The sequence below is a fragment of the Janthinobacterium sp. BJB446 genome (assembly GCF_002735655.1).
In the GTDB taxonomy this organism is placed as follows: domain Bacteria; phylum Pseudomonadota; class Gammaproteobacteria; order Burkholderiales; family Burkholderiaceae_D; genus Janthinobacterium; species Janthinobacterium lividum.
This window is the reverse complement of the sequence record NZ_PDZK01000007.1, coordinates 55,803-154,894: the sequence shown is the minus strand read 5'-3', so window position 1 is coordinate 154,894 and position 99,092 is coordinate 55,803. Positions and strand designations below refer to the sequence as shown.

The 99,092-nt window shown below is 61.5% G+C and carries 102 protein-coding genes, 1 tRNA gene and 1 pseudogene (1 of these 104 only partly in view); 90 read left to right on the top strand and 14 right to left on the bottom strand.

Going from position 1 to position 99,092, the window contains the following annotated elements; all coding sequences use genetic code 11:
• From CSQ92_RS27095 to CSQ92_RS27085, 3 genes are all read left to right on the top strand, one after another.
• On the top strand, positions 1-428 hold a 428-nt coding region (locus tag CSQ92_RS27095; RefSeq protein WP_099389845.1), incomplete at its 5' end, for an EF-Tu/IF-2/RF-3 family GTPase.
• Between the two features lie 179 nt (positions 429-607).
• On the top strand, positions 608-925 hold the full coding sequence (rpsJ, locus tag CSQ92_RS27090; RefSeq protein WP_010394389.1) for a 30S ribosomal protein S10: 318 nt from the start codon (positions 608-610) through the stop codon (positions 923-925).
• Positions 926-1,140: 215 nt separating this feature from the next.
• The gene (locus CSQ92_RS27085) at positions 1,141-1,986 is read left to right on the top strand and encodes a DUF817 domain-containing protein (RefSeq protein ID WP_099395875.1); all 846 of its coding nucleotides are present in this window, start codon (positions 1,141-1,143) and stop codon (positions 1,984-1,986) included.
• 19 nt (positions 1,987-2,005) lie between these two features.
• Here the strand turns inward: CSQ92_RS27085 and CSQ92_RS27080 are convergent, their stop codons facing one another.
• Positions 2,006-2,554, bottom strand: a complete 549-nt coding sequence (locus CSQ92_RS27080) for a tetratricopeptide repeat protein (RefSeq protein ID WP_099395874.1) — start codon at positions 2,552-2,554, stop codon at positions 2,006-2,008.
• A 176-nt stretch (positions 2,555-2,730) separates the two neighbouring features.
• On the opposite strand from CSQ92_RS27080, the gene creB reads away from it, so the two are divergent.
• From creB to dsbD, 33 genes are all read left to right on the top strand, one after another.
• Positions 2,731-3,456: a two-component system response regulator CreB gene (gene creB / locus CSQ92_RS27075; RefSeq protein ID WP_034778498.1), complete on the top strand. Its 726-nt coding sequence runs from the start codon at positions 2,731-2,733 to the stop codon at positions 3,454-3,456.
• The gene (creC, locus tag CSQ92_RS27070; RefSeq protein ID WP_099395873.1) at positions 3,453-4,874 is read left to right on the top strand and encodes a two-component system sensor histidine kinase CreC; all 1,422 of its coding nucleotides are present in this window, start codon (positions 3,453-3,455) and stop codon (positions 4,872-4,874) included. Before creB ends, creC begins: the two co-directional genes overlap by 4 nt.
• 86 nt (positions 4,875-4,960) lie before the next feature.
• Entirely contained in the window at positions 4,961-6,352 is a 1,392-nt protein-coding gene (gene creD, locus CSQ92_RS27065; RefSeq protein WP_099395872.1) for a cell envelope integrity protein CreD, read from the top strand.
• Positions 6,353-6,592: 240 nt separating this feature from the next.
• Complete coding sequence (locus CSQ92_RS27060) at positions 6,593-6,781, top strand: hypothetical protein (RefSeq protein ID WP_099395871.1); 189 nt, start codon at positions 6,593-6,595, stop codon at positions 6,779-6,781.
• A gap of 325 nt (positions 6,782-7,106) precedes the next feature.
• Positions 7,107-7,763 (top strand): 50S ribosomal protein L3, encoded by a 657-nt coding sequence (gene rplC / locus CSQ92_RS27055; RefSeq protein ID WP_010394393.1) that lies wholly within the window; start codon positions 7,107-7,109, stop codon positions 7,761-7,763.
• Positions 7,764-7,766: 3 nt separating this feature from the next.
• Positions 7,767-8,387, top strand: coding sequence for a 50S ribosomal protein L4 (rplD, locus tag CSQ92_RS27050; RefSeq protein WP_034753197.1), 621 nt, complete (start codon positions 7,767-7,769; stop codon positions 8,385-8,387).
• Complete coding sequence (gene rplW, locus CSQ92_RS27045) at positions 8,384-8,701, top strand: 50S ribosomal protein L23 (protein ID WP_010394398.1); 318 nt, start codon at positions 8,384-8,386, stop codon at positions 8,699-8,701. The genes rplD and rplW overlap by 4 nt, the downstream gene beginning before the upstream one ends.
• On the top strand, positions 8,701-9,528 hold the full coding sequence (rplB, locus tag CSQ92_RS27040; RefSeq protein ID WP_034753198.1) for a 50S ribosomal protein L2: 828 nt from the start codon (positions 8,701-8,703) through the stop codon (positions 9,526-9,528). Before rplW ends, rplB begins: the two co-directional genes overlap by 1 nt.
• A gap of 10 nt (positions 9,529-9,538) precedes the next feature.
• A complete protein-coding gene (gene rpsS / locus CSQ92_RS27035; RefSeq protein WP_008444295.1) occupies positions 9,539-9,814 on the top strand; it encodes a 30S ribosomal protein S19 in 276 nt (91 codons plus the stop codon).
• Positions 9,811-10,143, top strand: coding sequence for a 50S ribosomal protein L22 (gene rplV, locus CSQ92_RS27030; RefSeq protein ID WP_170840583.1), 333 nt, complete (start codon positions 9,811-9,813; stop codon positions 10,141-10,143). The genes rpsS and rplV overlap by 4 nt, the downstream gene beginning before the upstream one ends.
• 9 nt (positions 10,144-10,152) lie before the next feature.
• The gene (gene rpsC, locus CSQ92_RS27025) at positions 10,153-10,977 is read left to right on the top strand and encodes a 30S ribosomal protein S3 (protein WP_034753199.1); all 825 of its coding nucleotides are present in this window, start codon (positions 10,153-10,155) and stop codon (positions 10,975-10,977) included.
• A 2-nt stretch (positions 10,978-10,979) separates the two neighbouring features.
• Positions 10,980-11,399: a 50S ribosomal protein L16 gene (gene rplP, locus CSQ92_RS27020; protein WP_034753201.1), complete on the top strand. Its 420-nt coding sequence runs from the start codon at positions 10,980-10,982 to the stop codon at positions 11,397-11,399.
• Between the two features lie 12 nt (positions 11,400-11,411).
• On the top strand, positions 11,412-11,603 hold the full coding sequence (gene rpmC / locus CSQ92_RS27015; RefSeq protein WP_010394412.1) for a 50S ribosomal protein L29: 192 nt from the start codon (positions 11,412-11,414) through the stop codon (positions 11,601-11,603).
• Positions 11,600-11,872, top strand: coding sequence for a 30S ribosomal protein S17 (rpsQ, locus tag CSQ92_RS27010; protein WP_010394415.1), 273 nt, complete (start codon positions 11,600-11,602; stop codon positions 11,870-11,872). The genes rpmC and rpsQ overlap by 4 nt, the downstream gene beginning before the upstream one ends.
• Before the next feature lie 253 nt (positions 11,873-12,125).
• Positions 12,126-12,494: a 50S ribosomal protein L14 gene (gene rplN, locus CSQ92_RS27005; protein ID WP_008444317.1), complete on the top strand. Its 369-nt coding sequence runs from the start codon at positions 12,126-12,128 to the stop codon at positions 12,492-12,494.
• Between the two features lie 9 nt (positions 12,495-12,503).
• The gene (gene rplX / locus CSQ92_RS27000) at positions 12,504-12,818 is read left to right on the top strand and encodes a 50S ribosomal protein L24 (RefSeq protein WP_034753204.1); all 315 of its coding nucleotides are present in this window, start codon (positions 12,504-12,506) and stop codon (positions 12,816-12,818) included.
• A gap of 6 nt (positions 12,819-12,824) precedes the next feature.
• Positions 12,825-13,364 (top strand): 50S ribosomal protein L5, encoded by a 540-nt coding sequence (gene rplE / locus CSQ92_RS26995; protein ID WP_010394421.1) that lies wholly within the window; start codon positions 12,825-12,827, stop codon positions 13,362-13,364.
• 2 nt (positions 13,365-13,366) lie between these two features.
• Positions 13,367-13,672: a 30S ribosomal protein S14 gene (gene rpsN / locus CSQ92_RS26990; RefSeq protein WP_010394423.1), complete on the top strand. Its 306-nt coding sequence runs from the start codon at positions 13,367-13,369 to the stop codon at positions 13,670-13,672.
• A gap of 14 nt (positions 13,673-13,686) precedes the next feature.
• Positions 13,687-14,082: a 30S ribosomal protein S8 gene (rpsH, locus tag CSQ92_RS26985; RefSeq protein WP_034753208.1), complete on the top strand. Its 396-nt coding sequence runs from the start codon at positions 13,687-13,689 to the stop codon at positions 14,080-14,082.
• Between the two features lie 10 nt (positions 14,083-14,092).
• Positions 14,093-14,626, top strand: a complete 534-nt coding sequence (gene rplF, locus CSQ92_RS26980) for a 50S ribosomal protein L6 (protein ID WP_034778281.1) — start codon at positions 14,093-14,095, stop codon at positions 14,624-14,626.
• A gap of 13 nt (positions 14,627-14,639) precedes the next feature.
• Positions 14,640-15,002 (top strand): 50S ribosomal protein L18, encoded by a 363-nt coding sequence (rplR, locus tag CSQ92_RS26975; protein WP_010394431.1) that lies wholly within the window; start codon positions 14,640-14,642, stop codon positions 15,000-15,002.
• A 9-nt stretch (positions 15,003-15,011) separates the two neighbouring features.
• Entirely contained in the window at positions 15,012-15,530 is a 519-nt protein-coding gene (gene rpsE / locus CSQ92_RS26970; RefSeq protein ID WP_010394433.1) for a 30S ribosomal protein S5, read from the top strand.
• A 10-nt stretch (positions 15,531-15,540) separates the two neighbouring features.
• Complete coding sequence (gene rpmD / locus CSQ92_RS26965) at positions 15,541-15,720, top strand: 50S ribosomal protein L30 (RefSeq protein ID WP_010394435.1); 180 nt, start codon at positions 15,541-15,543, stop codon at positions 15,718-15,720.
• Positions 15,721-15,750: 30 nt separating this feature from the next.
• A complete protein-coding gene (gene rplO / locus CSQ92_RS26960; RefSeq protein WP_034753211.1) occupies positions 15,751-16,182 on the top strand; it encodes a 50S ribosomal protein L15 in 432 nt (143 codons plus the stop codon).
• Positions 16,183-16,214: 32 nt separating this feature from the next.
• A complete protein-coding gene (gene secY, locus CSQ92_RS26955) occupies positions 16,215-17,549 on the top strand; it encodes a preprotein translocase subunit SecY (protein WP_010394438.1) in 1,335 nt (444 codons plus the stop codon).
• Between the two features lie 18 nt (positions 17,550-17,567).
• Positions 17,568-17,786 (top strand): translation initiation factor IF-1, encoded by a 219-nt coding sequence (gene infA, locus CSQ92_RS26950; protein WP_005663428.1) that lies wholly within the window; start codon positions 17,568-17,570, stop codon positions 17,784-17,786.
• Positions 17,787-17,828: 42 nt separating this feature from the next.
• Positions 17,829-17,942: a 50S ribosomal protein L36 gene (gene rpmJ / locus CSQ92_RS26945; protein ID WP_010394471.1), complete on the top strand. Its 114-nt coding sequence runs from the start codon at positions 17,829-17,831 to the stop codon at positions 17,940-17,942.
• 14 nt (positions 17,943-17,956) lie between these two features.
• Complete coding sequence (rpsM, locus tag CSQ92_RS26940; protein WP_046681666.1) at positions 17,957-18,322, top strand: 30S ribosomal protein S13; 366 nt, start codon at positions 17,957-17,959, stop codon at positions 18,320-18,322.
• A 17-nt stretch (positions 18,323-18,339) separates the two neighbouring features.
• Entirely contained in the window at positions 18,340-18,744 is a 405-nt protein-coding gene (rpsK, locus tag CSQ92_RS26935) for a 30S ribosomal protein S11 (RefSeq protein WP_010394475.1), read from the top strand.
• A gap of 258 nt (positions 18,745-19,002) precedes the next feature.
• Positions 19,003-19,626: a 30S ribosomal protein S4 gene (gene rpsD / locus CSQ92_RS26930; protein ID WP_010394478.1), complete on the top strand. Its 624-nt coding sequence runs from the start codon at positions 19,003-19,005 to the stop codon at positions 19,624-19,626.
• A gap of 108 nt (positions 19,627-19,734) precedes the next feature.
• Complete coding sequence (locus tag CSQ92_RS26925) at positions 19,735-20,712, top strand: DNA-directed RNA polymerase subunit alpha (RefSeq protein ID WP_008444343.1); 978 nt, start codon at positions 19,735-19,737, stop codon at positions 20,710-20,712.
• A 148-nt stretch (positions 20,713-20,860) separates the two neighbouring features.
• The gene (gene rplQ / locus CSQ92_RS26920; RefSeq protein WP_034753219.1) at positions 20,861-21,253 is read left to right on the top strand and encodes a 50S ribosomal protein L17; all 393 of its coding nucleotides are present in this window, start codon (positions 20,861-20,863) and stop codon (positions 21,251-21,253) included.
• Positions 21,254-21,409: 156 nt separating this feature from the next.
• Positions 21,410-23,356, top strand: a complete 1,947-nt coding sequence (dsbD, locus tag CSQ92_RS26915; RefSeq protein WP_099395870.1) for a protein-disulfide reductase DsbD — start codon at positions 21,410-21,412, stop codon at positions 23,354-23,356.
• Positions 23,357-23,452: 96 nt separating this feature from the next.
• On the opposite strand, the gene CSQ92_RS26910 is transcribed toward dsbD, so the two are convergent.
• Positions 23,453-23,986, bottom strand: a complete 534-nt coding sequence (locus tag CSQ92_RS26910) for a Spy/CpxP family protein refolding chaperone (protein WP_170846394.1) — start codon at positions 23,984-23,986, stop codon at positions 23,453-23,455.
• A gap of 186 nt (positions 23,987-24,172) precedes the next feature.
• Here CSQ92_RS26910 and CSQ92_RS26905 point away from each other — a divergent pair, with 186 nt between their 5' ends.
• From CSQ92_RS26905 to CSQ92_RS26885, 5 genes are all read left to right on the top strand, one after another.
• A complete protein-coding gene (locus CSQ92_RS26905; RefSeq protein ID WP_034753223.1) occupies positions 24,173-24,901 on the top strand; it encodes a response regulator in 729 nt (242 codons plus the stop codon).
• Positions 24,898-26,256: an ATP-binding protein gene (locus tag CSQ92_RS26900; RefSeq protein ID WP_034778284.1), complete on the top strand. Its 1,359-nt coding sequence runs from the start codon at positions 24,898-24,900 to the stop codon at positions 26,254-26,256. The genes CSQ92_RS26905 and CSQ92_RS26900 overlap by 4 nt, the downstream gene beginning before the upstream one ends.
• A gap of 88 nt (positions 26,257-26,344) precedes the next feature.
• Positions 26,345-27,517, top strand: coding sequence for an efflux RND transporter periplasmic adaptor subunit (locus tag CSQ92_RS26895; protein WP_099395869.1), 1,173 nt, complete (start codon positions 26,345-26,347; stop codon positions 27,515-27,517).
• Positions 27,514-30,624, top strand: a complete 3,111-nt coding sequence (locus CSQ92_RS26890; protein WP_034778288.1) for an efflux RND transporter permease subunit — start codon at positions 27,514-27,516, stop codon at positions 30,622-30,624. The genes CSQ92_RS26895 and CSQ92_RS26890 overlap by 4 nt, the downstream gene beginning before the upstream one ends.
• Positions 30,625-30,896: 272 nt before the next feature.
• On the top strand, positions 30,897-31,784 hold the full coding sequence (locus tag CSQ92_RS26885) for a hypothetical protein (protein WP_257219375.1): 888 nt from the start codon (positions 30,897-30,899) through the stop codon (positions 31,782-31,784).
• Positions 31,785-31,860: 76 nt separating this feature from the next.
• Here the strand turns inward: CSQ92_RS26885 and yihA are convergent, their stop codons facing one another.
• A complete protein-coding gene (gene yihA / locus CSQ92_RS26880) occupies positions 31,861-32,604 on the bottom strand; it encodes a ribosome biogenesis GTP-binding protein YihA/YsxC (RefSeq protein WP_099395868.1) in 744 nt (247 codons plus the stop codon).
• 186 nt (positions 32,605-32,790) lie between these two features.
• Between yihA and CSQ92_RS26875 the strand changes: the two genes are divergently transcribed.
• From CSQ92_RS26875 to CSQ92_RS26855, 5 genes are all read left to right on the top strand, one after another.
• Positions 32,791-33,462, top strand: a complete 672-nt coding sequence (locus tag CSQ92_RS26875; protein WP_034778295.1) for a c-type cytochrome — start codon at positions 32,791-32,793, stop codon at positions 33,460-33,462.
• 185 nt (positions 33,463-33,647) lie between these two features.
• Positions 33,648-35,744 carry a cytochrome c biogenesis protein ResB gene (locus CSQ92_RS26870; RefSeq protein ID WP_099395867.1) on the top strand — a complete coding sequence of 699 codons (2,097 nt, stop codon included), beginning with the start codon at positions 33,648-33,650 and terminating at the stop codon, positions 35,742-35,744.
• Between the two features lie 49 nt (positions 35,745-35,793).
• Complete coding sequence (gene ccsB, locus CSQ92_RS26865; protein ID WP_034778299.1) at positions 35,794-36,945, top strand: c-type cytochrome biogenesis protein CcsB; 1,152 nt, start codon at positions 35,794-35,796, stop codon at positions 36,943-36,945.
• An 84-nt stretch (positions 36,946-37,029) separates the two neighbouring features.
• A complete protein-coding gene (gene msrP, locus CSQ92_RS26860) occupies positions 37,030-38,007 on the top strand; it encodes a protein-methionine-sulfoxide reductase catalytic subunit MsrP (protein ID WP_034778301.1) in 978 nt (325 codons plus the stop codon).
• A gap of 9 nt (positions 38,008-38,016) precedes the next feature.
• Positions 38,017-38,670, top strand: coding sequence for a sulfite oxidase heme-binding subunit YedZ (locus CSQ92_RS26855; RefSeq protein ID WP_099395866.1), 654 nt, complete (start codon positions 38,017-38,019; stop codon positions 38,668-38,670).
• Here the strand turns inward: CSQ92_RS26855 and lptM are convergent.
• A complete protein-coding gene (gene lptM, locus CSQ92_RS26850; protein WP_034778304.1) occupies positions 38,667-38,849 on the bottom strand; it encodes an LPS translocon maturation chaperone LptM in 183 nt (60 codons plus the stop codon). The two genes, CSQ92_RS26855 and lptM, sit on opposite strands and share 4 nt — an antisense overlap.
• A gap of 40 nt (positions 38,850-38,889) precedes the next feature.
• Here lptM and cyaY point away from each other — a divergent pair, with 40 nt between their 5' ends.
• On the top strand, positions 38,890-39,219 hold the full coding sequence (gene cyaY / locus CSQ92_RS26845; protein WP_034778305.1) for an iron donor protein CyaY: 330 nt from the start codon (positions 38,890-38,892) through the stop codon (positions 39,217-39,219).
• Positions 39,220-39,394: 175 nt separating this feature from the next.
• On the opposite strand, the gene CSQ92_RS26840 is transcribed toward cyaY, so the two are convergent.
• The gene (locus CSQ92_RS26840; protein ID WP_046681678.1) at positions 39,395-41,740 is read right to left on the bottom strand and encodes a penicillin-binding protein 1A; all 2,346 of its coding nucleotides are present in this window, start codon (positions 41,738-41,740) and stop codon (positions 39,395-39,397) included.
• 301 nt (positions 41,741-42,041) lie between these two features.
• Here CSQ92_RS26840 and pilM point away from each other — a divergent pair, with 301 nt between their 5' ends.
• The 10 genes and pseudogenes from pilM to CSQ92_RS26790 all read left to right on the top strand — a co-directional run bounded on the left by pilM (position 42,042) and on the right by CSQ92_RS26790 (position 56,134).
• Positions 42,042-42,674, top strand: a complete 633-nt coding sequence (gene pilM / locus CSQ92_RS26835) for a pilus assembly protein PilM (protein WP_176381619.1) — start codon at positions 42,042-42,044, stop codon at positions 42,672-42,674.
• A complete protein-coding gene (locus CSQ92_RS26830; protein ID WP_099395865.1) occupies positions 42,671-43,243 on the top strand; it encodes a PilN domain-containing protein in 573 nt (190 codons plus the stop codon). The genes pilM and CSQ92_RS26830 overlap by 4 nt, the downstream gene beginning before the upstream one ends.
• A gap of 2 nt (positions 43,244-43,245) precedes the next feature.
• Complete coding sequence (locus CSQ92_RS26825; protein WP_099395864.1) at positions 43,246-44,271, top strand: pilus assembly protein PilP; 1,026 nt, start codon at positions 43,246-43,248, stop codon at positions 44,269-44,271.
• Between the two features lie 92 nt (positions 44,272-44,363).
• Positions 44,364-45,689, top strand: a pseudogene (locus CSQ92_RS26820) (type IV pilus secretin PilQ); the annotation flags it as partial.
• 55 nt (positions 45,690-45,744) lie between these two features.
• Positions 45,745-47,988 (top strand): Ig-like domain-containing protein, encoded by a 2,244-nt coding sequence (locus CSQ92_RS26815; RefSeq protein WP_180277120.1) that lies wholly within the window; start codon positions 45,745-45,747, stop codon positions 47,986-47,988.
• Positions 47,989-48,087: 99 nt separating this feature from the next.
• Positions 48,088-49,707, top strand: coding sequence for a bifunctional shikimate kinase/3-dehydroquinate synthase AroKB (gene aroKB, locus CSQ92_RS26810; protein ID WP_373606069.1), 1,620 nt, complete (start codon positions 48,088-48,090; stop codon positions 49,705-49,707).
• Position 49,708: 1 nt separating this feature from the next.
• Positions 49,709-50,845, top strand: coding sequence for a deoxyguanosinetriphosphate triphosphohydrolase (locus tag CSQ92_RS26805; RefSeq protein ID WP_099395861.1), 1,137 nt, complete (start codon positions 49,709-49,711; stop codon positions 50,843-50,845).
• Positions 50,846-51,087: 242 nt separating this feature from the next.
• Positions 51,088-51,798 (top strand): sulfate reduction electron transfer complex DsrMKJOP subunit DsrO, encoded by a 711-nt coding sequence (dsrO, locus tag CSQ92_RS26800; protein WP_099395860.1) that lies wholly within the window; start codon positions 51,088-51,090, stop codon positions 51,796-51,798.
• Between the two features lie 3 nt (positions 51,799-51,801).
• On the top strand, positions 51,802-52,914 hold the full coding sequence (gene nrfD / locus CSQ92_RS26795) for an NrfD/PsrC family molybdoenzyme membrane anchor subunit (RefSeq protein ID WP_099395859.1): 1,113 nt from the start codon (positions 51,802-51,804) through the stop codon (positions 52,912-52,914).
• A gap of 10 nt (positions 52,915-52,924) precedes the next feature.
• Positions 52,925-56,134 carry a molybdopterin dinucleotide binding domain-containing protein gene (locus tag CSQ92_RS26790; RefSeq protein ID WP_099395858.1) on the top strand — a complete coding sequence of 1,070 codons (3,210 nt, stop codon included), beginning with the start codon at positions 52,925-52,927 and terminating at the stop codon, positions 56,132-56,134.
• Here the strand turns inward: CSQ92_RS26790 and CSQ92_RS26785 are convergent.
• From CSQ92_RS26785 to mutM, 5 genes are read right to left on the bottom strand one after another with little or no spacing between them, the layout of a single operon-like run.
• On the bottom strand, positions 56,131-56,754 hold the full coding sequence (locus CSQ92_RS26785; protein ID WP_034778325.1) for a response regulator transcription factor: 624 nt from the start codon (positions 56,752-56,754) through the stop codon (positions 56,131-56,133). The two genes, CSQ92_RS26790 and CSQ92_RS26785, sit on opposite strands and share 4 nt — an antisense overlap.
• On the bottom strand, positions 56,751-58,517 hold the full coding sequence (locus tag CSQ92_RS26780) for a sensor histidine kinase (protein WP_180277119.1): 1,767 nt from the start codon (positions 58,515-58,517) through the stop codon (positions 56,751-56,753). Before CSQ92_RS26780 ends, CSQ92_RS26785 begins: the two co-directional genes overlap by 4 nt.
• A gap of 38 nt (positions 58,518-58,555) precedes the next feature.
• Positions 58,556-59,731 carry an A/G-specific adenine glycosylase gene (gene mutY / locus CSQ92_RS26775; RefSeq protein ID WP_099395856.1) on the bottom strand — a complete coding sequence of 392 codons (1,176 nt, stop codon included), beginning with the start codon at positions 59,729-59,731 and terminating at the stop codon, positions 58,556-58,558.
• A 44-nt stretch (positions 59,732-59,775) separates the two neighbouring features.
• A complete protein-coding gene (locus CSQ92_RS26770) occupies positions 59,776-61,677 on the bottom strand; it encodes a dynamin family protein (RefSeq protein ID WP_099395855.1) in 1,902 nt (633 codons plus the stop codon).
• A 22-nt stretch (positions 61,678-61,699) separates the two neighbouring features.
• Positions 61,700-62,536, bottom strand: coding sequence for a bifunctional DNA-formamidopyrimidine glycosylase/DNA-(apurinic or apyrimidinic site) lyase (mutM, locus tag CSQ92_RS26765; RefSeq protein ID WP_099395854.1), 837 nt, complete (start codon positions 62,534-62,536; stop codon positions 61,700-61,702).
• 168 nt (positions 62,537-62,704) lie between these two features.
• On the opposite strand from mutM, the gene CSQ92_RS26760 reads away from it, so the two are divergent.
• The 7 genes from CSQ92_RS26760 (at position 62,705) to pth (ending at position 68,840) form a co-directional block, all read left to right on the top strand.
• Positions 62,705-64,489 (top strand): tetratricopeptide repeat protein, encoded by a 1,785-nt coding sequence (locus CSQ92_RS26760; RefSeq protein WP_034778524.1) that lies wholly within the window; start codon positions 62,705-62,707, stop codon positions 64,487-64,489.
• An 86-nt stretch (positions 64,490-64,575) separates the two neighbouring features.
• Entirely contained in the window at positions 64,576-65,226 is a 651-nt protein-coding gene (locus CSQ92_RS26755) for an outer membrane lipoprotein LolB (protein ID WP_099395853.1), read from the top strand.
• Positions 65,223-66,107, top strand: a complete 885-nt coding sequence (gene ispE, locus CSQ92_RS26750; protein WP_034778338.1) for a 4-(cytidine 5'-diphospho)-2-C-methyl-D-erythritol kinase — start codon at positions 65,223-65,225, stop codon at positions 66,105-66,107. Before CSQ92_RS26755 ends, ispE begins: the two co-directional genes overlap by 4 nt.
• Positions 66,108-66,185: 78 nt before the next feature.
• Positions 66,186-66,262: transfer RNA gene (locus CSQ92_RS26745), tRNA-Gln, on the top strand.
• Positions 66,263-66,412: 150 nt separating this feature from the next.
• The gene (locus tag CSQ92_RS26740) at positions 66,413-67,363 is read left to right on the top strand and encodes a ribose-phosphate pyrophosphokinase (RefSeq protein WP_034753270.1); all 951 of its coding nucleotides are present in this window, start codon (positions 66,413-66,415) and stop codon (positions 67,361-67,363) included.
• 168 nt (positions 67,364-67,531) lie between these two features.
• Positions 67,532-68,140, top strand: a complete 609-nt coding sequence (locus CSQ92_RS26735; protein ID WP_034778340.1) for a 50S ribosomal protein L25/general stress protein Ctc — start codon at positions 67,532-67,534, stop codon at positions 68,138-68,140.
• 115 nt (positions 68,141-68,255) lie between these two features.
• Positions 68,256-68,840, top strand: a complete 585-nt coding sequence (gene pth, locus CSQ92_RS26730) for an aminoacyl-tRNA hydrolase (protein ID WP_086145733.1) — start codon at positions 68,256-68,258, stop codon at positions 68,838-68,840.
• Here the strand turns inward: pth and CSQ92_RS26725 are convergent, their stop codons facing one another.
• Positions 68,841-69,938 carry a serine hydrolase domain-containing protein gene (locus tag CSQ92_RS26725; protein WP_099395852.1) on the bottom strand — a complete coding sequence of 366 codons (1,098 nt, stop codon included), beginning with the start codon at positions 69,936-69,938 and terminating at the stop codon, positions 68,841-68,843.
• 118 nt (positions 69,939-70,056) lie between these two features.
• Between CSQ92_RS26725 and CSQ92_RS26720 the strand changes: the two genes are divergently transcribed.
• The 15 genes from CSQ92_RS26720 to CSQ92_RS26650 all read left to right on the top strand — a co-directional run bounded on the left by CSQ92_RS26720 (position 70,057) and on the right by CSQ92_RS26650 (position 86,658).
• A complete protein-coding gene (locus CSQ92_RS26720) occupies positions 70,057-70,632 on the top strand; it encodes a DUF2975 domain-containing protein (RefSeq protein WP_070278949.1) in 576 nt (191 codons plus the stop codon).
• Entirely contained in the window at positions 70,632-70,865 is a 234-nt protein-coding gene (locus CSQ92_RS26715; protein ID WP_034778346.1) for a helix-turn-helix domain-containing protein, read from the top strand. The genes CSQ92_RS26720 and CSQ92_RS26715 overlap by 1 nt, the downstream gene beginning before the upstream one ends.
• A gap of 153 nt (positions 70,866-71,018) precedes the next feature.
• A complete protein-coding gene (ychF, locus tag CSQ92_RS26710; RefSeq protein ID WP_099395851.1) occupies positions 71,019-72,110 on the top strand; it encodes a redox-regulated ATPase YchF in 1,092 nt (363 codons plus the stop codon).
• A 109-nt stretch (positions 72,111-72,219) separates the two neighbouring features.
• On the top strand, positions 72,220-73,143 hold the full coding sequence (locus tag CSQ92_RS26705; RefSeq protein WP_099395850.1) for a glycosyltransferase family 2 protein: 924 nt from the start codon (positions 72,220-72,222) through the stop codon (positions 73,141-73,143).
• A 55-nt stretch (positions 73,144-73,198) separates the two neighbouring features.
• Positions 73,199-73,747: a dTDP-4-dehydrorhamnose 3,5-epimerase family protein gene (locus tag CSQ92_RS26700; protein ID WP_080753191.1), complete on the top strand. Its 549-nt coding sequence runs from the start codon at positions 73,199-73,201 to the stop codon at positions 73,745-73,747.
• 18 nt (positions 73,748-73,765) lie between these two features.
• Positions 73,766-75,181 (top strand): lipopolysaccharide biosynthesis protein, encoded by a 1,416-nt coding sequence (locus CSQ92_RS26695; protein WP_099395849.1) that lies wholly within the window; start codon positions 73,766-73,768, stop codon positions 75,179-75,181.
• A gap of 121 nt (positions 75,182-75,302) precedes the next feature.
• Complete coding sequence (locus CSQ92_RS26690) at positions 75,303-75,821, top strand: sigma-70 family RNA polymerase sigma factor (RefSeq protein ID WP_092609933.1); 519 nt, start codon at positions 75,303-75,305, stop codon at positions 75,819-75,821.
• A 9-nt stretch (positions 75,822-75,830) separates the two neighbouring features.
• Positions 75,831-76,793, top strand: a complete 963-nt coding sequence (locus CSQ92_RS26685) for a FecR domain-containing protein (RefSeq protein ID WP_257219371.1) — start codon at positions 75,831-75,833, stop codon at positions 76,791-76,793.
• 114 nt (positions 76,794-76,907) lie between these two features.
• Positions 76,908-78,674, top strand: coding sequence for an ABC transporter ATP-binding protein (locus tag CSQ92_RS26680; RefSeq protein ID WP_099395847.1), 1,767 nt, complete (start codon positions 76,908-76,910; stop codon positions 78,672-78,674).
• The gene (locus CSQ92_RS26675; protein WP_099395846.1) at positions 78,668-80,443 is read left to right on the top strand and encodes an ABC transporter ATP-binding protein; all 1,776 of its coding nucleotides are present in this window, start codon (positions 78,668-78,670) and stop codon (positions 80,441-80,443) included. Before CSQ92_RS26680 ends, CSQ92_RS26675 begins: the two co-directional genes overlap by 7 nt.
• A 13-nt stretch (positions 80,444-80,456) precedes the next feature.
• The gene (locus CSQ92_RS26670; RefSeq protein ID WP_257219370.1) at positions 80,457-81,401 is read left to right on the top strand and encodes an ABC transporter permease; all 945 of its coding nucleotides are present in this window, start codon (positions 80,457-80,459) and stop codon (positions 81,399-81,401) included.
• Positions 81,398-82,348: an iron chelate uptake ABC transporter family permease subunit gene (locus tag CSQ92_RS26665; protein WP_099395844.1), complete on the top strand. Its 951-nt coding sequence runs from the start codon at positions 81,398-81,400 to the stop codon at positions 82,346-82,348. Before CSQ92_RS26670 ends, CSQ92_RS26665 begins: the two co-directional genes overlap by 4 nt.
• Positions 82,345-83,115 (top strand): iron ABC transporter ATP-binding protein, encoded by a 771-nt coding sequence (locus tag CSQ92_RS26660; protein WP_099395843.1) that lies wholly within the window; start codon positions 82,345-82,347, stop codon positions 83,113-83,115. Before CSQ92_RS26665 ends, CSQ92_RS26660 begins: the two co-directional genes overlap by 4 nt.
• Position 83,116: 1 nt before the next feature.
• On the top strand, positions 83,117-84,100 hold the full coding sequence (locus CSQ92_RS26655; RefSeq protein WP_099395842.1) for a siderophore ABC transporter substrate-binding protein: 984 nt from the start codon (positions 83,117-83,119) through the stop codon (positions 84,098-84,100).
• A gap of 104 nt (positions 84,101-84,204) precedes the next feature.
• A complete protein-coding gene (locus CSQ92_RS26650) occupies positions 84,205-86,658 on the top strand; it encodes a TonB-dependent receptor (protein WP_099395841.1) in 2,454 nt (817 codons plus the stop codon).
• A 2-nt stretch (positions 86,659-86,660) separates the two neighbouring features.
• On the opposite strand, the gene CSQ92_RS26645 is transcribed toward CSQ92_RS26650, so the two are convergent.
• Together CSQ92_RS26645 and CSQ92_RS26640 are read right to left on the bottom strand one after the other, a co-directional pair.
• A complete protein-coding gene (locus CSQ92_RS26645) occupies positions 86,661-87,497 on the bottom strand; it encodes a MipA/OmpV family protein (RefSeq protein WP_099395840.1) in 837 nt (278 codons plus the stop codon).
• The gene (locus CSQ92_RS26640) at positions 87,494-87,988 is read right to left on the bottom strand and encodes a hypothetical protein (protein ID WP_143450440.1); all 495 of its coding nucleotides are present in this window, start codon (positions 87,986-87,988) and stop codon (positions 87,494-87,496) included. Before CSQ92_RS26640 ends, CSQ92_RS26645 begins: the two co-directional genes overlap by 4 nt.
• A gap of 133 nt (positions 87,989-88,121) precedes the next feature.
• On the opposite strand from CSQ92_RS26640, the gene CSQ92_RS26635 reads away from it, so the two are divergent.
• From CSQ92_RS26635 to CSQ92_RS26625, 3 genes are all read left to right on the top strand, one after another.
• Positions 88,122-89,216 (top strand): type II asparaginase, encoded by a 1,095-nt coding sequence (locus CSQ92_RS26635; protein ID WP_070259582.1) that lies wholly within the window; start codon positions 88,122-88,124, stop codon positions 89,214-89,216.
• 128 nt (positions 89,217-89,344) lie between these two features.
• The gene (locus CSQ92_RS26630) at positions 89,345-90,196 is read left to right on the top strand and encodes an MOSC domain-containing protein (RefSeq protein WP_099395838.1); all 852 of its coding nucleotides are present in this window, start codon (positions 89,345-89,347) and stop codon (positions 90,194-90,196) included.
• A gap of 34 nt (positions 90,197-90,230) precedes the next feature.
• On the top strand, positions 90,231-91,388 hold the full coding sequence (locus CSQ92_RS26625) for a GGDEF domain-containing protein (protein WP_070259586.1): 1,158 nt from the start codon (positions 90,231-90,233) through the stop codon (positions 91,386-91,388).
• Here the strand turns inward: CSQ92_RS26625 and CSQ92_RS26620 are convergent, their stop codons facing one another.
• Positions 91,389-93,368 (bottom strand): monovalent cation:proton antiporter family protein, encoded by a 1,980-nt coding sequence (locus CSQ92_RS26620; protein WP_034778378.1) that lies wholly within the window; start codon positions 93,366-93,368, stop codon positions 91,389-91,391.
• An 84-nt stretch (positions 93,369-93,452) separates the two neighbouring features.
• On the opposite strand from CSQ92_RS26620, the gene CSQ92_RS26615 reads away from it, so the two are divergent.
• From CSQ92_RS26615 to CSQ92_RS26580, 8 genes are all read left to right on the top strand, one after another.
• Entirely contained in the window at positions 93,453-94,487 is a 1,035-nt protein-coding gene (locus CSQ92_RS26615) for a KpsF/GutQ family sugar-phosphate isomerase (protein WP_070259613.1), read from the top strand.
• A complete protein-coding gene (locus CSQ92_RS26610; RefSeq protein ID WP_034778379.1) occupies positions 94,487-95,020 on the top strand; it encodes a KdsC family phosphatase in 534 nt (177 codons plus the stop codon). The genes CSQ92_RS26615 and CSQ92_RS26610 overlap by 1 nt, the downstream gene beginning before the upstream one ends.
• Before the next feature lie 42 nt (positions 95,021-95,062).
• Positions 95,063-95,674 carry an LPS export ABC transporter periplasmic protein LptC gene (lptC, locus tag CSQ92_RS26605; protein WP_070259590.1) on the top strand — a complete coding sequence of 204 codons (612 nt, stop codon included), beginning with the start codon at positions 95,063-95,065 and terminating at the stop codon, positions 95,672-95,674.
• A gap of 25 nt (positions 95,675-95,699) precedes the next feature.
• Positions 95,700-96,281 (top strand): lipopolysaccharide transport periplasmic protein LptA, encoded by a 582-nt coding sequence (lptA, locus tag CSQ92_RS26600; protein ID WP_099395837.1) that lies wholly within the window; start codon positions 95,700-95,702, stop codon positions 96,279-96,281.
• Positions 96,281-97,036, top strand: a complete 756-nt coding sequence (lptB, locus tag CSQ92_RS26595; protein WP_034778383.1) for an LPS export ABC transporter ATP-binding protein — start codon at positions 96,281-96,283, stop codon at positions 97,034-97,036. Before lptA ends, lptB begins: the two co-directional genes overlap by 1 nt.
• Before the next feature lie 4 nt (positions 97,037-97,040).
• Positions 97,041-98,519: an RNA polymerase factor sigma-54 gene (locus tag CSQ92_RS26590; RefSeq protein WP_099395836.1), complete on the top strand. Its 1,479-nt coding sequence runs from the start codon at positions 97,041-97,043 to the stop codon at positions 98,517-98,519.
• Between the two features lie 69 nt (positions 98,520-98,588).
• Complete coding sequence (hpf, locus tag CSQ92_RS26585) at positions 98,589-98,951, top strand: ribosome hibernation-promoting factor, HPF/YfiA family (RefSeq protein ID WP_034778388.1); 363 nt, start codon at positions 98,589-98,591, stop codon at positions 98,949-98,951.
• 134 nt (positions 98,952-99,085) lie between these two features.
• Positions 99,086-99,092: the 5' end (the start) of an enoyl-CoA hydratase/isomerase family protein gene (locus CSQ92_RS26580; protein ID WP_099395879.1), read on the top strand. It continues 1,079 nt past the right edge of the window; the window shows 7 of its 1,086 coding nt (coding positions 1-7); it begins with the start codon at positions 99,086-99,088; its stop codon lies off the right edge, out of view.

The following is a 99,092-nucleotide window of genomic DNA, read 5'->3' as shown; positions in this document are numbered from 1 at the left end:
AAACGACTTGCACCGGCGTGGAAATGTTCCGCAAACTGCTGGACCAAGGTCAAGCTGGCGACAACGTTGGTCTGCTGCTGCGCGGCACCAAGCGTGAAGACGTGCAACGTGGTCAAGTTCTGGCAAAACCAGGCTCGATCAAGCCGCATGCACACTTCACCGGCGAGATCTATGTTCTGTCGAAAGACGAAGGCGGCCGTCATACGCCATTCTTCAACAACTATCGTCCACAGTTCTACTTCCGTACGACGGACGTAACCGGTTCGATCGAGTTGCCAGCAGACAAAGAAATGGTCATGCCAGGCGATAACGTGTCGATCACCGTCAAGCTGATCAACCCGATCGCGATGGAAGAAGGTCTGCGCTTCGCTATCCGCGAAGGCGGCCGTACCGTCGGCGCTGGTGTTGTTGCAAAAATCCTGGCTTAATTCTTAAGCCTGCATAAAAGAAGACGCGTCGTCGCCCGGCGCCCTTCTTTTTATTCAACTGCCGGGGTTGGCAAGCATTTTGGTGCTATCATGTCGACCCTGACGGTTGTTGCGTCAGAAATTCCCGTATGACCTCATTGCCGTGCAGACCGCGCGGTTCGTTCTTTTAAGGAAATATCATGTCGGCACCAAACCAAAAAATCCGTATCCGCCTGAAGGCTTTCGATTACAAACTGATCGACCAGTCCGCTCTGGAAATCGTTGAAACCGCGAAGCGCACCGGCGCTGTCGTCAAAGGCCCAGTACCACTGCCTACCCGTATTCAGCGTTTCGATGTGCTGCGTTCCCCGCACGTCAACAAAACTTCGCGCGATCAGTTCGAGATCCGTACGCACCAACGCCTGATGGACATCGTTGACCCAACGGACAAAACCGTTGACGCGCTGATGAAGCTGGACCTGCCAGCTGGTGTTGATGTCGAAATCAAACTGCAATAATAGTTTCAAGGGCAGCTGACAATACCGTAGCATCAGGTGTTGACAGCTGTTCCAGGCCGGCGGGGTGTCCCGCTGCCTGATGATGGGGCCGGGCCTGCTCACGATCGTGAGTGCGCCCGGCCCCATTGCTATTGGTGCATGCCCAACACGGGCGGCCCCGGCGCATGTGTGCAAAATCGCTTTACAGTGCCGCGGGCGGCCGATAAAGTTGCTGCATGCTTAATGCCCTCGATACCCATCTGTTAAATGCCACACCCCGTAACCGCTTGCGCGGCTGGCCGCGCTTCCTGACCGAATTTTTGTATTTCGGCATCAAGGAGGCGAGGTCGTGCCTGTTCGTCGGGCTGTTTTTTGCTGCCGTGTTCCTGGTGCCGCGCGCCGGCCTGTTCGGCTTGCCGCGCTATGACGTGCTGCTGCTGGCGGCGCTGGCGATCCAGGGCGCGATGCTGTGGAGCGGACTGGAAACGTGGGATGAGCTGAAAGCCATCTGCCTGTTTCATGCGGTCGGCTTTGCGCTGGAGGTGTTCAAGGTGTCGGGCACGATCCAGTCGTGGAGTTATCCCGACTTTGCCTACAGCAAGGTGTTCGGCGTCCCCCTGTTTTCCGGCTTCATGTATGCGGCCGTCGGCAGCTACATCATCCAGACCTGGCGCCTGCTCGACATGCGGATCCGCCACCATCCGCCGTACTGGATGGCGGTGCTGATCGCGCTGCTGATCTACGCCAACTTCTTCACGCATCACTACATCGGCGACTATCGCTGGTACCTGGCCGCCTGCGCGCTGGGCTTGTATGCGCGCACCACCGTGGTGTTCCGCCCGCTCGACCGCGACCGCAGCATGCCCTTGCTGCTCGGTTTCGTGCTGGTCGGCTTCTTTATCTGGCTGGCTGAAAACATCAGCACCTTCTGGGGCGTGTGGCGCTATCCGAACCAGCTTGGCGCCTGGTCGGTGGTGCATGTCAGCAAATGGAGTTCATGGTCGCTGCTGGTGGTGATGACGTTCACCATCGTGGCCCACCTCAAGCACATCAAGGCCAGCATCCACGTCGCCCAGCCGTAGGCCGGGCTCCGGGAGTTGCTTATTGCAGGCTGGCCGCCACCGCGTCGAAGCGATTGCCGAGCGCCGCCTGCGGGCCGCCTTGCAGCTGTCTGGCGTACTGGCGCAGCACTTCCGCCGAATACGTGCGCGAGGCGGGCGACAGCTTCGGCAGCAGCGGCAGCACGCGTTCCAGATAGCCCGTGCCTTCCTGCCATTTGCCTTGCGCGGCCAGCGCCGACGCCAGTTCCACCATGCGGCGGCCGACGCGCGCATCGCTGCGTGGCTGCGCCGTTTCTTCCGTGGCCAGCGCTTGCCGGTACAGCTGCTCCGCTTCGGCATTCTTGCCCTGCAAGCGCTTGACGCGGCCCAGGTTGTACTGGCGCTGCGAGAGGATATCCGCGCTGGCCCCGGCTTGCTCGGCGCTCTGCAGCGCTTTTACGCAAGCCAGCTCTGCTTCGCCAAGCTGGCCTTTGAGTTCGGCCGCGTTGCAGGCGTCTTGCTGTTCATTGGAGGTGGTGATCGTCGCTGGCGCCGCACAGGCGGCCAGCAGGCTGACAGCGCATAGCAGGCTGATGGTATGGGTCTTCATAGTCTCCTCGGACGGGTGTCAAACACGGTGTATCGGTGGAGTCATGCCATGATAAATATACTATAAGTTTTTTGGGGCTGGGCGGCTTTTCGCCGGCGCGCGGCAAGGCGCGCGATTGACGCCGCTTGCGTGCTTCAGGGATACTCCGGGTCTGTCCATTAATGCGTGCCGCCGCCATGTCCAAGACTGTCCTGATCGTGGAAGATGAACAGGCGATTGCCGACAGCATCGCCTATGCCTTGCGCACGGACGGCTTTACGCCGCGCCATGTGATGTTGGGCGAGCACGCCCTGGCCGCGCTGCGTCCAACGCCCGGCGAAGCCGCGCAGATGCCCGTTCTGGTGGTGCTCGACGTGGGCTTGCCCGACATGAGCGGGCTGGAAGTGTGCCGCCGGCTGCGCCAGTTTTCCGAGGTGCCGGTGATCTTCCTGACGGCCCGCAGCGACGAGATCGACCGCATCGTCGGCCTGGAAATCGGCGCCGATGATTACGTCACCAAACCGTTTTCGCCGCGCGAACTGGTGGCGCGCATCCGCGTCATCCTGCGCCGCGCCGGCGTCGTTCAGGTGCCCCGCGAGACTGGCATGACGATAGCCGCTGCCATGACCGTGCCGGCACGCTTTGAATTGCGCGCGCTGGAGGCGAAAGTGCTATTTCACGGCCAGCCGCTGGACCTGACCCGCTATGAATACCTGCTGTTGAAAACCCTGCTCGAGCATCCGGGCCACGTGCTGTCGCGCGCGCAGCTGATGGAGCGCGTGTGGAGCGGTGCGCCCGACACGCTCGAGCGTACCGTCGATGCGCATGTCAAATCCTTGCGCGCCAAGCTGCGCGCCGTCGATGCGCAGGTCGACCCGATCCACACCCACCGTGGCCTCGGCTACAGCCTGGCTGGCGCATGAAGATCGGCCTGCGCATCCTGCTCGGCTACTTCCTGATCGTCGGCCTGGCCGCGTGGTTCCTGCTGAATGTCTTCATGGAGCAGGTCAAGCCCGGCGTGCGCTCGACCCTGGAAGACACGCTGGTCGATACCTCGCAACTGCTGGCCAGCCTCGTGGCGCCCGACCTGAAGGCGGGCACGCTGGCGCAGTCGCCTGTGGCCGAACGCATGCAGGATTACGCGCGCCATGGCGTGGACGTCAATATCAATGGCGTGCGCAAGCGCACGCTCGATTACCGTATCACCATCACGGACCGGCACGGCATCGTGCTGTTCGATTCCAGCGGGCGCGACGTGGGGCGCGACTATTCGCGCTGGAATGACGTGTATCTCACCTTGCAGGGCAAGTATGGCGCGCGCAGCACGCGCAGCCGGCCGGATGACGAGATGTCGACGGTGATGCACGTGGCCGCGCCGATTCGCGACGGCAATGAGGTAATCGGCGTGCTGACGGTGGCCAAGCCGAATGCCAGCGTGCAAGCCTTTGTCGAGCGCAGCCAGCGCAAGATACTGCAGCGTGGCGCCGTGCTGTTGTTGCTGTCGCTGCTGATCGGCCTGGCATTCGCCTGGTGGCTGCACCATGCGCTGGGCAAGCTGATGCATTACATCGGCGACGTGGAGGCGGGCCGCAAGGTGGCGCTGCCGGCGCTGGGCAAGAACGAGATCGGCACCCTGGGGCGTGCCCTGGAGGCGATGCGCACGCGCCTGGAGGGCAAGGAATATGTGGAGCAATTGATGCACACGCTGGCGCATGAATTGAAAAGCCCGATCGCCGCCATCCAGGCCTCGGCCGAGCTGCTGCAGGAAGACATGCCGCCGGCCGAGCGCCGCCGCTTCCTAGCCAGTATCCTGGAACAGAATGCGCGCCAGCGGCAACTGATCGACAAGCTGCTGGCTCTCGTGCGCGTGGAAAAGCAGCAGCGCCTGGATAACCCCGAGCGCATCGCGCTGGCGCCCCTGCTGGCGCAAGTGGCGCAAGATGCGGCCGCCACCCTGGCGGCGCGCGGCGTGCGCCTGCAGCTGCAGGCCGACGAGGAAAATGTGGCCGGGGATGCCCTGCTGCTGCGCCAGGCGCTGGGTAACTTGCTCGACAACGCGGTCGGCTTTGCGCCACCGGGCAGCTGCATCGACCTGACGGCGCGGCGCCAGGGCATCCGCGTGGAAATTGCCGTGCGCGACCGGGGCGAGGGCATCCCCGCGTATGCGATCGAGCGCGTCTTCGAGCGCTTTTATTCTTTGCCGCGCCCGAGCGCCGGCAAGAGCACGGGTCTGGGCCTGCCCTTTGTGCGCGAAGTGGCTTCCCTGCATGGCGGCACGGTCGAGGTGCTCAACCATGCGGAAGGCGGCGCCTGCGCGCGCCTGTGCCTGCCAATAGCCTAGCGTACTTTATTTGCCGGCTTCACACGGACTGCATCGTCAGCGCATACAGCTTTTTTACACTGGTCACCTTACTTCAAGGATGCGCCATGCAAAAAACTCTCTTAGTCAAAGCGTTGATCGTGTTCGGCCTGATGCTGCTGATCGGCCTGCCTTTGCTGATGATTCAGGAAACGATCAAGGAGCGGATGGAATTCCGCCAGGAAGCCGTCAACAGTATCGCCGCCGATTCGGTGCGCGAACAAACCATCATCGGCCCCATTCTGGTGATTCCCTATACGGAGCAGTATGAAGAGCGCGTGGAGGTGGCCAAGGGCGATGACAAGGAAGTGAAGTTACCCGTGCGCACGGAGTTGCTGCGCCGCACGGTGCAGCGCCGCTTGCTCGTGTATCCGAACGACCTGCAGATCAACGGCAATATCGAGACGGACCGCCGCTACCGCGGCATCCACCAGGTGCTGGTCTACAGCGGCCAGCACACCTTCAAGGGTGACTTCACGGTGCCGGCCAGCAGCCAGCTGCCGCGCAAGTCGCCGGACTCGCGCGTGACCGTCGGTGCGCCTTTCGTGGCCTTGTCCATCGAGGACGTGCGCGGCATCCGCAATATCCCGAAAATCGACTGGGGCGGACAAAAGATCGAGTTCGAGCAGGGTACCGACCTGTTTGCCTTCCGCAGCGGCCTGCACGCGCCGCTGGGTGCCATGCCACTGGCGGCGCAGCAGCAGGTGCGCTTCAGCTTTGACCTGGGCCTCGATGGCATCGAACGCCAGCACTTCGTGCCGGTGGCCAAGAACAGCCAGATCCAGATCAAGTCGAACTGGCCCCATCCGCAATTTGGCGGGCGCTTCCTGCCGTCGCCGAAGAATCGCCAGATCGATGCCCGCGGTTTCAATGTGGCGTGGAATATCTCGTCGCTGGCCACCAATGCGCAAACGCAGCTGAGCTCCATCGAGGGAGAATTCAAGGTGCCCGACAGTGCGCCGCTGGGCCAGGTGGACCGCTTCAGTGTCGGTTTCATCGAGCCGGTGAACGTGTATTCGCAATCGGACCGGGCCACGAAATATGGCTTGCTGTTCGTGGCGCTGACCTTTGCCGCCTTCTTCATCTTTGAAATTTTGAAGAGCCTGCCGATCCACCCGGTGCAGTATTTGCTGGTGGGCCTGTCGCTGGTGATCTTCTTCCTGCTGCTGGTGGGGCTGGCCGAGCACATCGCCTTCCTCGCCGCCTATCTGGCCGCCAGCGCCGCCTGTATCGCCCTGACCAGCTTCTATCTGGTGCACGTGCTGCACAACATGTGGCGCGGCATCGGCTTCGGCGTGGCCCTGACCTTGCTGTATGGCGCCCTGTATGGCTTGCTCAGCTCGGAAAATAATGCGTTGGTGATGGGCAGCATTCTGTTGTTCGCCGTGCTGGCCGTCATCATGGTGGCAACGCGCAAGGTGGACTGGTATCAGATTGGCAAAGGAGTGCCGCAAGAGTAGGGGCTATGCGGGCGCCATGCGCCGCGATGCTTGCAGCCAGCCCGGACGGTGATGTGTCCGGGCTATTTTTTTGGTGGGACACGGGCGGCACCGATAATTGGTAGTTGGTTGGTATTGTTTACGGTATTCTATTGGCATTGCTTTTTAAGTAATGGCAGGCGCCGCGGCGTCTGCCCGGGGCGGTGCGAGGATGGCGTGCCGTCCTGGTTGTTCTTCCATCTGATAAAACGGAGATGAAATATGATCAAGAAAACGATGGCTTTCCTGTTTGCGCTGGGCCTGAGCGCCTCGTATGCATTTGCTGCCGGCGATGTCACGCAGTGCTACAGCGAGTGCGGACAGAAAGTGGCCAATTGCCGGGCGCACCTCGGTGGCAGCCCCATCTGCGAGGACTTGTACGGGCATTGCCTGAGCAACTGCCAGAAGTAAGCTTCCCGGGCATCGCGCCCGGGATGGGGAAGGGCAGGGGGCGCACGCCGCGGCGCGCCCTGTATGTTTCTGGCATCACCCGCCAGGGCGCATGCCGCCGTGCTTTGCGCCCGTCTAATTGCCTTGCGGCAGCGTTTTTCAGGCCCGCCGACAACTCCCGCAGGGGCGCCGCGCAACACTTTGACATACCTCGTGTTAACTTGTTGCGTCAAGGGTTTTTGTGCTATATACTAGCCGGCTTCGGTATGGATTCGTCTTTTTTGAGTCCTACGTTACTTTGTAGTTAAACAAGCCCCGCCCAATCGCAGGTGGGAATGGAGAAAAAATGAGCCTAGGCCTTCTCGGTCGCAAGGTTGGTATGATGCGCATTTTCACGGATGAAGGGGATTCGATCCCGGTCACCGTGTTGGACGTATCGAACAACCGTGTTGCGCAAATCAAAACCCCTGAAACAGATGGTTACTCCGCTGTTCAGGTCGCATTCGGTCAACGTCGCGCTTCCCGCGTGACCAAAGCTGTTGCTGGTCATCACGCTAAAGCTGGTGTTGAAGCCGGTACTCTGTTGAAAGAGTTCCGTGTCGATGCTGCTAAAGCCGCTGAACTGAAAGCTGGCGATGTTGTCGCTGCTTCCCTGTTCGAAGTCGGTCAAAAGATCGACGTGCAAGGCGTTACCATCGGTAAAGGCTATGCAGGCGTTATCAAACGTTACCACTTCGCTTCTGGCCGTGCAACGCACGGTAACTCGCGTTCGCACAACGTTCCAGGTTCCATCGGTATGGCACAAGATCCAGGTCGCGTTTTCCCTGGTAAGCGCATGACCGGTCATCTGGGTGACGTTAACCGTACGATCCAGAACCTCGTGATCGCCCGTATCGATGCCGACCGTCAGCTGTTGCTGGTCAAAGGCGCGATTCCAGGTGCGAAAAATGGCCAGGTAGTTGTCTCGCCAGCCATCAAAACCAAAGCCAAGAAGGGAGCTTAAACGATGGAACTCAAGCTTCTGAATGCGCAAGGTCAAGCCGCCTCGAACGTTGCTGCAGCCGATACGATTTTCGGCCGTGACTACAATGAAGCGCTGATCCACCAAGTCGTCATCGCTTATCAAGCGAATGCACGTAGTGGTAACCGCAAGCAAAAAGACCGTGAAGAAGTTCACCACACGACGAAAAAGCCATGGCGCCAAAAAGGTACCGGCCGCGCTCGTGCTGGTATGTCGTCGTCGCCACTGTGGCGCGGCGGTGGTCGGATTTTCCCGAACTCGCCTGACGAAAACTTCACCCACAAAGTGAACAAAAAAATGTATCGCGCAGGTATCTGCTCGATCCTGTCGCAGCTGGCTCGCGAAGAGCGCCTGATCGTCATCGACGATCTGACGATCGACGCGCCAAAAACCAAGCTGTTGTCGCAAAAATTGAACGGCCTGGGCTTTGATTCGGTTCTGATCATCACCGACGTTCTGAACGAAAACCTGGAACTGGCATCGCGCAACCTGCCTAACGTACTCGTCGTTGAGCCACGTCACGCAGACCCGATGTCCCTGGTGTTCTACAAGAAGATCCTGGTCACCAAAGCTGCATTGGCCAAGATTGAGGAGATGCTGGCATGAGCGCGATTTTGAAACATAGCGAAGAACGCTTGATGAAGGTGCTGTTGGCGCCCGTGATTTCCGAAAAGGCCACCATGGTCGCGGAAAAGAACGAGCAAATTGTATTCCGCGTACTGCCGGATGCAACCAAGCCTGAAATCAAGGCAGCGGTCGAACTGCTGTTCAAGGTTGAAGTTCTGTCCGTGCAAACTGCAAACCGCGAAGGTAAGCAAAAACGCACCGGCAAGTTCAACGGTCGTCGTAACCATACCAAGCGTGCTTTCGTGTGCCTGAAGCCTGGCCAGGAAATCAACTTCTCCGAGGAGGCTGCATAATGGCACTCGTTAAGATGAAACCAACCTCGCCAGGCCGTCGCGGCATGGTGAAGGTGGTGAATGCCGACCTGTACAAAGGTCGTCCGTTCGCTGCCCTGGTTGAAAAGAAATCCAAGACCGCTGGTCGTAACAACAACGGTCACATCACCACTCGTCATATCGGTGGTGGTCATAAGCAACACTATCGCTTGATCGACTTCAAGCGCACCAAAGATGGTATTCCAGCGAAAGTGGAACGTATCGAATACGATCCAAACCGCACCGCGAATATCGCTCTGTTGTGCTACGCCGACGGCGAACGTCACTACATCATCGCAACCAAAGGCATGGCCGTTGGCGACAGCGTGATGAACGGTTCGGAAGCACCGATCAAATCGGGTAACTGCTTGCCAATCCGTAACATCCCAGTCGGTACCGTGATGCATTGCGTCGAAATGCTGCCAGGTAAAGGTGCCCAAATGGCACGTACCGCTGGCGCTGGCGTTGTGCTGATGGCACGTGAAGGTACCTACGCTCAAGTGCGTCTGCGCTCGGGTGAAGTACGTCGCGTGCACATCGAGTGCCGTGCAACGGTTGGTGAAGTCGGCAATGCCGAGCACAGCCTGCGTAAAATCGGTAAAGCTGGTGCGATGCGCTGGCGCGGTGTTCGTCCTACCGTTCGCGGTGTGGTCATGAACCCGGTCGATCACCCGCACGGTGGTGGTGAAGGTAAAACAGCAGCTGGTCGTCATCCAGTTTCGCCTTGGGGCCAACAGACTAAGGGTAAGAAAACACGCAGCAACAAGCGTACTACTTCCATGATCGTCTCGCGCCGCGGCAAGAAATAAGGGGTAGCACATGACACGTTCATTGAAAAAAGGGCCGTTCTGTGACGCCCACCTGGTGAAAAAAGTTGAAGCCGCGCAAGCAGCCAAAGACAAAAAGCCAATCAAAACCTGGTCGCGTCGTTCGACAATCATGCCTGACTTTATCGGCCTGACGATCGCGGTTCATAACGGCAAGCTGCACGTGCCGGTTTATGTTTCCGAAAACATGGTTGGTCACAAGCTCGGCGAATTCGCACTGACCCGTACGTTCAAGGGCCATGCAGCTGACAAAAAGGCTAAGAAATAATGGAAACTAAAGCTATCCTCAAAGGTGTGCGCCTGTCGGACCAAAAGGGCCGCCTGGTTGCTGACCTGATCCGTGGCAAGAAAGTTGACGCTGCACTCAACATCTTGCAATTCAGCCCGAAAAAAGGTGCTGCGATCATCAAACGCGTTCTGGAATCCGCTATTGCGAATGCCGAGCACAATGATGGCGCGGACATCGACGAATTGTTCGTGAAAACGATCTACGTCGAAAAGGGCCCGGTCCTGAAGCGCTTCACCGCGCGTGCAAAAGGCCGTGGCGACCGTATTTCGAAACAATCCTGTCACGTTTACGTGACTGTCGGTAACTAAGGAGCCACGATGGGTCAGAAAATTCATCCAACCGGTTTCCGTCTGGCGGTCACCCGTAACTGGGCTTCGCGCTGGTATGCAGGCAACGGTAATTTCGCTGCCATGCTGAACGAAGACTTGAAAGCACGTGCTTACCTGAAAAAGAAACTGAAGAACGCTTCCGTTGGCCGCATCGTTATCGAGCGCCCAGCCAAGAACGCGCGCTTCACGATCTACAGCTCGCGTCCAGGCGTGGTCATTGGTAAAAAAGGCGAAGACATCGAAGTACTGAAGTCGGCGCTGACCAAGATCATGGGCGTACCTGTTCACGTGAACATCGAAGAAATTCGCAAGCCAGAAATCGACTCGCAACTGATCGCCGATTCGATCGCTCAGCAGCTGGAAAAACGGATCATGTTCCGTCGCGCCATGAAGCGTGCAATGCAAAATGCAATGCGCCTGGGTGCTCTCGGTATCAAGATCATGTCGTCCGGCCGTCTGAACGGTATCGAAATCGCGCGTAAAGAGTGGTACCGCGAAGGCCGCGTGCCTCTGCATACCCTGCGCGCCGATATCGACTACGGTACCAGCGAAGCGTCGACCACCTACGGCATCATCGGTGTCAAGGTGTGGGTATACAAAGGTGACCGCGCGCCTAACGGCGATGCACCAGTCATCGATACCCCAGCTGACGAGAAGAAAAGCCGCGGCCCACGCCGTGACGATGGCAAGCCAGCTGGCCGTCCACGTCCAGCCGGTGCCGGTGCGAAACCATCCACAGCACCAGGTGCACGTGTGCGTACCGCCGCTAAACCGGCCGCCGCAGCAGCACCAGCTGAGAAAGCAGGAGAATAATCATGCTGCAACCAGCACGCAGAAAGTATCGTAAAGAGCAGAAAGGCCGTAATACCGGTATTTCGCACAGCCGCGGCACCGCCGTGTCGTTTGGCGAATTCGGTCTGAAGGCAGTTGCGCGCGGTCGTATCACTGCGCGTCAAATTGAAGCGGCGCGTCGTGCAATGACGCGTCACATCAAGCGCGGTGGCCGTATCTGGATCCGTATTTTCCCGGACAAACCGATTTCGAACAAACCGGCTGAAGTCCGTATGGGTAACGGTAAAGGTAATCCTGAGTACTACGTCGCTGAAATTCAGCCAGGCAAAGTACTGTATGAAATGGATGGCGTTGATGAAGCGCTGGCACGGGAAGCATTCCGTCTTGCCGCCGCTAAACTGCCACTGGCGACGACGTTTGTCATCCGCCAAGTCGGCCAATAATTGGAGTTGTATATGAAAGCATCTGAACTCCGCGGCAAGGACCAGCCAGCTCTGCAAAAAGAGCTGAATGACCTGTTGAAGGCACAGTTCGGCCTGCGCATGCAAATCGCTACGCAGCAGCTGAGCAACACTTCGCAGCTCAAGAAGGTACGCCGCGATATCGCGCGTGTGAAGACGGTAATGAATCTGAAGGAAGCCAAATGAACGAACCAGTGAAACAGTCGCTCAAGCGCACGCTGATCGGTAAAGTGGTTTCGGACAAGATGGACAAGACCGTTACCGTTCTGATCGAGCGCCACGTAAAACATCCTTTGTATGGCAAGATCATCATGCGCTCGAACAAGTATCACGCGCATGACGAGACCAACCAAGTCAAGGCCGGTGATACGGTCGAGATCCAGGAAGGTCGCCCGATCTCCAAAACGAAGGCATGGACGGTGACACGTGTGGTTCAAGCCGCACCAACCGTTTAAATAAAAACCACCGTTTCGGCGGTGGGTTTTAATTAGTACTTGCAGGCCCGCAAATTGTATGTAATACTTGCGGGCTTCGTTCATGTAACGCCGCAAAGTGTCTGGCCACAGACAGTAGCATTCGCGGTCAGTTGATGTATGAAGGTCATGCACCCAAACAGTGAAGCCCAGCAGGGCGGCTCTGGCGGGACCAAGACTGACCGTGGGTCTACATTGTGTGGATTCTTCGGCTTAAGTTGGGAAAGAGAATACTATGATTCAAACTGAAAGCCGGCTCGAAGTGGCTGACAATACCGGTGCCAAAGAAGTAATGTGCATCAAGGTATTGGGCGGCTCCAAGCGCCGTTATGCTGGCATTGGCGATGTGATCAAGGTAACCGTTAAGGTTGCTGCGCCACGTGGTCGTGTCAAAAAAGGTGAAATTTATAACGCCGTGGTTGTGCGCACCGCTAAAGGTGTTCGCCGCCAAGACGGTTCCCTGGTGAAGTTCGACGGCAATGCCGCCGTTCTGTTGAACGCCAAGCTGGAACCGATCGGTACCCGTATTTTTGGACCTGTCACGCGCGAACTGCGCACTGAGAAGTTCATGAAAATCGTGTCCCTGGCACCGGAAGTCCTGTAAGGAGTCGTAATGGATAAGATTCGTAAAAACGACGAAGTCATCGTTCTGACCGGGAAAGACAAGGGCAAACGTGGTGTGGTACAGCAGCGTATCGATGCTGAACATATCGTGGTTGACGGCATTAACATCGCTAAAAAAGCGACTAAGCCAAACCCGATGACTGGCGTAACTGGTGGTATCGTCGATAAGACCATGCCAATTCACGTGTCCAACGTTGCATTGTTTAATGCAGCGACTGGCAAGGCAGATCGCGTGGGTTTCAAAGAAGTGGACGGCAAGAAAGTCCGCATCTTTAAATCCTCCGGCGAAGTAGTGAAGGCTTAAGAAATCATGGCACGTCTCCAAGAATTCTATAAAGAAAAAGTCGTTGCCGACCTGACCAGCAAGTTTGGTTACAAGTCGGTAATGGAAGTTCCACGCCTGACCAAGATCACCCTGAACATGGGTGTTGGTGAGGCTATCGCGGATAAAAAAGTTCTCGAGCACGCAGTTGCTGACTTGACCAAGATCGCCGGCCAGAAGCCAGTGACCACCAAGTCCCGCAAAGCGATCGCAGGCTTCAAAATCCGTGAAGGTTACCCGATCGGTACGATGGTCACCCTGCGCGGCGCTCGCATGTACGAGTTCCTGGATCGCTTCATTACCGTGGCTCTGCCGCGCGTACGCGATTTCCGTGGTGTGAACGGCCGTGCATTTGATGGTCGTGGCAACTACAACATCGGTGTCAAGGAACAGATCATTTTCCCTGAAATCGAATACGACAAGATTGACGCGTTGCGCGGTATGAATATCAGCATCACGACAACCGCTAAGACCGATGACGAAGCCAAAGCTTTGCTCGCCGCCTTTAAATTCCCTTTCAGGAACTGATCATGGCCAAACTGTCACTGATTAATCGTGAGATCAAGCGTGCTGACCTGGTGGCGAAATTCGCCCCTAAGCGCGAAGCTCTCAAGGCCATCGTCGATGACCAATCGAAATCGGAAGAAGAGCGCTACGAAGCTCGCCTGAAATTGCAGGCGCTGCCACGTAACTCGAACCCGACGCGTCAACGTAACCGTTGCGCCATCACTGGTCGTCCGCGCGGCACATTCCGTAAATTCGGTCTGGGTCGTATCAAGCTCCGTGAATTCGCCATGCGTGGTGAAATTCCGGGTATGACAAAAGCAAGCTGGTAATAGGAGAATATGCAATGAGTATGAGCGATCCTATCGCCGATATGCTGACCCGCATTCGCAATGCACAAGGCGTGCAAAAGACGACCGTGGCCATGCCATCGTCGAAAGTCAAAATTGCGATTGCCAGCGTCCTGAAGGACGAGGGTTACATTGAAGATTTCGCTGTTGCCGAAGCTGGTGGCAAAGCGGAACTGAAAATCGGTTTGAAGTATTATGTTGGCCGTCCCGTTATTGAGCGCTTGGAGCGCGTGTCCCGTCCGGGTCTGCGCGTCTACAAGGGTAAAGACGAGATCCCTGTTGTGATGAATGGCTTGGGTGTGGCGATCGTGTCGACTCCGCAAGGCGTCATGACTGACCGCAAAGCACGCGCTACCGGTGTCGGCGGCGAAGTTATTTGCTACGTGGCTTAAGGAGTTACACATGTCTCGAGTAGCTAAAATGCCTATCGTAGTGCCAGCTGGCGCCGAAGTCGCCATCTCCGCACAAGCGATCACCGTAAAAGGCCCGCTGGGCGTACTTTCCCAGGCCCTCACCGGCCAGGTCAAAGTGGAAAACAATGCAGGAACCCTGAGTTTCGACGTGGCGAACGACAGCCGCGAAGCCAATGCCATGTCCGGCACGCTGCGCGCACTGGTCAACAACATGGTTGTTGGCGTCACCAAGGGTTTCGAGAAAAAGCTGAACCTGGTAGGCGTGGGTTACAAGGCGCAAGCTCAAGGCGACAAGTTGAATCTGTCCCTGGGTTTCTCGCACCCTGTAGTGCATGACATGCCAGCCGGCGTTACCTGCGCAACACCAACCCCGACCGAGATCCTGATTAAAGGTATCGACCGTCAACAGGTTGGCCAGGTAGCCGCTGAAGTTCGTGCTTACCGCGCTCCTGAGCCTTATAAAGGCAAGGGCGTTCGCTATGCGGACGAAGTGGTTAAGCTTAAAGAAACCAAGAAGAAGTAATTAGGGGCTGACGATGGATAAGAAAGAATCACGGCTTCGCCGCGGACGCCAAACCCGCATCAAGATTGCGGAATTGAAAGTAAATCGCTTGTCGGTGCATCGCACCAACCTGCATATTTACGCCAACCTGATCAGCCCGGACGCTAAAGTCCTGGTTTCGGCCTCGACGGCTGAAGCGGAAGTTCGCGCTGAACTGGCAGGCCAATCCGGCAAAGGCGGCAATGCCGCTGCTGCAGCCTTGATCGGCAAGCGCGTCGCTGAAAAAGCGTTGAAAGCAGGGATTACCGAAGTTGCGTTTGACCGCTCCGGTTTCCGTTACCACGGCCGTGTGAAAGCGTTGGCAGAAGCCGCACGCGAAGCCGGTCTGAAGTTCTAAGGATCAATCATGGCAAAAATGCAAGCAAAAATGCAAAGCGACAAGCCGGATGATGGCATGCGCGAAAAAATGATCGCGATCAACCGCGTGACCAAAGTGGTCAAGGGTGGTCGTATCATGGGTTTCGCCGCGCTGACCGTAGTTGGTGATGGCGATGGCCGCGTCGGCATGGGCAAGGGCAAATCGAAAGAAGTGCCAGTTGGCGTGCAGAAGGCAATGGAAGAAGCCCGTCGCAACCTGATCAAAGTACCGCTCAAAAACGGTACCTTGCATCACACGGTTGTTGGTCGTCACGGCGCCTCCAAGGTCCTGATGAACCCAGCTAAGCCTGGTACTGGCGTTATCGCTGGTGGCGCAATGCGCGCTATCTTCGAGGTGATGGGCGTGACGGACGTGGTGGCGAAATCCACCGGTTCGAACAACCCATACAACCTGGTACGCGCTACGCTGGACGGCCTGTCGAAAATGAGCACTGCTTCCGATATCGCTGCCAAACGCGGCAAGTCGGTCGAAGACATTCTGGCTTAAGGTGGACAAAATGACAAACACAGTCAAAGTGCAATTGGTCAAGGGCTTGATCGGTACGCGCGAATCGCATCGCGCTACCGTGCGCGGTCTGGGTCTGCGTCGTGTAAATTCGGTTTCCGAATTGCAAGACACCCCATCCGTACGCGGCATGATCAATAAAGTATCGTATCTCGTTAAAGTTGTCGGGTAAGCCTTCGGGCTTACACGAACGGAGCAAATCATGGAATTGAATACTATTGCACCAGCCGAAGGCGCTAAGCACTACAAGCGTCGCGTCGGTCGCGGTATCGGCTCCGGCCTGGGTAAAACCTCGGGTCGTGGTCACAAAGGTCAGAAATCGCGTTCGGGCGGCTTTCATAAAGTCGGTTTCGAAGGCGGTCAGATGCCTCTGCAACGCCGTCTGCCTAAGCGCGGTTTCAAATCGATGCACGCAACCTTCAAAGCTGAAGTGCGCCTGTCCGATCTGAACAACCTGGCTGTTGGCGATGTCGACATTCTGGTCTTGAAGCAAGCTGGCGTTCTGGGCGTGTTGGCCCGTGACGTGCGCGTGATCTTGTCCGGCGAAATCACCAAAGCGGTGAATTTGAAGGGCTTGAAAGTGTCCGCTGGCGCGAAAGCAGCCATCGAAGCAGCCGGCGGCTCGGTAGCCTGAGTTGACCGCTAACAGCTTGATCGGAGCGAAAATTGGCGACTAATCCACAACTTGCTAAAAGTGCAGCGGCCGGTTTCCCTTGGGGACGGCTCTGGTTTTTGCTTGGCGCATTGGTGGTTTATCGTATCGGTGCTCACGTCCCGGTTCCCGGGATTGACCCGACACAATTAGCCTCGCTGTTCAAGGAGCACGAAGGCGGCGTCCTGGGCATGTTCAACATGTTCTCGGGCGGTGCCTTGTCTCGTTTTACAGTGTTTGCGCTGGGTATCATGCCTTATATCTCGGCCTCGATCATCATGCAATTGCTGTCGATCGTGTCACCGCAGATGGAAGCGTTGAAAAAAGAAGGCGAAGCAGGTCGTCGCAAGATCACCCAGTACACCCGGTATTTCACGGTTGCCCTGGCACTGTTCCAAGCGTTAGGCATTGCAGTCGCACTGGAGTCGCAAGCTGGTCTGGTGTTGGAACCTGGTCTTGCATTCCGCTTCGTGACGGTCGTCACTTTGTTGACCGGAACAATGTTTTTGATGTGGTTGGGTGAGCAAATTACCGAGCGTGGCTTGGGGAATGGCATCTCGATCATCATTTTTGCCGGGATTGCAGCAGGTCTGCCGTCGGCGTTGGGTGGCTTGTTCACTCAGGTGTCGAATGGTTCGATCGGCAGCTTCAGCGCGATTTTCATCGTGATCCTGGTAGCACTGGTAACGTACTTCGTTGTATTCGTTGAACGTGGTCAGCGCAAAATATTGGTCAATTACGCGAAGCGCCAGGTAGGCAACAAGATTTATGGCGGTCAAACCAGCCATTTGCCGTTGAAGCTGAACATGGCCGGCGTGATCCCGCCGATCTTTGCTTCTTCGATCATCTTGTTCCCGGCCACTATCGTGGACTGGTTTTCAAAGGGCGCCGACAACGCTAACCCTGCGGTGCGGTTCTTGAAAGATTTGGCAGCATCGATGGGGCCTGGTGAGCCTATCCATGCGCTGTTGTACGCAGTGGCGATCGTGTTTTTCTGTTTCTTCTATACAGCGCTGGTATTTAACAGCAAGGAAACAGCGGATAACTTGAAGAAAAGCGGTGCGTTCATTCCCGGGATCCGTCCAGGCGAGCAGACAGCCCGTTACATCGACAAGATCCTGACACGCTTGACACTTGCCGGCGCAGTCTACATCACCCTGGTGTGTTTATTGCCGGAATTTATGCAAGCCCAGTGGAAAGTACCATTCTATTTCGGCGGTACTTCTTTATTGATTATTGTAGTTGTCACCATGGATTTCATGGCGCAAGTACAGAACTACGTGATGTCGCAGCAATATGATTCGCTGCTGCGCAAAGCAAATTTCAAGGGCGGAATTCCGACGCGTTAAGCGCGGTAAACATACCGAATGGCAAAAGACGACGTCATACAGATGCAGGGCGAGATTCTTGAGAATCTCCCAAATGCAACATTTCGAGTGAAGCTGGAGAACGGACACGTGGTGCTCGGGCATATTTCAGGTAAAATGCGGATGAACTATATTCGCATTCTCCCTGGAGACAAGGTGACGGTGGAGTTAACGCCGTACGACCTGAGCCGAGCCCGCATTGTGTTCCGTACCAAGTAACACACTGAATCAAACCAAAGAAGCGAAAGAAAGAGCCCAAAAATGAAAGTTCTCGCATCAGTCAAGCGGATCTGCCGCAACTGCAAGATCATCAAGCGCAAAGGCGTAGTCCGCGTTATCTGCGTGGAACCACGTCACAAGCAGCGTCAAGGTTAATCGAGGAATAACAAATGGCACGTATTGCAGGGGTTAATATCCCAAATCATCAGCATACCGTTATCGGCCTGACGGCCATCTACGGTGTGGGCCGTCCACGCGCAGAGAAAATCTGTGCATCGACCGGTGTAGCAACCAACAAAAAGATCAAAGATCTGGATGACAGCGAACTGGAAAAGCTGCGCGATGAAGTAGGTAAATTCATCGTCGAAGGCGATCTGCGTCGTGAACTGTCCATGAACATCAAGCGTTTGATGGATCTGGGTTGCTACCGCGGCATGCGTCATCGTAAGGGTCTGCCTTGCCGTGGCCAGCGTACGCGTACGAACGCACGTACCCGCAAGGGACCGCGTAAAGCCGCTCAATCGCTGAAAAAATAATCCGCTAGGGAATAATTATGGCTAAGTCGCAAAATAACGCCGCATCAGCACGCGTGCGTAAAAAAGTTAAAAAGAACGTCGCTGAAGGCATCGCACATGTCCACGCTTCGTTCAATAACACCATCATTACCATCACCGATCGTCAAGGCAATGCCTTGTCGTGGGCTACCTCCGGCGGTGCAGGCTTCAAGGGTTCGCGTAAATCGACCCCGTTCGCAGCGCAGGTCGCCGCGGAAGCCGCTGGTAAAGTGGCTGTTGAGTGTGGCGTGAAGAACCTGGAAGTACGTATCAAGGGCCCAGGTCCTGGTCGTGAATCCGCCGTTCGCGCGCTGAACAACCTGGGCATCAAGATCACCGAGATCCAGGACGTGACGCCGGTACCGCACAACGGTTGCCGTCCACCGAAACGTCGTCGTATCTAAGATAGTGTTGCAGAGGGCGCTTCGGCGCCAGCTGCTTTGCTGTCTGTTGTAACTCAGTACAGTTGTGTGAAAACGCTGGAGCAGGGAGCCGGAAACGGTTATACTGCCCGGCTGTTCTTGCCTGTCAAATTCTGTTTGACGGGTTTTTCGTTTTCAGCCACCGTCTGATTGAAACCAAATCAGACTAGCGCCTAACCGCATCAGTGTGTTTGATCATGCATGTGGCTGGGGCGTTATCATTTAAAAAAAGGAAGTATCGTGGCACGTTATATCGGACCTAAAGCAAAACTTTCCCGCCGTGAAGGTACAGACCTGTTCCTGAAGAGCGCACGTCGCTCGCTGGACAGCAAGTGCAAACTGGACGTCAAGCCAGGCCAACACGGTGTCAAATCCGGCGCCCGCACCTCGGACTACGGTAACCAACTGCGCGAAAAGCAAAAAGTCAAGCGCATGTACGGCGTGCTGGAACGTCAATTCCGCCGCTACTTCGCTGAAGCAGACCGTCGTAAAGGCAACACCGGCGAAACGCTGTTGAAGTTGCTGGAAACGCGTCTGGACAACGTTTGCTACCGCATGGGCTTTGGCTCGACCCGCGCTGAAGCGCGTCAATTGGTCAGCCACAAAGCGTTCACCGTGAACGGTATCGTTGTGAACATCGCTTCGTACGCAGTCAAAGTTGGCGACATCGTTGCTGTTCGTGAAAAATCGAAAAAGCAAGTGCGTATCGTTGAAGCACTGTCGCTGGCTGAACAAGTTGGTATGCCTAGCTGGGTTTCGGTTGATGCCAAGAAAATGGAAGGTACTTTCAAGTCCCTGCCAGAGCGTAACGAAATCGCTAACGACGTCAACGAATCGCTGATCGTCGAGCTGTACTCGCGTTAATAGCAGTTAGCACCATCACCGCCCACTCGTTTTCTTTCGGGTGGGCGTTTTACTAATGCCATCAGCCTTATCGGTGTAATGAGCCGAGGGTATTGAAAAGGACATTTCATGCAAAACAGTTTGTTGAAGCCACGTATTATCGATGTTGAAGCTCTCGGTGCAGGTCACGCCAAGGTCGTGATGGAACCGTTCGAGCGCGGCTATGGCCACACATTGGGTAACGCGTTGCGCCGCGTTCTGCTGTCGTCGATGGTAGGCTACGCGCCGACCGAAGTGACGATCGCTGGCGTCGTCCACGAATATTCCTCCCTCGATGGCGTGCAAGAAGACGTCGTCGATCTGTTGCTGAACTTGAAGGGTGTGGTTTTCAAAGTCCACAACCGCGATTCGGTAACCCTGACCCTGAAAAAAGAAGGCGAAGGCGCGATCCTGGCCTCCGATATCGACCTGCCGCATGACGTCGAACTGATCAACCCTGACCACGTGATCGCCCACCTGACCGCTGGTGGCAAGCTGGACATGCAGATCAAGGTTGAAAAAGGCCGCGGCTACGTTCCTGGTAACGTGCGTCGCCTGTCGGAAGACACGAACAAGACCATCGGCCGCATCATTCTGGATGCGTCGTTCTCGCCAGTGCGCCGCGTATCGTACTTCGTTGAATCGGCCCGCGTTGAACAGCGTACCGACCTGGACAAGCTGATCATCAACATCGAAACCAACGGCGTGATCTCGCCGGAAGAAGCGATCCGCCAGTCGGCCCGCGTCCTGGTGGACCAGTTGAATGTGTTCGCTGCCCTGGAAGGCACGGAAGCCGCCGCCGAAGCGCCATCGCGCGCTCCGCTGGTCGATCCTATCCTGTTGCGTCCAGTCGACGACCTGGAGTTGACCGTGCGTTCGGCGAACTGCCTGAAAGCGGAAAACATCTACTACATCGGCGACCTGATCCAACGTTCGGAAAACGAACTGCTGAAAACGCCAAATCTGGGCCGCAAGTCCCTGAACGAAATCAAGGAAGTGCTGGCATCGCGCGGCTTGACCTTGGGCATGAAGCTGGAAAACTGGCCGCCTGCCGGCCTGGAAAAGTAATCGCAGTAAAAGCAAGTTGCAGCAAACTGCCTGGGACAGGTGTCCCAGGCTTTTATTTTGTAGTACCAAACCGGTCCGCGGCTGTAAGGGGTTTCCCACTCAGCTGATCGAAGAACTGGAATTTAAACACTCACCGAAAGGATTTATCATGCGTCACGGTCACGGCCTCCGTAAACTGAATCGTACCTCGTCCCACCGTCTGGCAATGCTGCGCAACATGACAGTATCGCTGCTGCGTCACGAAGCGATCAAAACCACCCTGCCAAAAGCAAAAGAACTGCGCCGCGTTGTCGAGCCAATTCTGACCCTGGGCAAAACCGACTCCCTGGCAAACAAGCGTCTGGCCTTCAACCGCCTGCGCGACCGTGAAATGGTCGTCAAACTGTTCGCTGAACTGGGCCCACGTTTCGCCAACCGTAACGGTGGTTATGTGCGTATCCTGAAAATGGGTTTCCGCGTCGGCGATAACGCTCCTATGGCGTTCGTTGAACTGATGGATCGTCCAGATACGACCGAAGCAGTTGAAGTTGCTGGCGAGTAATCCCAGTAATTGCTTCAATGAAAGCCAGGCCTAGCCTGGCTTTTTTGTTTTCTGCTGCAGCTATCCTTGCTGCGGTGTACTATTCTTCTTTCGCGCCGGCCCTGCAGCCACTGCACGCCCCGCGCGTCCTCTGTCGAATGGTTGAAAAGGTAGTTCATGTCCCGTTTCCCCTCCAGCGCCACCGCGCGCGCCGCTCCCCTGCATCAACTGCTGATCTGGTTTGCCACCTGTTTGCTGCTGGCCATGGCCGTCTTTGGCACGGGTCAAGCCCGCGCCGACGATGAATTCCTCGACCCCGAGCTGGCCTTCAAGTTTTCCGCCCGCATGCAGGATCCGGCCACCATCGCCGTCACGTATGTGATTGCCGATGGCTACTATATGTACCACGAGCGCTTCAAGTTCGAGGCCGTGGGCGCCAAGCTGGGCACGCCGGTGTATCCGGCTGGCAAGGTCAAGTTCGACGATACCTTCCAGAAGAACGTGGAAACCTTCCGCAAGACCCTCACCATCACGATTCCCGTGGAAGCTGCCGGGCCGTTTACCTTGAAAGCGACGGGACAGGGCTGCTCCGACAAGGGCCTGTGTTATGCGCCGCAGGATGCGACAGCCCAGCTGGTGGGCGGTGGCGGCGGCCAGAGCATGGCGCCGGGCGGCTTGCCGTCGAAGTTTGCCCTGCCGGCCACGCCGGCAGTCGACACGGCGGCCGTCAACGGCCCGCAGGCGCAAGCGTCGCCTGGCGTGTCCGTGATGAGCATTCCGCAGGCCGACATCACTAGCACGCCCGAGCCGGTCGCGGCGGCGCCCGTGGCGGCAAGCCCCGCGCCCGCGCAAAGCGAGATGGGCAAGATCGAAGCGGCCCTGAAGGGCGGCAAGCTGCTCGTCATCGTGCCGCTGTTCATGCTGCTGGGCCTGGGCCTTGCATTTACGCCGTGCGTCCTGCCGATGGTGCCGATTTTGTCGTCGATCATCATCGGCGATGGCGGAAAGGTCAGCCGCTCGCGCGGCTTGCTGCTGTCGCTGACGTACGCGCTGGGCATGGCCATCGTCTACACGGCGCTGGGCGTGGCGGCCGGTCTGGCCGGCGAAGGCCTGGCGGCCCAGCTGCAAAACCCGTGGGTGCTGGGTTTCTTTGCCCTGTTGATGGCGGGCCTGGCGCTGTCGATGTTCGGCTTGTATGAACTGCAAGTGCCGGCTTTCCTGCAAGGCAAGCTGACGTCCGTATCGAACCAGCAGTCTTCGGGCCGCCTGGCGGGCGTGTTCGTCATGGGCGCCATTTCCGCCCTGATCGTGGGGCCCTGCGTGGCCGCGCCGCTGGCTGGCGCCTTGCTGTACATCAGCCAGACACGCGACGTCGTCATCGGCGGCAGCGCCCTGTTTGCCATGGCAGTGGGCATGAGCGTGCCTTTGCTGCTGGTGGGCGTGTCGGCTGGCACCTTGCTGCCCCGTGCCGGCGCCTGGATGGATGCCGTCAAGCGCTTCTTTGGCGTGCTGCAACTGGGCGTGGCCTGGTGGCTGGTCTCGCCCGTGCTGCCGGGCGCCGTGCAGATGCTGGGCTGGATGGTCTTGTTCGTCGGCTATGGCATGTATTTGTTGGTGGGCAAGAGCGGCGCGAAGAACGCCTGGGTAGCCAAGGCCTTCGGCCTCGTGTTTGCCTTGCTGGGGGCGATGCAACTGGTGGGTGTGGCCAGCGGTGGCCGCGACCCGCTGGCGCCGCTGGCCCACCTGGGCGGCGGGCAAGTGCATGCCCAGCCGTTTACGCGCGTGAAGACCGTGGCGCAGCTGGACGCGGCGCTGGCCCAGCTCAATGGCAAGCCGGCCCTGCTGGACTTTTATGCGGACTGGTGCGTGTCGTGCATCGAGATGGAAAAACTGACCTTCGTCGATCCCGCCGTGCGCGAGAAGATGGGGCAAGCCGTGCTGCTGCAAGTGGACGTGACGGCCAATGACGCGGACGACAAGGCCATGCTGAAACGTTTCCAGCTGTTCGGCCCGCCGGGCATCATCATGTTCAACCCGCAAGGGCAGGAAATTGCCCAGTCGCGCGTGATCGGCTTCCAGAATGCAGCCACCTTCCTGACCTCCTTGCGCAAGCTCGACGAGTAGGCCGGGTAGGTCGGGTTAGCCCCTAAGGGCGTAACCCGACACCACCATACACGCCAACAAAGTTGTCGGATTACGGGCCTGCGGACCTAATCCGACTTACCCGGCTTTCGGCTGCTGATGCATGCCGTGGTGGCCACCGCGATGGCCGCCGTGCTTGCCGCCAGGCACGCTGTCATCAAACACTTTCTTTTGCTCCGGTGTCAGCACGGCGTAGAAGGTTTTCAGCGAGGCCAGACGGCTTTCCTGGCTGGCGATGCGTTCCTTCGACATGGCGATCCATTGCTCCATGCGCTCCGGCGCCGACAGCTTGGCCATCGCTTCGCGCTTGGCCTTCCAGTCACCCATCGGCTTTTTCGGCGCGTTGGCGGCCGTGAAAGTGGCCCAGGCCGGTTCCTGCGCTGCCGTCAGCTTCAGCTTGTCGTGCAGGCGGGCCTGGTACTTGGCCATGCGTTCGGCGGGATTGCCGCCGCGGTGCTGGCCGCGGTGGCCGTCGTGTTGCATCTTGGTACTGGCGGCAGGCGCGCTGGCGGCCGCTTCCTGGGCGTGGACGGTCAGCGATGCCGCACCCATGCCGAGTACGCTCATGGCGATGATCAAGTTCTTGCGCAAGGTTGTCATTGAGGCGTTCATCTGGATTCCTTTGTAAAAGTGAGGGATGTACATGTTGCTGCACATGAATCCATGGTGGACGCGCCATGTTTCCCCGAAGTGTCCGCTGCCAGACAGTTTGTATCTATATGTTTCTTCGGGTCTTCTATATACAAGACGATACAAATGCGTTGTGCAAGGGCGGGGGAAGTGGGGATAATTCGTACCATGGAACCCACTTCTACAATTCTCATCGTCGACGACGACCGCGATATCCGCAGCTTGCTGGCGGACTACCTGGAAACGAACGCCTACCGCACCCTGGGTGCGGCGGATGGCACGGCCATGTGGAAAATCCTCGATGAAACGCGGCCCGACCTGATCGTGCTCGACTTGAACCTGCCTGGCGATGACGGCCTGACCTTGTGCCGCAAGCTGCGCGCCCAATCGACCGTGCCGGTGATCATGTTGACGGCGCGCAACGAGCCGCTGGACCGCATCCTGGGCCTGGAAATGGGCGCCGACGATTACTTGCCGAAACCGTTCGAGCCCCGCGAATTGCTGGCTCGCATACGCAGCGTGCTGCGCCGCAGCCATGCCATGCCGTCGAACGTGCCGTCGGACAAGGCGCAGCAAATCCGCTTTTCCGGCTGGACGCTGGACCTGACGGCGCGCCACCTGCTCAATCCCAGCGGCCTGGTGATCATGCTGTCGGGCGCGGAATTCCGTTTGCTGCGCGTCTTCCTGGAACACCCGAACCGCGTGCTCAACCGCGACCAGCTGCTGAACCTGACGCAGGGCCGCGACGCCGACCCGTTCGACCGCTCGATCGATATCCAGATCAGCCGGCTGCGGCAAAAGCTCGGTGAAGATGCCCGCTTGCCGCAAATTATCAAGACCGTGCGCAACGGCGGCTACGTGCTGGCTGGCCAGGTCAATGTGGAGCCGCACGCGTGAAGGCCTTCCTGGGCTCGATGACGGGCCGTGTCTTCATGTTCTTGTTGATCGGCATCGTCGCTTCGGCCGCGCTGACGCAGTGGCTGGCCGTGGGCGAACGCCAGCGCGCCATCGAGCAATACCGCGACTACCACGCCGTCGAGCGAGCCGAGCAGCTGGTGATGGCGGCCGACGTGGTGCCGCTGGCTTCGCGCGCCGCCTACCTGAAAGTGGCCAACAAGGGCAGCGTGCGCCTGGAGCTGCGTCCCGATACGGAACATAGGCCCGGTGCGCCGACGGAATTTTCCACCGCCCTGCAAGCCAAGCTGGGCGAAGGCTTCAAGGTCAGCGCGTTGGCCGAACGTCCGGCCGCATGCGTCAAGCCGCGCCAGTCGCCGGGTATGTTTTCCGCCAAGCCATGGGGCGGCACCTGCGAAAACCTCGACGTGCGCATGCAGGATGGCCACGTGCTGCGCCTGATGGTCTTGCCGCCGCGCCAGCAGCCACCGTTCAATGAACATAACGACTGGATGACCCTGCTGCCTTTCCTGATCAGCATCGCCATCCTCGCCTATCTGGTGACGCGCATGACCATGCGCCCGCTCAAGCAGCTGGCGCAGGCGGCGAAAGACCTGGGCAATGACATCAACCATCCGCCGCTGACCCTGTCGGGCGCCAGCGAGATCCGCCAGGCCAGCGCCGCCTTCAATGCCATGCAGGCGCGCATCCGCCAGCATATTTCCCAGCGGACACAGATGCTGGCGGCCATCACGCACGACTTGCAGACGCCGCTGACGCGCTTGCGCTTGCGCCTGGAAAAAGTGGCGGATACGGAATTGTATGACCGCCTGGTGGGCGACCTGTCGGCCATGCAAAGCATGGTCAAGGAAGGGCTGGACCTGGCCCGCTCGATGGACAGCACGGAAGCGATGCAGGCGCTCGATCTCGATTCCCTGCTCGATAGCGTCTGCTCCGACGCGGCCGATGCCGGCCAGAAAGTCACCCTCAGTGGACAGGCGGGCATGGCCCTGATGGCGCGCCCCATTGCCATGCGGCGCTGCCTGGTGAACCTGATCGACAATGCCGTCAAATATGGCCTGTACGCGCAGGTGACCGTCGAGCGCATCGCCGGCGCCGCGCGCATCTGCATCCGCGACGGCGGGCCGGGTATTGCGCCAGATCAACTGGCTAAAGTGTTCGAACCGTTTTACCGCATCGAGACGTCGCGTTCGCGCGAATCGGGCGGCACGGGCCTGGGCCTGACCATCGCGCGCAATATCGCCGAGCAGCACGGCGCCACGGTTTCACTGCTCAATCACGTCGACGGTGGACTGGAAGTCACCCTCATCGTGCCAGAGTATTACGCAGGAAAGTGAGCATTTCCGTGCGACAATATTGTGCTTTATGCCCCCCTGGCAACTACATTCAACCTGCAGCCCTGCGCTGCAACAGCGTGACAGAACAATGAAAAAGACTAGTCTGGCAATCCTCGTGGGTGCGGCCCTGTGTATCGGTGGCGGCATCTGGTATTTCAATCATCAGTCCGGCGCGGCGACCAGTGGGCAGGATGGCAAAGGGGGCAAGGGCGGACAGGCGCCGACGACCGTGAGCGTGGTCGTGCCGGTGCGCCAGGATGTGCCGATGGTGCTGCAAGCCAATGGCAGCGTGATGCCCATCAGCAGCGTGGACTTGCACCCGCAGACGACCAGCACGATCACCAAGGTGCATATCCGCGAAGGCCAGTTCGTCAAGCAGGGCGAGCTGATGTTTACGCTGGACGCGCGCAGCGAGCATGCGAATGTCGACAAGGCGCAGGCGCAGGTCTTGCGCGACCGCGCCTCGGTGCAGGACTTCGAGCGCCAGCTCAAGCGCAACCAGGATTTGCTGAGCAAGAATTTCATCGCCCAGGGCGCCGTCGATACCCTGCAAAGCCAGCTCGACGCGGCACGCGCCTTGCTGGCCGCCGACCAGGCTGCCTTGCGCGCGGCCCAGGTCGACTCCAGCTACACCGTCCTGCGCGCCCCGCAGGCGGGCAGGGTGGGTGCCATCAATGTCTACGCGGGCAGCCTGGTGCAGCCGACCACGTCGCTCACCAGCATCACCCAGCTCGACCCGATCGACGTGTCGTTCACCTTGCCGGAAAGCAGCCTGTCCGGCTTGCTGGCGGCGCAAAAGGCGGGCGAGGTGCCTGTCACGGCGCTGCTGTCCGATGCGGGCGGCAAGCAGCTCGATGGCAAACTGAATTTTATCGACAATGCCGTCGATCCCGCCACGGGCGTGATCAGGATCAAGGCCCGTTTCAATAATGGCGGCACCGATTTGTGGCCCGGCCAGTACGTGAATACGCAGCTGACCGTGCGCACCCTCAAGGATGCGCTGGTGATCCCGCAAAACGCCATCATCACGAGTACCGCCGGCACCTTCGTGTATTCGATGGAGGCGGACAACACGGCCAAGATGCGCAAGGTGACGCGCGTGTATGCATTCGGACCGAACGCCGTCGTTACCGGCCTGGCGGGCGATGAAAAGGTCATCGTCGATGGCAAGCAGAACTTGCGTCCAGGTAGCAAGGTGCGCCTGGTGGAAAAACACAAGGCTGCCGATGGCGCCGCCGCACCGCAGGGCAAGCCAGCATGAACCTGTCCGAACTGAGCATCCGCCGCCCCGTCATGGTGGTGCTGCTGTCCCTCTCCATCATCCTGGCCGGCGTGCTGGCCTATCTGCAAATTCCCGTGGCGGCCTTGCCGAGCTATAACACGCCCGTCATCAACGTCAGCGCCGACCTGGCCGGCGCCAGCCCGGAAACCATGGCCTCGTCGGTGGCCTTGCCGCTGGAAAAGCAATTTTCCACGATTTCCGGCCTGAGCCTGATCACCTCCACGAGTACGCTGGGCAATACCTCGCTGACCCTGGAATTTGACGCCAGCATCAATGTCAACGAGGCGGCTGTCGACGTGCAGGCGGCCCTGCTGCGCGCGCAGCGCCAGTTGCCGACGGAAATGACGGACTTGCCGTCCTACCGCAAGGTCAATCCCGCCGATGCGCCGGTGCTGTTCATCCAGATGACGTCGCCATCGCTGAACTTGTCGGACCTCAACGATTACGCGGAAAACCTGATCGCCCCCAGCCTGTCGACCCTGCCGGGCGTGGCCCAGGTCATCGTCAATGGCCAGAAGCGCTTTGCCGTGCGTGTGCGCGCCCGTGCCGACCTGATGAATGCGCGCAACCTGACGATGGACGAATTGGCCACCGCCTTGCGCACCTCGAACACGAATTCCCCGCTGGGCATTCTTGACGGCCCGAGCCAGACCCTGACCATCCAGGGCAACCCGCAAATGATGAAAGCGGCCGATTTTGCCGAACTGATCGTCGCCAGCCGCAACGGCCAGCCCGTGCGCCTGAAAGACGTGGCCGAGGTGGAAGACAGCTTTCAATCGATCAAGGCCGTCGGCAGTTTCAATGGCGAGCGCTCGATCAGCCTGATGGTGCAGCGCCAACCGGACGCCAACACCGTGCAAGTGGTCGATGGCGTGCGCCGTTTGCTGCCGGGCTTCAAGGAGCAATTGCCGCAGTCGATACAGATCAGCCTGGTCAACGACCGTTCGCTGTCGATCCGCGAAGCCATCCACGACGTGAATCTGACCTTGGCCCTGACGGTGGTGCTGGTGGTGCTGGTGATCTTCCTGTTCCTGCACCGCGCGGCGGCCACCTTCATTCCTGCCGTCACCATGCCGATTTCCCTGCTCGGCGCGCTGGCCCTGCTGTACTGGCTCGGCTACAGCCTCGACAACGTCTCCCTGCTGGGCATTACCCTGGCCGTGGGCCTCGTCGTCGACGATGCCATCGTGGTGCTGGAAAACATCGTGCGGCATATCGAGATGGGCAAGAAACCCATACGCGCGGCGCTGGAAGGGGCGAAAGAGATGGGCTTTACCATCATCTCGATCTCCGTCTCGCTGGTGGCCGTGTTCATCCCCATCTTCTTCATGCCGGGCGTGATCGGCTTGCTGTTCCATGAATTCGCCGTTGTCGTCTCGCTGGCCGTGCTGGTGTCGGCCGTCGTGTCGCTGACCCTGGTGCCGATGCTGGCCAGCCGCTTCCTGCCGGCCGATTCGCGCGAGCACAATGACAGCGACCCCAGCCATGGCGAAAAAACCTTTATCGGCCGCCATTTCGAAGCGGGTTTCACAAAATTGCGCAACGGTTATGTGCATCTGCTCGACAAGGCCCTGGCGCACCGCAACGTGGTGCTGTTCGTTGCCGTGTGTACCTTTGCGCTGACGGTGCTGCTGTACGCGACGATACCGAAAGGTTTCTTCCCGGAAGAAGACCTGGGCCAGATCCAGGTGAATACGGAAGCGTCGGAAGATATTTCCTCGGCGGCACTGCAAGACTTGCAAGCCCGCGTGGCGGCCGTGCTCAAGGCGGACCCCAGCGTGCAGGACGTGACGTCGTTCGTCGGCGGCGGCAACACGGGCCGCATGTTCATGGTCTTGAAACCGCGTAGCGAGCGGCCGAAAATGCCGGTGGTGCTGGAAAACCTGCGCCGCGCTGCGGGCACCGTGCCAGGCATGGCCGTGTATTTCCGGCCCGTGCAAAACTTGCAGCTGGGCGGGCGCCAGAGCAAGAGCCGCTACCAGTACACCTTGCAAAGCGTCAGTCCCGACGCCTTGAATGACTGGGCGGAAAAGTTTATTGCCGGCATGCGCACGGATCCCGCCTTCCGCGACGTCACCAGCGATTCGCAGATCAAGGGCTTGCAGGCATCGCTCAGGATCGACCGCGACAAGGCCAACCTGCTGGGCGTGCAAATGTCCGACATCCGCACGGCCCTGTACAGCGCCTTTGGCGAGCGGCAAGTGTCGACCATCTATTCGTCGGCAGCCAGCTACTACGTGATCCTGGAAGCGGCCACGGCAGACCGCCAGTATGACGATGCGCTCACGCGCGTGTCCGTGCGCAGCAAGACGGGCGAACTGGTGAAACTGTCGAGTATTGCCTACGTGGAACGCACGATTGGCCCCACTTCCGTGAATCACCAGGGGCAGTTGCAGGCCGTCACCATTGCCTTCAACCTGGCGCCGGACGTGCCGCTGGGCATTGCCACAGGCAAGATCGATGCGATGGCCAAGGACATGAGCTTGCCGGCCTCCATCATCACGCGCTACGGCGGCGACGCGGCCGTGTTCCAGAGCTCGCAGTCCAGCCAGATCATCCTCATCATTGCCGCGCTGGCCGTGATCTATGTCTTGCTCGGCGTGCTGTATGAAAGCTATATCCACCCGCTGACCATCCTGGCCGGCTTGCCATCGGCGGCCGTGGGAGCGCTGCTGACCCTGCGCCTATTCGGCATGGACCTGACCATGATCGCCATCATCGGCATTTTGATGCTGATCGGCATCGTCAAGAAAAACGCCATCATGATGATCGACTTCGCCCTGCATGCGCAGCGCAACGACGGGCTGGCGCCGGCGGAGGCCATCCGCCAGGCGTGCATCCTGCGTTTCCGCCCCATCATGATGACGTCGGCGGCGGCCTTGATGGGCGCCTTGCCGATCGCCCTGGGCCTGGGCGCCGGCGCCGAGCTGCGCCAGCCGCTGGGCCTGGCCGTGGTCGGCGGCTTGCTCTTTTCGCAAGTGATCACCCTGTTCATCACCCCCGTGATCTATTTGTTCCTGGACAAGTACAGCGGCACGGGACCGTTGACGGACGAGCAATTGGTGGCGCTCGACAACAAAGCCTGAGCCGCCACACGGCCAGCACCGGCGCCCCGTTCCTCAGTGAATGCGGCGCCGGTTTTGTATGGGCCGTGATACATACGGTAACAACCGTCAAGCGATGGCTCGGGTACTCTGGTTACCGCTGCAAGGAATGTCGCTATCCTGTACGCTTCGGGTTGGATATGCCGAGGAAGTGTTCCCAAAAGCAAGGGACTCTGGCACTATGGCTGCCCTGTCAGATTACTTTTGTCGCTACACAGAAAGCACGATTCATTTTGCATGACACGACCCATTTGATGGCTGCCGATTCCGATGTTTGCCCCACCTGCGGGCAAGTGATCCAGCCACCACCGGCCTACGGGTCCACGACCAGCACCATGCGCAAGGTGGCGCTCGGCGTGTCCGTCTTGCTGCACGTGCTGCTGGCGGCGTATGCATTGTTTCGCAGCGATACGATCGAAAAGATCCCGCCGCCGAAGAAGGAAAGCGCGATGGTCTATATTGCGCAGCTGAAAGACAAGCCGCAGCCGAAGCCGCAACCGAAACCCACGCCGAAACCGAAGGACACGAAAGTGGCCAAGGTCAAACCGCCACCGGCGCCGAGCAAGCGCGTGGTCACAAAAGACGTGCCGCGCGACAAGCCAAAACTGGAAACATTCACGCCGCCGCTGGTGTCGAAGGTGCCGTTGCCGCCGCCGCCGGCTGAAGACATGAGTTCGATGATCGAGCAGCGCCGCAAGCAGCGCGAGGCGCAAAACCCCGCGCCGCCGGCCGAGGAAAGCGAAAACGACCGCGCCATGCGCGTGGCCAAGGCGAATATCGCCGGCGCCCAGGGACGCAATTCCGGCAGCGACCGCGAGGATTCGGGCGGCGTGTTTTCCATCGTCAACCAGACTTCGTTCAGTGCCGAAGTCAAGTTCAAGGGCTGGAACGGCAACTTCAAGCGCAACTGGCTGAAGCAGGAAAAAGTCGAGCTGGGCAATGAGCCCGATATCGAAACGGCCATCTTGAAGAAGATGATCCAGCTGATCCGTGCCGAAAAGCCCGGCGACTTCGTCTGGGAATCGCGCCGCCTGGGGCGCAACGTCAACCTCAGCGCCCGCGTGGAAGACACGGCCGAGCTGATGGCCTTCCTGCGCCAGGAATTCTTTTCCGAGAAACGGCCAGGGCCGGGACGGCGCTAGGCGCTCGTAAAACTGGCAATAAAAAAGGCTGCACCGTGTGAACGGGCAGCCTTTTTTTACGCAGCGTTGATCTCGATCAAGCCGATTTGTCGGTTCCTGCTTCCGGCTCGACATCGTCTTCCATGTCGATCAATTCGACCATCTGGGCCGCGCCATCTTCGCTGATGCCGGCCAGTTCCATAATCTTGTCGTTGGCTTCGTCGATGCCGACGCGCTTCAGGGCCGAGAACAGTTGCACGGTGAACGGGAAACCGACGCCGTCTTCATCCACGTAGCTGTCGAGCTTGGCTTTCGCCTGGCGCAAGGCATTCACGGATTCATTGCGGTTCAGCTTATCGACTTTCGTCAGGATGCAGTGGATCGGTTTACCCGTCGGGGCGAACCATTCCAGCATCTGGATGTCCAGGTCGGTGAATGGGCGGCGCGAATCCATGATCAGGATCAAGCCGGCCAATTGCTCGCGGCGCTGCACATAGTCGCCCAGCAGGCGCTGCCAGTGCAATTTGGCCGAGCCCGAGACTTCCGCATAGCCGTAGCCCGGCAAGTCGACCAGCAGGCATTCGATCTCTTCAACGATGGTGGCATCCTTGCGGTGCTGCGCCACGTGGGCGCCGCCGATGGAGAAGTAGTTGATATGCTGGGTACGGCCAGGTGTCTTGGAGGCGAACGCCAAGCCTTTCTGATTACACAAGATGTTGATGGCGGTCGATTTACCGGCATTGGAGCGGCCGGCAAAGGCGATTTCCGGCACCGTGGTATCGGGCAGGTCACGCAATTGGTTGACGGTCGTAAAGAAGCGGGCTTGCCAGAGTTTTGACATGGGAGTAGTAAAGCAACAAAAGGGAGCGATAAGGGAGCGATAACGCCAAGAAGCTATTGTACAATAAGGGGTTGTTTATTGTTGCCGGCGTAGCAGCGATGCGGCTTGCGGCCCTGAAAATAAAGCAAAAATCCACAGGGCGCGGCAATGTCCACCACTAATTTCTCACTGTCTCAGGGTGCCTGAATGAATCGTGCGTTTTCACCGTTTATCAAATCCATGCTGCTCGCTTTGCTGGCTGTATCGGCAACTGCCTCTGCGGTCGAAGCAGCGAAACCGGCCGTCAAGGTCGACGCGGCCAAGGGCGCTACCCTGTACGCCGATGGCGATGCGGCACGCGGCCTGCCTGCCTGCGTCTCCTGCCATGGCGCGGCCGGCAATTCGACCATCACGGTCAATCCGAAGCTGGCCGGCCAGCACGAAAGCTATATCTACAAGCAACTGGTCGACTTCACCACACCGGAGCGCAACCAGCCCGTCATGACGACGTACGCGAAGATGCTCAGCGACGCCGACAAGAAGAATATCGCCGCCTACCTGGGCGCGCAGTTGTCCAAGCCGGGCGCCGCGAAAAACAAGGACACGATCGACCTGGGCAAGAAAATCTACCGTGGTGGCATTGCTTCCAAGCAAGTTGCCGCCTGCGCCAGCTGTCATGGCGCGACGGGCAATGGCATTCCCGTCCAGTATCCGCGCATCGCCGGCCAGCACCAGGACTACACGGTGGCCCAGCTGGCCATGTTCCGCAGCACCAAGGCTGATGCCCGCAAGAACAGCGCGCAAATGCACACCATCGCCGCCCGCATGTCGGATGACGAGATCGCCGCCGTTGCCGATTACATCGCCGGCCTGAAGTAAGTTTTCATAGTGGCAAGAGATTGCCAGGCGCACCAGCGCGCATGAACCAGGGCGGCCGTCTCGACAGGCTGCCCTTTTTTATGGCAGGGGCCAAACAGGAGTATGCTGCCGCCTTGCGCGGAGAAACTATCTGCTCCATGCCTAAATTTTCTTGAAGATTGCATATCCCGTATGAGTATCAACGTATGAGCACAGGCACGACCGGAATCGAGTTAAAGACCCAACGCCGCAGCCTGGCTGAATTCGTCGAGCTGGTCTCGTCGATGCGCTTTGCCATCAGCCTGCTGACCCTGATCGCCGTCGCGTCCATCATCGGCACCGTGCTCAAGCAAAATGAGCCCATGCCCAATTATGTGAACCAGTTCGGCCCGTTCTGGTTCGCCGTCTTCGACAAGCTGAGCCTGTACTCCGTGTATTCGGCCTGGTGGTTCCTGGTTATCATGGGTTTCCTCGTCGCCTCGACTTCGCTGTGCATCGTGCGCAATGCACCGAAGATGCTCAAGGATATGCGCAGCTGGCGTGACAATGTGCGCGAACAATCCCTGCGCAATTTCCATCACAAGGCGGAATGGCAGGCGCCGCTGCCGCGCACCGTGCTGGCGCAGCAGATGGTGATGCGCCTGAAAGACGCCGGCTATGCGGCCAAGGTGGTCGAGAAGGACAACGCCACCCTGGTCGCTGCCAAGCGGGGCGCGGCCAATAAATGGGGCTATATCTTTGCCCACGGCGCCATCGTCATCATCTGCGTGGGCGGCTTGCTCGATTCGGAAATGCCGATCCGCGTACAGCAATGGTTCTTTGGCAAGACGCCGTTTTCCGGCAGCGGCGTGATCGCCGACATTCCCGCCCAGCACCGCCTGAGCCTGTCGAACCCCACTTTCCGCGGCAATACCATGATCCCGGAAGGCGCGTCGAGCAACACGGCCATCATTCCCCAGGCCGATGGCGTGCTGATCCAGGATTTGCCCATCACCATCCTGCTGAAAAAATTCCACATCGATTTCTACAGCACGGGCATGCCCAAGCTGTTTGCCAGCGATGTCGTGGTGACGGATCATGAAACAGGGGAAAGTTTCCCTGCAACCATCAAAGTCAACCAGCCGCTGCTGTACAAGGGCCTGGCCCTGTACCAGTCCAGCTTTGAAGATGGCGGCAGCAAGCTCAAGTTGACGGGCTTTCCCATGACGGGCAAGACGACGAAACGCTTCGATATCGGCGGCGAAGTGGGCGGCAGCACGCCGCTCGAGCGCAGCGACGGCAATTCCTACACGGTGGAATGGTCGGGTTTCCGCCCGTTCAACGTGGAAAACCTCAGCGCCGGCCAGGACGTGCGGGCCGTCAGCAAGGCGGAAAGCTTCAACGATAAATTTGCCGTCGGCCTCGATAAACGCCTCGGCTCGGCCGCGAAAAACGCGAACAACAAGGATCTCAAGAACGTCGGTCCTTCGGTGCAATACAAATTGCGCGACAAGACGGGCCAGGCGCGCGAGTACCAGAACTACATGCAGCCCGTCACCGTGGATGGCACGACGGTGTTCCTGGCCGGCATGCGCGTCAACCCCAGCGACCCGTTCAGCTATCTGCGCATTCCCGCCGATGATAATTACAGCGTGAACGAATGGATGCGCTTGCGTGCCGCGCTGCAAGATCCCGCGCTGCGCCAGCAGGCCGCCACGCGCTATGCGGCGCGCGCCATGCCGCAACCGGGTGCGGAAGCCTTGCGCGGCCAGTTGCAGGAATCGGCGGCGAAAAGCCTGGGCATCTTTGCCGGCAATGGGCAAGAGGGCGGCTTCCTCGCCATTTCGCGTTTCCTGGAGAAAATTCCTGCCGCCGAGCAAGAAAAAGCGGCCGATATCTTCATGAAGATACTGAATGGCAGCCTGTGGGACTTGTGGCAGTCGGCGCGCGCCCAGGATGGCTTGAAAGCCATCGAGGCCGATGACAAGCATGGCCGCTTCCTGCAACTGGCCACGAATGCGCTGTCCGACAGCTTCTTCTATGGCGCGCCCGTGTATCTGCAACTCGACGACTTCACGGAAATCAAGGCGTCCGTGCTGCAGGTGACGCGTTCGCCGGGCAAGAGCGTGGTCTACCTCGGCTGCCTGTTCCTCGTGATCGGCGTGTTTTCCATGTTTTATATCCGCGAGCGCCGCCTGTGGGTGTGGATCAAGGATGGCGAGGGCGGCAGCGATGCCTTGATGGCCATGAGCACGCAACGCAAGACGCTGGATTTTGAAAAAGAATTTGAGAACTTGAAGGCAAAGCTGCCGCAATCGGCGTAAGCTGCGCTGTGTCTGGGACGCTTGCGCGTCGCCTGCAATGGAGAAAATGATGGAATTGGCAAACAAGCAAATATATACGCAGGAACCAGGATTTTTCAAGCGCCTGAGCCTGATCGATTGGCTGTATGGCGCCGGCTTGCTGGCCGCATCCCTGTTCGGCCTGGTGCGCTTTGGCGCCTTCATGGATATCTATGAAAAAGCCATCTTGCTGGCCGCGGCGCCCACGTTCGCGTGGCTGGGCTGGTACTGGAAGCCCGTGCGCTGGCTGATCCCTGTGGCGGCCGTGCTGTCGCTGTTCGCCATCGAGCTGTACGCTGGTCACCTGGAGATGGCGAACCAGAAATTCTTCCTGAAATATATCTTGTCGAGCCAATCCGCCATCTTGTGGATGGGCACCCTGTTCGTGTTGTCGACCCTGTTCTACTGGATCGGCCTGGTGGCGCGCTCGGAATTCGGCTCGTCCGTCGGCTCCCTGCTGTGCTGGGCCGGCGTCGTGCTGGGCCTGACGGGCATGCTGGTGCGCTGGTACGAGTCTTACCTGATCGGTGCCGACGTGGGCCATATTCCCGTGTCGAACCTGTATGAAGTGTTCATCCTGTTTTCCCTGATCACGGCCATGTTCTACCTGTACTACGAGCAGCATTACGCGACGCGCCAGCTGGGCGCCTTCGTCATGCTGGTCATTTCCGCGGCCGTCGTGTTCCTGATGTGGTACACGGTCACGCGCGACGCGGCCGAGATCCAGCCGCTGGTGCCGGCCCTGCAAAGCTGGTGGATGAAGATCCACGTGCCGGCCAACTTCATCGGCTACGGCACCTTCGCCCTGTCGGCCATGGTGGCGGCGGCCTACCTGCTCAAATCGAGCGGCTATCTGGTCGACCGCCTGCCGTCGCTGGAAGTGCTCGACGACGTCATGTACAAGGCTATTTCCGTCGGCTTCGCTTTCTTCACGGTAGCGACCATCCTGGGCGCCTTGTGGGCGGCCGAAGCATGGGGCGGCTACTGGTCGTGGGACCCGAAAGAAACGTGGGCGCTGATCGTCTGGCTCAACTATGCAGCCTGGCTGCACATGCGCCTGATGACGGGCTTGCGCGGCCGCGTTGCCTCGTGGTGGGCGCTGGTGGGCTTGCTGGTGACGACCTTCGCGTTTTTGGGCGTGAATATGTTCCTTTCTGGATTACATTCTTACGGCAAGCTTTAATTGTTTTTTGCATGACAGAAGCGTCATGAACGGTCCGGGAAAACTGGTGTAAGGTACAAACAATCACCTTTTCCCGGAGCCGCCATGTTGATCAAGCGCAGTCCCAACGGCATTGAGTTGCCGTATTCTTCCGAAATCACGCCGCGTGCCGTGTTTGAATCGCGCCGCAGCTTCATCAAGCAAATCGCCCTGGGCTCCGTGTCCAGCGCGGCCTTGCTGGAAATGGCCAGCCGCGAAGCCTTCGCGCAAGGCACCAATCCCAAGCTGGCCGCCAAGCTCAATCCTGCCTATTCGGCGCTGGAAAAGCAGACGGCGTATAAAGACGCCACCAGCTACAACAATTTCTACGAATTCGGCACGGACAAGAGCGACCCGGCGCAAAACGCGGGCACCTTGCGCACGCGGCCCTGGACCGTCAGCATCGAGGGCGAAGTCAAGAAGCCCATGACCCTGGACCTCGACGCGCTGCTGAAGCTGGCGCCGCTGGAAGAGCGCGTGTACCGCTTGCGCTGCGTGGAAGGCTGGTCGATGGTCATCCCGTGGGTCGGTTATTCCTTCTCGGAAATCATCAAGAAGGTCGAACCGACGGGCAATGCGAAGTATGTGGAATTCATCACCCTGGCCGACAAGAAGCAGATGCCAGGCGTGGGCAGCCGCGTGCTGCAGTGGCCCTATACGGAAGGCTTGCGCATCGATGAAGCGAATCATCCGCTGGCGCTGCTCACCCTGGGCATGTATGGCGAAACCTTGCCCAACCAGAATGGCGCGCCCGTGCGCATGGTCTTGCCGTGGAAATATGGTTTCAAATCCGCCAAATCCATCGTCAAGATCCGTTTCGTCAAGGAGCAGCCGCGCACCTCCTGGAATCTGTCGGCGCCGTCCGAATATGGTTTTTACTCGAACGTGAATCCGAACGTCGATCATCCGCGCTGGTCGCAAGCTTCCGAGCGTCGCATCGGCGAAGACGGTTTTCTCACCCGCAAGCGCAAGACCCTGATGTTCAATGGCTACAACGATGTCGCTTCCTTGTACGCGGGCATGGACTTGAAGAAGTTCTTTTAAGGAAAGACCATGGCCTTCAACCCCACGCCGAGACAATTGTCGCTATTCAAAAGCCTGATCTTCTTGCTGGCGCTGCTGCCGTTCGCGCGCATGGTCTGGCTGACGTACACGGGGCGACTGGTGGAGCCGCTGGAATTCATCACGCGCGGCACGGGTGACTGGACCCTGTATTTCCTGTGCATCAGCCTGGCTGTCACGCCCTTGCGGCGCCTCACGCAATGGAATTGGCTGATCAAGCTGCGGCGCATGCTGGGCCTGTTCGCCTTTTTCTACGCGGCGCTGCACTTCACCACTTTTTTATGGTTTGATCACTTTTTCGATGTGCAGGAAATGTGGAAGGATGTGCTCAAGCGTCCGTTCATCACGGTGGGTTTCATCGCCTTCGTGCTGCTGATTCCGCTGGCCGTGACGAGCACGAACGGCATGGTGAAACGCCTGGGGGGCAAGCGCTGGCAGTGGCTGCACCGCTTGATCTATGTCATCGCGCCGCTGGGCATCTTGCACTTCTGGTGGATGAAGGCGGGCAAGAATAATTTCGCGCAACCGATCCTGTTTGGCAGCATCGTCGCGCTACTGCTGTTAATACGCGTGTATTTCGCCTGGAGCAAACGAGAGAAGAGCGCCAGGGCGGCCAAGGCTGCCACCCCGGTACGCTCGGCTTAGGTTGCTGGCACGATCACCGGTGGCGGCGGCACGGGCGCCGGTTCGACCGGGCCTTTGGCTGGCGCGCCCTTGGCCGCTGGCGGCTTGGGCAGGTACAGGGGGCCAGGCTGGCCGCAGCCGGCCAGGACGCTAGAAACCACAATGGCGGTGCCGATATAAAACGCTGAGGATGACTTCACGATTAGAATCACGGTTTGATTAAGATCTTTGGAGTGTAGCATGAGCGAATCGGAATTCCTGGCCCTGGCCGAAGCCACCCTGACCCAGATCGAGGCGGCGCTGGACCGGCTGAACGATGAAGACGTGCTCGACGTCGAATGCAGCCGCAGCGGCAATGTGCTGGAAATCGAGTTCATCGATAACGGCACGAAAATCATCGTCAACAGCCAGGCCCCCATGCGCGAAATGTGGGTGGCCGCCCGTTCCGGCGGTTTCCACTACAAGCGCGTGGGCGACGAGTGGATCAACACGCGCGACAGTTCGGAACTGTTTGCGGCTTTGTCTGCCATGGCCAGCGAGCAGGCGGGCGCGGCAGTTGTATTGAAGTAAGTGTTTGAAGTGATGCATGAAAAATGGGCAGCCTTTGCGGGCTGCCCATTTTTTGTGGTCCAGTGTCGGGTAGGTCGGGTTAGGCCGCAGGCCGTAACCCGACACCACCACCGGCGCCAACGATGTTGTCGGATGACGCGCTTGCGCGCTAATCCGACCTGCCCGGCCTACGTGTTTAAAATAGCTCGTTCTTCACAGCCTCTTTCGCCTTCTCTTCCTCCGGCGTGCCGCGCGCCGCGCCTTCCAGGCTGCCCACGCCCGTGCCCGGTGGATTTTCCGCATAGTAATACTCGTCGCCCACGTGGATCAGGCCTTCCGGCACGGCGCGTTCCTCGACGGGGATGCTCTTCAGGGCTTTCGCCATGTAGCTGATCCAGATCGGCAAGGCCAGGCCGCCGCCCGTTTCCCGGTTGCCCAGGTTGCGCGGCTGGTCGTAGCCGATCCAGGCGATGCCCACCAGCTTGGCCTGGTAGCCGGCGAACCACGCGTCGATCGAATCATTGGTCGTGCCCGTCTTGCCGGCCAGGTCGGGACGCTTCAAGGCCATGGCCTTGTTGGCCGTGCCGAAGCGCACGACGTCGTTGAGCATGCTGTTCATCATGAAGGCGTTGCGCTCGTCGATGACCCGGTTGGCTTCCTCGCCCGCCAGGTCCGGCTTGGCTTGCGACAACACATTGCCGTCGCTATCGGTCACCTTGGCGATCAGGTACGGGTTGATCTTGTAGCCGCCATTGGCGAACACGGCATACGCGCCCGCCATCTGCAGCGGCGTCACGTTGCCGGCGCCCAGGGCCAGGGTCAGGTATGGCGGGTTCTTGTCCGCATCAAAGCCGAAGCGCGTCGCGTATTCCTGGCCATACTTGGCGCCGATCTTGTGCAGGATGCGGATGGAAATCATGTTCTTCGATTTCATCAAGCCTTTGCGCATGGTCATCGGACCATCGTATTTGCTGTCGTAGTTCTTCGGTTCCCACGCCTGGCCGCCCGTCTGGCCCGCGTCGAACGAGATCGGCGCATCGTTGATGATGGTGGCCGGCGACAGGCCCCGCTCCAGCGAAGCGGAATAGATGAAGGGCTTGAAGGCGGAACCTGGCTGGCGCCACGCTTGCGTGACGTGGTTGAACTTGTTGCGGTTGTAATCGAAGCCGCCCACCATGGCGCGAATGGCGCCGTCCGTGGTACTGGCCGAGACGAACGCCGATTGCACTTCCGGCATTTGCGTCAAGACCCAGGCGTTGCCTTCTTGCATGACGCGGATCACGGCGCCGCGCTTGATGCGGCGGTTCGGCGCCGCTTTTTCCGACAGCCAGGCCGCGCCGAAGGTCAGGCCGGGGCCCGTGATCGTGATTTCCTCGCCGGCCGACGTGACTGCCTGCAGCGATTTGGGCGACGCTTGCAGCACCATGGCGGCGATGATGTCGTCGCTGTCCGGGTGGTCGGCCAGTTCCGTCTCGATCGCGTCATCCGCTTCGGCCTTGGTTTTCGGAATCTCGATATACGCTTCCGGGCCGCGGTAGCCGTGGCGCTTTTCGTAATCCATCACGCCCTTGCGCAAGGCGATATAGGCGGCGTCCTGGTCTGCCTTGGTGATGGTGGTGTAGACATTCAGGCCGCGCGTGTAGGTGTCTTCCTTGAATTGCTCGTAGACCAGCTGGCGCGCCATTTCCGACACGTATTCCGCGTGCACGCCAAAGGCGCTGCTGTCGGTTTTCACTTTCAGCTCTTCATTCTTGGCTTCCGTGTATTGCTCTGGCGTGATGTAGCCCAGCTGCGCCATGCGCTGCAGGATGTACTGCTGGCGCATGCGCGCGCGTTTCGGATTGACGACGGGGTTGTAGGCCGAGGGCGCTTTCGGCAAGCCGGCCAGCATGGCCGCTTCCGCCACGGTCAGGTCCTGGATGTTCTTGCCGAAATAGATTTGCGCGGCCGAGGCGAAGCCGTAGGCGCGCTGTCCCAGATAAATCTGGTTCATATACACTTCGAGGATCTGGTCCTTGCTGAGATTTTTCTCGATCTTCCAGGCCAGCAAGACTTCATACGCCTTGCGCTTCAGGGTCTGTTCGCTGGACAGGAAGAAATTGCGCGCCACCTGCTGCGTGATGGTCGAGGCGCCTTGCTTGGCGCCGCCCGTCAGGTTGTGCAGGGCCGCGCGGGTGATGCCCAGGTAATCGACGCCGCCATGTTCATAGAAGCGGTCATCTTCGATGGCCAGCACGGCTTTCTTCATGACATCGGGAATATCCTTGATGTGCACCATGTTCCGGCGCTCCTCGCCGAATTCGCCGATCAGCACGCTGTCGGACGTGAACACGCGCAGCGGCATCTTTGGCTTGTAATCGGTCAAGGTATCGAGCGCCGGCAGGTTCGGATAGGCCATGGCCAGGCCAAAGACCACCAGCAAGACGCCGACGATGCCCAGGCCCAGCAGCGATGCCAGGGCCATCAGCAGGAAACGTTTGGGTTTGCTGCCCTTGGTGGGCGGCTTCGAGCCAGCGGGGCCAGCGGATTTTGAAGATGTCATGCGTCGTATGTCTTTCGGTTAATTATGCCGGCCAATTATAAGCGAGCTTGCCGGGGTGGCAGCGCGCTGTGGCGCTTGCCGGGGGGAGTGTCGAAACTTGCCGATACTCTATATAAGCGTGTATTGGCCCGCTGGCAACCAGGATTTGGTAACAATTATTCTGCGCCAGATCACGGCCCGGCCAGATAGGCGCCGCGCGCAGCACACTCCGGCGTGAAATCCGTTTACAAGCCAGCGCTGCCGGGACTAGGCTTTCGGATGGCAGGAACCCTTCTCACGCTGACGTTTCTCTATGAAAAACATGTCCATCAGCAATTTTCTTGGCACCAGCTTGCTGGGCGTCGACATCGCGGACGATGCCGTGCGCGTCGTCGAGTTGAGGCGCCGGCGGGGAAAGCTGTCGTGCCGGCATTGCGGCGCCGCCACGCTGGCGCCCGGCGTGATACTGGAAGGTAATGTCGAGGACATGCTGGGCCTGGCCGATGCCCTGCGCCAGGCACACCGCGACAGTGGCAGCGCCTGCACGCGGGTGGCGCTGGCCATGCCGGCCACGGCCCTGATCACGCATGCGATCCGCTTGCCCGCCGGATTGGCGGAAGAACAGCTGGAAATCCTCGTGGAACTGGAAGCGGCGCAATACATGCCGTTTGCGCTGGAAGACGCCAGCCTGGATTTTTTCATTCTCGGCCCCGCGCCGCCGCTGCCCGGCACGGCAGGCAAGGAGGTCGACGTGCTGCTGGTGGCGGCGCGGCGCGCCAGCGTGCAGCGCCGTCTTGATGCGGCCAGGGCGGCGGGCCTGCTGGCCGTCGTCATGGATAGCGAGGCGCTGGCCTTGCAGGCGGCACTCGCGCAGGGTGGCTGGCAAGCCTTGCCCGACGGTGGCGTGGCATACCAGCTGGCCTGGGGCCTGGCCTTGCACCGGTACGCCCGATGACGGTCCGGGGGCAAGTCGAGCGCATCAACCTGTTGCCGTATCGCCCTGCGGCACGGCGCAGGCGCATTCAGCTGCTGCTGGGGCAACTGGCGGGCGGCGCGCTGCTGGGATTGCTATTGGCCCTGGCGGCAGGCGCTTGGCAGCGGCACGAGCTCGACGCGCAGCTGCGTCGCCAGGAGGGCTGGCGCAGTGCCATGCAGCAAGTCGATGCCGTCCTTGCCACCAGCAAGCGGGTGCAGGGCGAGACGGCGGCAATGCTGCTGCGCCAGCAGGCCATCGCCAGTTTGCAAGAACAACGCAATGCCTGGGTGCGCATGCTGGACGCGCTGGCCCGGGCGATGCCGGCCGGCGTGGCCTTGCACAGCGTGCGCCAGGAAGCGGCGATGGTGCGTCTGCAGGGGCAGGCTGCGTCGCAGGACAAGGTCGCGGCACTGCTGCTGGCGCTGGAACAGGCGGCGCCCTGGTCCCGGCCGGAATTGGTGGAAGTGCGACTGGAAGTGCGCGGCGCGGCCGATGGCGCCGTGGAATGGACGGTACGGCTGGCGTTGGCACCTAGTCCTGGAGGTTGATCATGCTGAGCTTGAAGACTGCGTCGCTGTGGCCGCTACCTGCGCGCCTCGCTTGTGCTGCCCTGGCCGGTACGCTGGTGGCGGCCGTACTGCACCTTGCATGGCTGGATGGCCTGAGTGTTGCCGTGCAGGCGGCGCAAGGCGAGCAGGCCCGCTTGCGCGCCGCGTATCTGTCGGCGCAGGCCAGGGCGAAGCAGTTGCCGCAATGGCGCGCACAGCAGGGCCAGGCCGGCGCCGAACTGGCCCTGCTGGAACAGCAACTGCCCGACCAGCAGGCGATGGCGTTGCTGTTGACGCAGATTAATGCCGCAGGCCAGTCGCGCGGGCTGCAATTTTCCCTGTTCAAGCCCGGTGCGGCCCAGCCGCAAGCGCCCTATGTCGCCTTGCCGATCGCCATACAGTTGCGCGGCGGCTATCACGCCATGGGCGCGCTGCTGGCGGACCTGGCGCGCCTGCCGCGCATCGTCACGGTGCATGGGCTGGCCTTGACCCTCGGCAAGGATCGCTTGCTGACCCTCGATGCCGTGCTGCACGCGTATCGCTTGCCCGAAGTCGGGGAACGGGTGGCACAAGCGGCTTTGGCACCCAAGGCCATCGCGCCGGCATGGCGTCCGCTTGCCGCTGTCGCGCCGCATCCCTACGCGGCCGCCGCCTTGCCCGATCCTTTTAATGCATTGCCACCAGCGTCCGAGCCCGGTCAGCGGGGTGGCGTGGCTGGGCCCGACCCGCGCCGCGTGCGCGAAGCGCTGGAAAGCGTGCCCTTGCCAGCCATCAGCATGGTTGGCAGCGTGCAGCAGGACGGGCGTCTGAGCGCGCTGCTGCTGGCGGGCCAGCGCGTGTACCGGGTAGCGGTGGGCCAGCACCTGGGGCAAGACCACGGCGTGGTGACGGGTATCAGTGAACAGACTGTGCAGTACCGTGAATTGCTGCGCGAGGCGGATGGTCCCTGGCGCGAGCGGCGCGGCAGCCTGGCCTTGCAGGTGGCGGGAGCGGGGCCGAAGGCCAGCGTGCCCGAGGCGGCGCCATGAGGCCGCACCGCATGCTCCTGGCCGCCCTGCTGTGTCTGCATGCCTGCGGGTTTGCCCGGGAGGCCGTGGTGCACGTGTCGGCCCCGCGCCTGTATGCGGGCGAGAAGATTTCCGTCGACTTCCAGAACGTGGGCGTGCGCGCGGCCCTGCATATCCTGGCCGATGCGTCGGGCCAAAACATCATCGCCAGCGACAGCGTGGCGGGCAATGTGACCCTGCGCCTGCGTGACTTGCCGTGGGACCAGGCGCTCGACGTGCTGCTGCAGGCCAAGGGCTTGGATATGCGGCGCAATGGCAGCGTGCTGTGGATCGCGCCGCGCGAGGAAATGCTGGCGCGCGAAAAACTGGAACTGGAACAGCGCGCGCAGATCGCGGAACTGGAGCCGTTACAGTCGGCCATCTTCCAGCTCAATTACCAGAAGGCCGAAGCGTTCCGCACCGTGTTCGGCCTGGACGCGGGGGAAGGGCGCAGCCGGCTGCTGTCGCGCCGTGGCAGCGTGCTGATCGAACCGCGCACGAATCAGCTGTTCGTCACCGACGTGCCGGCGCGCCTGGAGCAGATCCGTCAACTGATCGCCAAGACAGATATTGCAACACGGCAAGTAATGATCGAGGCGCGCATCGTCGAGGCGAACGACAGTTTCAGCCGCAACCTGGGCGCGCGCCTGGGTTTTACGGACCAGCGCCTGGCGGCGGGCCAGCTGCCCGGTTTTTCCCTGGGCGGCAGCGGGCGCCGCGCGGCCATCGGCGGCAGCTACCAGGGCGTGGGCGAGGCGACGGGGCAAACGGTGGCAGGTAGCGGCGCCTTCGTGCCGAACACGCAATTCGTCAACTTGCCAGCCGCCAGCATCAATGGCTTGCAGCCGGCCAGCTTCGCCCTGAGCCTGTTTTCGGCGGCCGCCAATCGCTTCCTGAACCTGGAACTGTCCGCGCTGGAAGCGGACGGCAGGGGCAAGATCATTTCCAGCCCCCGCGTGGTGACGGCCGACAAGGTGCTGGCGCTGATCGAGCAAGGCATCGAACTGCCGTACCAGGTAGCCACCAGCAGTGGCGCCACGTCGATCACGTTCCGCAAGGCGAACCTGCGCCTGGAAGTGACGCCGCAGATCACGCCGGACGGCAACGTGGTGCTGGAAGTGGATGTCAACAAGGATAGCGTGGGCCAGGAAACCCGTTCCGGCTTCGCCATCGACACCAAGCACGTGCGCACGCAGGTAATGGTGGAAGACGGCGGCACGGTGGTGCTGGGCGGCATCTATCAGCAATCCGAACGGGGCACGGACAGCAAGGTGCCGCTGCTGGGCGACATCCCCGTGCTCGGTGTTTTTTTCCGCAGCACGGGCCGCAGTCAAGAAAAAACGGAACTGATGGTGTTTATTACGCCGAAAATAGTGGCAGATCGGCCAGCAACACGTTAATGTCACATCTTTACGTTTAAGTAACAATGCAAACGAAAGCGGACTGATGGCGACTATGCGGAATGTATCTTGGGGCAACACTTATTGGAGTCGGGTATCGAATTGGCTGGTCTTGCTGGCGCTGGGCACCTTGCTGGCCGCGTGTGGCGGTGGTGGTGGTGATCCCACCATCGATGGCGGCAGCAGTGGCGGCACGACGGGTGGTGTACCGGCGACAGTGAGCGTCAGCTTGCTCAATGCGAATGGACAGGCCAGCAGTACCGTCAGCGTCAACGCGCCCTTGACCGCCCGGGCACAGGTGCTCGACAAAAATGGTGCGGGCGTGGCAAATGCCCTGGTGACGTTCGCGGTGGATAGTTCGCTGGCTGTGCTGGCACCAGCTACCGCCTTGACCGATGCCAAGGGTATTGCCAGCGTGACCATGCGCCCCGCCAGTAGCGCGGCCAGCGGCGCGGGCAAAGTGACTGCCAGCGTGACCACCGCCGCAGTCACCGTCAGCGGTGAAGCCAACTATCAGATTTCGTCCAGCGTGGCCTCGAAGGCCAGCATCGGTGTTGCCTTGCTGACTGCCTCGGGCAGTGCCAGCAACGCATTATCGAGTTCCGCTCCTTTGACGGCGGTGGCCATCGTCAAGGACCAGGATGGCAAGCCGCTGCCGGACGCCTTGGTGGTGTTTGCAACGGATAATGCCCTGGCCACGCTGTCGCCCTCTGCCGGCACGACCCTGAGCGATGCCAAGGGCGAGGCGCGCGTGATCCTGCGGCCCGTCAGCCTGGCAGTCGGCGGCGCGGGCACCCTGACGGCGGCCGTCGTCATGAATGGCACGACTTCGACCAGTGCCATCAACTATGTCGTGGGCGCAACAACCCTGACATTTGGCAACATTGCCTTTGAAACGCCGTCCCTGGAGGCATATGGTTCGACCCAGGTATCGCTGGATGTGTTGTCTGGCAGCGTGAAATATACGGACCAGAGCCTGGCCGTGAACTTCACTTCTTCCTGTGTCACGGCTGGCAAGGCCACCTTCGCGCCCGTGGTGCAAACGGCCAACGGCAGTGCGCGCGCCGTCTACCGCGATCTCGGTTGTGGCGTCAACGATATCATCTCCGCCACTGCCAGCGGCGTCTCGGGCAGCCGCAGCGCGGTGCTGCCGATCGCTGCGCCACAGGCGGCCTCGGTCCAGTTCTATTCGGCCATTCCTGCCGACAAGTCCATCGTCATCAAGGGTGAGGGCGGCCTCTTGCGCAGTGAAACGGCCACCTTGAAATTCCGTGTTTTCGATACCTTCAATAATCCCTTGCCGGGCTTGAAAGTATCGTTCTCGAAAGCCGATCCGAATGCGGAAGTCGATCTCAACCCCGTTTCGGGTACTACCGATGCCAATGGTGAAGTGACTACCAGCGTCAGTTCCCGTTCTACCCCCTTGTCTTTCCGTATCCGTGCCACGCTCGACGGCAAGGGCGTGTCGACCCTGTCCGATTCCATCGTGGTCTCGACGGGGACGCCGGTGCAGAAGGCGTTTTCGCTATCCATCAGCGACAGCAATGTCGAAGGCTTGGACGTCGACGCCAACGGCAGCGCGGCCTCGGCCTCCGTGACGGTGGCCATGGGCGACAAGTTTGGCAATCCCGTGGCCGACGGCACGCCCGTTGCCTTCCAGACCAACGTGGGCGTGGTGGGCAGCGCAAGCAAGGGCGGCTGCAATTCCGTCAACGGCGCTTGCTCGGTGGATTTCCGTGCGCAGCAACCGCGCGTGCCGACGCCGAATACGCCAGCCACCGTCTGCAACGGCCCGCTGGGCAGCAGTGACAGCACCCGCGCTGGCGTGGGCACTATCTGCGCCAGCACCAGCGACGGCAGCGCCACCCCCATCTTTGCCAAAATCAACTTCTTTATCAGTGGCAGCCGTCCGGCGATGACCATCCTGAACGGCAACAGGACTTTGACGACGGGAAATGATATCAACGACCTGGGCGACGTGAACTGGAACGTACCCAAGGTGTTTACCTTGCAGATCAATGACATCAACAACAATCCCATGCCCAGCGGTACCACGGTGGAAGTGGCCAATATCGTGCGCGCGGCCAGTGGCGGCGTCTCGCCATCGACCGTGCAAAAGACCTTCCCCTCAACTGCCAGTGCGCCGCCCCTGTATCAGGGCACGAGTCATCTCGTCACCATCAGCAGCCCGTCGGGCGTGCCATGTACTCCCGGGGTGGCGACATTCAATGTCAATATCACCACGCCGCATTTACTAACTACCAGCTATCCGTTTAAACTGACGTTCACATGCCAATAATGGAGTCACAGGGCGACAACAGCAAGACAGGGTTGTCGCCTGAGTGAAATGCAAATAGTGTCCGAAATTTCCAACAGTAATATCTTTCTTGTCGGCCTCATGGGCGCAGGCAAAACCACGATCGGGCGCATCCTGGCCCGCAAGCTGGGCTTGCGCTTTGTCGATTCCGACCACGAAATCGAGGCACGCACGGGAGCGACCATTCCGTGGATCTTTGAAATCGAGGGCGAGGCCAGCTTTCGCCGGCGCGAGGCCGAGGTCATCCGCGACCTGAGCGCCCAGGAAGGCATCGTCATGGCCACGGGCGGCGGGGCCATCCTCAACGCTGACAGCCGCGCCTACCTGAAGGAGCGGGGCACGGTCGTCTACCTGCGCGCCAGCGTCAGCAACATCCTCGCGCGCACCAGCCACGACAAGAACCGTCCCCTGTTGCAGACGGCGGACCCGCGCGGCAAGCTGGAAGAATTGACGTCGCAGCGCGAGCCCCATTACATGGAAGTGGCCGACATTGTGATCGACACGGGCCGTCCTAACGTACAATCGATGGTCCAGACCATCCTGATGCAGCTGGCCAGCCTCGAATGCGAGGCCTCGCCCAACTGCGTCATTCATGCAGAGCCTTCGATGAACGAGCAATCCAAAATGTTGTTGAGCGTAGACCTCGACGAACGCAGTTATCCGATCGCCATCGGTCCTGGCCTCCTGGCCGACGCCGACGCGCTGCTGCGCCATATCAGCGGCCACAAGGTGGCCATCGTCACCAACACCACCGTCGCGCCGCTGTACCTGGGCCGCCTGCAGGCGGCGCTGGCCAGCGATGGCCGCGAAGTGATCAGCATCGTCCTGCCGGACGGCGAAGAATATAAAAACTGGGCCAGCCTGATGCAGATCTTCGACGCGCTGCTGGCCAACAAATGCGACCGCAAGACCACTCTCGTGGCGCTGGGCGGCGGCGTGATCGGCGACCTGACCGGCTATGCGGCCGCCAGCTACATGCGCGGCATCGGCTTCGTGCAGGTGCCCACCACCCTGCTGGCGCAGGTCGATTCCTCCGTTGGCGGCAAGACGGGCATCAACCACCCGCTGGGCAAGAACATGATCGGCGCCTTCTACCAGCCGCGCGCCGTGATCGCCGACACTTCGACCCTGGAAACCCTGCCGGCGCGCGAGCTGTCGGCCGGCCTGGCCGAAGTGATCAAGCACGGCGCCATCATCGATGCGGCCTTCTTCGACTGGATCGAGGCGAACATGGCCAAGCTGATGGCGCGCGACAAGGGCGCCCTGGCGTATGCGATCGCCCGCTCGTGCGAAATCAAGGCCGACGTGGTGCGCCAGGATGAGCGCGAAGGCGGCTTGCGCGCCATCCTGAATTTCGGCCATACCTTCGGCCACGCCATCGAGGCGGGTCTGGGCTACGGCCACTGGCTGCACGGCGAAGCCGTCGGCTGCGGCATGGTGATGGCGGCCGACCTGTCCTGCCGCATGGGCTATATCGACCAGGCGGCCGTGGAGCGCGTGCGCAAGCTCGTCGCCGCCGCCGGCCTGCCGGTCAAGGCGCCGGACCTCGGTGTCGAGCGCTGGCTGGAACTGATGGAAGTGGACAAGAAGAACGAGGGCGGCGCCATCAAGTTCATCTTGCTCAAACCCTTGGGCAGCCCGAACATCACCTCCGCGCCGCATGAACTGGTGCTGGCCACCCTGGCCGCCGGAGTGCAATAACATGCTGCCAGAAGACTTCCTTGCTCCCTACGCAGCTCACTCGGCACAGGGGCAGGGACGTCGCTTTGCCGAGGCGCCGCACGCCTCGCGCAGCCAGTTTCAGCGCGACCGCGACCGCATCATCCACTCCTCGGCTTTCCGCCGCCTCGAATACAAGACGCAAGTTTTCCTCAATCACGAGGGAGACCTGTTCCGCACGCGCCTGACGCACAGCCTGGAAGTGGCGCAGGTCGGCCGCTCCATCGCGCGCAACCTGCGCCTCAATGAAGACCTGGTGGAAGCCATCGCGCTCGCGCATGACCTGGGCCACACGCCATTCGGCCACGTGGGCCAGGACGTGCTCAATGAGTGCATGCAGGAGCATGGCGGCTTCGAACATAACCTGCAAAGCCTGCGCGTGGTCGACACCCTGGAAGAGCACTACGGCGCCTTCGACGGTTTGAACCTGATGTTCGAGACGCGCGAAGGCATATTGAAACACTGCTCGCTGGCGCATGCGCGCGAACTGGGACCCGTGGCGCAGCGCTTCATCGACCGCACGCAACCGACCCTGGAAGCACAGCTGACCAACCTGGCCGATGAAATCGCCTACAACAGCCACGATATCGACGATGGCCTGCGTTCCGGCCTGATCACCATCGACCAGCTGGAAGAGGTGGAATTCTTCGGCCGCCTGTGGCGCGAGGTGCAGCAGGCGTTTCCCGGCCTGTCGGGCCGGCGCGCCATCTATGAAACCCTGCGCCGCCTGATCACGGCGCTGGCCGACGATCTGATCGTCACGTCGACCGCCCTGATTGGTGACGCCGCTCCCCGCGACGTCAGCGAAGTGCGCGCCAGTCCCCCGCTGATCCGTTTTTCGGATGCCATGCGCCGTGATGCGACGGAGCTGAAACGCTTTTTAAGGGCGAACCTGTACCGCCACTACCAGGTCAACCGCATGCGCGTCAAAGCGAGCCGCATCGTGCGCGAACTGTACGACAGCTTCATGGCCGAACCGGCCCTGCTGCCGCCCGACTATCAACTCAGGGATGGCGACGTCACGCAGCAGGCGCGCAAGATCGCCGACTACATCGCCGGCATGACGGACCGCTACGCGATCCGCGAGCACCGCAGGTTGTATTCTCTGGATGAGTTGTAGATCGGGTTAGCCGGAACGGCGTAACCCGACACCACCACCATCCCTGCCAACAAGGTTGTCGGATTACGCGCTTGCGCGCCTCGGCGGCCCCGCTAATCCGACCTACTCCGCATTTTCGGTCCTGTCAATCGGCATGATCATCTAGGCTCCCGCACTATCACCCCAATACCCCCGTAGCGCCTTCTTTTCTATCATGGCAGCAAGTCAACAAGGGCTTGCCGCCCATAGTCAAGGAGAGTGCCATGATTGAATCGCGCCGCAGTTTCTTGCGCGCCTTGCCAGCCGTAACCATCGGGGAGGCCATCGCGCCGCTGCCCAGCAAGGCGGCCACCAAGGGCGAAGGCGGCCAGCGCTGGGCGATGGTGGTCGATGTGCAGAAATGCATCGGCTGCCAGGCTTGCACGGTCTCCTGCATCATGGAAAACGCCGTGCCGGAAAACAGCTTCCGCACAGTCGTCTCGACCTATGAAGTCAAGGAAGAGAACCGTTGCGGCACCTACATGCTGCCGCGCCTGTGCAACCATTGCGCCAATCCCCCCTGCATTCCCGTCTGTCCCGTGGGCGCCACCTTCCAGCGCAAGGACGGCGTCGTCGTCGTCGACGGCGACCGCTGCGTGGGCTGCGCCTACTGCGTGCAGGCTTGCCCGTACGACGCGCGCTTCATCAACCACGAGACGGGCAAGGCCGACAAATGCACGTTCTGCGCGCACCGGGTCGACGAAGGCTTGCTGCCGGCCTGCGTGGAAACCTGCGTGGGCGGCGCGCGCATTTTCGGCGACTTGAATGATCCGGAAAGCCTGGTGCACCAGCTGCTCACCGAGAACAAGGTGAAGGTGCTGAAACCCGAGCAGGGCACCCAGCCCCACGTGTTCTACCTGGGACTGGATACGCGCTTCGCCGGCCACGTCGAGGGCGAAGCGACTCTTTGGCAACCGAGCAAACACGGGAAATAAACCATGGACAGCCACATCACCGAAATTGTTAACGTCACGCGCGAAGCGGCATGGCTGCCGTGGGCGGTGCAGTATTTTTTCCTCATCGGCCTCAGTTATGGCAGCTTCATGCTGACCTTGCCGTACTTCGTCTTCGGCCGCAAGGCGTACGAACGCCTGGGGCGCATAGCGCTGCTGGCGTCCCTCGTCTGCGGCATAACGGCGCCCGTGGCGCTGCTGGCCGACTTGCACGGGCCGGGCCGCTTCTATCACTTCTATCTTTACTTCCAGCCGCAGTCGTGGATGTCGTGGGGCGCGTTCTTCATTCCCCTGTATCTGGGCTGTTTGATGCTGTACGCGTGGCTGGCACTGCGCGTGGACTTCGCCGCGCGGGGACAGGGCCAGGACCGTTTGGCCTTTGCCTATCGCCTGCTGGGGCGCGGTGGCGCCGCATCGCGCAAGGCCATCATTGCCGCTGCCGCCTTCACCTTGCTGGCCGCCTTTGTCGTGGGCCTGTACACGGGCATGGAAGTGATGGTGGTGCGTGCCAGGCCCCTGTGGTTCACGCCTTTCCTGCCGGCGCAATTTGCCGCCACGGCCTTTGTCGGGGCGGTGGGCCTGGCGCTGCTGTTCAACCGCTTCCTGCCGGGCCGCGACCAGGCGCTGGAGGTGTCCTTGAACCGCGCGCTGGCCCTGTCGCTGGCGCTGGTGCTGGCGCTGGGCGGCGGCTGGCTGTTCGTCAGCCTTTCCGGCGTGAGCGCCAGCCACAGCATGGCATTCACCCAGGTGGCGGGCATGCCGCAATGGCAGTTCACCGCAGTCTGGGCCGTGCTGTCGTCCATCGTGCCGATGGCCCTGGCCATCTGGCGCCCGGCCAGCAGTGGCCTGGTCAATGGCTTGATCGCGCTGCATAGCGCCTGGATGATGCGCTGGACGATTTTCATCGGCGGCCAGACGATCCCGAAGACGGGCGCGGGACTGTACGACTACCACCTGCCGATGGGGAACGATGGCTTGATGGGGATTATCGGCACGGCCGGCCTGTGGATCGCGCTGCTGTTGCTGATGCTGGAATTTTTGCCATGGGCCGGACGCGTCGTCGCTGCACGCACCCGTCCTGCCATGGCCACGCACTGAGGAGTCAACAATGAACGAACACATACACAACGACGTCCCTGAAGACGAAAACGAAAAACGCCGCAAGCTGCTGCGCTACGGCGCCATTGGCGGCGGGCTGGCCGCGTTTGCCGCCAGCTTTTCCACCACGGCCGGCCGGATGGTCGACCATGCGCTGGGCAAAGATAAACCTGTGCAGAAACTGCATGGCAATTCCCTGCAACCCGAGTTTTCCGTCGACACGGCGACGGGGAAATTGACGGTCAATCCCGACCAGCAAGTGAGCTACACCATGTGCATGGGCTGCACCACGTTTTGCGGCGTGCGCGTGCGCCTCGACAAGAAAAGCGGCAAGGTGCTGCGCGTGGCGGGCAATCCGTACAGCCCCCTGTCGGCCGACCCGGCGCTGCCATATCAAACCTCGGTACGCGACAGTTTTGTGTCGCTGTCGCGCTTCCAGGAAAAGGGCTTGAAAGGGCGCTCGACGGCTTGCGGCCGCGGCAACGGCGTGCTGGAACAGATGGAGTCGCCGTTCCGCGTGCTGGCGCCCATGAAGCGCGTGGGACCGCGCGGCGGCGGCCAGTGGGAACCGATCGCCTTCGACCAGCTGGTGAAGGAAGTGACGGAAGGCGGCGACCTGTTTGGCGAAGGCCACGTGCAGGGGCTGCGCGCCTTGCGCGAGCTGGAAAAACCGATCGATCCGGCGCAGCCGGAGCTGGGCCCGCAAGTGAACCAGGTGGGCCTGATGTGCAGCACCGACGATGGCCGCCTGGCGTTCGGCACGCGGTTTTTCAAGCAGTCGTACGGCAGTTTGAACCTGGTCAACCACGGTTCGTATTGCGGCGGCGCCTACCGCAGCGGCTCGGGCGCCATGTTCGGCGACATGAAGAAAATGCCGCACGCGAAAGTTGACCTGGAAAACACGGAATTCTGTATTTTCGTCGGCACGGCGCCGGGCAATGCGGGCAACCCGTTCAAGCGCCAGGGCACCCTGATCGCGAAAGCCCGCTCGGGCAAGCGCGAATTCAGCTACGTCGTCGTCGACCCCGTGCTGACGAATGCGGACAGCCTGGCCGCGGGCGACCGCAGCCGCTGGGTACCGATCAAGCCTGGCACGGATGGCGCGCTGGCCATGGCCATGATCCGCTGGATCATCGAGCACGAACGCTATGACCGCAACTTCCTCGTGCAGCCGAACCTGAAGGTGGCGGAAGCGGCGGGCGAAGCCGCCTGGTGCAACGCGACGCATTTGATCATCAACGAGAAGGGCCATCCGCGCGATGGCCGCTACCTGCGCGCGTCCGATATCGGCGCGGTGGAACTGGCGGAAGAGGAGCGCTACAAGGATGGCGACGCCTTCTGCGTGATCGACGCCGCCACGCAAGCCATCGTGCCGCACAATGCCGCCAAGGGCGAGGCGCGCCTGTTCTTCGACGGCCCGCTGGATGTGGCCGGCGCGCCGCTGCACCTGAAGACGGCCATGACGATGCTCAACGAGGAAGCGCAGCGCCACAGCATGGATGACTATGCGGCCGCCTGCGGCATCGCGCGCGACATCATCGAAGGCCTGGCGCAGGAACTGACCAGCCATGGCAAGCGCGCCGCCGTCAATGCGCACGGCGGCATGATGTCGGGCGCCGGCTTTTATAACGCGTACGCGCTGGTCATGCTCAACACCCTGATCGGCAATTTGAACCGCAAGGGCGGCACCCTCGTCAACGGCGGCAGCTTCAAGGATGCGGGACCCGGTCCGCGCTATAACCTTGAGAGTTTCGACGGCGAGATCAAGGCGGCCGGCATGCCGATCGGACGCAATGTGCCATATGAAAAAACCTCGGAATTCAAGCTGAAGAAAGAAGCGGGCAAGGCGTATCCGGCCAAGGCGCCGTGGTATCCGAACGCGCCCGCGCTGGCGACAGAATGGCTCACCAGCGCCATGAACGGCTACCCGTACACCCTGAAGGCGCTGATCCTGTGGAGCTGTAATCCTGTCTACGGCATCACGGGCTTGCGCGCGCAGATCGGCAAGGAACTGGCCGATCCGAGGAAGATCCCCCTGATCGTCGCCATCGACCCCTTCATCAATGAAAGCTCGGCCTTTGCCGACTACCTGCTGCCCGACACCTTGCTGTATGAAAGCTGGGGCTGGGCCGGCGCCTGGGGCGGCATGCCTGTCAAAATGAGCACGGCGCGCTGGCCCGTGGTCGAACCGCGCGTGCAAAAGACGCCGGACGGCCAGACCATCTGCATGGAATCGTTCTTCATCGCGCTGGCAAAGACGATGGCCTTGCCCGGCTTCGGCCCGGAAGCCTTGCAGGACATGGATGGCCAGCGCTTCCCCTTGCTGCGCGCGGAAGACTGGTATCTGCGCGGCGGCGCCAACATCGCCTGGCAAGGCAAAACATCCGTGCCGGAGGCCAGCGACGACGATATCGATTTGTCCGGCGTGGCGCGCATCCGCCCTGAACTGGAGCGCACCCTGAAGCCGGAAGAGTGGCGCAAGGTGGCCTTCATGCTGGCGCGGGGAGGGCGCTACCAGAGCTATGGCGAGATGTTCGGCCTGCGTTTGCCGCCGTCGGCGAATCCCAAGGCGCCGGCAGCGCCTGCACCCGTGATCGACGAGACGCCGTATCCGCAGGACTGGTCCACGCACCGCTATCTGAAACCGATGATGCTGTACAACGAGGGACTGGGCGTGAGCAAGAACAGCTTGAGCGGCAAGCGTTTCCCCGGCACGCCCGCGTGGAGAGTGGCGGCGTTTGCCGACGGCACGCCCGTGCGCAAAGCCTATCCGGCCAGCGAGTGGCCGTTCGAGTTGATCAGTTTTAAATCGGCGCTGCAAAACTCCTACAGCATTGGCGCGCGGCGCTTGCGCGGCATCCATCCGGACAACCCCGTCGCCGTGCATCCCGACGATGCGGCCCGCTTGAAGCTGGAAAATGGCGATACCATTTACCTGGAAACGCCGGGCGGCAGGGCCAGGGCGACGGTGATGCTGCGCCATGGCGTGCAGCGGGGCGTGATCGCCATCGAACACGGTTTCGGCCACAAGGAGCATGGCGCGCGCGCGCACCGCATCGGCAAGCTGCGCCAGCCCGACGAGCCGGCCATCGGAGCGGGCATCAACTTGAACGACCTGGGGCTGACGGACCCGAGCCGCGGCGACAAGAACGTGTTTGTCGATCCTGTCTCGGGTACGTCGGTGCGGCAGGGACTGCCGGCGCGCATCGTGCGGGCCTAGATCTGGCCACCTGCCATCAGCAGCCGGGCTACCTCGGCTGCCGAATGCAGGCCCAGTTTTTCCATCGTGTTATGGCGGTGCACCTGCACCGTCTTGTCGCTGATGCCCAGTTCGCGGGCGATGACTTTCGAGGCTTTGCCTTCGGCCATCAGCAGTGCCACTTCGCGCTCGCGCGCGGTGAGCCTGGCCAGCGCCGATTGCGCCGTATTCGCGCTGGCGGCGCTGCGGCTTTCTTCCACGCTGCGGGCCACGGCGCGCGAGACGGCGTCCAGCAATACCTGGTCCTTGCACGGCTTTTCCAGAAAATCGCAGGCGCCCGCCTTCATCGTCTGCACGGCCATGGCCAGGTCGCCGTGGCCGCTGAGGAAAATCACGGGCAGCGATATGGCGTGCCCGGTCTTATTATTCAATTCCTGTTGCAGTTCCAGCCCGCTCATCAGGGGCATGCGCACGTCGAGCAGCAGACAGCCGGGTACATGGCCATCGTAGCGCTGCAGGAAATCGCGTGCCGATTCAAACGTCTGCACTTGCCAGCCGGCCGAATCGAACAGATAGGCCAGCGAGCGGCGCATGGCGGCGTCGTCGTCGACGACAAAGATGATCGCATCGCTTTCATTCATGGTGTTTCCTCTTGTATTTCCTTGTGTGCGTCCATGCCGGTATCTTCGGGCAGGCGGAACCAGACTGTCAAGCCCGGCGCATCGGCATTGGCATGTGCCGACAGGCTGCCGCCGAACGATTCGATGATGCTTTTGCTGAGCGACATGCCCAGTCCCAGTCCTTCGGCCTTGGTGGTAAAAAACGGTTCGAACAGGCGCGCCATCTGCGCCGTCGGCAGGCCGCAGCCGGCGTCGCGCACGGCCACCGTGCAGGCGCCGTTTTCGCGGTGCAGCAGCACGCCGATGGCGTGCTGCGGATTGCCCTTTTCTACCTGCGCATCGAGCGCATTCTTGAGCAGATTGAGCAGCACCTGCTGCACCTGCTGCGGGTCGGCCAGCACGCGCGGTGCAGCGCTGACCGTCTCGTGGCGCCAGACTATCCTCGCTTGCGGATGGGCCGCGCGGAACAGCGATACCGCTTGCTCGACGGCGTCGGCCAGGGCGAAGGCCGTGCTGTGCGCGGGACGCTTTCGCGCCATCGCGCGGATGTGGCGGATGATGGCGCCCGCGCGTTCACTTTGCGTGGCGATTTCCTGCGCGCCGTCGAGCAGGGGCGCCGCATCGAGCCGGCCCGCCGTGATGCGGCGCGCCATGCCGCGCGCGAAATTGCCGATGGCCGCCAGCGGCTGGTTCAATTCGTGCGCGATGGCGCTGGCCATCTCGCCCAGGATCGCCAGGCGCGCCGTGTGGTCGAGCGTGGCCTGGCGCTGGCGCGCCTGTTCTTCCAGCGCGCGCTGCTGGTGCTGGGCCGCGCGCAATTGCTCCGTGCGCCGGCTGACCAGGTATTCCACGCGTACCGTGTGCACGGCCCAGGCGACGAGCAAGGCCAGCACCAGCAGCATCCAGCCCCAGTAGCGGCGCAGCGCCGTCTCGAACGTCAGCTTGTCCAGGTAAGCGTAGGGGCCGATGCGCAAGTCGCGGAACAGTTCATCGACGATCTGGTAATCGCTGGGCACCGTCCAGCTGTAGCCTTCATCTGTGCGCGGCATGGCCAGCAGGGCCTGCGCCACCTTTTTCGCCAGCGCGGGCGGCGTCTGGCGCAGGGCCACGAAGGGCCAGTCCGGATACAGCCGCGACGAGCTGGCGCAGCGAAACCCGGGAATCGGGCGCGTGGTGATCACGCGCAGTTCATCGGTCCGCACTTCGCCGCGCGCCGCCATCTGTTCCAGCAAACAGGTGCGCACGATGCCCGCATCCATGCGGCCTGACCGCACGGCGTCGATGATCTGCTGCGAGGGGAAACCGCTGTAGCGCAGGCTGGCAAAATCATGCGTGGGATCGATGCCCGCTTCGCGCAATTCGCGCGCGGCGATCTGGTAACCGCCGAAGGCGTCGGGCGCCACGGCCATCACGTTCTTGCCCGCCAGGTCGGCCAGGTCATGCAGCGGCGAGGCGCTGCGCACGACGATGGCCGACCCGATGGCCTGGCGCGGAGAATCCGTCCACGGCGATTCCAGGGTGGCGATGCGGCTGGCGCCGTCGCTGTGTTCGAGCGCCACGTAATGGCCGCTGCTGGTGATGGCAAAGGCGATGGCCTGCGACTGCACGGCGCGCGTCAGGCCCGCCTGGTCGTAGTCGGCCAGGATGAAACGGATGCCGGGAATGCTGGCCTGCAGGTGGCGCGTCACGTACGACCAGTCCTGCTGCACGGCGTCGCCGCCCTTGTAGGCGAGTACACCGATGCGTACCTCCGGCAGCTCGTCAGCCGCTTGAGCGCCGTGCAAACACAGCGCCGTCAGTGCGAACAGTAAAAAACGCCGCACTAGAACATGCTGCGCTGCGCCGAACGCGCATCGCCGAACAGGTCCAGCAGCAGTTTCTTGATGGGCGCGGGCAGCGGCGCGTCCGCGATTTTCGCGCCGTCGTACCAGACGTGCGTGGACTCTCCGGCCAGCGCCAGGCGCCGCGCCAGGGTGATGCGGCAGGGAACGATGTGCAGCTTGTAGTGGGTAAACACGTGCACGATGGGCAGCAGCCTTTCCTGCGCTTCGATCTGGCCGAATGGCGCCACGGCGCGCGCCAGCGCATCCTGGTCGATGTCGCGCGGACAGTCCTCGCCGGCCAGCACGTGGCCATCGAGTTCGGGCAAGGACAGCAAGCCGCCCCAGATGCCCGAGCCCGGGCGCTGCTCCAGCAGCACCTTGCCGTCGTCGATGATGACCAGCATGACGGCATGTTTTTCCGGGCTGGTTTTCTTCGGTTTGCGCACGGGCAGATCCTTGGTGCGGCCGGTGGCGTAGGCCACGCAGCGCGGCTGCAGCGGACAGCGGCCGCAATCGGGACTGCTGCGCGTGCACAGGGTGGCGCCAAAGTCCATCAGGCCCTGTGTGTAGGCTTCGATGCCTGAATCTATTCCCGCTGCGGGCAGCAGCGCTTCGGCGCGGCGCCACATGGCTTCCTCGACGCGTTTTTCGCCGGGATAGGCGTCGATGCCAAACGTGCGCGCAAAGACGCGCTTGACGTTGCCGTCCATGATGGCCGCGCGGGTGCCGCTGGAAAACGCGGAGATGGCGGCCGCGGTCGAGCGGCCGATGCCGGGCAGGTCGGCCAGCAGGGCCGGGTCGCTGGGGAAGATGCCATCGTATTCGGCGACCACGCGCTGCGCGCACTTGTGCAGGTTGCGCGCCCGCGTGTAGTAACCGAGGCCGCTCCACTGCGCCATCACGTCTTCCACGGGGGCTGCCGCCAAATCGCGCAGGGTAGGAAAGCGTTCGAGGAAGCGCGCGTAGTAGCCGAGTACGGCGGTGACCTGCGTTTGCTGCAGCATGATTTCGGACAGCCAGATCAAATAGGCGTCGCGCGTGTTTTGCCATGGCAGCGCATGGCGGCCATGCTGCTTTTGCCAGGCGATGACGGTGGCGGAAAAACTAGGGTCGATATAGTCTTCTAAAGGTGCCGCGCCCGTGGCGGGCGAGAGCGGATGCAGCAGACGTTTCATGCAGGGTTCCAGTGTTCTGTTGTTTGATGTTGCTGATGTTGCGCTCAGCTTGCGCTGGCGGCGCGCAAGGTAGCGAGCAATTGCGCCAGCTGGGCCTTGTCGCGTTCGAGCGCCGCCAGGCTGGCTTCAAAGCCGGCGATTTTCTGTTCCAGGCTGCCCGTGGCGTCGTGGATGCGCTGGATCGAGGCAAAGCGCAGTTTCAGCTGTTCCTTGTACTCGACGATCTGCGCTTCGAGCGGCGCCATGATGACTTTCAGCCAGGCGCTGGCGTCGTCGTTGGCGTTGGTGAAGCTGCGGCGCACGCGCGAGGCGATGGTGTCGAAGAATTTCTCCATCAGCACGACCCGGCTGGTAGTGAGCAGGGTCGCCGTGCCGAACTGCTTATGGTAGACGGCTTCGATGTCGGTGATCTCCTGGCGGTAGCGGGCCAGCGAAAACGGCATCGGCAAGGCCAGCGCCAAGCCATGTTCGGTGGCGAATTTGCGGTACATCACGTTCATCATTTCCGTGATCTCGGCCGTCTTGCCTTCCGATCGGTCCAGGTTGCTACCGATGCGCTCGAAATACTGGCGCACGGCTTCGCGCAAGCCCGTGAAAAAGCGGCTGCGCTGCATGGCCGTGCGCACGCCGTCGATATCGTCGCGCACGATGTCCATGCCCAGGCTCGTGTACAGCTCCGTCGACAGGCGGGTAAACACGGCGCGCGTCGCTTGCAGCTTGAACAGGCTGCTGTCGAATTCCTTCTTCTCGATATCGATGCGCCGCATCATGTGCGCGATCACGCTCTGGTTCTTGCCGCGCAGGCTGTGCAGCTCGTGCAACTGCTCGGCGATGCCGCGCGCGCGTGCCGCCGCCTGCACCTGCTGCGCCGCTTCGATGGCGTCCAGGTCGAACGCCAGCTGGCGCCGGATGATCTCCTTGCGCGCGGGGATCAGCTCCTCGAACAGGGCCGTCTCCAGCGCCTGCAAGCGGCTCTTTTCCAGCAGCGCCGCGTCCTGGTTGATCTTGCCCACCAGGGCCTTTTGCGCCGAGACGGGAAACACCTGGCCCGCATCCAGCATCAGCAGGTGCGCCACGCTGGCCTGCTGGCGTTCGATGGCTTGCGCCACCTCGGCATCGCCGCGCAACTCATCCCACATGCTGTCGATCTTGTTGAGCACCACCAGGCGCCCCGCGCCGGCGCCGATATGGTTGCGCCATACCTCGATGTCGCTGCGCGTGACGCCCGTGTCGGCCGCCAGGATGAACAGCACCGCGTGCGCATTCGGGATCAGGTTCAGGGTCAGTTCCGGTTCCGTGCCGATGGCGTTCAGGCCCGGCGTGTCGAGGATCACCAGGCCCTGTTTCAGCAGCGGATGGGGGAAGTTGATGATGGCGTGGCGCCACATGGAGATTTCCACCTGGCCGTCCTCGTCTAGCATGGCGGGGGCGTCCGCATCGTCGGCGTCGTACAGGCCGTAGTGTGCCGCCTCCTCGATGCCGACTTTTTTCGTCAGGCTGACCTGGCGGATGGCTTCCTGCATGTCGCCGCCCGCCTCGATGTTCAGGGGCAGGACGGTCCAGGCGGCGGACAGGTCGCGGTAGTCGCTGGTCGACAGGTTCTGTGCGCGCGTCTCGATGGGCAGCAGCCGGATGGACGGCGGCCAGGCCGCGTCGTACAGCAGCTCGGTGGGGCACATGGTGGTGCGGCCCGCGCCCGAGGGCAGGATGCGCTGGCCGTAGCCGGCAAAGAAGATGGCGTTGATCAGCTCGGATTTGCCGCGCGAGAATTCCGCCACGAAGGCGACCGATAAACGGTCATCGGCCAGGCGGGAGCCACAGCGCGCCAGGCGCAGCGCGGAGGCGCCGTCGACCAGGCCCGCCGCGCTGGCGGCTTGCCGGTATGCCTGCAAGGCGGCCTGCACGTCCTGCCGCCATGCGCTGTATTGTTCCAGGTCTCTGACCATCTGGCTCCCTCTGTGAGTGTGGCTACTTTTGACAATTCACGCAGTAAAACGTGGAACGCTGTCCCTGCACGATCTGGCGGATCGGCGCGCCGCACACGCGGCATGGCTTGCCCGCGCGGTTGTACGTGAAATACGTCTGCTGGAAGTAGCCGGACTGGCCGTTCACGCCGATGAAATCGCGCAGGGTGCTGCCGCCCTGCACGATGGCTTCTGCCAGCACGTCGCGGATCGATTGCGCCAGTTTCTCATAGCGGGCCAGGCCGATGCGCCGGGCTGGCGTCTTCGGGTTGATCCCCGCGCGGAACAGGCTTTCGGAACAATAGATATTGCCCACGCCGACGACGATGTCGCCCGCCATCAGCACCTGCTTGATATTGGTGCCCTTGTTGCGCGTTTTCTCGAACAGCAGCTGGCCCGTGAAGCCGCTTTCCAGCGGTTCCGTGCCCAGGCCGCGCAGCAGCGCGTGGCCATCGAGCGGGCCGTCGGCCTCGTCGTGCCACAGCACGGCGCCAAAGCGGCGCGGGTCCGTCATGCGCAGCACCTGGCTGCCGCCTTCCGCGTCTTCCACGACGAGGTCGAAATGGTCGTGCTTTTGTGCCTCCGTCCCCACCGGCAACACGCGCAAATGGCCCGACATGCCCAGGTGGATGATCAGGGTGCCGTGGCGGAAGTGGATCAGCAGGTACTTGCCGCGCCGCCCCGTCAGGCCGATGGTTTGCCCCGACAGTTGTTCGCCCAGGGCAGGGGGGAAGGGCCAGCGCAGGCCGTCGCGGCGCAGCACGACGGAGCGCACGGCGCGGCCTTCGAGATGGGGCGCGACACCGCGCCGTGTGACTTCGACTTCTGGCAATTCTGGCATAGGGCTCGAATGGTGGAAAACCGGGTAAAAAAACAGGCGGGTTGCCGGCGGACGGCGGGCCCGGGCGCGCTACGCCGCCACGACGTATATATTTCGTTACATACGTGAAGTACGCGATAGCCGCGTTGGGCGTAGAATCAAACTTTGCCGTTCAGCCAGGATCAGCCTTTGAAAAACGCTTTCGCCATTGTAACCTTGTCCGCCCTGATGGCCACGCATGCCATGGCACAGACGCCTGTTGCCCCTGTCGATGGGGCGGCCAGTCCCGCTGCGGCCGCTGCGCCGCAAGCGCCCGGTACCGAGTCCGGCGACGACGCCAAGGGCGAGAAGCTGCCCAAGGTCGAGTTGAGCAGCGATTTGCTGTACAAGCTGACCAAGGCGGAAATGGAATTCAAGAGCGGCCAGTGGCAAGGGCCGTACGTGACGATGATGGTGGCGGCGCAGCAGACGCGCGACCCGCGCCTGGCGCGCCGCGCTTCCGAAATGGCGCTGGCCGCCAAGCAGGGCAGCGAGGCGCTGGCGGCCATCCGCCTGTGGCGCGACCTGGCGCCCGAATCCGATGAGGCGACCCAGTTCTTCCTCGGCTTCGTCGTATTGACGGACAAGATCGAAGAAGCGGAACCGATTTTTGCCGAGCGCCTGGCCAATGCGCCGCAGGGCGCGCGCGGCGTGGCCCTGTTCCAGATGCAGCAGATCCTGTCGCGGGCGAATGACAAGCTGTATGCCTACGCGATGGTGACGCGCCTGGTGCAGCCCTACCTGGACATGTTCGAAGCCCACCTGGTGCTGGCGCAGGGCGCCCTGTCGCTCGGCGAGCGCGAGCGCGCCATCGGCGAAGCGAACAAGGCGCTGGCCATCAAGCCGAACTCCGAGCTGGCCGCGCTGACCCTGGCGCAGGTGACGGGCGAGCCCGAGGCGGCAGGCAAGGTGCTGGCCACTTTCCTGCAAAAGAATCCCGATGCCGTCGAAGTGCGCGGCGCGTATGCGCGCCTGCTGGTCGAGCAAAAACAGCTGGAGCCGGCGCGCGACCAGTTCCTGCTGCTGCTGAAAAGCCAGCCCGATAACGTGGGGGGGCTGTATGCGCTGGGCATCGTGGCGCTGCAGCTGGAAGACACCAAGGGTGCGGAGCAGTACTTCAAGCGCTTCCTGGCCGTGCTGGATAAAAATCCTGGCGACGCGCGCGATCCGTTCAAGGCCCTGATGATACTGTCGCAGATCGCCGAGACGCGCGGCGACACGGCCGGCGCCATCGCCTGGCTGGACAAGGTCGACAACAGCGCTTCCGCCGGCTATGTCGAGGCGCGCTTGCGCCGCGCCCAGCTGATCGCCCGCGGCGGCAATCTCGATGCGGCGCGCAAGGCGCTGACGGAAATCGAAACGGACGATCCGGCAAGCCAGGCGCAGGTGCTGCTGGTCGACGCTCAATTCCTGCGCGATGCCGGCTATGTGCAAAGCGCCTACACGGTGCTGGAAAATGCCTTGCTGCGCTTCCCCGACAATCCGGAACTGCTGTACGACTACGCCTTGCTGGCTGAGCGCCTGGATAAGCTCGAGCTGATGGAAGCGAGCCTGCGCCGCGTGATGGCGCTGGCGCCCGACAATCAGCATGCGTATAACGCTCTCGGCTACTCGCTGGCCGAACGGGGCATCCGCCTTGAGGAAGCCCATGCGCTGATCGAAAAAGCCTTGCAGATGGCGCCGGGCGACCCGTTCATCATGGACAGCATGGGCTGGGTGCAGTTCCGCATGGGCAACCTGGCCGCCGCGGAAAATGCGCTGCGCCGCGCCTATGCCGTGCGCAGCGATCCGGAAATCGCCGTCCACCTGGGCGAAGTGCTGTGGCAGAAGGGCGACAAGGCCGAAGCGCAAAAGCTGTGGCGCGAAGCGCAAGGCAAGGACCCGAAAAACGATGCGCTGAAAAGTACGCTGGCGCGCTTGAATGTCAGTTTGTGATTGTTAACCCAAGGGCAAATTCTGGGGTCAGACCCTGAGGGTCTGACCCCGGGTTTTGCACTTGGGGTGAACTCAAAAAATTCCCCATGCCAAAAAACTTCATCGTTCTGACCGTCCTGTGCCTGTCCCTCTCGGCCTGCTCGACCCTGACTTCCCCCTTTTCGTCCGGCGCCGCGCCGTCCGGTAATGCCGTCGCGCCTTACCGCGAACAGGTGGAACTGACGGGCCGCCTGAACGTCGTGTACCAGAAGGATGACAAGCCTGAATCGGCCACCGTCAATTTCAACTGGCAACAGACGGCGCAGCGCACGGACGTGACCCTGTATTCGCCTGTCGGCAGTACGCTGGCGACGATTGCCGTCACGCCGCAGCAAGCCGTATTGACGCAGAGCGGCAAGGCGCCGCGCAGCGCGCCCGATGTCGATACCCTGAGCGCGCAGATGCTGGGCTGGTCCTTGCCCGTGTCGGGCTTGCGCGACTGGCTGCAAGGCTATGCCGTGGGCGCCGATGGCAAGCGTTTCGTCGCTTCGCCGGCCAACGACAGCGTCACCACGAAAGATGGCTGGCGCTTGCGCTATGTGTCGTGGCAAGAAGTAGGGCAAAATGCGGCCGACAATACACCGGGCGCCTTGCCCCAACCGCGGCGTATCGATGCCGAACGCAATGCCAGCGCGCAGGCCGATGCCGTCTCGCTGCGCATCGTGCTCGATCCCGCCCCATCCGCTCAAGCACAATGACGTTGACTACCCTGAATAACTGCCCGGCTCCCGCCAAGCTGAACCTCTTTTTGCACGTCAACGGCCGCCGTGCCGATGGCTACCATCTGCTGCAGACGGTGTTCCAGTTGCTCGACCATGGCGACACCTTGCACTTCGCGCTGCGCGACGACGCGCTGATCCGCCGCGTGACGGCACTGGCCGGCGTGCCGGAAGAACAGGATTTGATCATCCGCGCCGCCAAGTTGCTGCAGGCGGAAGTGCTGCGCCGCACGGGCGCCTTGCCGCGCGGCGTCGATATCGCCATCGACAAGGTGCTGCCCATGGGTGGCGGACTCGGCGGCGGTTCATCCGATGCGGCCACGGCCCTGATGGCATTGAACCGCCTGTGGCAAGCGGGCTTGAGCCGCGAGGAATTGATGGCGCTGGGCTTGCCGCTGGGCGCCGATATCCCGTTTTTCATCTTTGGCGAAAACGCCTTTGCCGAAGGCGTGGGCGAGGCCTTGCAGCCCGTCGCCACGCCCGAATGCTGGTACGTGGTGATCGAGCCGGGCGTGCAAGTGCCGACCGCCGCAATTTTTTGCGCGGAAGGCTTGACGAGAAATACCGAACCCGTCACAATAGCGGACTTTTCCAGGCACCTCGCAGAAGGAAACGATGCGGGCGGGTTTGGCAAGAATGATTTACAGCAAGTGGCATGCAGTCTTTTCAAGCCGGTAGCAGATGCGGTAGAATGGCTGGGTGCTTACGGTGAGGCCAGGATGACTGGCTCCGGTGCTTGTGTATTCAGTGCGTTTGGCAGTCAGGAAGAAGCGGATGCGGTGCTCAGCAATGTGCCACCAGTCTGGATCGCCTGGAAGGCAAAAGCGCTGAGCCGCCACCCGATGCTCACCATGTTGTAGAGAGCAAAAAAAGATTTTGCTTAGCGTCAAATAGTCGGTATAATACTGGCCAACATGACGGCAAGCAGTCAGTAACGTAGGGGAATCGCCAAGCTGGTTAAGGCACTGGATTTTGATTCCAGCATGCGAAGGTTCGAATCCTTCTTCCCCTGCCACCATTTCACCGTAGTCTGTCGATGCGAAGTTGGCGTCCAGTGCGGGAAAAAGCAGATATGTTGCCACGCGGCATATTCTAAACAATGACTGACCGGGCCTATGCCCGGTTAGTGCTTTTCAAGACTTCTATATCACCTCTTGGGACTCCCATGGCTTACGAAAACCTGATGGTTTTTACCGGCAACGCGAATCCAGCGTTGGCAGAGGGGGTCGCAAAAAACCTCGGCATCCCTCTCGGTAAAGCAAACGTTTCGAAATTCTCCGACGGCGAAGTAATGGTCGAGATTAACGAAAACGTGCGCGGCAAGGATGTTTTTGTTTTGCAATCCACCTGTGCTCCAACCAACGACAGCCTGATGGAAATCATGCTGATGGTTGATGCCTTGAAACGTGCTTCCGCTGGCCGCATCACCGCCGCAATTCCTTACTTCGGCTACGCCCGTCAAGACCGTCGTCCACGCTCCGCGCGTGTGGCGATTTCGGCCAAGGTGGTGGCGAACATGCTGGAAGAAGCCGGTGTCGAGCGCGTCCTGATCATGGACTTGCACGCTGACCAGATTCAAGGTTTCTTCGATATTCCAGTCGACAATATTTACGCTTCGCCAATTTTGCTGGGCGACCTGCAAAAGAAAAACTACCAGGACCTGCTGGTGGTGTCGCCGGACGTCGGCGGTGTGGTACGTGCGCGCGCCCTGGCAAAACGCCTGGGCTGCGACCTGGCCATCATCGACAAGCGTCGTCCAAAAGCGAACGTGTCCGAAGTGATGAACATCATCGGTGAAGTCGAAGGCCGCAACTGCGTGATCATGGATGACATGGTCGACACGGCAGGCACCCTGACCAAGGCTGCCGAAGTGCTCAAAGAGCGCGGCGCGAAAAAAGTCGTGGCGTATTGCACGCACGCGGTGCTGTCGGGCCCGGCGATTGACCGTATTTCGGCGTCGCCACTCGATGAGCTGGTCGTGACCGATACGATCCCCCTGTCCGAAGCGGCCCTGGCCTGCGGCAAGATCCGTCAATTGACGTGCGCGCCGCTGCTGGCCGAGACGTTCAAGCGCATCATCAAGGGTGATTCGGTTATTTCCCTCTTTATCGATTAATTCGACAAGAGCAGCAACAGACGTAATGCCTGCGGCGCGACCGGCTTTTTGCCTGTTGCGCCGCAGTGTTTTCATTTTCGGGGTGTTTTGCACCCCATTTTCGAAGATTCCTGGTCGCGGGAGTCTTCATAACACAAGGCGCAAGCCTTGTTCTTCTTGGAGTTTCACATGAAAGTTATCGCATTTAAACGCGAATTGCAAGGTTCCGGAGCGAGCCGCCGCCTGCGCATTTCCGGCCAAACCCCTGGTATCGTCTACGGTGGCGCTGAAGCCCCGGTGCTGATCTCGCTGGATCACAACGCCCTGTACCACGCGTTGAAAAAAGAAGTGTTCCACTCGTCGATCCTGGACCTGGAAATCGACGGCGTTTCCCAGCAAGTTCTGTTGCGCGACTTCCAAGTCCACGCATACAAACAACTGGTTCTGCACGCTGACTTCCAGCGCGTTGACTCGAAGCAAGCTATCCACGTGAAAGTGGCGCTGCACTTCGTCAACGCTGACGTTTCCCCAGCAGTCAAACTGCACGGCGCGACCATCAGCCACGTAGCCAACGAAATCGAAGTTTCGTGCCTGCCAGGCCAACTGCCAGAATTCATCAACGTTGACCTGTCGAACATCGACGTCGGTCACTCGCTGCACGTTGGCGACCTGGTCCTGCCAGCTGGCGTGACCGCTGTCACCCACGGCGCCAACCTGACCATCGCTACCGCTTCGGTACCGGCTGGCCACGTTGCTGCTGAAGCCGCTGCTGCTGAAGTTGTTGCTGACAAGAAGTAATTTTGCCGCCGCAGCTATGCGGTAGTCGCAAGGAAAAACCCGTCCGGTTCGCTCCGGACGGGTTTTTTTCTGCCTGTTTTCACCGATAATACGTTTTTACACTGCAGACACAGCCATGCCCATACGCCTGATCGTCGGCCTCGGCAACCCGGGACCCGAATACGAACAAACCCGCCACAATGCCGGCTTCTGGCTGGTGGACAACCTCGCCAACAGCTTGCCCGGCACGCGCTTGCAGCGCGATTCGCGCTACAACGCCATGCTGGCCAAGACCTCCATCGGCGGCAATGAAGTCTGGCTGCTCGAACCGCTGACCTTCATGAACCGCTCGGGCCAGTCCGTGGGCGCGCTGGCGCGCTTCTTCAAGATTGCCGCAGATGAAGTGCTCGTCGTGCACGACGAACTCGATCTGATGCCTGGCATCGCGCGCCTGAAGAAGGGCGGCTCGGCCGGCGGCCACAATGGCTTGAAGGACATCACGGCCGCGCTGGGTACGCAGGATTACTGGCGCTTGCGCCTGGGCATCGGCCATCCGCGCACCCTGAGCCTGCAGCAGCAGGTGGCCGATTTCGTGCTGCACCGCCCGCGCCGCGAAGACCAGGAGCTGATCGAGCAGGCGATCGAGAAATCCTTGCAGGTGATGCCGCAGATCGTTGAGGGCAAGTTCGAGGCCGCCACGATGAAGTTGCACACGGCATAGTCATTTCCCCGCCTTGCCGAAGCCGGCCATGATGGTTTTCGCCATCTGCTGCTGGCTGGCCTGGGCGCTGCTGCCTTCGCCCGCGTTGGCGGCGATCAGCAAGCCGTCGCCGCTGCCGGGCGCCAGCGCGATCAGCGCGTGCCAGTAGCCGTTCGAGCCCAGGTGCGTGAGTACGCGCTGCGGCGCCTGGGGCGGAAAGTACATCACGCCCCAGCCCAATGCCGCATTTGTGTCGCCCTGCGCCGTGTGCAGCAACACATACGTTTCCTGTTTCAGCAGTTTCCCCTTGCCTTGCTCGCCATGCAGTTGATCGAGCGCAAATTTGGCCCAGTCTTGCATGCTCAGGTGAATTTCCCCATCGGGCGCCATCATCAGCGGATTGCTGGCCATCAGGCCGGCAATCGGCTTGTTTTCCTTGTGGCCCAGGTTTTGTCCCCGCACGGTGGGGCCGAAGGCGGCCTGCATGCCCAGCGGGCCGAACACCTCCGCCTGCATCAGTTCCTCATATGTCTTGCCCGTGACCCGCTCGGCGATGGCGGCGGCGATCATGGCGCCGCTGTTCGAGTAGTGCGATTCGCCGCGCGGCGCGGCCACCGGCGCATCGGCCAGCGCCCGTTGCGCGTATTCCAGGCGCTGCAGGGGCAATGGCCGCGTGTCCGTATAGGTGGAATTGATCCATGCCTCATCGGGATTGGGCGGCAGGCCGGCGCGGTGCGACAGCAGATCCATCAGGTTGACATCGCGGTACTCGGCGCGCATGCCGCCGGCCAGCGCGGGCAGCATGGCTGACAACGGCGCATCCCACGACAGCACGCCCCGTTCCACCAGCCGCGCGATCAGGGTCACCGTCATGGCCTTGCCGTCGGAGCCGATATTCCACACGTCATCGGCGCGCACGCTATCGTGCCCGTCGTTGGCCCGCACGCCCGCTTGCGTTTGCGCCTCGATCTTGCCGTCGCGGATGACGAGAATGGCCATGGCCGGCACGCTCTTGTCGGCCAGCGCCTGCTGCAGCATGGCATGCAAGTCATGGGCGCGGGCGGCGCCGCTGAGCAAAAAGGCGGTGCTGCAAACGAGTGAGGCAAGCAGGGTTTTCATGGTGTCTCCAGTCGATAGGGGTGAGCGAACATGTTAAAATGGTCGCAAAACATGATTTAATTATTGTTTTACGATAATTTATTCTAGCGAGACTTGACGCTTTCGTATACTTTTAAATATGAAAAAAAATCCAGAGGGACCGGCGGCGCTGAGCCGGCGCGTGCGCTACGGCGTCTCCGCGTTCTTTGTGCTGTACCTGCTGCTGACGGTGCTGGGCTGGCTGGCGCCCGCGCCGGCCGCGCACGGCAGCCTGGGCGATGCGGGCATGTATGAATTGTTGCTGCAATTGCAGAGCCAGCCATTCGAGCGCCTGGCGGCCATGCCCTTGTGGCAGCGGGGTCTGGGCCTGGCGCTGGCCTTGCCAGCCTTGCTGGTGCTGGGCGACGCCGTGCGCCAGCTGGCCGTGGTCTTGCGCCAGTTCGAGCAGGGCGTGTTTTTTACGCCGCAGGTGGCGCAGCGCTTTCGCCGTTTTGCCGGTGGCTTGCTGCTGGGAACAGTGTTGACGTTGCTGGAGCCGACCGTGCGCGGCATGCTGTTTGGCTTGCTGGACGAGGGGACGAGCCAGTTGCGCCTGGTCATCGACATCACGGGTGGCGACTTGTGGACCTTGCTGCTGTGCACGGTTTTCCTTGCGCTGGCGCAAATCCTGCATGAAGGCCAGCGCCTGGCCGATGAAAACAGCGGGTTTATCTGATGGGCATCGTCGTGCGCCTCGACCTGGTACTGGCCAGGAAAAAAGTGAAATCGAAGGAATTGGCGGCCTTCATCGGCATCACGGAACAGAATTTGTCCCTCTTAAAGTCGGGCAAGGTGCGCGGCGTGCGTTTCGATACCCTGTCGAAAATCTGCGAGATGCTCGAATGCCAGCCCGGCGACATCCTGGAATTCGATGCGTCGCAGCCGGACGACGGGGATGGCGACAGTTAGCGGCACAGAGGGCGGTTTTTTTGAAGAGTAGGGTGCATAGAGGTACAATTGACCCTTACAAGCATTAATACAGCAAGATTATCCAGAAAACGCCCGCAACGGCCGTTTTGCACCAGCCGCTTGCCGGCAATATTGATTATTTAAAGGTTTTCCATGAGTCTCCAATGCGGTATCGTCGGCTTGCCGAACGTCGGCAAGTCCACCCTGTTCAATGCACTGACGAAAGCCGGCATCCCGGCTGAAAACTATCCGTTCTGCACCATCGAGCCGAACGTCGGCGTCGTCGAAGTGCCGGATCCGCGCATGGATGCGCTGGCCGCCATCGTCAAGCCGGAACGCATGGTCAACGCCATCGTGGAATTCGTCGACATCGCCGGCCTGGTGGCCGGTGCATCGAAGGGCGAGGGCCTGGGCAACCAGTTCCTGTCGCACATCCGCGAAACGGACGCCATCGTCAACGTCGTGCGCTGCTTCGAAGATGACAACGTCATCCACGTGGCCGGCAAGATCAATCCGCTCGACGATATCGAAGTCATCCAGACTGAACTGGCGCTGGCCGACATGGGCACCGTGGAAAAAGCCATTCACCGCGAAAACAAGAAAGCCCGTTCGGGCGACAAGGACGCGGCCAAGCTGCTGGCCATCATGGAACGCATGATGCCTTACCTGAACGATGCCAAGCCCGTGCGCGCCATGGGCCTGGACGCCGACGAAATGGAACTGATCAAGCCGCTGTGCCTGATCACGGCCAAGCCGGCCATGTTCGTGGCCAACGTGTCCGACACGGGCTTCACGAGTAACCCGTTGCTGGACCAGCTGACGGCCTACGCGCAATCGCAAAACGCGCCTATCGTCGCCATCTGCGCCGCGCTGGAAGCGGAAATCGCCGACCTGGACGATGCCGACAAGGGCGCTTTCCTGGCCGACATGGGCATGGAAGAGCCAGGCCTGGACCGTCTGATCCGCGGCGCGTACAAGCTGCTGGGCCTGCAAACCTACTTCACGGCTGGCGTGAAGGAAGTGCGCGCCTGGACCATCCATGTGGGCGACACGGCACCGCAAGCGGCCGGCGTGATCCACACCGACTTCGAACGCGGCTTCATCCGCGCGCAAACCATCGCCTATGACGACTTCATCGCCTACAAGGGCGAAGCGGGCGCCAAGGAAGCGGGCAAGATGCGCGCCGAAGGCAAGGAATACGTGGTCAAGGATGGCGACGTGCTGAACTTCCTGTTCAACGTCTAAGGACAGATGCTTGCTGGCGAGCGCCAGCAACATACTGCATCGTCCATTGCGAAATGCCGCTCAATGTATTTGGGCGGCATTTTTTTGTCTGTGATGTGAAAGGTTTGCCATGCAGTCAGAGAAACACCCGCTCGTTTCCATTGTCATGGCCACGTATAACCGGAGCAATATCCTCGGGTATGCGATTCAATCGGCACTCGCCAGCACCGTGCAGGATTGGGAACTGATTATCGTCGGCGATTGCTGCACCGACGACACTGCCGAGGTGGTCGCCGCGTTCGGCGACGCGCGTATCCGCTTTGTGAACCTGGACACCAATTACGGCGAGCAGACGGGACCCAACAATCTCGGTGTCAGCCTGGCGCGCGGCACCTATCTGGCATTCCTGAACCATGATGACCTGTGGTTGCCCGATCATTTGCAAAGCAGTATCGATGTCCTCGAGCGCGCTGGGGCTGACCTGGTCTTTGGCCAGGGACTGGTAGTCTTGCCGGAGGGATATCACATGGTGGGGGCGGTGACGGACGGCGTGCAACCATACCGTCCGTGGATGGACGTACCGGCCACTCTGTGGGTCATGCGGCGTGAGCTAGCCCTGCAGATCGGGCCATGGCAGCCGTCATGGGAAGTGCGCTGCTGGCCGTCGCAGGCGTGGTTGCACCGCGTGTACCGCGCGGGTCGAGCGATGCTGGCCCATCCCCGCATCGGAGCCATACTGATCCAGTCTGGCAGCCGCAGCAATTCCTACCTGGACCGGCAACACGCCGAGCATGCGTTCTGGTGGGAGCAGATGCAAGATCCGTTAAATATTCTGCAGGCTGTCACCACGCTGTACGGCAAGGTGGGCCATGAGCGTCGCATTGCACCGCTTCAATGTGTGGTCACTGCCATGAAAGCGTTGTCGCGGCGAATGTTATATAGCGTTGGCATGTGGCCGCCACAACCCAGTTATTGGCTTAAATATTGGCGTAAAGGAACGTTTATACGCGAATTGCGCCGCCGCCGGGGATTGAAGGACCTGCTGCGGCGATAGATAATACGGTTGCAATACATAAGAGCATTTTTATAAAATTTCTGGGGGTAATCTGGTGGCTGAGAAAGATAACTGGTTGTTGGCTGGCGCGAAGCAGGATGGCGAAAGCATTACCAAGGAATGGAAGCCGACGACACCTTCCTTGATCGATGGCGTGATTTTTCAGGAAATCAAGCCTGTCTTGACGGCGTACGGTAGCCTGACTGAAATTTTCCGTACTGAATGGGTGCCCGATGCGGCGCAGATAGGCCAGATATTCGCCTCGACCCTGGAGCCGGGCGGGCTGAGCGCCTGGCATGCGCATGCCATCACGACGGACCGCCTGTTCGTGGCGGCGGGCCAGATGCGCGTGGTGCTGTACGACGCGCGTGCAGATTCGCCCACCTTTGGCATGCTTAACGAATTCAAGCTGGGCACCAAGCGTCCCGGCCTGCTCGTCGTGCCGCCGCGCGTCTGGCATGGCGTGCAGAATTACTGCAGCACGCCAGCCATCCTCGTCAATGCGGTGGACCATGCGTATCGCTATGATGCGCCGGACCACTGGCGCGTGCCGGCCGATTCGGACACGGTGCCGTATCGTTTCTCCAACGACAGGCATGGCTGAAATGCCCTGCCTGGCTGAATGATGCGCCTGACCCGTCTCGCGGGTTTTTCAGCCGGCCCCATCTTGTCGCTGCTGTGCAGCCTTGCCACCGTGCCTGCCGTGGCCTGGCTATTTCCGCCTGCCGATATCGGCAAGCTGGATTTCTTCATGACCGCGTGCACGGTGGCCGGTTTGCTGCTGTCGCTGGGGCTGGATAAGGCCTTTCTGCATGAATACCATTACAGCACCGTGCGTAGCGGCTTGCTGAAGGCGTGCCTGTTGCCGGCCGTGCTGCTGGCTCCCGTGGCGCTGGCCGTGATACTGCTGTTTGCCGCGCCGGTAGCGCAACTGTTATTTGACGTTGCGCAACCCGCACTGGCCGTCTTGTTCGCGGCAGGCATGCTGAGCGCCCTGGCCAATCGCCTGATCGCGCAACTCTTTCGCATGCAGGAGCGCGCCTGGATATTCAGCCTGGCGCAGGTGCTGCCAAAAATGACGCTGCTGTTGCTGCTGCCTGTCCTGTGGTGGGATCCGCAGCGCAATTTCGTGCACCTGGCAACCCTGGTCGTGGCCGCCACCTGGCTGGTCACGCTATGGCTGCTGTGGCATGCGCGCGTATCGCTGGCGCAAGCCTGGGCTGCCACCATGGACCGCGTGCTGCTGCGGCGTTTGCTTTCCGAGGCGGGGCCCCTGCTGGTGAGCGGCATTTTCTACCTGTCCATGCTGTCGGCCGGCATGGGCTTGCTGCGTTTCTTTGCCGGCTTTGAGGAACTCGGTATTTATGCGCTGGCCATGCGCGTGGCCGCCGGCGCCTGGCTGGTGCAGTCGATTTTTACGATTGTCTGGGTGCCGCAAGTGCACAAATGGGCCGCCGCCGGTGGCGACCTGTCGAATATTGCCGCCATTTGCCGCCATGCGCAGGCCATCGTGGTCGTGGGCTTTTGCCTGGCGGGCGCCCTGGCCTGGCTGATCGGATGGATATTGCCTCTCAATTATCATGGCGTCGCCTACCTGGCGGTGGCCACCGTGGGCCAGCCGCTGCTGTACGCCCTGGCGGAAGTGAGCGGTGTCGGCATCAGCCTGGCCCGCCGTCCTTCCTTATCCATCGCCGCTTTCGCGGCAGGCTTGCTGGGCACCTTGCTGGCGGGCGCCGTGCTGGTGCCGCGCTGTGGCGCCATGGGCGCCGCCGTGGCGCAGTTGCTGGGTTTCCTCGTGTATTTTGTCGTCAAGACGGAACTGGGCATGCGCGTCTGGCGTCCGCTGCCGCGCCGTTCGCTGTACCTGAACGCCATCGTGCTGTCGCTGCTGGCGATGGGGCATGCCCTTTTTGCCCAGCGCCTGGGGCTGCTTGCTCCGCTGGCGTGGGGCGTGCTGCTGGCGGCCGCACTGCACGTCTACCGGCCTTCGCTATGGGCCGCCTTCAGGCTGCTCAAGCCGGCCAGGCAGCAGGGCTGACGGCGTTTGCTGCCCGCCGCCGTGTTGCGCTTTCCTTGTTACTCCGCGTACAATGAGAATAATTCTCATTTATAATCCGATGCGCCTGTTCTTGCCGGCCGTTGGCGACAGGAAGGGTATCGTGAGCACCGCCGAGTTAGCGCTTCAGCAGCAAGTCAGCAGTCTTTACACCGACCACCATCACTGGCTGCGTGGCTTGCTGCGCCGTAAACTCGGCAATGCCTTCGATGCGGCCGACCTGGCGCACGATGTGTACCTGCACCTGATGAAGACGGGCAGGGTGCCGCCGGCCGGGGAGTCGCGCCGTCACCTGACGCAGATCGCCAACGGCATGGTCATCGACCTGTACCGCCGCCGCCAGATCGAAGCGGCCTACCTGGAAGTGCTGGCCCTGGTGCCCGAAGCGCTGGCGCCGTCCGAGGAAGAGCGCGCCCTGGTGATCGAGGCACTGACGGAAATCGATGCGGTGCTGCACCGGTTGCCCGCCAAGGCGCGCAAGGCATTGCTGCTGTGCAAACTCGATGGCCTGAGCTACCGCGACATCGCCGCCGAACTGGACGTCTCGGTGTCCTCCGTCGAAAAATACATCGCCGCCGGCTTGCTGGCCTGCTATCAAGCCATGCATGCGCCGGACGCCTGAGCGATGGAGGTGGTGATTGCACCGGCCATCGTCCAGCAGGCGGCCCAGTGGATGGCGCGCCTGTGGTCCGATGACGCCAGCGAGGAAGACCGGGCTGCCTGTGCCCGCTGGCGTGCCGCCCATCCCCACCACGACCTCGCCTGGCAGCGTTTGCAAGCGTTCGAAGGCAAGCTGCACAGCGTGCCGCGCGATGCGGCCCGGCATGCGCTGCGCGAACCGGCGCCGGCCGCCTACCTGAACCGCCGCCGTGCCCTGAAGCTGCTGGCCGTGCTGCTGCCCGTGGGCGGCATGGCGTACCTGCTGCGCGGCACGGATGCCTGGCAAGTGGCCACGGCCGGCCACGGCACCGGCACAGGCGAGATCCGCGAGATGACTTTGCCTGACGGCACGCGCGTGATGCTCGCTTCCGCTTCCGCCATCGACGTGCGCTTCGACGCCAGCGAGCGCTTGCTGATCCTGCGCAGCGGCGAAATCCTCGTCACGACGGCGCACGATCCCGATCCGGCGCAGCGGCCTTTCCGCGTGCAGGGACGCCACGGCACGGTGCGGGCGCTGGGCACGCGTTTTACATTGCGGCAAGACGAACACACGTCGCGCGTGGCCGTCTTCGAGGGCGCCATCGAAGTGCGCCTCGCGCATGCGCCTGGCCAGGCCGTGCGCATCGACACGGGTTACAGCGCCATCTTCTCGGCCGACATCGTGCAATCGGCAGCACCCGTGCCGGCCAGCGCCATGGCCTGGAGCAAGGGCGTGCTGGTGGCCGACAACATGCGCCTGGACGAGCTGCTTGCGGAACTGGCCCGCTATCGCCCCGGCCTGCTGCGCTGCGACCCTGCCGTGGCCAGCTTGAGCGTCAATGGCGTATTTTCCCTGCGCGACACGGACCGCGCGCTGCACAACCTGGCGCTGGCCTTGCCCGTGCAAATCGTTGCGCGCACGCGCTACTGGGTGACGGTGCAAGCCATACCCTAACCTCTGCCTGATTATTTCGCGGACCCGATTGAGGGTTTCGCATTCTCGTTCGGGATATAGGGTGAGAGCCACCCTTAATCATTGACCTTATGCACGTTTTTCCCCGCATTTCCCATGAGTAACCCAAGCCGACAGGCCGGCCCGATCAGCCGGATACTCCAGCCCATCCGCGGACGCCTGATCGCCGCCGCCGTGCTGGCCGGCGCTGGTTCCATGCTCACCCTGGTACCGCTGGCAGGCATCGCGCAGATCGCGCAAATCGCCCTGAACCCCGCGCTGGCGCGGGGCGATGTATGGCAGATCATCATCGCCAGCGTCGCTTGCCTGTTTGCCGGCATGGCCCTGATCTCGCTGGGCGAGCTGGCCGCGCACCTGGCCGACAACCGCCTCACCCATCAACTGCGCCTGCAAGCCATGCAGCGCCTGGGGCAAGTGCCGCTGGGCTGGTTCACCAGCCGAGCTTCGGGCGAGGTCAAGCAGGCGATGCAGGACGATATCAATACCCTGCACAGCCTCACGGCGCACTTCTACACGACGACGGGGCGCGCCGTGGGCGCCATCGCCATCTCGATTATTTACCTGTTCGCCATGGACTGGCGCCTGGCCCTCATCGCCATCCTGCCATTTCCCGGCTTCTTCCTGTTCTTTGGCCGTGCCATGAAAGCCAGCGGCGGCAACATGGAACAATTCGTCGCCGGCATGGGGCGCATCAACAATGCCGTGGTGGAGTTCGTCAACGGTATTCCCGTGGTCAAGGCCTTTGGCGCCACGGGACGCGCGCATGGCAGCTACCGCACTGCCGTCGATGCGTTTGCCGCGGCATTCGCCGCGTTTACGCGTCCGCTGGTCGGCTCGATGGCGAATGCCAATGCGCTGATCGCACCCGTCGCCGTGCTGGGCGTGGTGGTGATTGCCGGCACGGCCTTCGTGGCCTTGGAGGCGATGGCGCCCGTGGATATCCTGCCGTTCGCCCTGGTGGCGCCCGGCATTTCCGCGCCCATGCTATTGCTGCATTACCTGACGCATGACCTCAACAATGCCACGGGTGCCGCCCAGCGCGTGCAAGCCTTGCTCGACACGCCCGTACTGGCGCAGCCGGCACCGGATGAGCAGCAATTGCCTGACGGCACGGAGATTCGCCTGGAAGGCGTCGCTTATGCCTACGATGGACACAACAAGGTGCTGTCGGACATCACGCTCACTTTGCGTCCTGGCACGGTGACGGCCATCGTCGGCGCCTCCGGTTCCGGCAAGTCGACCCTGGCACGGTTGCTGCTGCGCTTTTTCGACCCGACCGAAGGACGCATCACCCTCGGTGGCGTCGACCTGCGGCACATCGCCACGCCAGAGTTGTACCGGCGCATCGGTTTCGTGCTGCAGGAAGTGCGGCTGATCCACGCCAGCGTGCGCGAGAACATCGGGCTGGGCCGGCCGTCGGCCAGCTTGCAGGAAATTGAAGCGGCGGCGCGCCTGGCGAACATTCACGAGCGCCTCCTGGCCTTGCCACGCGGCTACGATTCCGTCATCGGCGAGGATGCGCAACTGTCCGGCGGCGAGTTGCAGCGCGTGAGCATCGCGCGCGCCGTGCTGCTCGACCCGCCCGTGCTGGTGCTCGACGAGGCGACGGCCGCGGCCGATGCGGAAAACGAAGTGGCGATCCAGGACGCGCTGTCGCGCTTTGCCCAAGGCCGCACCTTGCTGGTGATCGCGCACCGGCTCGACACGGTCATGCATGCCGACAATATCGTCGTTGTCGAGAACGGTGTCATCGTCGAGCAGGGCAGCCATGCCGGCTTGCTTGCCCGCCAGGGCCGCTATGCGCAACTGTGGGCGCTGGGCGGCTATCAAGCCACCTCGAAAGAAACGGTGCTCCCATGCTGAAAACATTCATTCAACTGCTGGGCGACGATGCGCCCGTGTTTCGCCGCTACTGTGCCATGGCACTTGCGTACGGCGTGCTCAGCGGGCTGACGATCACGGCGCTGGTGCTGGCCCTGGGACGCTTGCTGGCCGGCGATACGGGCGGCGCGGCCCTGTGGCTAATCGTGCTGCTGGCCGGGCTGGTCGCTTGCTGGGCCTGGCGGCGCCAGGTGGAAAAAGCGGGCGTGCGCGTGGGCGTGACGGTCTTGCAAGGGACGCGCCAGCGCCTGGGCGACCACGTGGCGCGCCTGCCCGTCGGCTGGTTTACGCCGGAGAATACAGCGAAGCTGGGCCATGTCATCACGCAAGGCATGATGAATGTGGCCCAGCTGCCCGCCCACGTGCTCACGCCTGTCATCTGCGGTGCCGTCACGCCCGTGGTGATGCTTGCCGCGCTGTTTGCGCTGCACTGGCAACTGGGTGTCATCGCGTTGCTGGCGCTGCCCTTGCTGGCGGGCGCCTTGCGGCTCACGGCATACCTGGGCCAGCGCGCCGACGATGCCTACCACCATCATTTCGCCCAGACCAGCCAGCGCCTCGTCGAGTTTGCGCAAGCGCAATCCGTCTTGCGCGCATTCAATGGTAACGGCGGTGGTGCGGCTGACAGCGGCACGCGTTTCCTGCAGCAAGCCATCGACGCGCAGCGCCACGCGGGCACGCGGCTCATTTACCTGTCGGCGCTGTCGTCCGTGCTTAACGCCTGGACCGTGCAAGCCATCTTCGCCGCCTTGCTGGCCGCCGCCGCACTGTGGCTTAGCAGCCTGGCGGGCGGTGCTGCCGGCGCGGGCGACACCATCGCCGTCATCGTGGCCTTGCTGCTGGTGGTGCGCTTTGTCGACCCGCTGCAGGAAGTGGCCAGCTATGGCGAAGTGCTGCGCGGCGCGCGCGGTCCGCTGGACGCTGCGCGCGATATCTTCGCCGTGCAGCCTCTGCCGGAAGCACACAAGCCGCAAGCACCGCGCGATGGTTCCGTCGAGCTGCGCGGCGTGGCTTTCCGCTATGCACAGGATCAAGCCGACGTATTGACGGACATCAACCTGCACATCGCGCCGGGCAGCATGACGGCGCTGATCGGCGCCTCCGGCTCCGGCAAGACGACCCTGGTGCGCCTGATCGCGCGCTTCTTTGACGTCAGTGCCGGCACGGTGCGGGTGGGCGGCGTCGATGTGCGCGACATGTCCAGCGAGCAATTGGCCGGCCAGATCAGCCAGATATTCCAGGACAGTTATCTGTTCCAGGGCAGCATCGGCGACAACATCCGCATCGGCAAGCCGGATGCCACCGATGCCGAGGTGCTGGAAGCGGCGCGGCAGGCGGGAGTGGGCGAAATCATCGCCCGCTTGCCGCAGGGGCTTGATACCCTGGTGGGCGAGGGCGGCGCGCGCCTGTCCGGCGGCGAACGCCAGCGTATCGCGATTGCGCGCGCGCTGGTCAAGGATGCGCCGATTCTGCTGGTCGACGAGGCGACGGCCGCGCTCGACGCGGAAAACCAGGCCGCCATCGCCGAAGCGCTGGCGCGGCTGCGCGGCCGGCGCACGGTGATCGTCATCGCGCACCAGCTGTCGACGGTGGCCATGGCCGACCAGATCGTCGTGCTGGACGGTGGCACGATTCGCGAGCAGGGCACGCCAAGCGCCTTGCGCGCGCAGGACGGCCTGTATGCGCACTTCCTGGCGCAGCGCCAGGCGGCCAAGGGCTGGCGCATCGCCTCCGCCGCGCCGCAGCAATGAACGGGATGACGATTTGACGCGCGCGAGTCTGCTGTGCCTGTTCTTCCTGCTGTGCTGCGCGTCCTTGCTGGTCGGTGCAAGGCGGATGGAGTGGGCACAGCTGTTGTCCTCTTCCGATGACGCTTGGCTGACCCTGACGGCCAGCCGCCTGCCACGCCTGGCCGCGCTGGTGCTGACGGGTGTGGGCCTGTCTGTCTGCGGCGTCATCCTGCAGCACATCGTGCGCAACAAATTCGTCGAACCGGCCACCTCGGGCGGCCTCGACGCGGCCAAGCTGGGCATCCTCGTGGCGCTGACCATGGCGCCCGCGGCGGGCACGGCCGGCAAGATGGCGTTCGCGCTGGCCTTCTGTTTTGCCGCCAGCGTACTGTATGTTGCCCTGATCCGCCGCATCCGCTTCAAGAACACGATCCTCGTGCCCGTCATCGGCCTCGTGTATGGCGGCGTGCTCAGCGCCTTGGCCGAATTCTATGCCTACCGCAACAACATCCTGCAAAGCATGCAGGGCTGGCTGCTCGGCGATTTTTCGCGCATCGTGCAGGGCAACTATGAAATCATTTATCTGATCCTGCCCATCGTCGCCCTCACGTACTTGTACGCGCAGCGTTTTACCGTGCTGGGTATGGGCGAGGGCATGGCCACCAGCCTGGGCTTGAATTATGCGGGCACGGTGGCGCTGGGCCTGATGCTGGTGGCCGTCACGGTGGCGGCCACGGTGATCACGGTGGGGGCGATCCCGTTTGTCGGGCTGGCCATTCCCAACCTGGTGGCGCTGCGTTACGGCGACAACCTGGCGCGCACCCTGCCCATCGTGGCGCTGGGCGGCGCGGCGCTGCTGCTGGCCTGCGACATCGCCGGGCGCCTGCTGATCTATCCATTCGAAGTGCCGATCGGCCTGACGGCGGGCGGCGTGGGCGGGGTGCTGTTCCTCGTGCTGATCATCCGGGGGCGGCGATGAGGGACGTATTGACGCAACGGACGTTGTGGCTGGCCGTGTTTGGATTGGGGCTGGCTTTCCTCTTCATCGGTGCGAATCTCGACTTCGATTACATCATCCCGAAGCGATTATCGCGCCTGGCCGCCATCCTCATCGGCGGCGTCTGCGTGGCCGTGTCGTCGATTGTATTCCAGACCATCGCCGGCAACCGCATCCTGACGCCGGCCGTCATGGGCTATGAAGCCGTGTACCTGCTGTTGCAATCGCTGCTGATCCTCGCGATGGGCATGCACAGCGTGGTGCTGCTGGGGCAGAACGGCAACTTCGTGCTGTCCATCGCGCTGATGCTGGCGTATTCCTGGGCCATCCACTATTGGTTGTTTCGTGATGGCAAGAACAACGTGTATTTTCTGTTGCTGCTGGGATTCGTGCTGACGATGGTGATCGGCACATTTACCCAGTTCATCCAGCTGCGCATCAGTCCCGGTGAATTTGCCATTTTGCAGGGTTTCAGCCAGGCATCGTTCAACAAGGCGCAGCCCGCACAATTGCTGTACTCGGCCTTGCTGGTGGGCGCTGCCTGCGTGGCCGTGGTGAAAGCCCTGCCGGCGCTCGACGTGCTGGCGTTGGGACGCGAGCAGGCCATCTCGCTCGGTATCGATTACCGGCGCATGGTGCAATTGCAGCTGGCGCTGATCGCCGTGCTGGTGGCCGTGTCGACAAGCTTGCTGGGGCCCACGGCCTTTATGGGCATCTTTGTAGCGAACACGACTTATGCCCTGGCCCGCACGGCACGCCACAGGGCCACCTTGCCCTTGGGCTGCGCCATCGCCATCGCCATCTTCCTGGCCGCCCAGCTGCTGGTCGAGCACGTTTTCAACTACCGGACCACGGTTGGCATCCTTGTCAACCTGGTGTGCGGCGCGTATTTCCTCGCGCTCATGGTCCGAACCCGGGGCACCGCATGATCCACGTCAACCATATCGAAAAAAGCTACGGCGCCAGGCGCGTGCTGGACAACGTCAGCGCGCAGTTTCCCAAGGGTAAAGTGACGTCCTTGATCGGCCCGAATGGCGCCGGCAAGACGACCTTGCTGATGCTCATCGCGCGCCTGCAGGAAGCGAATGGCGGCGAGATTACGATAGACGGGCACAGCATTGCGCACATCAAGATCCAGGACTATGCGCGACTGGTGGCCACCCTGCGCCAGTCGCCCGATTTTCATCTGCGCCTGACGGTGGAAGAGCTGGTCGCCTTCGGCCGCTTTCCTTACAGCCGAGGTAGCTTGACGCCGCAAGACCGGCAAGCCATTGATGACGCCATCGCCTTCCTGTCGCTGGAGCATCTGCGCCTGGCGTATGTCGATGAATTGAGCGGCGGCCAGCGGCAGATGGCCTTCCTGGCCATGACGATTGCCCAGCAGACCGACATTTTGCTGCTTGACGAGCCGCTCAACAACCTCGACATGAAGCACGCCGTGCAGATCATGCGCGCGCTGCGGCGCCTGTGCGACGAGCAGGGCCGCACCGTGGTCCTGGTGATCCACGACATCAATTTCGCCGCCAATTATTCCGACCACATCGTCGCCATGCAGGGCGGCGCCGTGCGCTTTTCCGGCCCCGCCCACGAGGTCGTGACGGAACAGCGCTTGCGGGCGCTGTACGACATCGATTTTCACATCGTGCGCAACGAGCGCAGCTGTGTCTGCAATTACTTTACCCCCACAGGAGCTTGAGATGATCTGGAACAAATCCCGCTGCGCGCTGGTCGTGCTGCTCGCCGCCATGGCCGCCCTGCAAGGCTGCAGCGACAAGGCGGCCACGGCGCCGCCAGCGCCTGCCGCTTCCGCGTCAGAGCAGGCATTTACCCCCATCACCATCGAGCACAAGCTGGGCACGACGGTGGTCACACATCGTCCGCAGAAGGTGGCCGTGCTCGACATGAACGAAGTTGATTTTCTCGACCAACTGGGCGTGCCGGTCGCCGGCATGGTGAAGGATTACGTGCCGCACTTTCTTTCTCGCTACAAGGATGACCAGGGTATCCGCGACCTGGGCGCCATCGTGCAGCCCAATCTCGAGCACATCCACGCGCTCCAGCCCGATCTGATACTGATGACGTCGATCCAGGCCAACCACTACAAGGAACTGAGCCAGATCGCGCCCACCTTGCATTTCGACGTGGATTACCAGAACAGCGAGAGCAAGCACATCGACGTGGTCAAGCAACACTTGCTGACCCTGGGGCGCATCTTCGGCAAGGAAGACATCGCCAGCCGGAAAGCGCAGGAGCTGGACGCCAAGGTGGCGGACGCGCGCAAGGTGACGCAGGACCGTCCCGAGAAAGCGCTCATCGTGCTGCACAACAATGGCGCCTTCAGCGCGTTCGGCGTGCGGTCGCGCTACGGTTTTGTCTTCGATGCGCTGGGCGTGCAACCTGCCAGCACAGCCGTCGAGGCGGGTTTGCATGGCCAGCCGATTTCCAGCGAATTCATCCAGCAAGCCAATCCCGACATCATCTATGTGGTGGATCGCACGGCCGTGATGGAACACCGTCCCGTCATGACGCCCGAACAGATGGCCAATCCGCTGCTGCGCCAGACCAATGCCTGGAAGAATGGCCGCGTGGTCTTTGTCGATGCCGACGCCTGGTACATCACGGCGGCCAGCGTGACGTCGCTGAAGCGGGTGATCGACGATGTGCTGAAGGGCTATCAGTAATCAATAGTTTTCGTAATGATTCGTATTTGCATTGAGGGTTTTGCCTTTTCGTTCGGGAGATAGGGTGAGAGCAAGCAATCATCCCATCTGAAAGGATTTACTGTATGACCCAACGCATGGCAACGCGCCACCTTCCCGCCTTGAACCTGAGCCGCATCGCCACCGCCGTGCAACTGGCGCTTATCACGGGCTTGACCGTAGGGGTGTTGGGCGTGGCGGCCCCGTCAGCCTACGCGCAAGCGGGGGCGGGCCAGGCCCGGCAAGCGTTCAGCGTGCCGGCCGGTACACTGGGCCTGGCGCTCAATACCTTTGCCGCCGAAGCGGGGGTTGAATTGACGGTCGAGGCTAGCCTGCTGCAAGGCAAGAGCAGCGCCGGCCTGTCCGGCAGCTACAGCGTGCCTGAAGGCTTTTACGAATTGCTGCGCGGCCACGGCTTGCAAGCCGTGCGCGAGGGCAATGGCAGCTACACGGTGCGCCGCGAAGCGGCGCATAGCGCCGCCGCCGAGGCTGCCGCCACCATGCCGGCCGTGACGGTATGGGGCAAGGGCAATGCGGTGACGGATGCCTACGCAGGCGGCCAAGTGGTGTCCGGCGGCCGCGTGGGATTCCTGGGAGACAAGGACTTCATGGAAACCCCGTTCAACACCATCAGCTATACGGATAAATTCATCGAAGACCGGCAGGCGCGCGACATCACCGATGTGATTTCCGCCACCGACCCTACCGTCTTCAGCAGCGGCATGACGGGCATCATCGGCGAGAATTATTCGATACGGGGCTTCAGTTCGAATATCGGCGACGTCGCGTTTGGCGGCTTGTACGGCATCTCTCCCTACTACCGCACCTCGCCTGAAATGTTCGAGCGCATCGAGGTGCTGAAGGGACCGTCGGCCTTGCTCAATGGCATGCCGCCGGGCGGTTCCGTGGGCGGCAGCATCAACCTCGTGCCCAAGCGGGCAGGCGATACGCCGCTGGCGCGGGTGACGGCGTCGTATATGTCGGACGCGCAATGGGGCGGCCATGTGGACCTGGGCCAGCGCTTTGGCGAAAACAAGCAATTCGGCATCCGCGTCAACGGCGTCTACCGCGATGGCGACGGCGCCATCGACCATCAGAAAAAGAAGACCAAGCTCGTCTCCGTGGGCCTGGACTGGCGTGGCAACGGTGCGCGCCTGTCCGCCGACCTGTATCACAGCGAGGACCGCGCCGATGGCTTGAACCGGGGCGTCAACCTGGCCGCCGGCTTGCCCGTGCCGCGTCCGCCGAAAGCGGAAACCTTATTAAATCCCAGCTGGGCGTTCTACGATACCAGGGACAAGGGCGCCATGCTGCGCGGCGAGCTTGACTTGAATGCGCAAGTGATGGCGTATGCCGCCGTGGGCGCCAGCCGGGCCGACTATCAGTCGACGGGCGCGTACCTGATCCAGGTGTTCAACACGGCTGGCGACTACCGCACCAATCTTGCCGACCTGGGTTTTGACGTAGAAAAGCAATCGGCGGAAGCAGGCTTGCGGGGCAAGCTGCGCACGGGCGATATCGGCCATCAATGGGCCGTCAACGCCACCTATTATCATCATACGGACAAGCAGTACGGCCGCAGGAATACCCTGGCGAAAGACTGGATCACGAATATCTACAACCCCGTATGGGGTCCGGCGACGCGCTTCGAGGCGCCGCAAATTTCCAAGGCAGAACTGCGCCTGGCCAGTGTCGGCCTGGTCGATACGCTTTCTTTTGCGCAAGACACCGTGCAGCTGACGGTGGGCTTGCGCCGCCAGGAAGTGCTCAGCGATAACTTCAACATCAAGACGGGCGCGCGCACCTCGCGCTATGACGAAGGCGCCACCACGCCGGCCGTCGCCCTGCTGATCAAGGCCAGCAAGACGATTTCCCTGTACGGCAACTACATCGAAGGCTTGAGCCAGGGCGCCACGGCGCCGTTGACGGCGGCCAACTCGGGCGAGGTCTTTGCGCCATACAAGTCGAAGCAGGCGGAGCTTGGCGTCAAGGTCGACCTGGGCGAGTTCGCGCATACGGTCAGCGTGTATGAAATCAAGCGCCCCAGCAGCTATGTCGACCCGGTCAGCAATATCTTTTCCTTCGGCGGCGAACAGCGCAACCGCGGCATCGACTGGGGCTTCTTCGGTTCGCCCTTGCGCGACGTGCGCCTGATGGGCGGCGTGGCGTATGTCGATCCCGTCTTGAGCAAGACGGTGGGCGGCGCCAACCAGGGCAAGCAGGCCACGGGCGTGCCCAAGCTGCAAGCCAAGCTCGGTGTCGAATGGGATACGCCCGCCATCCCCGGCGTGACCCTGACGGCAAATGCGACGGCGGCATCGAAGCAATACATCAATGCCGACAATTCGATGTCCGTGCCGGGCCGTACCGTGTTTGACTTGGGTGCCCGCTATGCGACGCAGGCGGCTGGCCGGCCCCTGACCGTGCGCGCCAGCGTGACGAACGTCGGCAACAGGGCGTACTGGGCGCTGCCGCAATGGACCAGCCTGGGCCTGGGCGCGCCGCGCACCGTCATGCTGTCGGCCACGACGGAGTTTTAAGCCTATTCGTCCGGGCCCCGTGCCAGGCTGCTTGAACGTTGCCACGTCCACATCAGGCCGATACCGGCCGAGGTGCCGCTGTTCTGGCGCAACAGGGGGCTGGCGCGGTTGGCGGCGCCTGTGTAAGTATCGTAGCGTACAAAGGCAAAGGCGCGCCAGTCCTGGTGCAGCCGGTACGAACCGCCCAGGCCCAGCCGCGTGAGCATCAGCCCGCCTTTTGCCGCATACGCCGGGCGCTGAGCGGTGGCAAACGCGGGGCGCACGCCATACAAGTAATCGTTGATGGCGGCATTGCCCAGCACGGCGCCCAGGCTGGCATCGACATGCCATGCCTGCTGCTCGCCTTGCAGCGCGTAGACGAAGCGGGGCTCGAACGTGGCGCCCTGGCGGCGCAGGCCGCCGCGCGCTTCGATGACGGCGCGCAAGGGCAATTCCAGCCCCAGGCGGCTGTGCTGCGTCGGCTCGGCCAGCTTGATTTTCAGGCGCGGGCCAAATTCCACCAGGGTGCCCAGGTCCGGCATGCCGCGCCGGGCCGGCACGTCGCTGGACCGGGCCGGCAAGGACAGGGCAAAACCGATATCGAAGTCGAGGCGATCCGTGTTGAGCAGGCGCGCGCCCACGCCGGAGCGGTCGGCGCGCAACACTTTCCCCCGATAAATCAGATAAGGCAGGGCCAGGCTGCGCGTCGAGCGTTCGCTGGCGCCGGGATAGGCGGGCGTGACGGCCGTGCCGCCAAACACGCCCGCTTCCCATAAGGGCAGCGGTGCTTCGGCGGCGCGCGCCGGCGCCATGGCAGTGCAGAGGGAGGTGGCGGCCAGCAAGGTGCGTGCGATATTCATCGGGGGACTCCGCAAGGTTTGCCCACCGGCAGCGATTCCAGGTCGGCAAACGCCCCCAGCGCTTGTGATTGATGCCAGCCCAGTTCATTGCGCACGGCCAAGGCTTCGGTCGCCTTGCCCTGGCGTTCATACTGGTCGATCAGCGCCTTGTAGCTGAGGGCGCTCGATTGTTTGCTGCGTTTCGCCAGCGCGATGGCCTGGCGGAAATGAAATTCAGCCGCATCGTAGCGGCAGGCTCCGCTGGCGGCGCGTCCCGCCTGGTGGTGCAGCCGCGCCTGCCAAGCGGGATCGCCATGGCCCAGTTCGACATTCGCGACGGCGTCCGCGTAGCTGCGCATGGCTTGCGCCCAGTCGCCCTGGCTGGCCGCCTCGCGTCCGAACTGCTCCTGCTGCGCCGCCATGCGCAGTTCCACCTGTGTGGCGCAGGCTGCCAGCGTCATCAAGACCAGCGGCAGGACGAGGCAAGAGCGGAAGGGGAGCAGTGTGGACATGGCGCCACTGTAGCGCATGGGAAGGCGCGCACGTTTGTGCGATACGCATGAATTCGGGATTTGCCCCGGCATGGATGACATATAATTTGCATACGACTTTGTTATTTTTGACAGTACACTTCACGGGAGCACCATGTTTTCACGCAAATTCCATTCTTGTGCACAGCTGATGCTGGCTACCTTGCTGATGGGCTTTATCGCCGCCTCCCCGGCGCGCGCGCAGCAGGCGGCCGTCAAATTGCCGAATGTGGTGATCCTGGCCACGGGCGGCACCATCGCCGGCAGCGGCGCCGACAGCACCACCACCGTTGGCTACACCTCGGCCACCGTGGGCGTCGAGCGCCTGATCGCGGCCGTGCCGGAATTGAAGAAAGTGGCGAATGTGAAAGGCGAGCAAGTGTTCCAGATCGCCAGCGAAAGCATGGGCAACAGCCACTGGCTGACCCTGGCCAAGCGCATCAACGTGCTGCTGGCCTCGAACGATGTCGATGGCGTGGTCGTCACGCACGGCACCGACACCATCGAGGAAACGGCGTATTTCCTGAACCTGACCGTGAAAAGCCACAAACCAGTGGTGGTCGTGGGCGCCATGCGTCCGTCGACGGCCATCTCGGCTGACGGCCCCATCAATCTGTACAACGCCGTGATGCTGGCGGGCAGCAAGGAAGCCGTGGGCAAGGGCGTCTTGGTCGCCTTGAACGACCAGATCAACGCGGCGCGCGAAGTGACAAAGACGAATACGTCCACCACCGACACCTTCAAGTCGCCGGAACTGGGCATGCTCGGCTATATCCAGGGCAGCAAGGCCTTCTTTTACCGCCAGTCGACGCGCAAGCACACCTTGGAATCGGAATTTGACATCAGCAAGCTCGATGCTCTGCCGCAAGTGGACATCGTCTACGGCTACGCGAACATGAACCGTGTCGGCATCGATGCCTTCATTGCTGCCGGCGCCAAAGGCATCATCCACGCGGGCGTGGGCGATGGCAGCGTGGCCGCGCAAATGAAGCCGGCCCTGGTGGAAGCGCGCCAGAAGGGCGTGCTGATCGTGCGTTCGAGCCGCGTCGGCCAGGGCATCGTGGCGCGCAATGGCGAAGCCAACGACGATGAACTCGACAGTGTCGTATCCGACACCCTGAACCCGCAAAAAGCCCGCATCCTGCTGATGCTGGCCCTGACCAAAACGAATAGCACGCAAGAAATTCAGCGTATCTTCTATACCTATTGATCGCGGTCATGCCGGCCCAGCCACTGCGGCTGGGCCTGGTAGATTTACGCTTGCCCGCTTTGCTGCCATACTTCGCTTCTGAATAATTTCCTGGCAGAAGCAGCAATACTGTTCCTTCTCCCCTGTCCATGGCTATCCTGTCCGACATCATTCTGTATCCGATCAAATCGTGCGCCGGCATCCATTTGCGCGAGGCCGTTCTGACGCGTTCCGGGCTGATGAGCGAGCACGTGTTCGACCGCGAATGGATGGTGGTGGATGCGCAAGGCCGCTTCCTGACCCAGCGCGAATATCCGCGCATGGCGCTGATCGTGCCATCCATCAAGGCCACGACCCTGGAATTGCGCGCGCCGGACATGCTGCGCCTGGAAATCGAGCTGGGCTTGCCGCACCCGCAACTGGCACCGATGCTGGACGTGCAAGTGTGGGACGATACCGTGCGCGCCTACGATTGCGACGACGTCACGGCCACGTGGTTTTCCAAGGCCATCGGCGTGCCGTGCCGCCTGGCGCGCTTTCACCCGGACGTGGTGCGCGCCACCAGCACCAAATGGACGGATGGCGTGGCTGCCTCGACCATGTTTGCCGATGGCTATCCCGTGCTGATCGCCGGTGCCGCCTCGCTAGCCGATGTCAATGACAAGCTGCGCGCCGCCGGCCGTGAAGCGCTGCCGATGAACCGTTTCCGTCCCAACCTCGTCATTGGCGACATCGGCGCCTTCGAGGAAGACTACGCGGACTTCCTGCAATTCGGCGCGACCACCTTGAAACCCGTCAAGCCGTGTTCGCGCTGCCCGATCCCGTCGGTGGACCAGGCCACGGGCGTGCCCGGCCCGGACCCGCTCGACGTCATGCATGGCTATCGCGCCAAACCCGAGCTCGACGGCGCCATCTGCTTCGGCATGAACGCCATCGTCACCGAAGGCGGCGATGAGCGTATCGTGGTGGGGCAGGACATCGGTTTCGAACTGGCATTTTAAGCATGGCGCCCGCACACAAGGGTTTAAGGTTTCTATGAATCAAGCAATACCGCCGGACCCGCGCATTGCCAGCCTCGAAGCCGAAAACCAGGCTTTGCGCGCGCGCATGGCTTTCCTGCTGGAACAGGTCGAGCGCAACCACGACATCATGTGCCGGCACCAGGCGTTCGACCTGGAAATCGTCAGCGCGTCCACCTTTCCCGAATTGATCGGCACCATCTTCCGCACTTTGCCCGTGATTTCCGACCTCGACGGCGTCACCCTGAGCCTGCTCGACGAGGATGACGATATCGTGCTGGTGATGGAAAAGCTGGGCGTCGATTTCAGCGCCTTCCCGCAGTTGCTGTTTGTGCATGCCGTGGCGGAGCTGGGTTTTGCTCCGCCGGCGTCCGTGGCCGAGGGGGAGGCGGCCTTGCCGCCGTTGCCGCTGCTGGGTGCCTTCGACGCGGCCGTGCATGGCCCGCGTTTTCCGCAGATCGACGCCCTGCGCAGCGTGGCGCTGGTGCCCTTGCTGCGCAACAAGCGCCTGATTGGCAGCCTGAACCTGGCCAGCAGCGACGTGACGCGCTTTACGCCCGCGCTGGGCACGGATTTCATCAAGCACATGGCGTCCATCATCGCCATTTGCCTGGAAAACGTGATCAGCAATGAAATGCTCAAATACATCGGCTTGACCGATTCCTTGACGGGCGTCTACAACCGGCGCTATATCGACCGCCGGCTGCTGGAAGAAATCGCCCGTGCGCGGCGCCAGAATTATTGCATCTCATGCATGTATATCGACATCGACCATTTCAAATTGGTCAATGACACGCATGGCCACCAGGGCGGCGATGAAGTGCTGCGCGAGGTGGCCACGCGCATCCGCACGGAATTGCGCCGCTCCGATGCGCTGGGCCGTTTCGGCGGCGAGGAATTCGTCGTCCTGCTGATCGACGCCGACCTCGATAGCGCGACCTTTGTTGCCGAACGCATTCGCGCCAGCATCGCCGGCACCATGTTTGACTTGCCGGGCAGCGCGCAAGCGTGGGTCAGCGTGTCGATCGGCGTGGCCAGCCTGGAAGCGGACGCGGCGCTACTCCCCATCGAAACGGTGGCGCAGCAGCTGGTGGCGCACGCCGACCAGGCCCTGTACCAGGCCAAGGCCGATGGCCGCAACAAGGTCGTCAGCTGGCAGGCGCAGCCCGGTTAATTATTTCAACAGCAAGGTTTCGGCTTTGGCCACGGCGTCGGCCGTGCCGCGCAGCACCACCACGTCGCCGCTGGCCAGCTGCGTCTCGGGGGTGACATCAAGGCGGCCCCGGCCGCGGCGGATGGCGGTCACAAACGCGCCGCAGCCGGCCACGTCGATCGTGCTCAAGGGCAGTCCCACGCAGTGCGCGCCCTCGTTGACGGTGACCGTATGCAGGCGTTCCAGCTCGGCATCGTCGCCCGCGTCGCTGGAACCGTGGAAATAGCCGCGCAAGGACGCATAGCGTTCTTCGCGCGCCGCCTGCACCCGGTGCACGACGCGGCGCAGGGGTACGCCCATCATGATCAGCGCATGCGAAGCGAGCATCAGGCTGCCTTCCATCAATTCCGGCACCACTTCGGCCGCGCCCGCCTTCTTCAGCTGGTCGAGGTCGGTATCGTCGTGGCTGCGCACGATGACGGGCAGGGTTGGCGCCATTTCGTTGAGCAAATGCAATAACTTCAGTGCCGAAGGCGTATTCGCATACGTGATCACCACGGCGCTGGCCCGGTAGATGCCGGCCGCCACCAGGCTTTCGCGCCGGCCCGCGTCGCCATACGAGACGTGGGCGCCGGCCAGCTGCGCTTCCTGCACCCGTTCCGGGTCCAGGTCCAGCGCGTGGTATTCGATCTTTTCTTCCGCCAGCAGGGTGGCCAGGCTTTGTCCGCTGCGCCCGAAGCCGGCGATCAGCACGTGTTTCTGCGACGCCATGGTGCGCGTGGCGATCTTGGTCAGCGCCAACGATTGCATCATCCAGTCGTTGGCCGCCAGTTTCATGACGATGGCGTCGGACTTGGCGATGAGGAAGGGCGCCACCAGCATCGACAGCACCATCGACGCCAGCACCACCTGCACGACGAACGGGTCCATCAGCTTGATGCCGCCAGCCAGGTTCAGCAGCACGAAGCCGAACTCGCCGGCCTGCGCCAGCCCCAGCCCCGTGCGCAGGGCCACGCCGTTGCTGGACCCGAACAGCCGGGCCAGGCCTGCGATCAGGGCGAATTTCAGCAGCACGGGGCCGCACAGCAGCAGCAAGACGAGCCACCAGTTCTCAAACACCACACGGATATTGAGCAGCATGCCGACGGTGATGAAGAACAGGCCCAGCAGCACGTCGCGGAAGGGCTTGATATCCTCTTCCACCTGGTGCTTGAATTCCGTCTCGGAAATGAGCATGCCAGCAACAAACGCTCCCAGGGCCAGCGACAGTCCGGCCCGTTCCGTGATCCAGGCCGCGCCCAGGGTAATCAGGAGCAGGTTGAGCATGAACAACTCTTGCGAGCGGCGCTTGGCGACGATGGTCAGCCAGCCGCGCACCAGCTTCTGGCCGATGAAAAGCAGCAAGATCAGCACCACCAGGGCCTTGCCGCCGGCCCAGGCCAGGGTTTCGGCCAAGTTGTCCGAATCGCGCGTGAGGGCGGGAATCAGGATCAGCAGCGGCACGACGGCCAGGTCCTGGAACAGCAAAATGCCGATGATCTTGCGGCCGTGTTCGCTTTCGAGTTCCAGCCGTTCCGTGAGCATTTTCGAGACGATGGCCGTCGACGACATGGCCAGCGCGCCGCCCAGGGCGAAGGCGGCTTGCCAGCTCAGGTGGATGTAGGCGGACAGGTAATGTCCGACGAACCAGCCGAAGAAGACGGTGGCGATGATGGTGGTGACCACCTGCGCCATGCCAAGGCCGAAGACGATGCGCCGCATGGCGAGGAACTTGGGCAGGGAAAATTCGAGCCCGATGGAAAACATCAGGAAGACGACGCCGAATTCGGCCAGAGTGTGGCTGGCCTCGTTTTCCGCCGCCAGGCCCAGCGCGTGGGGGCCGATGACGATGCCGACGGCCAGGTAGCCCAGCATGGGCGGCAAATGCAACATTCTGAAAGCGACCACGCCCAGCACGGCGCTGCCGAGTAACATCAGGGTCAGTTCAAGCGAGGAAAACATGGGTTGCCCGGTGCGGTCAATGGAAATCGTTGTTTGTTGTGACTGGCAAGTTTTTTGCTTTCCTAATTCGTTTATACTTTGGGCATGAGTGTAACCCATGAAAAAACAATGCTGAAAGCTTTTGATCGAATTGACATGCAAGCGACGACCGAGCGCGCCGTCGCGCTGGCCCGCACCACCTTGCAGATCGAGTCCGACGCCATCGTTGCGCTGCACGCGCGCCTGGCCACGGACGACAGCGTGGGCCGCGCCGTGGCGATGTTGTTGCAATGCAAAGGAAGAGTCGTCGTCTCCGGCATCGGCAAATCCGGCCATATCGCGCGCAAGATTGCCGCCACCCTCGCTTCCACCGGCACGCCGGCCCTGTTCGTGCATCCGGCCGAAGCGGCCCATGGCGACCTGGGCATGGTCACCTCGGAAGATGCTTTTATTGCCATATCGTACTCCGGCGAATCGTCGGAACTGATGGCCATCATGCCCGTCGTCAAGCGCATGGGTGGCGTGCTGATTTCCATGACGGGCAAGCCGAATTCGAGCCTGGCCCAGCTGGCCGACGTGCACCTGGATATTTCTGTTGAGAAAGAAGCTTGTCCGCTGAACCTGGCGCCGACGGCCAGCACCACCGTCACCCTGGCCCTGGGCGACGCGCTCGCCGTGGCCTTGCTCGACTTGCGCGGCTTCAAGGAAGAAGATTTCGCCCGCTCGCACCCGGGCGGCGCCCTGGGCCGTCGCCTGCTCACGCACGTGCATGACGTCATGCGCAGCGGCGAACGCGTGCCGAAAGTGCCCGTCCAGGCTTCCTTGCTGCAGGCGCTGGAAGAAATGACGAAGAAAGGCATGGGCATGACGGCCGTCGTCGACGCGGACAACCGCCCCGTGGGCGTGTTTACGGATGGCGACTTGCGCCGCATGTTCGAGCGCGTGCAGGATTTCACGCAAGTGGCGATCCGCGACGTCATGCATGCGCAGCCGCGCAGCATCGCGCCCGAACGCCTGGCCGTGGACGCCGTGGCCGTGATGGAGCAGTTCCGCATCAACCAGATGCTGGTCGTCGATGCCGACGGCAAACTGGTGGGCGCGCTGCATATCCATGATCTGACGCAAGCGAAGGTGATCTGATGGATAGCGTCGCGGACAACCTGGCACGCGCGGCCAAGGTCAAACTGATGATCTTTGACGTCGATGGCGTGCTCACCGACGGCAGCCTGCATTTCGGCCCGGACGGCGAGATGATGAAAACGTTTAATGTGTATGATGGCCTGGGCATCAAGCTGCTGCAGGAATCGGGCGTGCAGACGGCCATCATCAGCGCGCGCCGCTCGGCCATCACGGCGCGCCGCGCGCAAGACCTGGGCATTACCCACGTGCACCAGGGCGGCCACGACAAGCTGACGCCGTTTCGCGAACTGCTGGCGCTGACGGGCTTGACGGAAGAGCAATGCGGCTATATCGGCGACGACGTCATCGATGCGCCCATCCTGAAACGCGTCGGCTTTGCCGTCAGCGTGCCGGGCGGGCGCCCGGAAGTGCAGGGCCTGGCCCACCATGTGACGCAGGCCGGCGGCGGTCGCGGCGCGGTGCGCGAGATCTGCGAATTCCTGCTGCGTGCCCAGGACAATTATGCGCGCGTCATGGCGCCGTTCCTGGAGTGAGGCGCGCCGCCTCGTCAGTGACATTTGAAAGAGTGAAGCCCTATGCGTAAGCCAGGAGGCGCCCATCGCTGGCGCATGATTTTTACCGTGCTGGGCGCGGTTGTTGTCGCGCTGGGCAGCTTTTGGCTGCTCGAGGTGATGAACAAGAATAGCCAGGACATCACTGCCAGCAAGCATCTGGATGAGCCCGACTATTTCATCACCAATTTCAGCCTGGTGCGCATGGACTTGACGGGCAAGCCCAGCTATATCGTGTCGGGCACCAAGCTCACGCATTATCCGCTGGACGATTCGTCCGATATCGACCGGCCCTTCGTGCGCAAGCTCACGCCAGGCATGCCACCGATGAACATGAATGCGGAACTGGCGCATATCGACCAGGACAATACCCGGCTGCAACTGCACCGCAATGTCGTGATCGACCGCGTGGCCAGTCCGAAGGCGCAGAACCTGACAGTCAAGACGGAAGCGTTGACGGTGTTCCCGGATGAGGAAAGAATGGAAACGGACGTGCCTGTCGATATCCTGACAGGCACCTCGCGTCTCAATGGCATCGGCATGAAAGCCAATAACGCCACCGGCGTGGTGGAAGTGCAGAATGCGCTGCGCATGGTCCTCCCGCCGAAACCGCGCCCGGCCGCGGCGGCAAAATGACAGAATGAAACAAGGAAACCATACTATGAAGAACATCTTGCTGTTGACCGTATTTTCCCTGGCCATCATGGGCGTGGCGCATGCCGAGAAGGCCGATTCCGAGAAGGAAGCCGTCATCACGGCACGTAGCGGCCACGTCGATGACATCAAGCAGGTGCGCACCCTGACGGGCGACGTCGTGCTGGTCAAGGGGACCCTGACCATGAAGGCGGGGCGCGCCGTGATCACGGAAGATCCGCAAGGCTACCAGTTCATTACCTTCTGGGCCGATCCCGGCAAGCTCGCCACCTTCCGCCAGAAGCGCGATGGCGCGGGCGACCTGTGGGTGGAAGGCGAAGCGGAGCGCGTGGAATACGACAACAAGACGGAAGTGGTGAAACTGTTTTCCAGGGCCAAGCTGACGCGCCTGGAAGGCACGAAAGTGACCGACGTGGCCAATGGCGCCTTCATCTCGTATGACAGCCGCAAGGAAGTGTTTACGATGGAAAATTCCAACAGCGGCACCAGCACCCCGGATGGCGGCAGCGTGCGCATGGTGATCCAGCCGAAAACCAAGGCACCGGCGGCGGAGAAAGCGCCGGCCACGCCTGCGCCAGGAAAGAAATAATGGACAATACTCGTTGCGGCAGCACCCTGATCGTTCGCGGGCTGCAAAAAACCTATGGCAAGCGGCAAGTCGTGCATGATGTCTCGCTGCAAGTCGAATGCGGCGAAGTGGTGGGGCTGCTGGGCCCGAACGGCGCCGGCAAGACCACCTCGTTCTACATGATCGTCGGCCTGGTGCCGTCCGATGGCGGCAGCATCGATATCAGCGGCGTGGACATCTCCAGCCTGCCGATCCACCGCCGCGCGCAGATGGGCCTGTCCTACCTGCCGCAGGAAGCGTCCGTCTTCCGCAAGCTGACGGTGGAAGACAATATCCGCGCCGTGCTGGAAATCCAGACCGTCGAAGGCCGTCCGCTGACGAAGGCCGAGATCGAGGTGCGCCTGGATAAATTGCTGGCCGACTTGCAGATTGAAAAGCTGCGCGAGAACCAGGCCCTGTCCCTGTCGGGCGGTGAGCGCCGCCGCGTGGAAATCGCCCGCGCGCTGGCCACCGATCCCCGGTTCGTGCTGCTCGACGAACCGTTTGCCGGTGTCGATCCGATCGCCGTGATCGAGATCCAGCGCATCGTACGCTTCTTGAAGGAGCGCAATATCGGCGTGCTGATCACCGATCATAATGTGCGCGAGACGCTGGGTATCTGCGACCGTGCCTACATCATCAACCAGGGCTCGGTACTGGCGTCGGGACGCCCCGACGACATCATCGCGAACGAGTCGGTACGCCGGGTCTATCTGGGCGAACACTTCCGCATGTAAGCCAATGAAACAATCATTGCAGCTGCGCACTTCGCAGCACCTGGCACTGACGCCGCAGTTGCAGCAATCGATACGCCTGTTGCAATTGTCTACCCTGGAATTGCACCAGGAACTAGAGCAACTGCTGACGGACAATCCCTTGCTCGAACGCCTCGATGATCCGCTCGACCGTTCGCTGCGCCTGCTGTCCGATGGCGCCTTGAGTTCCACGGCAGCGCCGGCCGAAGCACCGTCCCAGCCGCCGGGCCAGGAAGCGCCCGCAGCGCCGGCCGAAGCGGAAACCTTTGATGGCGATGCCGGCGAGGGTCCGGCCGCCGCGGATGGCGGCGACAGCGACTGGAGCGAGGCGAGCCGCGGCAAGGCGCCCGACGACGAAGATTCGCGCCCGCAACTCGAAGCCCATCACTGCACCCTGCGCGAACACCTGATGGAGCAGATGCGCGTGACGGTGCTCGAATTGCGCGACCGCGCGCTGGTCGAGTTGATTATCGATGCGCTCGACGACAATGGCTACCTGGAAGAGTCGCTCGACGACATCCTGGCGCGCCTGCCGGAAGAGCTGGAAATCGATGCCGACGAGATGCGCACGGCCTTGTCTCTCTTGCAAAGTTTCGATCCGCCCGGCGTGGGCGCGCGCAATGCGTCCGAATGCCTGGCGCTGCAAATCAAGCGCTTGCCGCACATCGCCATGGTGACGCGCCGCATGGCCCTCGTCATCGTGGAAAAGCACCTGGCCTGGTTTGCCCAGCGCGATTTCAACAAGCTGAAAAAAGCCCTCGATTGCGACGATGAAGACTTGCGCGAAGCGCAGACGGTGATTCGCCAGTGCAATCCGCATCCGGGCGCCGTGTTCGCCTCGGACGTCTCCGATTACGTGGTGCCCGACGTCGTCGTCAAGCGCGCGCGCAATGGCTGGCAAGTGACCTTGAACAACGATGTCATGCCGCGCCTGCGCGTCAATGCCATGTACGCCAACTTGCTCAAGCAGGGCAAGGGCGAGGGCGCCATGGGCGCACAGTTGCAGGAAGCCAAGTGGCTGATCAAGAATATGCGCCAGCGCTTCGACACGATCCTGCGCGTGGCGCAGGCGATAGTAGAAAGACAAAAGAACTTTTTCTCGCATGGGGCCGTTGCCATGCGTCCCCTTGTGCTCCGTGAAATAGCTGATACACTGGGTTTACACGAGAGTACTATCTCGCGGGTAACAACTCAAAAGTACATGCTGACCCCGCACGGCATGTTCGAGTTGAAATATTTCTTTGGTAGCCACGTCGCCACCGAAGCGGGGGGCGAAGCGTCATCGACGGCGATACGGGCATTGATCGTGCAACTGACAGGAGCAGAAGACCCTAAAAATCCTTTATCCGACAGTAAGATTGCGGACATGCTGGGGGAACAAGGCATGGTGATTGCGCGACGTACTGTTGCCAAATACCGGGAAGCGTTGAAAATTCCGCCAGTGAGCCTGCGTAAGTGTTTGTAAGTTTTTTTCGGTTCCTCTGCGGGCCGGATAGGATGGACCGCACGAACCCGATCATCTTTAGGAGTGTGTATGAATCTCACCATCAGCGGACATCATCTCGAAGTGACACCAGCCATCCGTGAATACGTACAAACGAAGCTGGAGCGCGTGAAACGTCATTTCGATCAAGTCATCGATATCGCCGTGATTCTGACCGTGGATAACCTCAAAGAGAAAGAAAAACGTCAAAAGGCTGAAGTCAACCTGCGTTTGAGCGGCAAGACTGTCTATGTGGAAAGCTTGGCGCACGACCTGTACGCCGCGATCGATACCCTGATCGACAAGCTCGATAGGCAAGTGATGAAATACAAAACCAAAGTGCAAGGGCACGGTAAAGAGGCGATCAAGCATCTGCCAGACAACTCCGAGGAAGAAGCCGTCGTCGCCGTCTAAGGCCACCCGCTTCCAGCAGTTGTGATCAACTAAGGGCGCACATCTTGCGCCCTTTTTTGCGCCTGGACCTTTTGAGCGCAATGTTCGCCGCGCAGGGGCTAAAATGTTTGCACTTTCACTTCTTCCTGCCTGCCATGAGCG

Coding starts and splice junctions, on each gene's coding strand:
- CSQ92_RS26805 (WP_099395861.1), top strand. CDS start 49,709: ATGCTGCCAGAAGACTTCCTTGCTCCCTACGCAGCTCACTCGGCACAG.
- CSQ92_RS26720 (WP_070278949.1), top strand. CDS start 70,057: ATGAAAAAAAATCCAGAGGGACCGGCGGCGCTGAGCCGGCGCGTGCGC.
- CSQ92_RS26905 (WP_034753223.1), top strand. CDS start 24,173: ATGGAACCCACTTCTACAATTCTCATCGTCGACGACGACCGCGATATC.
- CSQ92_RS26840 (WP_046681678.1), bottom strand. CDS start 41,740: ATGACATCTTCAAAATCCGCTGGCCCCGCTGGCTCGAAGCCGCCCACC.
- rpsM (WP_046681666.1), top strand. CDS start 17,957: ATGGCACGTATTGCAGGGGTTAATATCCCAAATCATCAGCATACCGTT.
- nrfD (WP_099395859.1), top strand. CDS start 51,802: ATGGACAGCCACATCACCGAAATTGTTAACGTCACGCGCGAAGCGGCA.
- ychF (WP_099395851.1), top strand. CDS start 71,019: ATGAGTCTCCAATGCGGTATCGTCGGCTTGCCGAACGTCGGCAAGTCC.
- CSQ92_RS26895 (WP_099395869.1), top strand. CDS start 26,345: ATGAAAAAGACTAGTCTGGCAATCCTCGTGGGTGCGGCCCTGTGTATC.
- CSQ92_RS26665 (WP_099395844.1), top strand. CDS start 81,398: ATGAGGGACGTATTGACGCAACGGACGTTGTGGCTGGCCGTGTTTGGA.
- CSQ92_RS26815 (WP_180277120.1), top strand. CDS start 45,745: ATGCGGAATGTATCTTGGGGCAACACTTATTGGAGTCGGGTATCGAAT.
- CSQ92_RS26615 (WP_070259613.1), top strand. CDS start 93,453: ATGAGTGTAACCCATGAAAAAACAATGCTGAAAGCTTTTGATCGAATT.
- rpsC (WP_034753199.1), top strand. CDS start 10,153: ATGGGTCAGAAAATTCATCCAACCGGTTTCCGTCTGGCGGTCACCCGT.
- CSQ92_RS26635 (WP_070259582.1), top strand. CDS start 88,122: ATGTTTTCACGCAAATTCCATTCTTGTGCACAGCTGATGCTGGCTACC.
- CSQ92_RS26925 (WP_008444343.1), top strand. CDS start 19,735: ATGCAAAACAGTTTGTTGAAGCCACGTATTATCGATGTTGAAGCTCTC.
- msrP (WP_034778301.1), top strand. CDS start 37,030: ATGTTGATCAAGCGCAGTCCCAACGGCATTGAGTTGCCGTATTCTTCC.
- CSQ92_RS26705 (WP_099395850.1), top strand. CDS start 72,220: ATGCAGTCAGAGAAACACCCGCTCGTTTCCATTGTCATGGCCACGTAT.
- CSQ92_RS26610 (WP_034778379.1), top strand. CDS start 94,487: ATGGATAGCGTCGCGGACAACCTGGCACGCGCGGCCAAGGTCAAACTG.
- rpsE (WP_010394433.1), top strand. CDS start 15,012: ATGGCAAAAATGCAAGCAAAAATGCAAAGCGACAAGCCGGATGATGGC.
- rpsK (WP_010394475.1), top strand. CDS start 18,340: ATGGCTAAGTCGCAAAATAACGCCGCATCAGCACGCGTGCGTAAAAAA.
- CSQ92_RS27060 (WP_099395871.1), top strand. CDS start 6,593: ATGATCAAGAAAACGATGGCTTTCCTGTTTGCGCTGGGCCTGAGCGCC.
- rpsN (WP_010394423.1), top strand. CDS start 13,367: ATGGCCAAACTGTCACTGATTAATCGTGAGATCAAGCGTGCTGACCTG.
- rplB (WP_034753198.1), top strand. CDS start 8,701: ATGGCACTCGTTAAGATGAAACCAACCTCGCCAGGCCGTCGCGGCATG.
- CSQ92_RS26725 (WP_099395852.1), bottom strand. CDS start 69,938: ATGAAAACCCTGCTTGCCTCACTCGTTTGCAGCACCGCCTTTTTGCTC.
- creD (WP_099395872.1), top strand. CDS start 4,961: ATGCAAAAAACTCTCTTAGTCAAAGCGTTGATCGTGTTCGGCCTGATG.
- CSQ92_RS26590 (WP_099395836.1), top strand. CDS start 97,041: ATGAAACAATCATTGCAGCTGCGCACTTCGCAGCACCTGGCACTGACG.
- CSQ92_RS26630 (WP_099395838.1), top strand. CDS start 89,345: ATGGCTATCCTGTCCGACATCATTCTGTATCCGATCAAATCGTGCGCC.
- rpsQ (WP_010394415.1), top strand. CDS start 11,600: ATGAACGAACCAGTGAAACAGTCGCTCAAGCGCACGCTGATCGGTAAA.
- lptA (WP_099395837.1), top strand. CDS start 95,700: ATGAAGAACATCTTGCTGTTGACCGTATTTTCCCTGGCCATCATGGGC.
- CSQ92_RS26830 (WP_099395865.1), top strand. CDS start 42,671: ATGACGGTCCGGGGGCAAGTCGAGCGCATCAACCTGTTGCCGTATCGC.
- aroKB (WP_373606069.1), top strand. CDS start 48,088: ATGGGCGCAGGCAAAACCACGATCGGGCGCATCCTGGCCCGCAAGCTG.
- pilM (WP_176381619.1), top strand. CDS start 42,042: ATGTCCATCAGCAATTTTCTTGGCACCAGCTTGCTGGGCGTCGACATC.
- CSQ92_RS26640 (WP_143450440.1), bottom strand. CDS start 87,988: ATGTCCACACTGCTCCCCTTCCGCTCTTGCCTCGTCCTGCCGCTGGTC.
- ispE (WP_034778338.1), top strand. CDS start 65,223: ATGACGTTGACTACCCTGAATAACTGCCCGGCTCCCGCCAAGCTGAAC.
- CSQ92_RS26620 (WP_034778378.1), bottom strand. CDS start 93,368: ATGTTTTCCTCGCTTGAACTGACCCTGATGTTACTCGGCAGCGCCGTG.
- CSQ92_RS26735 (WP_034778340.1), top strand. CDS start 67,532: ATGAAAGTTATCGCATTTAAACGCGAATTGCAAGGTTCCGGAGCGAGC.
- rplF (WP_034778281.1), top strand. CDS start 14,093: ATGTCTCGAGTAGCTAAAATGCCTATCGTAGTGCCAGCTGGCGCCGAA.
- hpf (WP_034778388.1), top strand. CDS start 98,589: ATGAATCTCACCATCAGCGGACATCATCTCGAAGTGACACCAGCCATC.
- CSQ92_RS26680 (WP_099395847.1), top strand. CDS start 76,908: ATGAGTAACCCAAGCCGACAGGCCGGCCCGATCAGCCGGATACTCCAG.
- CSQ92_RS26770 (WP_099395855.1), bottom strand. CDS start 61,677: ATGGTCAGAGACCTGGAACAATACAGCGCATGGCGGCAGGACGTGCAG.
- CSQ92_RS26890 (WP_034778288.1), top strand. CDS start 27,514: ATGAACCTGTCCGAACTGAGCATCCGCCGCCCCGTCATGGTGGTGCTG.
- rpsS (WP_008444295.1), top strand. CDS start 9,539: ATGACACGTTCATTGAAAAAAGGGCCGTTCTGTGACGCCCACCTGGTG.
- CSQ92_RS26675 (WP_099395846.1), top strand. CDS start 78,668: ATGCTGAAAACATTCATTCAACTGCTGGGCGACGATGCGCCCGTGTTT.
- rplD (WP_034753197.1), top strand. CDS start 7,767: ATGGAACTCAAGCTTCTGAATGCGCAAGGTCAAGCCGCCTCGAACGTT.
- CSQ92_RS26660 (WP_099395843.1), top strand. CDS start 82,345: ATGATCCACGTCAACCATATCGAAAAAAGCTACGGCGCCAGGCGCGTG.
- CSQ92_RS26825 (WP_099395864.1), top strand. CDS start 43,246: ATGCTGAGCTTGAAGACTGCGTCGCTGTGGCCGCTACCTGCGCGCCTC.
- CSQ92_RS27085 (WP_099395875.1), top strand. CDS start 1,141: ATGCTTAATGCCCTCGATACCCATCTGTTAAATGCCACACCCCGTAAC.
- CSQ92_RS26625 (WP_070259586.1), top strand. CDS start 90,231: ATGAATCAAGCAATACCGCCGGACCCGCGCATTGCCAGCCTCGAAGCC.
- rplX (WP_034753204.1), top strand. CDS start 12,504: ATGGATAAGATTCGTAAAAACGACGAAGTCATCGTTCTGACCGGGAAA.
- CSQ92_RS26910 (WP_170846394.1), bottom strand. CDS start 23,986: ATGAACGCCTCAATGACAACCTTGCGCAAGAACTTGATCATCGCCATG.
- CSQ92_RS26885 (WP_257219375.1), top strand. CDS start 30,897: ATGGCTGCCGATTCCGATGTTTGCCCCACCTGCGGGCAAGTGATCCAG.
- rpmJ (WP_010394471.1), top strand. CDS start 17,829: ATGAAAGTTCTCGCATCAGTCAAGCGGATCTGCCGCAACTGCAAGATC.
- dsrO (WP_099395860.1), top strand. CDS start 51,088: ATGATTGAATCGCGCCGCAGTTTCTTGCGCGCCTTGCCAGCCGTAACC.
- rplR (WP_010394431.1), top strand. CDS start 14,640: ATGGATAAGAAAGAATCACGGCTTCGCCGCGGACGCCAAACCCGCATC.
- rplW (WP_010394398.1), top strand. CDS start 8,384: ATGAGCGCGATTTTGAAACATAGCGAAGAACGCTTGATGAAGGTGCTG.
- rplE (WP_010394421.1), top strand. CDS start 12,825: ATGGCACGTCTCCAAGAATTCTATAAAGAAAAAGTCGTTGCCGACCTG.
- rpsH (WP_034753208.1), top strand. CDS start 13,687: ATGAGTATGAGCGATCCTATCGCCGATATGCTGACCCGCATTCGCAAT.
- rpsJ (WP_010394389.1), top strand. CDS start 608: ATGTCGGCACCAAACCAAAAAATCCGTATCCGCCTGAAGGCTTTCGAT.
- CSQ92_RS26755 (WP_099395853.1), top strand. CDS start 64,576: ATGCCAAAAAACTTCATCGTTCTGACCGTCCTGTGCCTGTCCCTCTCG.
- CSQ92_RS26655 (WP_099395842.1), top strand. CDS start 83,117: ATGATCTGGAACAAATCCCGCTGCGCGCTGGTCGTGCTGCTCGCCGCC.
- pth (WP_086145733.1), top strand. CDS start 68,256: ATGCCCATACGCCTGATCGTCGGCCTCGGCAACCCGGGACCCGAATAC.
- creC (WP_099395873.1), top strand. CDS start 3,453: ATGAAGATCGGCCTGCGCATCCTGCTCGGCTACTTCCTGATCGTCGGC.
- rplP (WP_034753201.1), top strand. CDS start 10,980: ATGCTGCAACCAGCACGCAGAAAGTATCGTAAAGAGCAGAAAGGCCGT.
- mutM (WP_099395854.1), bottom strand. CDS start 62,536: ATGCCAGAATTGCCAGAAGTCGAAGTCACACGGCGCGGTGTCGCGCCC.
- CSQ92_RS26740 (WP_034753270.1), top strand. CDS start 66,413: ATGGCTTACGAAAACCTGATGGTTTTTACCGGCAACGCGAATCCAGCG.
- CSQ92_RS27080 (WP_099395874.1), bottom strand. CDS start 2,554: ATGAAGACCCATACCATCAGCCTGCTATGCGCTGTCAGCCTGCTGGCC.
- ccsB (WP_034778299.1), top strand. CDS start 35,794: ATGGAATTGGCAAACAAGCAAATATATACGCAGGAACCAGGATTTTTC.
- mutY (WP_099395856.1), bottom strand. CDS start 59,731: ATGAAACGTCTGCTGCATCCGCTCTCGCCCGCCACGGGCGCGGCACCT.
- rplC (WP_010394393.1), top strand. CDS start 7,107: ATGAGCCTAGGCCTTCTCGGTCGCAAGGTTGGTATGATGCGCATTTTC.
- dsbD (WP_099395870.1), top strand. CDS start 21,410: ATGTCCCGTTTCCCCTCCAGCGCCACCGCGCGCGCCGCTCCCCTGCAT.
- lptB (WP_034778383.1), top strand. CDS start 96,281: ATGGACAATACTCGTTGCGGCAGCACCCTGATCGTTCGCGGGCTGCAA.
- rplQ (WP_034753219.1), top strand. CDS start 20,861: ATGCGTCACGGTCACGGCCTCCGTAAACTGAATCGTACCTCGTCCCAC.
- CSQ92_RS26645 (WP_099395840.1), bottom strand. CDS start 87,497: ATGAATATCGCACGCACCTTGCTGGCCGCCACCTCCCTCTGCACTGCC.
- CSQ92_RS26875 (WP_034778295.1), top strand. CDS start 32,791: ATGAATCGTGCGTTTTCACCGTTTATCAAATCCATGCTGCTCGCTTTG.
- lptC (WP_070259590.1), top strand. CDS start 95,063: ATGCGTAAGCCAGGAGGCGCCCATCGCTGGCGCATGATTTTTACCGTG.
- CSQ92_RS26650 (WP_099395841.1), top strand. CDS start 84,205: ATGACCCAACGCATGGCAACGCGCCACCTTCCCGCCTTGAACCTGAGC.
- creB (WP_034778498.1), top strand. CDS start 2,731: ATGTCCAAGACTGTCCTGATCGTGGAAGATGAACAGGCGATTGCCGAC.
- rplN (WP_008444317.1), top strand. CDS start 12,126: ATGATTCAAACTGAAAGCCGGCTCGAAGTGGCTGACAATACCGGTGCC.
- rpmC (WP_010394412.1), top strand. CDS start 11,412: ATGAAAGCATCTGAACTCCGCGGCAAGGACCAGCCAGCTCTGCAAAAA.
- yihA (WP_099395868.1), bottom strand. CDS start 32,604: ATGTCAAAACTCTGGCAAGCCCGCTTCTTTACGACCGTCAACCAATTG.
- cyaY (WP_034778305.1), top strand. CDS start 38,890: ATGAGCGAATCGGAATTCCTGGCCCTGGCCGAAGCCACCCTGACCCAG.
- rpmD (WP_010394435.1), top strand. CDS start 15,541: ATGACAAACACAGTCAAAGTGCAATTGGTCAAGGGCTTGATCGGTACG.
- CSQ92_RS26870 (WP_099395867.1), top strand. CDS start 33,648: ATGAGCACAGGCACGACCGGAATCGAGTTAAAGACCCAACGCCGCAGC.
- CSQ92_RS26785 (WP_034778325.1), bottom strand. CDS start 56,754: ATGAATGAAAGCGATGCGATCATCTTTGTCGTCGACGACGACGCCGCC.
- CSQ92_RS26790 (WP_099395858.1), top strand. CDS start 52,925: ATGAACGAACACATACACAACGACGTCCCTGAAGACGAAAACGAAAAA.
- CSQ92_RS26715 (WP_034778346.1), top strand. CDS start 70,632: ATGGGCATCGTCGTGCGCCTCGACCTGGTACTGGCCAGGAAAAAAGTG.
- CSQ92_RS26695 (WP_099395849.1), top strand. CDS start 73,766: ATGATGCGCCTGACCCGTCTCGCGGGTTTTTCAGCCGGCCCCATCTTG.
- infA (WP_005663428.1), top strand. CDS start 17,568: ATGGCAAAAGACGACGTCATACAGATGCAGGGCGAGATTCTTGAGAAT.
- rplO (WP_034753211.1), top strand. CDS start 15,751: ATGGAATTGAATACTATTGCACCAGCCGAAGGCGCTAAGCACTACAAG.
- CSQ92_RS26855 (WP_099395866.1), top strand. CDS start 38,017: ATGGCCTTCAACCCCACGCCGAGACAATTGTCGCTATTCAAAAGCCTG.